Source organism: Mesorhizobium sp. M0189, from assembly GCF_040322135.1.
Classification (GTDB): Bacteria; Pseudomonadota; Alphaproteobacteria; order Rhizobiales; family Rhizobiaceae; genus Mesorhizobium.
Genome location: NZ_JAMYSW010000002.1, coordinates 1 through 113,471 on the forward strand (window position 1 = coordinate 1; position 113,471 = coordinate 113,471).

At 62.3% G+C, this 113,471-nt stretch carries 103 protein-coding genes, 3 tRNA genes and 1 riboswitch (1 of these 107 running past the window's edge); of the genes, 57 read left to right on the forward strand and 49 right to left on the reverse strand.

The window, feature by feature from the left end:
- The first annotated feature begins 355 nt into the window (after positions 1-355).
- The 6 genes from NKJ09_RS02905 to NKJ09_RS02930 all read left to right on the forward strand — a co-directional run bounded on the left by NKJ09_RS02905 (position 356) and on the right by NKJ09_RS02930 (position 8,482).
- Positions 356-2,152 (forward strand): acyl-CoA dehydrogenase, encoded by a 1,797-nt coding sequence (locus NKJ09_RS02905; protein WP_352482491.1) that lies wholly within the window; start codon positions 356-358, stop codon positions 2,150-2,152.
- 114 nt (positions 2,153-2,266) lie between these two features.
- Positions 2,267-3,436: an acyl-CoA dehydrogenase family protein gene (locus NKJ09_RS02910; RefSeq protein WP_023719511.1), complete on the forward strand. Its 1,170-nt coding sequence runs from the start codon at positions 2,267-2,269 to the stop codon at positions 3,434-3,436.
- 31 nt (positions 3,437-3,467) lie between these two features.
- Entirely contained in the window at positions 3,468-4,676 is a 1,209-nt protein-coding gene (locus NKJ09_RS02915) for an acetyl-CoA C-acetyltransferase (RefSeq protein WP_352482490.1), read from the forward strand.
- Between the two features lie 12 nt (positions 4,677-4,688).
- Positions 4,689-6,908 carry a 3-hydroxyacyl-CoA dehydrogenase NAD-binding domain-containing protein gene (locus tag NKJ09_RS02920; RefSeq protein WP_352482489.1) on the forward strand — a complete coding sequence of 740 codons (2,220 nt, stop codon included), beginning with the start codon at positions 4,689-4,691 and terminating at the stop codon, positions 6,906-6,908.
- An 81-nt stretch (positions 6,909-6,989) separates the two neighbouring features.
- Positions 6,990-7,634, forward strand: a complete 645-nt coding sequence (locus NKJ09_RS02925; RefSeq protein ID WP_023719508.1) for a S24 family peptidase — start codon at positions 6,990-6,992, stop codon at positions 7,632-7,634.
- A gap of 11 nt (positions 7,635-7,645) precedes the next feature.
- Positions 7,646-8,482: a thermonuclease family protein gene (locus tag NKJ09_RS02930; RefSeq protein ID WP_352493783.1), complete on the forward strand. Its 837-nt coding sequence runs from the start codon at positions 7,646-7,648 to the stop codon at positions 8,480-8,482.
- Here NKJ09_RS02930 and NKJ09_RS02935 read toward each other — a convergent pair.
- Entirely contained in the window at positions 8,445-10,100 is a 1,656-nt protein-coding gene (locus NKJ09_RS02935; protein ID WP_352482488.1) for a lysine--tRNA ligase, read from the reverse strand. The genes NKJ09_RS02930 and NKJ09_RS02935 overlap by 38 nt on opposite strands.
- 247 nt (positions 10,101-10,347) lie before the next feature.
- Here NKJ09_RS02935 and NKJ09_RS02940 point away from each other — a divergent pair, with 247 nt between their 5' ends.
- A complete protein-coding gene (locus NKJ09_RS02940) occupies positions 10,348-10,758 on the forward strand; it encodes a tellurite resistance TerB family protein (protein ID WP_023719505.1) in 411 nt (136 codons plus the stop codon).
- Between the two features lie 14 nt (positions 10,759-10,772).
- On the opposite strand, the gene NKJ09_RS02945 is transcribed toward NKJ09_RS02940, so the two are convergent.
- Complete coding sequence (locus NKJ09_RS02945; protein WP_352482486.1) at positions 10,773-11,624, reverse strand: ABC transporter substrate-binding protein; 852 nt, start codon at positions 11,622-11,624, stop codon at positions 10,773-10,775.
- A 271-nt stretch (positions 11,625-11,895) separates the two neighbouring features.
- Here NKJ09_RS02945 and NKJ09_RS02950 point away from each other — a divergent pair, with 271 nt between their 5' ends.
- The 3 genes from NKJ09_RS02950 (at position 11,896) to NKJ09_RS02960 (ending at position 14,127) form a co-directional block, all read left to right on the forward strand.
- Positions 11,896-12,627: a helix-turn-helix transcriptional regulator gene (locus NKJ09_RS02950; RefSeq protein WP_352482485.1), complete on the forward strand. Its 732-nt coding sequence runs from the start codon at positions 11,896-11,898 to the stop codon at positions 12,625-12,627.
- A gap of 97 nt (positions 12,628-12,724) precedes the next feature.
- Positions 12,725-13,363: an acyl-homoserine-lactone synthase gene (locus tag NKJ09_RS02955; protein ID WP_023719502.1), complete on the forward strand. Its 639-nt coding sequence runs from the start codon at positions 12,725-12,727 to the stop codon at positions 13,361-13,363.
- A 14-nt stretch (positions 13,364-13,377) separates the two neighbouring features.
- Complete coding sequence (locus NKJ09_RS02960; protein WP_023719501.1) at positions 13,378-14,127, forward strand: enoyl-CoA hydratase-related protein; 750 nt, start codon at positions 13,378-13,380, stop codon at positions 14,125-14,127.
- 24 nt (positions 14,128-14,151) lie between these two features.
- On the opposite strand, the gene ppk2 is transcribed toward NKJ09_RS02960, so the two are convergent.
- Positions 14,152-15,054 (reverse strand): polyphosphate kinase 2, encoded by a 903-nt coding sequence (gene ppk2 / locus NKJ09_RS02965; protein WP_352482484.1) that lies wholly within the window; start codon positions 15,052-15,054, stop codon positions 14,152-14,154.
- A 109-nt stretch (positions 15,055-15,163) separates the two neighbouring features.
- Here ppk2 and NKJ09_RS02970 point away from each other — a divergent pair, with 109 nt between their 5' ends.
- From NKJ09_RS02970 to NKJ09_RS02980, 3 genes are all read left to right on the forward strand, one after another.
- A complete protein-coding gene (locus NKJ09_RS02970; protein WP_352762286.1) occupies positions 15,164-16,429 on the forward strand; it encodes an ATP-binding protein in 1,266 nt (421 codons plus the stop codon).
- Positions 16,430-16,542: 113 nt separating this feature from the next.
- Complete coding sequence (phoU, locus tag NKJ09_RS02975) at positions 16,543-17,268, forward strand: phosphate signaling complex protein PhoU (protein WP_352762288.1); 726 nt, start codon at positions 16,543-16,545, stop codon at positions 17,266-17,268.
- 192 nt (positions 17,269-17,460) lie between these two features.
- Positions 17,461-18,468 (forward strand): magnesium and cobalt transport protein CorA, encoded by a 1,008-nt coding sequence (locus NKJ09_RS02980; protein WP_352482481.1) that lies wholly within the window; start codon positions 17,461-17,463, stop codon positions 18,466-18,468.
- A 69-nt stretch (positions 18,469-18,537) separates the two neighbouring features.
- Here NKJ09_RS02980 and NKJ09_RS02985 read toward each other — a convergent pair whose 3' ends face one another.
- On the reverse strand, positions 18,538-19,062 hold the full coding sequence (locus NKJ09_RS02985; protein WP_023719497.1) for a GcrA family cell cycle regulator: 525 nt from the start codon (positions 19,060-19,062) through the stop codon (positions 18,538-18,540).
- 354 nt (positions 19,063-19,416) lie between these two features.
- On the opposite strand from NKJ09_RS02985, the gene NKJ09_RS02990 reads away from it, so the two are divergent.
- The 3 genes from NKJ09_RS02990 (at position 19,417) to NKJ09_RS03000 (ending at position 22,670) form a co-directional block, all read left to right on the forward strand.
- Complete coding sequence (locus NKJ09_RS02990; RefSeq protein WP_023719496.1) at positions 19,417-20,616, forward strand: aspartate aminotransferase family protein; 1,200 nt, start codon at positions 19,417-19,419, stop codon at positions 20,614-20,616.
- A gap of 14 nt (positions 20,617-20,630) precedes the next feature.
- On the forward strand, positions 20,631-21,542 hold the full coding sequence (argF, locus tag NKJ09_RS02995) for an ornithine carbamoyltransferase (protein WP_031194171.1): 912 nt from the start codon (positions 20,631-20,633) through the stop codon (positions 21,540-21,542).
- Between the two features lie 117 nt (positions 21,543-21,659).
- On the forward strand, positions 21,660-22,670 hold the full coding sequence (locus NKJ09_RS03000; RefSeq protein ID WP_023719494.1) for an Hsp33 family molecular chaperone: 1,011 nt from the start codon (positions 21,660-21,662) through the stop codon (positions 22,668-22,670).
- A gap of 76 nt (positions 22,671-22,746) precedes the next feature.
- On the opposite strand, the gene apaG is transcribed toward NKJ09_RS03000, so the two are convergent.
- Positions 22,747-23,139: a Co2+/Mg2+ efflux facilitator ApaG/CorD gene (gene apaG / locus NKJ09_RS03005; RefSeq protein ID WP_352494020.1), complete on the reverse strand. Its 393-nt coding sequence runs from the start codon at positions 23,137-23,139 to the stop codon at positions 22,747-22,749.
- A gap of 227 nt (positions 23,140-23,366) precedes the next feature.
- Here apaG and NKJ09_RS03010 point away from each other — a divergent pair, with 227 nt between their 5' ends.
- A complete protein-coding gene (locus NKJ09_RS03010) occupies positions 23,367-24,521 on the forward strand; it encodes a ceramide glucosyltransferase (RefSeq protein WP_352762289.1) in 1,155 nt (384 codons plus the stop codon).
- 34 nt (positions 24,522-24,555) lie between these two features.
- Here NKJ09_RS03010 and NKJ09_RS03015 read toward each other — a convergent pair whose 3' ends face one another.
- Positions 24,556-25,746: an O-succinylhomoserine sulfhydrylase gene (locus NKJ09_RS03015; RefSeq protein WP_352493786.1), complete on the reverse strand. Its 1,191-nt coding sequence runs from the start codon at positions 25,744-25,746 to the stop codon at positions 24,556-24,558.
- A gap of 70 nt (positions 25,747-25,816) precedes the next feature.
- Positions 25,817-25,894: riboswitch (SAM riboswitch) on the reverse strand.
- Positions 25,895-26,029: 135 nt separating this feature from the next.
- Here NKJ09_RS03015 and NKJ09_RS03020 point away from each other — a divergent pair.
- On the forward strand, positions 26,030-27,124 hold the full coding sequence (locus NKJ09_RS03020) for a 2'-deoxycytidine 5'-triphosphate deaminase (RefSeq protein ID WP_352493787.1): 1,095 nt from the start codon (positions 26,030-26,032) through the stop codon (positions 27,122-27,124).
- 30 nt (positions 27,125-27,154) lie between these two features.
- Here NKJ09_RS03020 and araD1 read toward each other — a convergent pair whose 3' ends face one another.
- The 4 genes from araD1 to chvE all read right to left on the reverse strand — a co-directional run bounded on the left by araD1 (position 27,155) and on the right by chvE (position 32,316).
- Positions 27,155-28,147 (reverse strand): AraD1 family protein, encoded by a 993-nt coding sequence (gene araD1, locus NKJ09_RS03025; protein WP_352493788.1) that lies wholly within the window; start codon positions 28,145-28,147, stop codon positions 27,155-27,157.
- Positions 28,148-28,330: 183 nt separating this feature from the next.
- Positions 28,331-29,623: a multiple monosaccharide ABC transporter permease gene (gene mmsB, locus NKJ09_RS03030; protein ID WP_023719488.1), complete on the reverse strand. Its 1,293-nt coding sequence runs from the start codon at positions 29,621-29,623 to the stop codon at positions 28,331-28,333.
- Positions 29,620-31,152 carry a multiple monosaccharide ABC transporter ATP-binding protein gene (mmsA, locus tag NKJ09_RS03035; protein WP_023719487.1) on the reverse strand — a complete coding sequence of 511 codons (1,533 nt, stop codon included), beginning with the start codon at positions 31,150-31,152 and terminating at the stop codon, positions 29,620-29,622. Before mmsA ends, mmsB begins: the two co-directional genes overlap by 4 nt.
- 99 nt (positions 31,153-31,251) lie before the next feature.
- Positions 31,252-32,316 carry a multiple monosaccharide ABC transporter substrate-binding protein gene (gene chvE, locus NKJ09_RS03040; protein WP_023719486.1) on the reverse strand — a complete coding sequence of 355 codons (1,065 nt, stop codon included), beginning with the start codon at positions 32,314-32,316 and terminating at the stop codon, positions 31,252-31,254.
- 316 nt (positions 32,317-32,632) lie between these two features.
- Between chvE and NKJ09_RS03045 the strand changes: the two genes are divergently transcribed.
- Positions 32,633-33,622, forward strand: coding sequence for a LysR family transcriptional regulator (locus tag NKJ09_RS03045; protein WP_352482475.1), 990 nt, complete (start codon positions 32,633-32,635; stop codon positions 33,620-33,622).
- Between the two features lie 315 nt (positions 33,623-33,937).
- Here the strand turns inward: NKJ09_RS03045 and NKJ09_RS03050 are convergent.
- Positions 33,938-34,011, reverse strand: a tRNA-Gly gene (locus NKJ09_RS03050).
- A gap of 93 nt (positions 34,012-34,104) precedes the next feature.
- Between NKJ09_RS03050 and NKJ09_RS03055 the strand changes: the two genes are divergently transcribed.
- Complete coding sequence (locus NKJ09_RS03055) at positions 34,105-34,407, forward strand: DUF6460 domain-containing protein (protein WP_254816341.1); 303 nt, start codon at positions 34,105-34,107, stop codon at positions 34,405-34,407.
- Between the two features lie 62 nt (positions 34,408-34,469).
- Here the strand turns inward: NKJ09_RS03055 and NKJ09_RS03060 are convergent, their stop codons facing one another.
- Positions 34,470-35,372 (reverse strand): histone deacetylase family protein, encoded by a 903-nt coding sequence (locus NKJ09_RS03060; protein ID WP_352493789.1) that lies wholly within the window; start codon positions 35,370-35,372, stop codon positions 34,470-34,472.
- Positions 35,373-35,422: 50 nt separating this feature from the next.
- Here NKJ09_RS03060 and NKJ09_RS03065 point away from each other — a divergent pair, with 50 nt between their 5' ends.
- On the forward strand, positions 35,423-36,847 hold the full coding sequence (locus tag NKJ09_RS03065) for an MATE family efflux transporter (RefSeq protein WP_352494021.1): 1,425 nt from the start codon (positions 35,423-35,425) through the stop codon (positions 36,845-36,847).
- A 3-nt stretch (positions 36,848-36,850) separates the two neighbouring features.
- Here NKJ09_RS03065 and NKJ09_RS03070 read toward each other — a convergent pair whose 3' ends face one another.
- Both NKJ09_RS03070 and NKJ09_RS03075 read right to left on the reverse strand, forming a co-directional pair.
- Entirely contained in the window at positions 36,851-37,927 is a 1,077-nt protein-coding gene (locus NKJ09_RS03070; RefSeq protein WP_352482473.1) for a quinone-dependent dihydroorotate dehydrogenase, read from the reverse strand.
- The gene (locus tag NKJ09_RS03075) at positions 37,924-38,274 is read right to left on the reverse strand and encodes a DUF952 domain-containing protein (RefSeq protein ID WP_352482472.1); all 351 of its coding nucleotides are present in this window, start codon (positions 38,272-38,274) and stop codon (positions 37,924-37,926) included. The genes NKJ09_RS03070 and NKJ09_RS03075 overlap by 4 nt, the downstream gene beginning before the upstream one ends.
- Before the next feature lie 126 nt (positions 38,275-38,400).
- Here NKJ09_RS03075 and NKJ09_RS03080 point away from each other — a divergent pair, with 126 nt between their 5' ends.
- Positions 38,401-38,832, forward strand: coding sequence for a hypothetical protein (locus tag NKJ09_RS03080; RefSeq protein WP_352493790.1), 432 nt, complete (start codon positions 38,401-38,403; stop codon positions 38,830-38,832).
- A gap of 118 nt (positions 38,833-38,950) precedes the next feature.
- Entirely contained in the window at positions 38,951-39,613 is a 663-nt protein-coding gene (locus NKJ09_RS03085; protein ID WP_502901325.1) for a response regulator, read from the forward strand.
- A 3-nt stretch (positions 39,614-39,616) separates the two neighbouring features.
- On the opposite strand, the gene NKJ09_RS03090 is transcribed toward NKJ09_RS03085, so the two are convergent.
- Complete coding sequence (locus tag NKJ09_RS03090; RefSeq protein ID WP_352482470.1) at positions 39,617-43,105, reverse strand: PAS domain-containing hybrid sensor histidine kinase/response regulator; 3,489 nt, start codon at positions 43,103-43,105, stop codon at positions 39,617-39,619.
- Positions 43,106-43,338: 233 nt separating this feature from the next.
- Between NKJ09_RS03090 and mscL the strand changes: the two genes are divergently transcribed.
- Both mscL and NKJ09_RS03100 read left to right on the forward strand, forming a co-directional pair.
- Positions 43,339-43,761 carry a large conductance mechanosensitive channel protein MscL gene (mscL, locus tag NKJ09_RS03095; protein ID WP_352493792.1) on the forward strand — a complete coding sequence of 141 codons (423 nt, stop codon included), beginning with the start codon at positions 43,339-43,341 and terminating at the stop codon, positions 43,759-43,761.
- A gap of 110 nt (positions 43,762-43,871) precedes the next feature.
- Entirely contained in the window at positions 43,872-45,038 is a 1,167-nt protein-coding gene (locus NKJ09_RS03100; protein ID WP_352482469.1) for a pyridoxal phosphate-dependent aminotransferase, read from the forward strand.
- 92 nt (positions 45,039-45,130) lie between these two features.
- On the opposite strand, the gene hemA is transcribed toward NKJ09_RS03100, so the two are convergent.
- On the reverse strand, positions 45,131-46,408 hold the full coding sequence (gene hemA, locus NKJ09_RS03105) for a 5-aminolevulinate synthase (protein WP_023719474.1): 1,278 nt from the start codon (positions 46,406-46,408) through the stop codon (positions 45,131-45,133).
- 265 nt (positions 46,409-46,673) lie between these two features.
- Here hemA and galE point away from each other — a divergent pair, with 265 nt between their 5' ends.
- Together galE and NKJ09_RS03115 are read left to right on the forward strand one after the other, a co-directional pair.
- Positions 46,674-47,669, forward strand: a complete 996-nt coding sequence (gene galE, locus NKJ09_RS03110) for a UDP-glucose 4-epimerase GalE (RefSeq protein ID WP_023719473.1) — start codon at positions 46,674-46,676, stop codon at positions 47,667-47,669.
- Between the two features lie 104 nt (positions 47,670-47,773).
- Positions 47,774-49,024, forward strand: a complete 1,251-nt coding sequence (locus tag NKJ09_RS03115; RefSeq protein WP_352482468.1) for a D-amino acid dehydrogenase — start codon at positions 47,774-47,776, stop codon at positions 49,022-49,024.
- Positions 49,025-49,060: 36 nt separating this feature from the next.
- Here NKJ09_RS03115 and NKJ09_RS03120 read toward each other — a convergent pair whose 3' ends face one another.
- The 7 genes from NKJ09_RS03120 to NKJ09_RS03150 all read right to left on the reverse strand — a co-directional run bounded on the left by NKJ09_RS03120 (position 49,061) and on the right by NKJ09_RS03150 (position 56,201).
- Positions 49,061-50,431, reverse strand: coding sequence for an FGGY-family carbohydrate kinase (locus NKJ09_RS03120; RefSeq protein ID WP_352515896.1), 1,371 nt, complete (start codon positions 50,429-50,431; stop codon positions 49,061-49,063).
- On the reverse strand, positions 50,428-50,745 hold the full coding sequence (gene rhaM, locus NKJ09_RS03125; RefSeq protein ID WP_352493794.1) for an L-rhamnose mutarotase: 318 nt from the start codon (positions 50,743-50,745) through the stop codon (positions 50,428-50,430). The genes NKJ09_RS03120 and rhaM overlap by 4 nt, the downstream gene beginning before the upstream one ends.
- Positions 50,745-51,746 carry an ABC transporter permease gene (locus tag NKJ09_RS03130; protein WP_352482463.1) on the reverse strand — a complete coding sequence of 334 codons (1,002 nt, stop codon included), beginning with the start codon at positions 51,744-51,746 and terminating at the stop codon, positions 50,745-50,747. Before NKJ09_RS03130 ends, rhaM begins: the two co-directional genes overlap by 1 nt.
- Positions 51,743-52,720: an ABC transporter permease gene (locus NKJ09_RS03135; protein ID WP_352493795.1), complete on the reverse strand. Its 978-nt coding sequence runs from the start codon at positions 52,718-52,720 to the stop codon at positions 51,743-51,745. The genes NKJ09_RS03130 and NKJ09_RS03135 overlap by 4 nt, the downstream gene beginning before the upstream one ends.
- Complete coding sequence (locus NKJ09_RS03140; RefSeq protein ID WP_352493796.1) at positions 52,717-54,258, reverse strand: sugar ABC transporter ATP-binding protein; 1,542 nt, start codon at positions 54,256-54,258, stop codon at positions 52,717-52,719. The genes NKJ09_RS03135 and NKJ09_RS03140 overlap by 4 nt, the downstream gene beginning before the upstream one ends.
- A gap of 83 nt (positions 54,259-54,341) precedes the next feature.
- On the reverse strand, positions 54,342-55,337 hold the full coding sequence (gene rhaS / locus NKJ09_RS03145; protein ID WP_023719466.1) for a rhamnose ABC transporter substrate-binding protein: 996 nt from the start codon (positions 55,335-55,337) through the stop codon (positions 54,342-54,344).
- 54 nt (positions 55,338-55,391) lie between these two features.
- On the reverse strand, positions 55,392-56,201 hold the full coding sequence (locus NKJ09_RS03150; protein WP_352493797.1) for a DeoR/GlpR family DNA-binding transcription regulator: 810 nt from the start codon (positions 56,199-56,201) through the stop codon (positions 55,392-55,394).
- 188 nt (positions 56,202-56,389) lie between these two features.
- Between NKJ09_RS03150 and NKJ09_RS03155 the strand changes: the two genes are divergently transcribed.
- The 3 genes from NKJ09_RS03155 (at position 56,390) to ggt (NKJ09_RS03165) (ending at position 62,050) form a co-directional block, all read left to right on the forward strand.
- Entirely contained in the window at positions 56,390-58,492 is a 2,103-nt protein-coding gene (locus NKJ09_RS03155; RefSeq protein ID WP_023719464.1) for a bifunctional rhamnulose-1-phosphate aldolase/short-chain dehydrogenase, read from the forward strand.
- A gap of 172 nt (positions 58,493-58,664) precedes the next feature.
- Positions 58,665-59,957: an L-rhamnose catabolism isomerase gene (rhaI, locus tag NKJ09_RS03160; RefSeq protein ID WP_023719463.1), complete on the forward strand. Its 1,293-nt coding sequence runs from the start codon at positions 58,665-58,667 to the stop codon at positions 59,955-59,957.
- A 362-nt stretch (positions 59,958-60,319) separates the two neighbouring features.
- Positions 60,320-62,050: a gamma-glutamyltransferase gene (gene ggt, locus NKJ09_RS03165; RefSeq protein ID WP_352493798.1), complete on the forward strand. Its 1,731-nt coding sequence runs from the start codon at positions 60,320-60,322 to the stop codon at positions 62,048-62,050.
- A 68-nt stretch (positions 62,051-62,118) separates the two neighbouring features.
- Here ggt (NKJ09_RS03165) and NKJ09_RS03170 read toward each other — a convergent pair whose 3' ends face one another.
- The 3 genes from NKJ09_RS03170 to NKJ09_RS03180 all read right to left on the reverse strand — a co-directional run bounded on the left by NKJ09_RS03170 (position 62,119) and on the right by NKJ09_RS03180 (position 63,521).
- Complete coding sequence (locus NKJ09_RS03170; RefSeq protein WP_198030499.1) at positions 62,119-62,463, reverse strand: hypothetical protein; 345 nt, start codon at positions 62,461-62,463, stop codon at positions 62,119-62,121.
- 175 nt (positions 62,464-62,638) lie between these two features.
- On the reverse strand, positions 62,639-63,088 hold the full coding sequence (locus NKJ09_RS03175) for a hypothetical protein (RefSeq protein WP_352493799.1): 450 nt from the start codon (positions 63,086-63,088) through the stop codon (positions 62,639-62,641).
- 133 nt (positions 63,089-63,221) lie between these two features.
- The gene (locus tag NKJ09_RS03180; RefSeq protein WP_023719460.1) at positions 63,222-63,521 is read right to left on the reverse strand and encodes a DUF1236 domain-containing protein; all 300 of its coding nucleotides are present in this window, start codon (positions 63,519-63,521) and stop codon (positions 63,222-63,224) included.
- A gap of 424 nt (positions 63,522-63,945) precedes the next feature.
- Between NKJ09_RS03180 and NKJ09_RS03185 the strand changes: the two genes are divergently transcribed.
- The 3 genes from NKJ09_RS03185 (at position 63,946) to NKJ09_RS03195 (ending at position 65,656) form a co-directional block, all read left to right on the forward strand.
- Positions 63,946-64,137, forward strand: a complete 192-nt coding sequence (locus NKJ09_RS03185; protein WP_023719459.1) for a DUF3606 domain-containing protein — start codon at positions 63,946-63,948, stop codon at positions 64,135-64,137.
- Between the two features lie 104 nt (positions 64,138-64,241).
- A complete protein-coding gene (locus NKJ09_RS03190; RefSeq protein ID WP_352493800.1) occupies positions 64,242-64,508 on the forward strand; it encodes a DUF6894 family protein in 267 nt (88 codons plus the stop codon).
- A 797-nt stretch (positions 64,509-65,305) separates the two neighbouring features.
- Positions 65,306-65,656: a VanZ family protein gene (locus NKJ09_RS03195; RefSeq protein WP_031194161.1), complete on the forward strand. Its 351-nt coding sequence runs from the start codon at positions 65,306-65,308 to the stop codon at positions 65,654-65,656.
- A 554-nt stretch (positions 65,657-66,210) separates the two neighbouring features.
- Here NKJ09_RS03195 and NKJ09_RS03200 read toward each other — a convergent pair.
- The gene (locus tag NKJ09_RS03200) at positions 66,211-67,107 is read right to left on the reverse strand and encodes an NAD-dependent epimerase/dehydratase family protein (protein ID WP_352493801.1); all 897 of its coding nucleotides are present in this window, start codon (positions 67,105-67,107) and stop codon (positions 66,211-66,213) included.
- A gap of 83 nt (positions 67,108-67,190) precedes the next feature.
- Entirely contained in the window at positions 67,191-68,348 is a 1,158-nt protein-coding gene (locus NKJ09_RS03205) for a mandelate racemase/muconate lactonizing enzyme family protein (RefSeq protein WP_352482446.1), read from the reverse strand.
- Between the two features lie 266 nt (positions 68,349-68,614).
- Here NKJ09_RS03205 and NKJ09_RS03210 point away from each other — a divergent pair, with 266 nt between their 5' ends.
- Positions 68,615-69,601 carry an aldo/keto reductase gene (locus tag NKJ09_RS03210; protein WP_352493802.1) on the forward strand — a complete coding sequence of 329 codons (987 nt, stop codon included), beginning with the start codon at positions 68,615-68,617 and terminating at the stop codon, positions 69,599-69,601.
- 72 nt (positions 69,602-69,673) lie between these two features.
- Here NKJ09_RS03210 and NKJ09_RS03215 read toward each other — a convergent pair whose 3' ends face one another.
- On the reverse strand, positions 69,674-70,387 hold the full coding sequence (locus NKJ09_RS03215) for a FadR/GntR family transcriptional regulator (RefSeq protein WP_352493803.1): 714 nt from the start codon (positions 70,385-70,387) through the stop codon (positions 69,674-69,676).
- Positions 70,388-70,848: 461 nt separating this feature from the next.
- Between NKJ09_RS03215 and NKJ09_RS03220 the strand changes: the two genes are divergently transcribed.
- The 13 genes from NKJ09_RS03220 (at position 70,849) to NKJ09_RS03280 (ending at position 83,291) form a co-directional block, all read left to right on the forward strand.
- Positions 70,849-72,129: an ABC transporter substrate-binding protein gene (locus NKJ09_RS03220; RefSeq protein ID WP_352493804.1), complete on the forward strand. Its 1,281-nt coding sequence runs from the start codon at positions 70,849-70,851 to the stop codon at positions 72,127-72,129.
- 2 nt (positions 72,130-72,131) lie between these two features.
- Positions 72,132-73,055, forward strand: a complete 924-nt coding sequence (locus NKJ09_RS03225) for a carbohydrate ABC transporter permease (RefSeq protein ID WP_352482440.1) — start codon at positions 72,132-72,134, stop codon at positions 73,053-73,055.
- Complete coding sequence (locus tag NKJ09_RS03230) at positions 73,052-73,930, forward strand: carbohydrate ABC transporter permease (RefSeq protein ID WP_352482439.1); 879 nt, start codon at positions 73,052-73,054, stop codon at positions 73,928-73,930. The genes NKJ09_RS03225 and NKJ09_RS03230 overlap by 4 nt, the downstream gene beginning before the upstream one ends.
- 40 nt (positions 73,931-73,970) lie before the next feature.
- On the forward strand, positions 73,971-74,726 hold the full coding sequence (locus NKJ09_RS03235) for an RraA family protein (protein WP_352493805.1): 756 nt from the start codon (positions 73,971-73,973) through the stop codon (positions 74,724-74,726).
- Between the two features lie 26 nt (positions 74,727-74,752).
- The gene (locus NKJ09_RS03240; RefSeq protein ID WP_352482438.1) at positions 74,753-75,808 is read left to right on the forward strand and encodes an ABC transporter ATP-binding protein; all 1,056 of its coding nucleotides are present in this window, start codon (positions 74,753-74,755) and stop codon (positions 75,806-75,808) included.
- A 272-nt stretch (positions 75,809-76,080) separates the two neighbouring features.
- The gene (locus NKJ09_RS03245; protein ID WP_023719455.1) at positions 76,081-76,752 is read left to right on the forward strand and encodes a GntR family transcriptional regulator; all 672 of its coding nucleotides are present in this window, start codon (positions 76,081-76,083) and stop codon (positions 76,750-76,752) included.
- An 86-nt stretch (positions 76,753-76,838) separates the two neighbouring features.
- Entirely contained in the window at positions 76,839-77,684 is an 846-nt protein-coding gene (locus tag NKJ09_RS03250) for a transporter substrate-binding domain-containing protein (protein ID WP_023719454.1), read from the forward strand.
- Between the two features lie 69 nt (positions 77,685-77,753).
- Positions 77,754-78,467: an ABC transporter permease gene (locus NKJ09_RS03255; RefSeq protein ID WP_352609360.1), complete on the forward strand. Its 714-nt coding sequence runs from the start codon at positions 77,754-77,756 to the stop codon at positions 78,465-78,467.
- Entirely contained in the window at positions 78,464-79,183 is a 720-nt protein-coding gene (locus NKJ09_RS03260) for an ABC transporter permease (RefSeq protein WP_352494022.1), read from the forward strand. The genes NKJ09_RS03255 and NKJ09_RS03260 overlap by 4 nt, the downstream gene beginning before the upstream one ends.
- A 21-nt stretch (positions 79,184-79,204) precedes the next feature.
- Positions 79,205-80,797, forward strand: a complete 1,593-nt coding sequence (gene ggt, locus NKJ09_RS03265; protein ID WP_352493807.1) for a gamma-glutamyltransferase — start codon at positions 79,205-79,207, stop codon at positions 80,795-80,797.
- Positions 80,798-81,251: 454 nt separating this feature from the next.
- Positions 81,252-81,707 carry a hypothetical protein gene (locus NKJ09_RS03270; protein WP_352482432.1) on the forward strand — a complete coding sequence of 152 codons (456 nt, stop codon included), beginning with the start codon at positions 81,252-81,254 and terminating at the stop codon, positions 81,705-81,707.
- Positions 81,704-82,459, forward strand: coding sequence for an AAA family ATPase (locus NKJ09_RS03275; RefSeq protein WP_352482431.1), 756 nt, complete (start codon positions 81,704-81,706; stop codon positions 82,457-82,459). The genes NKJ09_RS03270 and NKJ09_RS03275 overlap by 4 nt, the downstream gene beginning before the upstream one ends.
- A gap of 217 nt (positions 82,460-82,676) precedes the next feature.
- Entirely contained in the window at positions 82,677-83,291 is a 615-nt protein-coding gene (locus tag NKJ09_RS03280; RefSeq protein WP_352482429.1) for a class I SAM-dependent DNA methyltransferase, read from the forward strand.
- Between the two features lie 213 nt (positions 83,292-83,504).
- On the opposite strand, the gene NKJ09_RS03285 is transcribed toward NKJ09_RS03280, so the two are convergent.
- The 10 genes from NKJ09_RS03285 to NKJ09_RS03330 form a co-directional block, all read right to left on the reverse strand.
- Positions 83,505-83,580, reverse strand: a tRNA-Phe gene (locus tag NKJ09_RS03285).
- A 319-nt stretch (positions 83,581-83,899) separates the two neighbouring features.
- Positions 83,900-84,091: a DNA gyrase inhibitor YacG gene (yacG, locus tag NKJ09_RS03290; protein ID WP_023719447.1), complete on the reverse strand. Its 192-nt coding sequence runs from the start codon at positions 84,089-84,091 to the stop codon at positions 83,900-83,902.
- Positions 84,088-84,717 carry a Maf-like protein gene (locus NKJ09_RS03295; RefSeq protein WP_023719446.1) on the reverse strand — a complete coding sequence of 210 codons (630 nt, stop codon included), beginning with the start codon at positions 84,715-84,717 and terminating at the stop codon, positions 84,088-84,090. The genes yacG and NKJ09_RS03295 overlap by 4 nt, the downstream gene beginning before the upstream one ends.
- Positions 84,718-84,742: 25 nt before the next feature.
- Positions 84,743-84,961 carry a translation initiation factor IF-1 gene (infA, locus tag NKJ09_RS03300; protein WP_006200926.1) on the reverse strand — a complete coding sequence of 73 codons (219 nt, stop codon included), beginning with the start codon at positions 84,959-84,961 and terminating at the stop codon, positions 84,743-84,745.
- A gap of 89 nt (positions 84,962-85,050) precedes the next feature.
- Positions 85,051-85,461, reverse strand: coding sequence for an arsenate-mycothiol transferase ArsC (locus NKJ09_RS03305; protein WP_023719445.1), 411 nt, complete (start codon positions 85,459-85,461; stop codon positions 85,051-85,053).
- Positions 85,462-85,519: 58 nt separating this feature from the next.
- Positions 85,520-86,005: a UPF0262 family protein gene (locus tag NKJ09_RS03310; RefSeq protein ID WP_023719444.1), complete on the reverse strand. Its 486-nt coding sequence runs from the start codon at positions 86,003-86,005 to the stop codon at positions 85,520-85,522.
- A gap of 2 nt (positions 86,006-86,007) precedes the next feature.
- Complete coding sequence (hisD, locus tag NKJ09_RS03315; protein ID WP_023719443.1) at positions 86,008-87,300, reverse strand: histidinol dehydrogenase; 1,293 nt, start codon at positions 87,298-87,300, stop codon at positions 86,008-86,010.
- A 4-nt stretch (positions 87,301-87,304) separates the two neighbouring features.
- Positions 87,305-87,739 (reverse strand): DUF2948 family protein, encoded by a 435-nt coding sequence (locus NKJ09_RS03320; RefSeq protein ID WP_352482425.1) that lies wholly within the window; start codon positions 87,737-87,739, stop codon positions 87,305-87,307.
- A gap of 301 nt (positions 87,740-88,040) precedes the next feature.
- Positions 88,041-89,333, reverse strand: coding sequence for a UDP-N-acetylglucosamine 1-carboxyvinyltransferase (murA, locus tag NKJ09_RS03325; RefSeq protein ID WP_023719441.1), 1,293 nt, complete (start codon positions 89,331-89,333; stop codon positions 88,041-88,043).
- 159 nt (positions 89,334-89,492) lie between these two features.
- Complete coding sequence (locus tag NKJ09_RS03330; protein WP_352493808.1) at positions 89,493-89,675, reverse strand: hypothetical protein; 183 nt, start codon at positions 89,673-89,675, stop codon at positions 89,493-89,495.
- Between the two features lie 160 nt (positions 89,676-89,835).
- On the opposite strand from NKJ09_RS03330, the gene NKJ09_RS03335 reads away from it, so the two are divergent.
- Together NKJ09_RS03335 and NKJ09_RS03340 are read left to right on the forward strand one after the other, a co-directional pair.
- Positions 89,836-89,910, forward strand: a tRNA-Thr gene (locus tag NKJ09_RS03335).
- Between the two features lie 828 nt (positions 89,911-90,738).
- Entirely contained in the window at positions 90,739-91,530 is a 792-nt protein-coding gene (locus tag NKJ09_RS03340; RefSeq protein ID WP_352493809.1) for a DUF1194 domain-containing protein, read from the forward strand.
- A gap of 1,019 nt (positions 91,531-92,549) precedes the next feature.
- Here the strand turns inward: NKJ09_RS03340 and NKJ09_RS03345 are convergent.
- A complete protein-coding gene (locus NKJ09_RS03345) occupies positions 92,550-92,735 on the reverse strand; it encodes a hypothetical protein (RefSeq protein ID WP_352493810.1) in 186 nt (61 codons plus the stop codon).
- A 134-nt stretch (positions 92,736-92,869) separates the two neighbouring features.
- Between NKJ09_RS03345 and NKJ09_RS03350 the strand changes: the two genes are divergently transcribed.
- Positions 92,870-93,421, forward strand: a complete 552-nt coding sequence (locus NKJ09_RS03350; protein ID WP_352493811.1) for a group I truncated hemoglobin — start codon at positions 92,870-92,872, stop codon at positions 93,419-93,421.
- Between the two features lie 127 nt (positions 93,422-93,548).
- On the opposite strand, the gene NKJ09_RS03355 is transcribed toward NKJ09_RS03350, so the two are convergent.
- The 7 genes from NKJ09_RS03355 to NKJ09_RS03385 form a co-directional block, all read right to left on the reverse strand.
- Positions 93,549-94,400 (reverse strand): transglutaminase-like domain-containing protein, encoded by an 852-nt coding sequence (locus NKJ09_RS03355; RefSeq protein ID WP_352493812.1) that lies wholly within the window; start codon positions 94,398-94,400, stop codon positions 93,549-93,551.
- An 88-nt stretch (positions 94,401-94,488) separates the two neighbouring features.
- Positions 94,489-95,370, reverse strand: coding sequence for a transglutaminase family protein (locus NKJ09_RS03360; protein ID WP_352493813.1), 882 nt, complete (start codon positions 95,368-95,370; stop codon positions 94,489-94,491).
- A gap of 73 nt (positions 95,371-95,443) precedes the next feature.
- Complete coding sequence (locus NKJ09_RS03365; RefSeq protein WP_352493814.1) at positions 95,444-96,037, reverse strand: SOS response-associated peptidase; 594 nt, start codon at positions 96,035-96,037, stop codon at positions 95,444-95,446.
- A gap of 78 nt (positions 96,038-96,115) precedes the next feature.
- Positions 96,116-96,373: a hypothetical protein gene (locus tag NKJ09_RS03370; protein ID WP_352493815.1), complete on the reverse strand. Its 258-nt coding sequence runs from the start codon at positions 96,371-96,373 to the stop codon at positions 96,116-96,118.
- Positions 96,374-96,651: 278 nt separating this feature from the next.
- Positions 96,652-97,194, reverse strand: a complete 543-nt coding sequence (locus NKJ09_RS03375; RefSeq protein ID WP_352493816.1) for a hypothetical protein — start codon at positions 97,192-97,194, stop codon at positions 96,652-96,654.
- Between the two features lie 506 nt (positions 97,195-97,700).
- Entirely contained in the window at positions 97,701-97,901 is a 201-nt protein-coding gene (locus NKJ09_RS03380; RefSeq protein WP_023677416.1) for a CsbD family protein, read from the reverse strand.
- Between the two features lie 194 nt (positions 97,902-98,095).
- A complete protein-coding gene (locus tag NKJ09_RS03385) occupies positions 98,096-99,379 on the reverse strand; it encodes an ROK family transcriptional regulator (RefSeq protein ID WP_352493817.1) in 1,284 nt (427 codons plus the stop codon).
- A 194-nt stretch (positions 99,380-99,573) separates the two neighbouring features.
- Here NKJ09_RS03385 and NKJ09_RS03390 point away from each other — a divergent pair, with 194 nt between their 5' ends.
- The 4 genes from NKJ09_RS03390 (at position 99,574) to NKJ09_RS03405 (ending at position 105,015) form a co-directional block, all read left to right on the forward strand.
- Positions 99,574-102,132: an ATP-binding cassette domain-containing protein gene (locus NKJ09_RS03390; RefSeq protein ID WP_352493818.1), complete on the forward strand. Its 2,559-nt coding sequence runs from the start codon at positions 99,574-99,576 to the stop codon at positions 102,130-102,132.
- Positions 102,129-103,118, forward strand: coding sequence for an ABC transporter permease (locus NKJ09_RS03395; protein ID WP_352493819.1), 990 nt, complete (start codon positions 102,129-102,131; stop codon positions 103,116-103,118). The genes NKJ09_RS03390 and NKJ09_RS03395 overlap by 4 nt, the downstream gene beginning before the upstream one ends.
- Positions 103,119-103,164: 46 nt before the next feature.
- On the forward strand, positions 103,165-104,166 hold the full coding sequence (locus NKJ09_RS03400; protein ID WP_352488291.1) for a rhamnose ABC transporter substrate-binding protein: 1,002 nt from the start codon (positions 103,165-103,167) through the stop codon (positions 104,164-104,166).
- Between the two features lie 87 nt (positions 104,167-104,253).
- The gene (locus tag NKJ09_RS03405; protein WP_352493820.1) at positions 104,254-105,015 is read left to right on the forward strand and encodes a glutamine amidotransferase; all 762 of its coding nucleotides are present in this window, start codon (positions 104,254-104,256) and stop codon (positions 105,013-105,015) included.
- A 114-nt stretch (positions 105,016-105,129) separates the two neighbouring features.
- Here NKJ09_RS03405 and NKJ09_RS03410 read toward each other — a convergent pair whose 3' ends face one another.
- Positions 105,130-106,011, reverse strand: coding sequence for a YihY/virulence factor BrkB family protein (locus NKJ09_RS03410; protein WP_352493821.1), 882 nt, complete (start codon positions 106,009-106,011; stop codon positions 105,130-105,132).
- Between the two features lie 222 nt (positions 106,012-106,233).
- Between NKJ09_RS03410 and NKJ09_RS03415 the strand changes: the two genes are divergently transcribed.
- Both NKJ09_RS03415 and NKJ09_RS03420 read left to right on the forward strand, forming a co-directional pair.
- On the forward strand, positions 106,234-110,079 hold the full coding sequence (locus NKJ09_RS03415) for a caspase family protein (RefSeq protein ID WP_352515892.1): 3,846 nt from the start codon (positions 106,234-106,236) through the stop codon (positions 110,077-110,079).
- A gap of 99 nt (positions 110,080-110,178) precedes the next feature.
- Entirely contained in the window at positions 110,179-111,495 is a 1,317-nt protein-coding gene (locus NKJ09_RS03420) for an NAD(P)H-dependent oxidoreductase (protein ID WP_352493823.1), read from the forward strand.
- A gap of 262 nt (positions 111,496-111,757) precedes the next feature.
- Here NKJ09_RS03420 and proC read toward each other — a convergent pair whose 3' ends face one another.
- The gene (gene proC, locus NKJ09_RS03425) at positions 111,758-112,573 is read right to left on the reverse strand and encodes a pyrroline-5-carboxylate reductase (protein ID WP_352493824.1); all 816 of its coding nucleotides are present in this window, start codon (positions 112,571-112,573) and stop codon (positions 111,758-111,760) included.
- A 761-nt stretch (positions 112,574-113,334) separates the two neighbouring features.
- On the opposite strand from proC, the gene NKJ09_RS03430 reads away from it, so the two are divergent.
- Positions 113,335-113,471: the 5' end (the start) of a hypothetical protein gene (locus NKJ09_RS03430; protein ID WP_352515891.1), read on the forward strand. The gene runs 514 nt beyond the window's last position; the window shows 137 of its 651 coding nt (coding positions 1-137); it begins with the start codon at positions 113,335-113,337; the stop codon falls past the right edge of the window.

Consider the following 113,471-nt stretch of genomic DNA (forward strand, 5'->3'; position numbering starts at 1 on the left):
CCCCCTCTGCTGCGGGGGCCGGGGCCCCGCGCCCGCCGCCGCCCGCCCCCCGCGGGCCCCTCGCGCCCCCCCCCACCCCCCCCCCCCCGCGCCCCCCCCCCCCCGCGGCGCCACAAATCTAAACCCCCCCATTACCTCCCAACCCCCACCCGCGCCGGTTCCCGCCCCCGGTTCTTCGTCGTTACCGTCCTTCGCCGTTTGCCGTCTTGGCGCGCGGGAGAAAATTTGCCCCATCGCAGAATTGACGTTTACGCAAACGTCAATATTTGTTATCTCGACCGCAACGTTGGTCCGTCTGCCATCCTCATATGCTGAGGCTGATTTCGGGGCCAAGACCGCATGGTGGAGGAAACGCATGCCGATCTACAGAGCGCCGATCCGGGACACGCTGTTCGTGCTGAACGAGGTGCTGGGCTATCAGCGCTATTCCAATCTTCCCGGATTTTCCGACGCGACGCCGGATGTGCTCGAGGCCATCCTTGCCGAGGGCGCGAAGCTCGCCGAAAACGTCATGCAGCCGCTCAACCGTGTCGGCGACGTGGAAGGTTGTGTGCGCCATGTCGACGGGTCGGTGACGACGCCAAAAGGCTTCAAGGAAGCCTTCGACCAGTATCGCGAAGGTGGCTGGATGGGGCTCGCCGCACCTGTCGAGTTTGGCGGGCAAGGCTTGCCCTATGCAGTGCATACTGCGGTTGCCGAATATATGGTGTCGGCCAATATGTCGCTGATGATGTATGCCGGACTGACGCAAGGTGCGATCGCTGCGATCATCACCCATGGCACCAAAGAGCAGAAGGCGACATGGTTGCCGAAGCTGGTCGAGGGCGCCTGGACCGGCACCATGAACCTGACCGAGCCGCACTGCGGAACCGATCTCGGCTTGCTGCGCACCAAGGCCGTTCCAAATGGCGACGGCACCTATAGGATCTCCGGCCAGAAGATATTCATCTCGGCCGGCGAGCATGACATGTCGGGAAACATCGTCCACCTCGTGCTGGCCCGTATCGAGGGCGCGCCGGATGGCGTGAAGGGCATCTCGCTGTTCATCGTGCCGAAGCTCAAGCTCGATGCATCAGGCAATCCGGGCGAGAAGAACACCGTCTCCTGTGGCTCGATCGAGGAGAAGATGGGTATCCATGGCAATTCGACCTGCGTCATGAATTACGACGACGCTGAAGGCACACTGCTCGGCGAGGCCAATGGCGGGCTGAAAGCCATGTTCACCATGATGAATGAGGCGCGGCTTGGCGTCGGCCTGCAGGGGCTCTCGCTGTCGGAAGTTGCCTACCAGAATGCGGTTTCCTACGCCAAGGATCGCCTGCAGGGCCGCTCGCTGTCGGGGCCGAAAGAACCGGACAGGAAGGCCGATCCGATCATCGTCCATCCGGACATCCGCCGCAGCCTGATGACCATGAAAGCTTTCAACGAGGCCGGTCGGGCGCTGGCGCTGTGGACGGCGATCAAGTCCGACATCGCTCACCGCTCCGGTGACGACAAGGACCGCCAGGCCGCCGACGACTACACCGGGCTGATGACGCCGGTGGTCAAGGGCGTGCTCACCGACAAGGGTTTCGATCATGCGGTAATGGCGCAGCAGGTGTTCGGAGGCCACGGCTATATAGAAGAGCACGGCATGAGCCAGTTCGTCCGCGATGCCCGCATCGCCATGATCTATGAGGGTGCCAACGGCATCCAGGCACTCGACCTCGTCGGCCGCAAGCTGGCCTTGAATGGCGGTCGCGCGGTGCAGGCGTTCTTTAGGGAAGTCGGCGAGTTCTGCGAGGAGAACCGCACCGACGAGAAGATGGCGCCCTTCACCAAGGCGCTGAAGAAGAGCCTCAACGATCTGCAGGCGGCGACGATGTGGCTGATGCAGAACGGCATGGCCAAGCCCGACAATGCCGGTGCCGCCTCGACCGACTACATGCATCTCTTCGGCCTGGTGGCGCTGGGCTATATGTGGGCGCAGATGGCCAGGGTGGCCGCAGCGAAATTGGCGAATGGCGCCGACGGCGCTTCGTCTTTCTACGACAACAAGCTGGTGACGGCGCGCTTCTTCGTGGAGCGGATCATGCCGGAGACGGCGGCGCACCTTGCCCGCATCTCCAGCGGCGCCGACACATTGATGGCGCTGCCGGCCGAAGCGTTCTAGGCTCCCCTCTTCCTCGCGAGGAGGGTGGCCGCGAATCGGCCGGGAGAGGGCGCCACGGCAGCGCGCCAGCCTCAATTCTGGCGGCGTGCTTGGAAGGAGGATCAGAGAATAAACATGACCAGTCCCGCCGAAATCCTTGGCCTTCCAAAACCCGCCTGGGCGGCGGACGAGGTCGGCATGCTTTATGACATGGCGCACCGCTTCATGTCGGAAGAGATCGCGCCGCGTTACGACGAGTTCGAGAAGAACGAGATGGTCGACCGCGAAAGCTGGCTGAAGGCGGGTGCGGCCGGCCTGCTCTGCGCCTCGATGCCGGAGGAATATGGCGGCTCGGGCGGCAGCTTCGCGCATGAGAGCGCCATCATCGAGGCGATCGCCCATGTCGGCGTCGACGGGTTCGGCATTGGCCTGCACAATTCGATCGTCGCCCCCTACATCCTCCATTACGGCTCGGACGAGCAGAAGAAGAAATGGCTGCCGAGGCTGGCGACCGGCGAACTGATCGGCGCCATCGCCATGACCGAGCCGGGTGCGGGCTCCGACCTGCAGGGCGTCAAGACGCGCGCCGAAAAGGACGGCAACCAGTACAAGCTCAACGGCTCGAAGACCTTTATCACCAACGGCCAGCTCGCTAACTTCATCATCGTCGTCACCAAGACCGATCCGCAGAAAGGTGCCAAGGGCATCTCGCTGATCGTCGTCGAGACCGACGAGGTGGAGGGCTTCGAGCGCGGCCGCAACCTCGACAAGATCGGCCTCAAGGCCAACGACACGTCGGAACTGTTCTTCAACGACGTGCGTGTGCCGACCTCGAACCTGCTTGGCAACGAGGAAGGCCAGGGCTTCGTCCAGCTGATGCAGCAATTGCCGCAGGAGCGGCTGCAGATCGGCACCACTGCTATCGCCATGGTCGAGCGGGCGCTGGCTCTTACCATCGACTACGTCAAGGAGCGCAAGGCCTTCGGCAAGGCCATCATCGAATTCCAGAACACCCAGTTCAAGCTGGCCGAATTGAAGACCGAGGCGACCATTGGGCGCGTCTTCTATAATGACTGCGTTGCCCGCCACATTAACGGCGGCCTCGACCCGGTGACGGCCTCGATGGCCAAATACTGGCTGTCAGACCTGCAGGGAAAAGTCGTCGACGAATGCCTTCAATTGCATGGCGGCTATGGCTACATGAATGAATATCCGATTGCGCGCATGTTCCGCGACGCCCGCGTCCAGCGCATCTACGGCGGAACCAACGAGATCATGAAATTGCTGATCGGGCGCTCTCTCTGAGCGACTTTCAGCAAACCCAAGGAGCAGGAAAATGGCCGAAGCTTACGTCTATGATGCCGTGCGCACGCCGCGCGGCAGGGGCAAGAAGGATGGCTCGCTGCACGAAGTGCCGGCGGTGCGGCTCGGCGCCAAGGTGCTCGAGGCGATCCGCGACCGCAACGGGCTGGACACCGGCACCGTCGACGACATCATCTTCGGCTGTGTCGATCCGGTTGGCGAGGCGGGTGCAGTCATTCCACGTGCCGCTGCTTTCGAGGCCGGCTACGACACCAAGGCGCCTGGCATGCAGATATCGCGCTTCTGCGCCTCGGGCCTCGACGCCATCAATTTCGGCGCCGCCAAGATCGCGCAAGGCGCCGACGAGATCGTGATTGCCGGTGGCGTCGAATCGATGTCGCGGGTCGGCATGGGCGCCTCCAGCGGCGCCTGGTTCATGGATCCTTCGGTCGGCCTGCCCGGCTGGTTCGTGCCGCAAGGCATATCGGCCGACCTGATCGCCACCAAATACGGGTTTTCGCGCGACGACGTCGATGCCTACGCGGTCGAAAGCCAGAAGCGTGCCGCCAAGGCGTGGGGCGAGGGCCGCTTCAAGAATTCGGTGATCTCGGTCAAGGACCAGAACGGCCTGACCATTCTCGATCACGACGAGCACATGCGGCCTTCGACCGACATGCAGTCGCTGGCCGCGCTCAACCCGTCCTTCGTCATGCCCGGCGAAATGGGCGGCTTCGACGCTGTCGCGGTGCAGAAGCATCCCGAGGTGGAAGAGGTCAACCACGTCCACCATGCCGGAAATTCGTCCGGCATCGTCGATGGCGCGGCGGCCGTGCTGCTCGGCTCGAAAAAGGCGGGAAAGACGCTCGACCTCAAGCCGCGCGCGCGTATCCGCGCCTTTGCCAACATCGGCTCCGAACCGGTGCTGATGCTGACCGGTCCGGTCGACGTCACCGAAAAGCTGTTGAGGCGGGCGAAGATGAAGCTGTCGGACATCGACCTGTTCGAGCTTAACGAGGCCTTCGCTTCGGTGGTGCTGCGCTACATGCAGGCTTTCGACATTCCTCATGACCGGATCAACGTCAATGGCGGCGCCATCGCCATGGGCCATCCGCTGGGCGCCACCGGTGCGATGATCTTCGGTACGGTGCTGGACGAATTGGAACGCCGCGACCTGAACACCGCGCTGGTGACGCTTTGCATCGGCGCCGGCATGGGCACCGCAACGATCATCGAACGCGTCTGACGGAGAGAGATGATGAGCTATACCAATTTCACCCTCGACACCGACGCCGACGGCATTGCTTTGGTCACCTGGGACATGCCGGACCGTTCGATGAACGTCTTCACCCAAGAGGTGATGCTCGAGCTGAACGTCATCGTCGACAAGGTGGCGACCGATGCAGCGATCAAGGCGGCGGTCATTACCTCCGGCAAGGATACGTTCTCGGGCGGCGCCGACATCACCATGCTGCAGAAGATGCTGGCGACCTTCGCCGCCGACAAGGCAAAGGACCCAGAGAAGGCGACCAAGGCGCTGTTCGACAATGCGGGCTATATGAACGGCCTGTTCCGTAAGCTGGAAACCTCGGGTAAGCCGTGGGTTTCGGCGATCAACGGCACCTGCATGGGCGGCGCGTTCGAATTGTCGCTCGCCTGCCATGGCCGTGTCGCGGCCGATTCAGACAAAGTGAGGATGGCACTTCCCGAAGTGAAGATCGGCATTTTCCCCGGCGCCGGCGGAACCCAGCGCGTGCCGCGGCTGACCGACCAGCAGCAGGCGCTGCAAATGCTGACCTCCGGCCAGACGCTGTCGCCGCAGAAGGCCAAGTCGATGGGCCTGATCCATGAGATTGCCGAGCCGGACAAGCTGGTCGAAACCGCCAAGGCGATGATCAGGAACGGCTTGAAACCGGTGGCGCCCTGGGACGAAAAAGGCTTCAAGCTGCCCGGCGCTCCGATCTATTCGGTGGCCGGTGCCAATCTGTGGCCGCCGGCCATCGCCATCCTGCGCCGCGAGACCTATGGCAACTATCCCGCCGCTGCCGCCATCCTGAAATGCGTTTACGAGGGCTTGCTGGTGCCGTTCGACACCGCCTTGCGGATCGAGCAGCGCTACTTCACCGAGATCATGCAGACCAGAGAAGCGGCAGCGATGATCCGCTCGTTGTTCGTGTCGCTCCAGGAACTGAACAAGGGCGCGCGCCGCCCGGCCGGTGTGCCGGGAACGAGGTTTAAGAAGATCGGCGTGCTCGGCGCCGGCTTCATGGGCGCCGGCATTGCCTATGTGACGGCCAAGGCGGGCATTCCGGTGGTGCTGCTCGACCGTGACATGGAGTCTGCCGCCAAGGGCAAGGCGCATTCCGACAACCTTATCTCGGATCAGGTGAAGAAGGGCCGTGCCAAGCCACAGGACAAGGACCAGTTGCTGACGCTGATCACGCCGACGGCCGATTACGCCGATCTCGCCGGCTGCGATCTTGTCGTCGAGGCGGTATTCGAGGATTCGGCCGTAAAGAAGGGCGCCACCGAACAGGCCGAGGCTGTGCTCAAGCCTTCGGCGACCTTCGCCTCGAATACGTCCACCATACCGATTACATCGCTGGCCAGGAATTCGGCGCGGCCAAAGAATTTCATCGGCATCCACTTCTTCTCGCCGGTCGACAAGATGATGCTGGTCGAGATCATCCTCGGCAAGAAGACCGGCGACAAAGCGCTGGCCACCGCGATCGACTTTGTCCGCGCCATCAAGAAAACCCCGATTGTCGTCAACGATACGCGCGGTTTCTATGTCAATCGCTGCGTACTGCGCTACATGTCGGAAGCCTACAAGATGCTGATCGAAGGTGTTCCGGCGCCGATGATCGAGAATGCGGCGAAAGCCGCCGGCATGCCGGTCGGTCCTCTGGCGTTGACCGACGAGACCGCGATCGACCTTGCCCAGAAGATCATGAAGCAGACGATGCGCGATCTCGGCGACAAGGCGGTCGACCCGAAGCAGATGGCGCTGATCAGCACGATGGTCGACACACACGGTCGCTTGGGTCGCAAGAACAGCAAGGGCTTCTACGACTATCCGGCAAAACCTGCCAAGAAGAAGCTGTGGCCAGGCCTCAGGGACCTCTACCCGCAACTGGCGCCGGAGAGGGTCGATTATGAGGAGCTGAAGCAGCGGCTGCTGGTCACCATCGCGCTTGAGGCGGCACGGGTGATGGAGGAGGGCATCGTTACCGATCCACGCGAGGCCGATGTCGGCTCGATCCTGGCCTTCGGCTTCGCGCCCTACACAGGCGGTGCACTGTCCTACATCGACGGCATCGGCGCGAAGAAATTCGTCAAGATCGCCAAGCGCCTGCAGAAGAAATACGGCGCCGAGTTCAGGGCGCCGAAGCTGCTGCTCGACATGGCCGAGAAGGGCGAGACCTTCTATGAGCGTTTCGATCCGTATGACAGGAACGAGGCCAAGGAGGCAGCGTGACGCCGTCTTCGGCGGTGGACAAGATGGCGGCCAAGAGGTAGAACAGGGAAGGTATTTTTTCCTGTTTCGAAGGAGAGCAAGGTGCTCTCGCATGACCGCGTTTGGGCCGCCATCGACGCTCTCGCCGAGCGTTATTCGCTTTCGGCCTCCGGGCTGGCCAGGCGCGCTGGCCTCGACTCGACGGCCTTCAACAAATCGAAGCGGCTGTCCTCGGATGGGCGGCCGCGCTGGCCGTCGACCGAATCGCTGGCCAAGATCATCGAGGCGACCGGCGCCTCGCTGGATGAATTTGCGGGGCTGGTCGAAGGCCGGGGTAATTCCGGCGCACTGCCCGTGCAGAAATCGTCGGTGCCGCTGCTCGGCTTCGCCCAGGCGGGCGCCGGTGGCTTCTTCGACGACGCCGGGTTTCCGGCGGGGCAGGGATGGGACCTGATCGAGCTGCCGGCACGGGCAACCGAAACCTCCTATGCGTTGAAGGTCCAGGGCGATTCCATGCTGCCGCTTTACCGCAATGGCGATGTCCTGATCGTCGAGCCGGGGGCTATCATACGAAAGGGCGATCGCGTCGTCGTCAAGACCAATGCCGGCGAGGTGATGGCCAAGGTGCTCGACCGCCAGACACCGAAGTCGATCGCGCTGGTCTCCCTCAATCCCGATCATCCGGACCGCGACATCCCCATGCGTGATGTCGAATGGGTGGCGCGGATTGTCTGGGCAAGCCAGTAGGCGCGGGGCCGGTGCGTCTGCCTCACCTTGCCTTGGCCGTTCTGGCGATTCCGGCGATGGCCACGGCAATTGTCGCTGGCGGCCGCGCCGTCCAGAACCAAAGCGGCGGCCCTGGCGAGCAAATTCAGGTCAGCGCTGAACCCCAGCCCGCCGCGCCGGCTACGTCGGCCATCTCGAAACCAGAGGCGGCCAAGCAGGCTACGCATTCAAGGGCAATCGATCCGGAAATCGTGGTGCCGCCGCAGCTCGGTTCCGACGAGCTTGAACGGATTGAGCCGCGCGCACCGTTGAGCGATCTGGCATTGGCCGGACTGCCCAGGCCGCCAAAAACGAAAATGCCTGACGACTGGAAAGGCACGAAACTGTTCCAGCCGGTCGCGCCGGCCGCCGGGGTCATCGAGGCAAAGGGCTATTCGATTGCGGTTTCCGGCATCGACATCGTCAAGCAGGACGAGACTTGCACCGACGGCGGCAAGTCTTGGAGTTGCGGCATCCGGGCGCGAACTGCCTTCCGCGCTTTTCTGCGCGGTCGTGCGGTGGTCTGTGCCGTGCCGCCCGAAGGCGGCCGTGACCTGATCGCCGCCGAGTGCCGGATCGGCAATCAGGATATCGGCCAATGGTTGGTCGAAAACGGCTGGGCGCGCGCCGCCAAGGGCGGCGCTTACATAGAAGCCGGCGAGAAGGCGCGTGCAGCGAAAAAGGGCGTCTTCGGGCCGGCGCCGAGCGTCTCAGGCCTGCCGCCGCTCCCGGCTGCGTCGCGATCCGCGCCTGTGGCGCCGGGCTCGATCCTGGAGGAGCAGGACGGCGTCCTCAAGCCGCCAGCTGACCAGCAAGCGCCCGTCGAATGAGCTCACGCGTTTCGGCAATGCCGTAGAGTGCGGCGAAGGAACCGAAGCGCGGCCCGCGTTCCTGACCTATCAGCACCTGATAAATCATCTGGAAGAAGGCGACGGAGACGCCGGGTCCACCCTCAGGGCTCTGCTTGGAACGATCCTGGTAGCGCTCGATCTTGCGCGCGACATTGAGGGCGGCGTTCTGGATCGCCTCGCCGGCGGCGTCAGCGGGCAGCGCGGCGAGCGCTTCCGAAAGTTTTGTCAGCGCCTCGCGCTCGACCGCGTCGGCGGCACGGTACACCTTAGCCGGCTTCACGAAATCGTCGAAATAGCGGATCGCATATTCGGTCAGCCGGTCGAGTTCGGGGTGAGTTGCCGGCGTCACACCCGGTGCGTGGCGCGAAATGAAGCCCCACAGCACGTCCCTGTTCTGCGCATTCGAGGCGCTGACCAGGTTGAGCAGCAGCGCGAACGACACCGGCAGGTCGATGATAGGCGGATTGCCGTCATGCATGTGCCAGACCGGATTGCCCAGCCGTTCTTTCCAATCCTGCTTCTGATAAGCAGAGAGGAACGTGTAATATTCGTCTACCGCCTTCGGGATGACGTCGAAATAAAGCTTCTTCGCGGTTCGCGGGCGCTGGAACATATAAAGGCTAAGGCTCTCGGTCGGCGCATAAGTCAGCCACTCGTCGATGGTTAGCCCATTGCCCTTCGACTTCGAGATCTTCTGGCCGTGCTCGTCGAGGAACAGCTCATAATTGAAGCCCTCCGGCGCTGGAGCATCGAGCGCACGGCAAATCTGCCCGGCGAGCTTGACGGAATCGATCAGATCCTTGCCGGACATCTCGTAATCGACGCCGAGTGCTGCCCAGCGCATCGCCCAGTCTGGCTTCCATTGCAGCTTGGCATGACCGCCGGTCACCGGCGTCTCGAAGCGCTCGCCGGTGTCCGGGTCGCGCCACACGATGGTGCCGGCGTCGAGCTTGCGCTCATCGATCGCGACTTGCATGACGATGCCGGTCTTGGGATGGATCGGCAGGAAGGGCGAATAGCTCTGCGCCCGCTCTTCACGCAGCGACGGCAGCATAATTGCCATCACCTTATCGAAGCGCTCGAGCATCTTGAGCAGCGTCGCGTCGAAGCGGCCGGAAGTATAATAGTCGGTCGAGGAAGCGAATTCGTAATCGAAGCCGAAACGGTCGAGGAAGGCGCGCAACCGTGCGTTATTGGCGGCGCCGAAGGACGGATACTCATTGGAGAAAGGGTCCGGTATCCTGGTCAGCGGCTTGCCGAGATACGCGCGCAGCATGTCCTTGTTAGGCACATTGTCCGGCACCTTGCGCAATCCGTCCATGTCATCGGAGAAGCACAGCAGCCGCGTCTTGACCTTGTCTTCGGTCAGCACGCGGAAGGCGTGGCACACCATAGATGTGCGCGCCACCTCGCCGAAAGTGCCGATATGCGGCAGCCCCGACGGGCCGTAGCCGGTCTCGAACAGCACCGTTTCCGGGTAGCCGCTGCTCGCGTAGCGGGCGACGATCTTTTTCGCTTCCTCGAACGGCCACGCCTTGCTTTCGGCGGCCGCGGTGAGGACTTCCGGGCTGAGATCGATCGGCTGTTGTCCGGCCATGATGCTATTTCCTGCAGCTTTGCCGGCATCCGTGCCGGCAGCCGCATGCTCTAGACTATGATCCCGAAAAGTGGAACCCGGTTTCCGGGCAGGACCGTGATCAGGCAAGAAGATATGAGCCCCGTCCCATTTAATCGGTATGGATCAGGCTTCAGGGCCTGACCGGAGCGTCAACGATCGCGGCTCTTTTTCCTTGCGGCGCCGGTCCCTCGTTCCTAACTTCGGGACCCGTCTCAAGGAGTTGTAAATGCCATTGTCGCCACACGAAGCCATGATCTACCTGATGGTCATCACCTCGGCGTCAGACCGCGACATGACCGATGTCGAACTGGCGCGGATCGGCGACGTCGTTCGATCCTGGCCGGTGTTTGAGGATTTCAATCAGGAGCGGCTGGTCGAGGTCGCCCAGGCCTGCCAGAAAATGCTGCAAGAAAAGGACGGGCTGGAGGGCGTCCTGGCGCGCGTCGCCGAGGCGCTGCCCGACCGCCTGCGTGACACCGCCTATGCCGCTGCCTTCGAGGTCGCGGCCGTCGATCTCGAAATGCGACTGGAGGAGGTGCGCGTGCTGCAGCTCGTCCGCCGGGAACTCGACCTCGATGCGCTGACGGTCGCCGCCATCGCGCGAGCCGCCAAGGCCCGCCTTCGCACGCTGACCTGAGCCAGCAGCCAAGCTCAGAAAAAGCTGACCGGAAAATAGCGCAGATAGAACTCGGCGAACGTGCCTTTCACCGAAATTTCCTGCAGCGCATAGTCGAAAGCGGCGGCCAGGGCCGGATCGTCGGCCCTGGTGGCGATCGCCATGCCCGAGCCGAGATATTCGGGCGCCAGATAGGGGCCGCCGGCAAAGCGGCAGCAGCCCGCCGCATCCGAACCGCCGAGCCAGAACGCAAAACGCATGCCATCGCCGAAGGCGGCGTCGATCTTGCCGGCTTTCAGCTCGCCATAAAGCTCCTCCGGCTTTGCGAAGGGGACGATTTGGACGTCGCCGAAATAATCGCGCAGCATCCGCTCATGCCCGGAGCCGGCGATCACGCCGACACGCTTGCTGCGCAGCTTGTCGAACATTGGTTCCGTCAGCGCCTGTGTCTTCGGCACGACGAAGCGTGCCGGAAATTGCAGGTAGGAGCGTGAAAACGCGTATTTCGACCGCGATTCCGGCGTGGCGGCGATTCCGGCAATGATCGCTTCGCCTTCGCCTTTCCGCAGCGCGCCTTCGAGCTCGGCCCAGGGCAGCGCCTGGATCTGGCATTTTTCGGCAATGCCGAGCTCGGCGCAGATGGCGCGCGCCAGGTCCACATGGAAGCCGGACAGTCGGCCTGCCCCGTCGAGAAAGTTGAAGGGCGGGAAATCGGTGGTGGTCAGGAATCGCAGCCGCGGCAGCATCGAAAGGTCCGGCTTTGGCAGCCGCACCTTGGCGTCCCAAAACACCGGCACCTGCGGCTCCGCAGCGCGCGCAGCACCCGCAAGCGATTGCACTCCGATCAGCATCGAGATCAATGAAATGGATATGCACCGAAACGCCACGCGACGACTCCGTCCAGTCTTGCCCCGGCTTTCGTACGAAATAACACAGGTTCTTGTACGAAAATAACTCAGGCACAACGGTTTTTGGTTTCATCATGGCAATTTAGGGATATTGTTTAGTGAGTTTGCAAGTGACTGTATGATGCCGGCTCAAGAGGAGCGGTGGGGCGTACAGAGGGAGCAGCTTTGCAGTCCGGGGTTGATGGCGTAGTGCGGGTTGATCACTGCCATTGGTCTCAAGTGCGGAAGGCAACATGGGGTAGATGTTGCGATGGGTCATTTCGATCGTACCCTGGAGTTGATAGATCAGTTGCAGCACGCCGGCACAGCGGCCGCCGTCTGCGAAAAGCTGCTGGGGGTAACAAGCGGGTTCGGGCTGACGGCGCTGATGGCCGGGACGGTTCCGCAACCTGGAACGCCGAAAAATCAGCAAAAGAACCATGTGCTGCTTTGCGACTGGCCGGCTGAATGGCTTGAGCGCTACGTCGCACGCAACTACGTCGATCACGATCCCGTCGTCAGCCACATGAAGCAGCTTCAGGCGCCGTTCCAGTGGCGGGAAGCGTCTCAGGGCATCCGCATCGGCAAGAGCGGCGGCGAGGTGATGGGCGACGCCGGTGAATTCAAGCTGCGCGACGGGTTGGCCTTCCCGCTGATCACGCTCGATGGCCAGATCGTCATGGTGTCGCTGGGCGGCGAGGCTGTCGAATTGTCGGGCGCCGAGTTCGGGTTGGTCTCGTTGGTCTCGACTTATGCGATTGGCCGCGCCATGCAGCTCCACACCATGGCGGGCAAAACCATCGACCATGTCGAATTGACGCCGCGTGAGCGCGAATGCCTGCAATGGGCCGCCGTTGGCAAGTCCGAATGGGAGATTTCCCAAATTCTCGGCATTTCGGAACACACGTCAGAGAAACACCTTCTTAACGCCAAAAGCAAACTCGGTGCCGTCAACCGGGTCCAAGCCGTCGCGGAAGCGATAAGGCGCGGCTATATTAACTAGGTCGGCCGCGCCGGCCTAGAAATTCTTGCCTACGTGATCGCGTAATTTTCTCGGGGGAGCACGGCCGTATTTTCCTATTGAACCTAGGAGACGGCAAATGCTTTTTTCCCTCACCACCCAGGAATTGATGGAACGCCCAGGCCTTTGGGAGGCAGTTCATCGGTTGCGTTACAAGATTTTCGTCGAGGAGATGGGATGGACCGATCTGCAGCGCCCCGATGGCCTCGAGATCGATCAATTCGACCACGACGAGGCAGTGCACCAGATCGTCATCCGCAATGGCGAGCTCGCCGGTTACCAGCGTATGTTGCCGACGACCCGGGCACATCTTCTAACCGATGTGCTGGCGGACCTTTATGAGGGAACCCCACCGTCGGGGCCGAATGTCTATGAACTGACCCGCTATGCGGTTGCGCCGGGATTCCGCGACGGCCGGCGCGGCGTGTCGACGGTGGGCACCGAACTGATCGCCGGCTTCGTCGAGTGGGGTCTGAAGCGCAACGTCAACCAGGTGATCATCGAATTCGAGCCGATGTGGGTGCTTCGCGCGCTGCAACTGCATTTCCTGGCAACGCCGCTCGGCTATCAGCGGACCTATGGCAACCAGCAGGTCGTTGCCACACTGCTCACCTTCAACGAGCACACGCTCGACGTGGTGCGATCGCGCCGCAATCACTTTGCGCCGGTGCTGGCCAGAGGGTACCCGGACATGCTCGGACAGAGACGCGCCTCGTAAGATTGGAGAGGGCCATGAACGTTCACTCAAAAACAGAATTCCGCAATCACACGCTGATCGTCACCGTATCGTCGGGTGACGGCCGCCCGGTGCTGGACAGGCGGGCCTACGAAAGCCTGGCCAGGACATTCCATGAAGCCGCTGTCGATGACGACGTCCGCGTCGTGGTCCTGCGCGGCCTGGCCGGGTGCTTTTGCCTCGGTGCTGATTTCTCCGAATTTCTCGATGCCACCAAACATCGGCGATTGATCGCCGCCGTCACCGATATGTTCCGCACGCTGGCGACGTTCCCGAAACCGGTGCTTGCCTGTGTCGACGGCGACGCCGTCGGCGTCGGCTGCACCATCCTGTTCCACTGCGACATGGTGATCGCCTCGAGCAAGAGCACGTTCCGGGTGCCGTTCGTCGATTTCGGCCTGGTGCCGGACGCGGCGACCAGCATCCTGGCGCCGCAGAAGCTCGGCTATGCCGGTGCGTTCCGCTTCTTCTGCCTCGGCGACACGCTCGCCGCCGAAGATGCCAGGCAGCTCGGCCTTGTCGGCGAGATCGTGACGGACGTCAGTGTCGAGGAAGCCACGTTGGCCAGAGCCAGGCAGCTCGCCAAGAAGCCAGTCGCGGCACTGCTGCAGACGCGCGACCTGCTTAGGGGGGACACCGGCGCGCTCTGCGACCGCATCGATCAGGAGATCTCGCTTTTCCAGCAGGCGCTGCAGGACGACACCACGCTGAAGCGGCTGCAGCGGATTGCCCGGATGGCGGCATGAGAGCCGTGAATCGATGAGGTGAGCTTATTTTTCGAGGAAAGTCGGCCCTTCGCCGATGATCTTCTTGTCCTCCTTGCCGATGACGTCGAGGTCGCGGCCGTCATAGGGAAGTGACAGGAGAATGCGCTGCATGACCGCCAGCCGTGCGCGCCGTTTGTCGTTCGCCCGCACAATGATCCAGGGCGCGAACTCCTTGTGCGTGCGTTCGACCATCAGGTCGCGCGCCTTGGTGTAGTCGTCCCATTTGGTGATGCCGGCGATGTCGATCGGCGAAAACTTCCAGCTCTTCAGCGGGCTCCAGCGACGGTCATGGAATCGCTCAAGCTGCGTTTCCCTGCCGATGTTCAGCCAGAATTTGAAGAAATAGATGCCCTCGTTGCGGATCATCCGCTCGAAATGCGGAACCTCGTCCAGAAATTGCTCGTGCTGCGCGGGCGTGCAGAATCCCATCACCGGTTCAACGCCGGCGCGGTTGTACCAGGAGCGGTCAAAGGTGACGAATTCGCCCGACGTCGGGAAGTGGTCGACGTAGCGCTGGAAGTACCATTGTCCAAGCTCAGTGGGTGTTGGCTTGGTCAGCGCCACGTTGCGCGCCGTCCGAGGGTTCAGATACTGGCGCAAAACGAAGATCGTGCCGCCCTTGCCGGCGGCGTCGCGTCCCTCGAACAGCGACATCACCCGCTTGCCCGTCGACTGTAGCCACGCCTGCGCCTTGACCAGCTCGATCTGCAGCTGCTCGAGCCTCTCGTCATACCCCTCGCTCTTCATCTTCTTGTCGTAGGGATAGCCGCCGGCGGTCAGCTTGCGGTCCTCGACCCAGTCCGGAAGAGTGGGGGCCTCGATGTCGAACTCCCGCTCCTTGCCGTCGATCATGATCTTCAACGGCCCCGACGAACCTGTAGCGGGGCCTTCCTTGGCGTTTTTCATCGAGACGAACCTTTCCAGCTTCCGGACTCATGCTATTGGGAGCCTCCATGCCGGTCCAGCAGGAAGTTCTTGAGGTGGCCGCAGACGGAGCGCAGGCGACGGAGCGCAAATGGCCGACATCGGCACAGAGCGGAAAGGCAGGGCGCAAGCCGTCGCCATGCGGCTGTGGAACAGCCGCTGGCTGCTGGCGGCCGGCTTCGTTGCAGTTCTGATGGTCTATGGTTTTGCCGGCATATCCGGCTATGTGGTGCTGCTGGCAGGCGCCGTGCTGGTTGCCGCTGCGATGCTGCCGGCCGGCGTCGCGCATCAATCGACCGAAAATGCCGCGGCCATCGAGGCGAGCGGCCTGCAACGGCTTTCCGGCGAATATCTCGCGGCGGCGGTTGCCGATCCGCTGGTCATTTTCGATCGCTCCGCCGCCATCGTCCATGCCAACGCCGCCGCCTTTGCAGCCTTTGGTGGGATTGCCCCCGGCGTATCGCTGTCGCTGAAATTCCGCGCGCCGGAAATGCAGGCCTTGCTGGATAATATCTTGTCGGGCAACGTCGCTTCGGACAGCGTCGACTACATCGAGAAGCTGCCGGTCGAACGAGCTTATCGGGTGAGCGCGTCTTCTGTCGGCCACGCCACGGATCTCTACGTGCTGGTGTTCAAGGACCAGAGCGAGGCGCGCCGGATCGACAGAATGCGCGCCGACTTCATTGCCAATGCCAGCCACGAGTTGCGCACGCCTCTCGCCTCGATCGCTGGCTTCATCGAGACGCTGCGCGGGCCGGCCCGCAACGACCCCGCGGCACGCGAGCAGTTCCTGCAGATCATGCAGAACCAGACCAGCCGCATGGCGCGCCTCATCGACGACCTTCTGTCGCTGTCACGCCTGGAGATGAAGCCCTATCTCAAGCCGGGAACCGAGGTCGATCTGCGCCAGGCCATCGACAGCGTCATCGATTCGCTTGGGCCGCTGGTCAAGGAAAGCGGCGTCGTCATCGAGCGGGATTTCGCGCAAGGGCCGCTCGACGTGCCCGGCGATCGCGACGAGCTTTTCCAGGTTTTTGAAAACCTGCTAGAAAACGCCTGCAAATACGGTCAGTCCGGTGGACGCGTCGTGGTGTCGATCACGCGCGGCGACAGCGATCCCGAGCCGGGCATCGACGTCACCATCAGGGATTTCGGCCCCGGCATCCCCGAAGAACATATCCCGCGCATCACCGAGCGCTTCTACCGCGTCGATGTCGAGAACAGCCGGACCCAAAAGGGCACCGGCCTTGGCCTGTCCATCGTCAAGCATATCCTAACCCGCCACAACGCCAGACTCTCCATCAGGTCGGAGGTCGGCAAGGGCGCGGCGTTCACGGTCCATTTGCCGGCTCGCTGACGCCGTACTATCTACCACATGATGGGCCGTTTCTTTTTTCTGTCATCCGGCTAGCGTATCAGCGGGGATTCGAGCGAACGACTCAACCAGAAGATCCGGGAAGGCATTCGTCCATGCAGTCCGTGCACATCGTCAGCGCCTATGACGAGGAGCTGAAATATCTGTCGAAGCGCATCGCGGCGATGGGCGGGCATGCCGAGCGCATGGTCGAGCAGGCAGTAGCGGCGCTGGTCAATGCGAATCCGGGGCTCGCCCAGAAAGTCATTCGAGACGACCTGGTTCTGGATGAGGGGCAGCGTGAGATCGACGACAAGGCGATCATCATCATCGCCAAGCGCCAGCCGATGGCGACGGATCTGCGCGAGATCGTCGGCGCGATCCGCATCTCGGCGGACCTCGAACGGGTGGGCGACCTCGGCAAGAACATCGCCAAGCGGGTGGTTGCCGTCGCCGACGGGCGCCAGCCGAACAGCCTGTTCCGCGGCCTCGAGGCTTTGGCCAATCTGGCACTGACCCAGCTCAAGGAAGTGCTCGACGTCTACGCGTCGCGGTCGGTGGGGAAAATCGGTTTCGTGCGCGACCGCGACGACCAGATCGATGCCATGTACACCTCGCTGTTTCGCGAGTTGTTGACCTACATGATGGAAGACCCACGCAACATCACGCCCTGCACGCATCTCCTGTTTTGCGCCAAGAACATCGAGCGCATCGGCGACCACGCCACCAACATCGCCGAGACGATCTACTATATCGTCACCGGCGATCAGATGCCGGCCGATCGCCCGAAGGGCGACAAGACGGATAAGATAATTCTTCCCGCAACGCTGCCTGCGAAGTGAGTTCTCGAAACAAAACGTGGTGGCCGCTAGAGTTGCCACTTGGTGGAGTGGCTCTCAAATCCGAAAAGCAGCTCCCCTGCTGCTCGACACTAATGCGAATTTCGGATTCGCCACCTGAGAGCAAATTGCGCTAAGCTTTCGACGCGCCGACTTCTCAGTTCCGCGATGAAAGCCTGCCTTCAGGAGGCTGGGATGGAATATGTCCGCGAGTTTGCTCCCGCGCCGCCGATGTCGGGCATAATCGCTTGCGGCGTCTACACGGCTGGGCGGCGCATCGCCGACATACCGATCGAGGAAGCCGGCGAATGGGCCGGGAAGCCGGGCCATGTCGTCTGGATCGGACTGCTGGAGCCCGACCGCAATTTATTGCTGCGCGTCCAGGCGCAATTCCATCTGCACGAGTTGGCGATCGAGGACGCCGAGCATCCGCACCAACGGCCGAAGATCGAGCAATATGGTGATGCCCTGTTCATCGTTGCCCGCACGGCGCAGCTGATCGACAGCCGTGTCACCTTCGGCGAGACGCATCTGTTCGTCGGCGCTGGCTACATTGTCAGCGTCAGGCATGGCCCGTCGACCTCCTACGCCGCCGTTCGCCAGCACTGGGAAAGCTGTCCGCATTCCCTCGCCAAGGGCGAGGATTTCGTCCTCTACGCCATTCTCGATTTCATCGTCGACAACTACATGCCGGTGCTCGAGCAGATCGAAAACGAGGTCGAGGCGATCGAGGACAAGGTTCTGCTGAAGCCGATGACCGGCTCCGACATCGAGCGGCTTTACATGCTGCGCCGCGATCTCTTGCGCCTGCGTAATGCGGCCCTGCCGCTGGTGGAGGTCTGCCGGCGGCTGACCAGCGCCGATCTGCCGCAAATCCATACAGCCATGCACCCGCTGTTTTGCGACGTCACCGACCACATCCGCACGGTCCAGGAAAAGATCGACAGCCTGCGTGAGGTTCTCGCCTTCGCCTTCGAGGCGAGCCTTCTGGTCGGCCAGAGTCAGGAGACGGCGATCTCCAAGAAGCTTGCCTCATGGGCCGCCATCTTGGCCGTGCCGACAGCATTCGCCGGCATCTACGGCATGAATTTCAGCGACATGCCGGAACTGAGGATGGAATATGGCTACCCGGCCGTACTGGCGGCAATCGCCCTGATCTGCACGTTTCTTTACTGGCGGTTTCGCAAGAATGGGTGGCTTTGAAGAGAGGTGAATAGTGAATAGGGCTAAATGGGAGCCTTGCTTCTTACGCCAGGCTCAAGCCGCCACCATTCACCTGCTCCGCCGCCGCTCCGACGCCGGCTGGAACGCCACCCGGGCGTGGTACTTGCAGTAGGGTCCGGTTTCGGCGGCGTCGTTGCCGCAGAAATGGAAGTCTTCCGAAAGCGGATCGCCATTCGGCCACTTGCAGGTGCGCTCGTTCAGCTCGACGAGTTGCAGATGCCGGGAGATCGGCACGACGACGTTTTCGACCGGGCGGATATAGTGGCGCGACACCGGTTCGGCATCGAACTGCGCCTTGAGCGCGGTCGCACCGATCGACATCGACGTGGTGGCATGGCGCGTGGCGCTTGCTGCCCGCGACACCGATTTCTGGATCGTCGATCCCTGTACCGTCTTCTTCTGGCGTGCCGGTGATGCGGTTGTGCGTCCGCGGCCGGACAGTTTCAGCCGGTGCACTTTGCCGATGACCGCATTGCGGCTGACCCCACCAAGCTGTGCGGCGATCTGGCTGGCGCTGAGACCCTCCGACCACAATTTTCTGAGAAGTTCGACTCGCTCGTCAGTCCAGTTCATGAGACCGCGCTCCTGCTGAAAAGTGCGGCAATCGGAATCCATTCCCGACCCGGCTTCTGCCGGGCAGACACCACATATATCGGGTGATTAGGTCCGCCGCACGAAATCTAGTTATTTCTCTACTACAATTACCTTATGCGCTGACTCGGTGACAAGAGTCCCAAGGCCAACACGAATCGGTTTTTTCGGTTTTCCCCAACTTGCCCGGTCGCTTATGAGCCGGCATTGTGCTGGGGGGCTTGCCGCACGTCCTTGCGCGACCTTTTCGTTGACTTCACGGCCGAAAAACACGATAAGCCACAAGGGCCGCCGCTTTGGCGGCTTTTTGATTTTCCGGTTCCGGAGACGCATATAATGAGCGGTTCGGCGCTTTTCGAGACCTTTGTTCGCGCACCCCTGGCTTTCGACCACGGTGAAGGCACCTGGCTGGTCACCGACAAGGGCGAGCGATATCTCGATTTCGCAGGCGGCATCGCCGTGAATTCATTGGGCTACAGCCATCCGCATCTGGTCGCGGCCCTCACTGAACAGGCCGCCAAGCTCTGGCACGTCTCCAATCTGTACGAGATTCCGGGACAGAGCCGGCTCGGCGAGCGGCTGGCCGACGCCAGCTTCGCCGACAAGGTGTTCTTCACCAATTCCGGCGCAGAGGCGCTTGAATGCGCCATCAAGACGGCGCGGCGCTATCACTTCGTCAAGGGCCATCCCGAGCGCTTCCGCACCATCAGCTTCGAAGGCGCCTTCCATGGCCGCACCCTGGCGACCATCGCCGCCGGCGGCCAGTACAAATATCTGGAAGGTTTCGGCCCCAAGGTCGACGGCTTCGACCAAGTCGGCTTCGACGACATCGACGCCGCCGAAAAGGCGATCACGCCTGAAACCGCGGCGATCCTGATCGAGCCGGTGCAAGGTGAGGGCGGCATCAGGCAAGTGCCGTCGCAATCGCTGAAGCGGCTCAGGCAGCTCTGCGATCAGCACGGACTGCTCTTGATTTTCGACGAGGTCCAATGCGGCGTCGGCCGCACCGGAAAGCTGTTCGCGCATGAGTGGGCGGGTGTCACACCCGACCTCATGGCGGTGGCCAAGGGCATCGGCGGCGGCTTCCCGATGGGCGCCTGCCTCGCCACCGACGAGGCAGCGGCCGGCATGACCGCCGGCGTGCACGGCACCACCTTCGGCGGCAATCCGCTGGCCATGGCGGTCGGCAACGCCGTGCTCGACGTGGTGCTGGAAGACGGCTTTCTCGATGACGTCCGGCGCAAGGCGCTGCTCTTGAAACAGGGGCTGGCCGGTGTCGCCGACGAATTTCCGGACGTTATCGAAAGCATCAGGGGCACCGGCCTGATGCTCGGCCTTAAATGCGCGATGCCCAACACCAAGGTTACGGTGGCACTGCGCGACCAGCATCTCTTGACGGTTCCGGCCGGCGACAACGTTATCCGTCTGTTGCCGCCTCTCACCGTCACCGATGCCGAGATCCACGAGGGGCTCGAGCGCATTCGTGCCGGCGCCAAGAGCCTGGCGGATGCCATCGTCGCTGCCGCCGCGAAGTAATCCTGGAATTCCTGATGTCCCTTCGCCACTTCACCGATCTTTCCGCCGTTTCCGAAGGCGATCTGCGCTTCATGCTCGACGACGCAGCTGTGCGAAAGGCGAGGCTCAAGGCCGGCGAACGCACCAAGCCGCTCGAAGGCAAGGTGCTGGCGATGATCTTCGACAAGCCCTCGACGCGCACGCGCGTGTCGTTCGACGTCGGCATGCGGCAGTTGGGTGGCGAGACGATCATGCTGACTGGCACCGAGATGCAACTTGGCCGTTCCGAGACTATTGCAGACACGGCCAAGGTGCTGTCGCGCTATGTCGATGCCATCATGATCCGCACCACCTCGCATGACCGGCTGCTGGAACTGACGGAAAACGCTACGGTGCCCGTCATCAACGGGCTGACCGACGAAACCCATCCCTGCCAGTTGATGGCCGACATCATGACCTTCGAAGAGCACCGCGGTCCGGTGGCCGGCAAGACGATCGCCTGGACCGGCGACGGCAATAATGTCCTGCATTCTTTACTGGAGGCCTCTGCGCGGTTCCGCTTCAAGCTGAACGTCGCCGTGCCCGAAGGCAGCGAACCGGCTCAGAGGCATGTCGACTGGTCGAAGGCCAATGGCGGCAAGCTGAAATTCACTCGTTCGCCCGAGGAGGCCGTTCACGAGGCCGACTGCATCGTCACCGACTGCTGGGTCTCGATGGGTCAGGAGCACCGTGCGCGCGGCCACAATGTCTTCTTGCCCTATCAGGTCAACGCGGCCCTGATGGCGAAAGCCAAGCCGGACGCGCTGTTCATGCACTGTCTGCCGGCGCATCGCGGTGAGGAGGTTACCGACGAGGTCATCGATGGGCCGCATTCGGTGGTGTTCGACGAGGCCGAGAACCGGCTCCACGCCCAGAAGGCGGTTTTGGCCTGGTGCCTGGGCGCTTGATCCGGGCCGCCTTGATCCGGGAGTTCGTGGTGCCTATCTCAGGCGCATCACGCAAATCGAGCGCGTCTCGTCGCATGCGCCCCGGAGGGCGGCATCGCCGCGCCCCGGAGCTTTGTCATGTTGGAAACTCGTCAATTGGCTGAACATCAACCCAAGCTCGGCGAGTTCGGCTACGCCGGCGACGACCATGTCGTGCCGTTTGAGGTCGGCCCGCTCGACGTGCGCGGCCGTACCGTCCAGCTCGGGCCGATGCTCGACGCTATTCTCAGCCGCCACGAGTATCCCGAGCCGGTGGCACGACTACTGGCCGAAGCCTGTGTGCTGACCGTCCTGCTCGGAACTTCGTTGAAGTTCGAGGGCAAGTTCATTCTGCAGACCCGCACCGACGGGCCGGTCGATATGCTGGTCGCGGATTTCTCCACGCCGCACGCGCTGCGCGCCTATGCCCGCTTCGATGCCGACCGGCTGGAGGCTTTGACGGCTGCCGGCGAGACGTCGCCGCAGACGCTGCTCGGCAGCGGCGTCCTGGCGCTGACAATCGACCAGGGCGCCCACACGCAACGCTACCAGGGCATCGTCCAGCTCGACGGCGTCACGCTGGAAGAAGCCGCACGCACCTATTTCCGCCAATCGGAGCAGATTCCGACCGACCTACGGCTTTCGGTGGCCAAGCTTCTGACGCCCGGCGTCGGCGGTGCCCGCGAGCAATGGCGCGCCGGTGGCCTGCTGGCACAATTCCTGCCGCAGTCGCCGGAACGCATGCGCGTACCCGACCTTCCCGGGGGCGACGGCGATCCGCGTGAGGAAATCCACGACCCGACCGACAATTCCTGGCAGGAACTGCTGGCGCTGCTTGGTACTATTGAACCGACCGAGCTGATCGATCCGACTATCGGCGCCGAGCGGCTGCTTTACCGGCTGTTCCACGAGCATGGTGTCCGCGTCTTCGGCGGCGTGCCGGTCGCCGACCAGTGCTCATGCTCGAGGGAGAAGATCCGCGGCATCCTCGAGGGTTTTTCCGCCGAGGAGATCAGAGACAGCACCGAGGATGGTAGCATTCACGTCGCCTGCGAATTCTGCTCGAAGCAATATGACTTCGACCCGGCGGAATTTGCAGCGGCTCAATAACGAGCGTCAGTGCGGCTGCCTTCGCAGAACTTGGGTTCCTCGCCCCGCAAGGCGGGAAGAGGAATCAAAGTGAACGTCAATTGACGGTGCGCCGCGTGCCTGGCAAATCGAGTGAGAAGGCGGGGATGGCGACGTCGAAGGTCTCGCCCCGCTTGTTGCGCATTGTGTAGTGCCCGACCATGATGCCGGACGGGGTCGAGAGCGGGCATCCAGACGTATACTGATAGCTGTCGCCGGGCTTGAGTCCGGGTTGCTCGCCGACGACCCCGGGGCCGCGCACTTCCTCGACCTTGCCGGTGCCGTCGGTAATGTGCCAGTAGCGCGACAGAAGCTGCACGAACTCGTCCGACCGATTGTCGATGGTCACCTGGTAGCCCCAGACATAGCGGTTTTGCGGCGGGTCGGAATGATCCTCCAGATAGAACGGCCTGACCTGCACTTCGATGTTGCGGGTGACGGCGCTGTACATGAACTGCTCCAAAGCAATGTAGACGGAACTTTCGACGCTCAGCGCAGTTTGATCAACGATGCGCGTCATCTCCTTGCCCGACTCAAGCGCAGGTGCCGAAAAACAATGTCATTTAAGTGACACATGACAATGATGGTGTGCAGGCTTGTGCCGGGCGACTCGGTGTTCTGTCGAATTGTTGAAAACGGCCGTCATGCGGCCAGCATTTCTGGAGTGACCAGATCTCGATGGAACCGACATTCGCAGCCGCCCTCTTTTCCATAGCTCTCCTTCTTTCAAATCTCGCCAGCATCCTGTTAGCTTCGCTGAAGCTGAAGCGAGCAGCCAGGATCGCATCGCCCGCCGCCACCGTGCCACCGGTATCGATCGTCGTCCCGGCGCGCGGCGTCGAGCCGTTTACCGAGGAGACGCTGGAGCGCGCCTTCTCACTCGACTGGCCGCGCTACGAACTCATCTTCTGCGTCGCCCATGCCGACGACCCCGTGGTCAAATCGATCACCGCTGCAATGGCGCGTTTTCCGGCTATACGCGCCCGGCTGCTCGTCGGCGACGACCGCATCAGCGGCAATCCGAAACTCAACAATTGCGTGAAGGGTTGGGAAGCGGCGCTTTATCGCTGGTCCATCCTTGCCGATTCCAACGTGCTTATGCCGAGCGATTATGTCCAGCAGCTGATGGCGGCATGGCGGCCCGACACCGGCCTCGTCTGCTCGACGCCGATCGGCTCGCGGCCTGAAGGGTTTTGGGGGGAGGTCGAATGCGCCTTTCTCAACACACTGCAGGCACGCTGGCAGTACGCTGGAGAGGCGCTCGGCCTTGGCTTCGCCCAGGGCAAGAGCATGTTGTGGAACAAGCCGATGCTTGACGCCAATGGCGGCATCCGCGCACTGGCCGCCGAGATCGCCGAGGACGCCGCCGCGACCAAGCTGGTCAACCGGCTCGGACTTCGCGTCAATCTTGTCGCTTCGCCCTTCGAACAGCCGCTCGGCCGGCGCACGCTTGGCGAGATCTGGTCTCGGCAGGCGCGTTGGGCGCGGCTGCGCCGCGTCACCTTCGCGCTGTTCTTCGCCCCCGAGATCCTGATCGGCGCGGCGCCGCCGCTGCTGCTTGCGCTGATCGCGGCGGCTGACGCCGGCGTCAGCCTGCCGGCAACCGCCATCGCCGTGCTGGTCGCGGCCTACCTGCCGGAATGTGCCTTGGCCTGGGTCAAAGGATGGCACCTGTCGCTGCGCACCATCCTGGCGATGATGGTTCGCGACTGCATGCTGCCGGCGATATGGGCGCGCGGCTGGCTGAGCGGCGCCGTCGACTGGCGCGGCAACGTTATGACCATCCAGACCAAGGCCGTCGCGGAGCTGGAAGAGACCCCGTCCGGCGCCTGATCGGCGCCCCCCGCTCACCTCTGTTCGGTCAGCCCTATCCGGCGGCTCTCAGCGCTTGCTCGATATCTTCGAGCAGATCGTCGGTATCTTCCAGGCCGACGGAAAGCCTGAGCGTGCCCGGCCCGATGCCGAGCTCGGCGCGGGCCTCATCGGTCAAGTTCTTGTGTGTGGTCGTCGCCGGATGGGTGATCAGGCTCTTGGCGTCGCCGAGATTGTTGGAAATCAGCACGATGTCGAGCGCGTTCTGGAAAGCAAAGGCCGCCTGCTTGCCGCCCTTCACATCCAGGCAGATCAGCGTTGAGCCGCCCGACATCTGCTTCTTGACCACGGCCGCTTGCGGGTGGTCGGCACGGCCGGGATAGATGACACGGGCGATTTGCGGGCGCTCGGCGAGGAAATCCGCTATGCGGCCGGCACTTTCCGTCTGCTGGCGTACGCGCAGCGGCAGCGTCTCCAGGCCTTTCAGCAGGGTCCAGGCATTGAAGGGCGAGAGGCTGGGGCCGGTGTGGCGGAAATAGTCATGCAGGTTCTCGTCGATCCATTTTTTGTCCGACAAGATAACGCCTCCAAGGCAGCGCCCTTGGCCGTCAATATGCTTGGTGGCCGAATAGACGACGATATGGGCGCCGAGCTGCAAGGGTTTCTGCTGCAAGGGCGTGGCGAAGACATTGTCGACGATCAGCCTGGCGCCGATCGAGTTGGCAAGTGCCGCGACGGCGGCGATGTCGACCACCTCCAGCGTTGGGTTGGTCGGGCTTTCCAGGAAGAACAGTTTGGTGTTCGGCTTGACCGCCTGTTCCCAATTGGCGATGTCAGTGCCATCGACCAGCGTTGCCTCGATGCCGTATTTCGGCGCCAGCGTCTCGACCACCCAGCGGCAGGAGCCGAACAGTGCGCGCGCCGCCACGACATGGTCGCCCGCCTTGGCGCTGCACAGCAGCGCTGCCGTCACCGCCGCCATGCCGGACGCCGTAGCGCGCGCGTCCTCGGCGCCTTCCAGCGCGCACATACGCTTTTCGAACATGTCGACCGTCGGATTGGCATAGCGCGAATAGATGAAGCCCGGCTCCTCCCCCTTGAAGCGGGCTTCCGCCGCTTGCGCCGTCTCGTAGACATAGCCTTGGGTGAGATACATCGCCTCGGAGGTCTCGCCGAAGCCGGAACGCAGCGTCCCGGCGTGCACGAGTGCGGTCTGAGGCTTCCAGTCGCGCTTCTTGGTCATCATTCTATCCAAACACCAAAATTGGTCCAAACAACAAAAAACCGGTCGCGAAAGTCGCAACCGGTCCATATGGCCTTGCGGCCCGACGGTCCTTTAGCGACTTGTTTAACGTGGCTGCAAGCCGACCGGCCAAATCACCACGGGATAACGAGCTTTAGACCCGCGCCGCGCTTGCGTCAATTGCCGGCATGATTAAGAGGGTTGTACCAAGCAGGTGCCAAAGGCGTCCACGGTCGGACCTGCGACAGAACAAGACCTCGCCCGGCGTTCGAACGGAGCCAGACCCTTGCGGCAGACAGGCATTCTTCCCGATCAGGATATTTCCGCGCTGTTCCAGACGGGCGCGCTGAAATCGCCGCGCATGTTAGATGCCGATCAGATCCAGCCGGCCAGCCTTGACCTCAGGCTCGGCGACAAGGCCTGGCGGGTGCGTGCTTCCTTCTTGCCCGGTCCGGACCACAGGGTTGTCGACAAGCTCGACCGGCTGAAGCTGCACGAGATCAACCTCGCCGAAGGTGCCGTGCTGGAAACCGGCTGCGTCTACATCGTGCCGCTGCTCGAAAGCCTGGCGCTGCCCGCTCATATTTCGGCTTCGGCCAACCCGAAAAGCTCGACCGGACGGCTCGATATCTTCACTCGGGTAATGACCGACCGCGGCCACGAGTTCGACAAGATCGCCGCCGGTTATGAAGGCCCGCTCTATCTGGAGGTCAGCCCGCGCACCTTCCCGATCGTTGTACGCACCGGCTCGCGGCTGTCGCAGATCAGGTTCCGCACCGGCAATGCGCTTTTGTCGGAAAGCGAACTGCACGACCTGCATCGCGCCGAGATGCTGGTCGCCACCGAACCACCCAACATCTCAGGCGGTGGCATCGCGCTGTCGATCGACCTCGACGGCGACAAGGATGGGCTGGTCGGCTATCGCGGCAAGCACCACACCGGCCTGGTCGACGTCGACAAGCGCGCCGCGCAGGATGTCGTCGATTTCTGGGAGCCGCTCTACAAGAGCGGTGCCGGCGAGCTGGTGCTCGATCCGGACGAATTCTACATCCTGGTGTCGCGCGAGGCGGTGCATGTGCCGCCGCTCTACGCCGCCGAAATGACGCCCTTCGATCCGTTGGTCGGCGAGTTCCGCGTCCATTATGCCGGTTTCTTCGACCCCGGTTTCGGCCATTCGGCGTCGGGCGGCACCGGCAGCCGGGCGGTGCTCGAGGTGCGCAGCCACGAAGTGCCGTTCATTCTCGATCATGGCCAGATCGTCGGACGGTTGGTCTACGAGCACATGCTGAAACGGCCGCAAGCGCTCTACGGCACCGATCTCGGTTCGAACTATCAGGCGCAAGGCCTAAAACTGTCCAAGCATTTCCGCGCCGCGCGCTGAGCTTCCCCTCACTTTGCGGCCTATGCCGGCTCAAAGCGCCTTCACCGCCACCTTCACCGGCTGCTCGATTTCGAGCGGGTTGCGCAGAGGCAGGCCGAAATCCTTCGCCTCGATCTCGAATACGTCGCCGGGCTCGGTCCTGATGCCGTCGGCGAAGGACAGCGTCGCCGTGCCGAACATGTGCACATGTACGTCGCCCGGCTGGCGGAAGGCCGAGTATTTGAAGTGGTGATGCTCGAGATTGCCAATGGTGTGCGACATGTTCGCTTCACCCGACAGGAACGGCTTTTCCCAAAGCAGCTTGCCGTGGCGCAGGATGCGTGAAGCGCCGCGAATGTCGGACGGCAGGTCGCCGATCAGGATCTCCGGCCCGAACGAGGCGTTGCGCAGTTTCGAATGGGCGAGGAAGAGATAATTCACGCGCTCGGTGACGTGGTCGGAAAACTCGTTCGACAGCGTGAAGCCGACGCGGAACGGGGCGCCGTCGTCGCCGATCACATAGATTCCGGCGATTTCCGGCTCCTCGCCGGCATCCTGGGCGAAGGCGGGCGACATGAGCGCCGCGCCGGGCGCCACTGCCATGGTACCGTTACCCTTGTAGAACCATTCGGGCTGCACGCCGATCTGGCCCTTCGCCGGCTTGCCGCCCTCCAGCCCCATGCGGAACATCTTCATGGAATCGGTCAGCTGTTCCTCGCCGCCATCGCTGAGCTTCTTGTGCATGGAATCGCGGGTCGCGGCGGAGCCGAGATGCGTCAGCCCGGTGCCGGTGAGATGGAGATGCGCCGGATCGGGATGGTTGATCGGCGACAGCAGCCGTCCCTTCTTGTAGGCTGCGTCGAGATCGACGGTTTCGCCGAAGCCCTTGCGCTCGATCAGGGCGACAAGCCCGGTGCCGGTGCGCGCGGCTTCCATCGCCAGCGAATAGACGCTGCGAGCGCCGTTGATGACGCGGGTCTTGCCGCCGTTGCGGGCAACGACGCGGATCGTCTCGGCGTCGTCGAGGATCTGTGAGATCAGCATGGTAACCCTCTCTGAATTGCGGCCTGCCTTCTTGGCAAACCCTGCCCGGCGCGGCTCGGACCCTGTCCACGCCGCGGTTGAAATTCTTCGTCCGGATTGCGCTCGCGGGTCAGGTCCCTCGGGGGACTTCTTCGCGCCGCCCGGCAGCGCCGCGATGTGACCCGTATGCCTCCTGGTTGCCTCTCAAGCCTTGTTCTTGTTGTAGACGTCGAAGACGACGGCGCCGAGCAGCACCAGGCCTTTGACCACCTGCTGCCAGTCGACATTGACGCCCATGATCGACATGCCGTTGTTCATGACGCCCATAATGAAACCGCCGACTACCGCGCCGATGACCTGGCCGACGCCGCCCATCGCCGAAGCGCCACCAATGAACACCGCGGCGATGACGTCGAGTTCGCTGCCGAGGCCCGCCGCCGGCACCGCCTGCCCCAGGCGCGCCGCGATAATCAGGCCGCCGAGTGCCGACAGCACGCCCATGTTGATGAACACCATCAACGTCAGCCGTTCGGTCTTGATGCCCGATAGCTGGGCTGCCTTGGCATTGCCGCCCATCGCATAGATGCGGCGTCCGATCGTCATGCGTTTGGTAACGAAGACGAACAACGCGATCAGCACGCCCATCACCATGAGAACGATGGGCAGGCCCCTATAGGTGGCGAATTGGTAGACCAGAAACAGTGCCAGCCCGCTGATCACCAGGGTCTTGACGACGAACAGCGAGAAAGGCTCGGCTTCGTAGCCATGCCGCTCGCGGGTGCGCCGCGCCCTGAGCCCGAAATAGGCATAGGCGAGCACGGCGGCGAGGCCGATCACGATAGTCGTCAGGTGCAGCGTCAGGCCGCTGCCGACAATGGTTTTGCCGGCGGCGTTCACGGTCGGTGGTATCAGCGTCAATGGGCCGATCAGGTCCGGAATGAAGCCGGAACTCAGCGCCTTGAAGCCGACTGGAAGCGGCCCCACGGAAGACCCGCCACCCAGCAGCGCCTGACAGATGCCGCGGAAGATCAGCATGCCCGCCAACGTGACGATAAAGCTCGGTATTCGGTGATAGGCAATCCAGTAGCCTTGTGCCGCGCCGATCGCGCCACCCACGATCAGGCAGATGATCGACACCACCAGCGGATTGCTCAATGGGCCAAGCGGCCAGATAACCATCATCATCGCCGCCAGTGCGCCGATGAAGCCGGCGACTGAGCCGACGCTGAGATCGATATGGCCCGAAACGATCACCAGAAGCATGCCCAGCGCCATCACGATGATGAAGCTGTTCTGCTGCACGAGATTGCTGAGGTTCACCGGCTTGAACAGCGTTCCGGACGTGGTGAACTGGAAGAACACCATGATTGCGATCAACGCCAGCACCAACCCGTATTCGCGCAGATTGGTGACCAGCGCCGAGACGGCAATGCGAGGTGCCTGTTGTATATCCTGGGCGACGCCGGTTTGCGGCCCGGGAGCGCTTTCGGTGCTCATGATGCTTTCCCTTCTCCACGGACGATGGCGCGCATGATCTTTTCCTGGCTGGCGTCGCTCGCCGCCATTTCGCCGACGATGCGTCCTTCGTTCATGACGTAGATGCGGTCGGTGATGCCGAGCAGTTCGGGCATTTCCGACGAGATGACGATGATTGCCTTACCCTCGGAGGCGAGACGCGCGATGATCGTATAGATTTCATATTTGGCGCCGACATCGATACCGCGTGTCGGCTCGTCGAGGATCAGCACTTCCGGATTGGCGAACAGCCATTTCGACAGCACCACCTTCTGCTGATTGCCGCCAGAAAGGTTGCCGGTCATCTGGTAGACGCTTGAGGCGCGGATATTGGTCCTGCCGCGATAATCGTTGGCGACGGAAAGCTCGCGCAAATCGTCGATCACGCCATGGCGCGAGACGCCGGGCAGGTTGGCCAGCGTGATGTTATGCTTGATATGGTCGATCAAGTTGAGACCGTAGGTCTTGCGGTCCTCCGTAACATAGGCGATGCCGTGTTCCACCGCCTTGCTCACCGAAGAGACATCGATCGGCTTGCCGTTAAGGAACACCTCGCCCGTGATGCGACGGCCATAGGACCGGCCGAACAGGCTCATGGCAAACTCGGTCCGGCCGGCGCCCATCAGCCCGGCAATGCCGACCACCTCGCCCTTGCGGGCGTTGAGGTTGATGCCCTTGATGACCTGCCGCTCGGCATGGATGGGATGGTAGACCGACCAGTTTTTCACTTCGAGAACGGTCTCACCGATCTTCGGCTCTCGCGGCGGGTAGCGGTCGTCGAGCGAACGGCCGACCATCGAGGTGATGATGCGGTCCTCCGAGATGTCCTTCTTGGCCAACGTCTCGATGGTCCGGCCGTCACGGATGATCGTGACCTTGTCGGCGACCCGGTTCACCTCGTTGAGCTTGTGGGAGATCAGGATCGAAGTGATGCCCTGCCGCTTGAATTCGAGCAGCAGATCGAGCAGCGCCTGGCTGTCCTTTTCGGACAGGCTCGCCGTCGGCTCGTCCAGAATGAGCAGCTTCACTTCCTTGCTGAGCGCCTTGGCGATCTCGACCAGCTGCTGCTTGCCGACGCCGATATTGGTGATCAGCGTGTTGGGGTCTTCCTTGAGGCCGACCTTCTTGAGCAGGGCGCTGGTGCGCGTCTCGTTGGCATTCCAGTCGATGACGCCGTATTTGGCCTGCTCGTTGCCGAGAAATATGTTTTCGGCGATAGACAGCATCGGCACCAGCGCAAGCTCCTGGTGGATGATGACGATGCCCTTGCGCTCGCTGTCATGGATGCCTTTGAAATGGCACTCATCGCCGCGATAGATGATCTGGCCGTCATAGGTGCCGGACGGATACACACCCGACAGCACCTTCATCAGCGTCGACTTGCCGGCGCCGTTCTCGCCGACCACGGCATGGATCTCGCCTTCCTCGACCATGAGCTTGACGTTCGACAGCGCCTTGACGCCGGGAAACGTCTTGGTGATGTCGCGCATCTCCAAAATCGTCGATGCCATTGAGAATACCACTCCTGCGAGGTCCGCAAACAATACCGGGCTGGCTCGCCAACGAAAAGGGGCCCTGCCTGCGCAGGACCCCAGGCTTTGTAACCGCGATTACTTCAGTTCTTCGGCCTTGATGTAGCCGGAGTCGACCACCAGCGCCTGGTAGTTCGACTTGTCGACGTCATGCGGCGTCAACAGGATCGAGGGAACGACCTTGACGTCGTTGTTGTAGGTCGTGGTGTCGAGGCCTTCCGGCTTGCCGCCCGAGAGCACCTTGTCGACGAGTTCGACCGTCGCCTTGGCGAGTTCGCGGGTGTCCTTGAACACGGTCGAATACTGCTCGCCGGCGATGATCGCCTTGACCGAAGCGGTCTCGGCGTCCTGTCCGGTGACGATCGGCCATGGCTGATCGGCAGTGCCGTAGCCTACGGCGCGCAGCGAAGCGATGATGCCGCGCGACAGGCCGTCATAGGGCGAGAGCACGCCATCGACGCGGCTGCCGTCCGAGTAGTTGGCGGAGAGCAGATTGTCCATGCGGGCCTGGGCGGTTGCCGCCAGCCAGCGCAGCGTGCCGACCTTGTCCATGCCCATCTGGCCGGACTTCACGACGAGGGTCTTGTCGTCGATCAGCGGCTGAAGAACCGACATGGCGCCGTTATAGAAGAAGAACGCATTGTTGTCGTCCGGCGAACCGCCGAACAGCTCGATGTTGAACGGGCCTTTCTTCTCGGGATAGCCGAGGCCCTTGAGCAGCGATTTGGCCTGGATGACGCCGACGCCGAAATTGTCGAAGGTGGTGTAGTAGTCGACATTTGGCGTCTTCTTGATCAGGCGGTCGTAAGCGACGACGACGACGCCGGCGTCATTCGCCTTCTGCAGCGCATCCCCCATCGTGGTGCCGTCGATCGAAGCGATGATCAGCGCCTTCGGGCCTTTGGTGATTTCGTTTTCCAGCTGGCTGAGCTGGTTCGGAATGTCGTCCTGCGCGTATTGCAGGTCGACAGTGTAGCCCAGAGCCTCGAGCTGGGACTTGACGGCGTCGCCGTCGTTGATCCAGCGCTGCGAGGTCTTGGTGGGCATCAGCACGCCGACCAGGCCTTCGCCCGCTTGCGCCGGCAGCGTCATAGCCGCGATGCCTAGGGCCGCGACGGCGGCCAGTGTCTTGATAATCTTCACATTAACTCTCCCTGGTTGATGGACGCGTACCCTTGGGTTTCGTGGGCCGCGCAATCGTGCAGGAGCGCCAAACGCGCCGCTGCCGTCAATCGATCTCCGGTATCCTCCCAATCGGCCCCGAAACTCTGGTTCAATCGATACGAGTTTTCCCTCGTCACCGACCGTCAAGTCTCAGGACGCGCGAAGGGTGTGTCGCTTTGCCATAACTGTCAAATGCGATCTTTGATGGTTGCTATATCGAGACTGATATGGCTTAGGCTAGTGACGACGCTGCCGGATCCAGCTGGCGCGCCGGGCGTAGGAGTAGGGAAAAATCATGGCGGCGCTGCGAAATCCTGGTGGAATATCAGCCGGTTACGATGAGATTCCGCGCGATGGCGGAACCCTGCTGCGCAGCGGCTTGAGCCTGCGTCACATGCGTATGATCGCAGCCCTCGACGAGCACGGCCGGGTGAGTGCCGCGGCCCAGGTCATGAACATCTCGCAGCCGGCGGCTTCGCGCATGATCGCCGAGATGGAGGCGGTGCTCGACGTCAAGCTCTGCGAAAGGCTGCCGCGTGGCATCACGCTGACGCCCTATGGCAAGGCGTTGGCACGGCGCGCGCGGTCGATCCTGCTCGAGATGCGCGAGGTCGACCGCGAGATCTTCGAGCTCAAGGCGGGCAAGGGCGGCTCGGTGTTCCTGGGCGCGGTCACGGCACCGGCGATCGAGCTGGCGGTGCCGGCGATCCGCGAGATCCGGCGCCTCTATCCGCGCATCGAGATCACCATGCAGGTCGAGACCTCGAACGTGCTGGCGCGCGAGCTGATCGCCTCTCGGCACGATTTCATCATCGCCCGCATCCCCGACGACCTCAATCCGCGGCTGTTCGAGGCCCGCGTCATCGGCGTCGAGAAGGCTTGCCTGATCGTGCGCCGCGGCCACCCGCTGACCAAGGGCAAGGCAGTGCGGTTGGAAGACACCGCCGCCTATGACTGGGTTTTCCAGTCGGGCGGCTCGCCGCTGCGCCAAGCCATGGAAAGCAACTTTTTGAACCGCAACATCGCGCTGCCGGATCGCATCCTCAACACCAGCTCGCTGTTACTGACTCTGGTCATGGTCGCGCAATCCGACGCGATCGCGCCGGTGTCGATCCAGGTCGCGAAGTTCATTCAGAACCCCGAAGGGCTCGACGGCGCCATCGACGTCGTCCAGACCGAGTTCGACATCGAGGTCAGGCCCTACAGCCTGATCACGGTAAAGAACCGCGCGCTGTCGCCGGCGGCCAAGATGCTGCACGATTTTATTTTGCGGGAGGTGGGCTGAGGATTGGAGCGGGTAGCGGGGCGCATCCCGTGGCCGGCCAGACGACCAGACAGGCCCACCAGCAGCGGCGCCGATGCACGTCGGCCACAACTGCTGCGTGATGCTCAAAAAAAGCCCGCCAGCAGAAGCCAGCGGGCCAAGGGTAGACATTCCGGTTGGGGTCATTCGAGGCCCCGCCGACCCTCAATGTGAGATATTCGACGAACTGGCACATCGGCCAAACAGATGAAGGACGGCCAGCCGAGCTGTAAAACTGCCTGTAAAGCCGCAAGTTTTCAACATCGCCAACTCAGGCGCAACCCGTGTGGCAAAAGCTGGAGCGGGTAGCGGGAATCGAACCCGCGCGTTCAGCTTGGGAAGCTGACAAGCTACCATTACATCATACCCGCGCTGGTTCCTCCGATATCATGGCCCGGCGCCGATGCGCAATCCGGTTTGAGGGCTCGGCTTGATGCCGGGCGGTCAACTGCGTATTTCTGGGCATGTGCCCGAATCGCGGCACCCGACTGTGGAGACAGGCCTTGTCCGCACTGAACCGCTTTCTCGGCGATACGCCGCTCCGGGTGATCTTGAAGCTGCTTGTGGTGTCGTTCCTCGTCGGCCTGGTCATGAACGCCTTCGGCTGGTCGCCGATGGACGTGCTCTACGGCATCCGCAAATTCTTCATCGACCTGTGGAATTTGGGCTTCCACGCCATCGACCGCTTCCTCGGCTACATCCTGCTCGGTGCCGCGATCGTCGTGCCGGCCTTCATCCTGCTCAGGATCGCCAATTTCAGGAAGTAGAGCATGATCCCAAAAAGTGGGAACCGGCTTTCGGAAAAGATCATGCTCAAACAAACAGCCTTTCACGCGTAGCCCGCAGCCACCTCGAACAGGATGGCGTGGCGTGCGGCAAGTGCTGCGACATCCGTCGAATAGCCGCCGCCGATAACGCCGCACATCGGGACGCCTAGCGTGCGGAAATGGCGGATCACCATATCGTCGCGGGCGCGCAGCCCGTCATTCGACAGCGCCAGCCTGCCGAGCCGGTCCTCGGCATGGACATCGACGCCGGCATTGTAGAAGACGAGATCCCAGCGCTTTCGCGCCGACAGCTCCGGCAGGATGGCGCCCAGCCGCTCCAGATAGGCTGCATCGCCGGTGCCGTCGGGCAGGGCGACGTCGAGGTTGGAGGCGATCTTGCGCGCGGGGTAGTTGCGGTCGCCATGCATGGAGAAGGTAAACACGCGCGGCTCGTCGTTCAGGATATCCGCCGTGCCGTCGCCCTGATGCACGTCGAGGTCGACGACCAGGATGTTTTGGGCGGCACCTTCGGCGAGCAGCACCAGCGCGGCAACGGCCACGTCGTTGAAGGTGCAGAAGCCGGCGCCTTGCGCGCGCCGCGCGTGATGACTGCCGCCGGCCGTGTTGCAAGCGATTCCGTTCAGCAAAGCCAGCCGCGCCGCCATCACCGTGCCGGCCGTTGCGAGCTGCGCCCTCAGCGAAACCCGCGGTCCCACGGGAAAGCCGATCTCGCGCTCGATCCTCACCGGCACGTCGCAGGCAAGCACCTGGTCGACATAGTCTGCCGCGTGGGCAAGCTTCAGCCATGATGGCCGTGCCACCGCTGGTGTGTTGAGCGCTTCGGGCCGCGCCAGGCCGCGTGCCCGCAAGGCGTCCATCAGCAGCGGATATTTGCTCATCGGGAAGCGGTGGTTGACGGCGAAACCGGCGTCGTAATCGGGATGATGAACGATCTGCAAGGACATGGGACGGCCGGTGCGCCAGAGGCGGGTTTCGGTTGACCATGCCGGGATGGATGGTTGCGCGAGGTCCGCAAACTGGGGCACATCGGCTAGCCGATCAAGCCGCAACAGGAAGCAACACACGTTTGGAGCAGGCTGTACCCACCGAAGCCCACGTCACCGAAGCCAGGGCTTTCGTCGTCACCAACCGTTCGGTGCTCGCCATCGCCGTGCCGATGACGCTTGCCTATCTGACGACGCCGTTGCTCGGAATTGTCGACACGGCGGTGGTCGGACAGTTCGGCGACGCCGCCCTTCTCGGCGGCCTGGCGGCCGGCGCCCTGATCTTCGACGTCGTTTTCACCACCTTCAACTTCCTGCGCTCCGGCACCACCGGCCTCGTCGCCCAGGCCTTCGGGCGCGGCGATGCACTGGAGGAGCAGGCGGTGTTCTGGCGCGCCGTGCTGATCGCGGTCGTCGCCGGCATCGTGTTTGCCGCACTTGCGCCCCTGGTTTCGGCTGCCGGGCAATGGTTCATCGGCGCCGAGCCGCGCGTCGGCGCGGCGATGGACGTCTATATCCGCATCAGGATGCTCGCAGCACCGTTCTCGCTTATCAATTACGCCATCCTTGGTTATGTGCTGGGGCGCGGCGAGGGCGGGCTAGGGCTGATGCTGCAATTGATACTGAACGGCATTAACATCGCCCTCTGCTTCCTGCTTGGCCTGGAGCTTGGCTGGGGTGTTGCCGGCGTCGCCTGGGCGACGCTCACCGGCGAATTCGTCGCCATGCTGCTTGGTCTCGCCATCGTCGGCCGGCGCTTCTGGGCCGCACCCAGGCTGCCACGCCATCGCGTGCTCGATCTGGCGGCATTCCTGCGCATGATGTCGCTCAATCGCGATATCATGATCCGCTCCTTCTCACTGCTCGCCGCCTTCGCGCTGTTCACCCGCCAGGGCGCGCAGTTCGGCACTCTGACGCTGGCCGCCAATGCCGTGCTGATGAACCTCTTCCTGGTTGCCGGCTATTTCCTCGATGGATTCGCCACCGCCGCCGAACAGCTCGCCGGGCGCGCCATCGGCGCCCGTGCCGCCACGGCGTTTGACCAGGCGGTGCGGCTGACGCTGTTCTGGGGGCTCGGTCTGGCCGGCGCTGCGACGCTCTTCTTGTTGCTGGAGGGCACGGATCTGATCGCCCTGATCACGACCTCGACAGACGTCCGCGCCATTGCCGACATCTACCTGCCGTGGGCGGCGTTCACTGCGCTCAGCGGCGCGCTGGCCTTCGAGATGGACGGGGTGTTCATCGGCGCGACATGGTCGCGCGACATGCGCAACATGATGCTGTTGTCGTTCCTGGCGTTCAGCGCCGCGTTGCTGATCCTGGCACCGGCGTTCGGCAATCACGGCCTGTGGGCCGCGCTGCACGTGTTCCTGCTGGTGCGCGGCTTTAGCCTGCTCGCTACATTGCGGCTGCGGGTGCGCACGGCCTTTAACTGATCGCTAAAGCGGTTTCGTCGCCCAGTGATCGAGGCGGCTGTCGCGAAGCTCGCGCAGCGATTTCAGCCCTTGACTGTCCATGAAACGGACCATGCCGGAAAGAATGCGCCCCGGCAGCGCCGGCCCGGCATAGATCATGCCGGTATAGAGCTGGACGAGATCGGCGCCGGCACGGATCTTTTCCAGCGCCGTCTCGGCGGAATCGACGCCACCGACGCCGATGATGGCGGAATCCGGGCCAAGCAGTTTTCGCATCCTTGCCAGCACGATGGTCGAGCGCTCGAACAAGGGTTTTCCCGAAAGCCCGCCGGTCTCGCCGGCAATGCCGGCGTTGCGCAGGCCGGGTCGCGCGATCGTGGTGTTGGAGATGATGACGCCGTCTATTTGCTTGTCGGTGATCTCGGCGGCGATGTCCTCCAGTTCGGCCTCGACCAGGTCCGGCGCGATCTTGAGGAAGACGGGCGGCTTTGCCGGTGCCGCCGCACGCGCGGCCATGACCCGCGACAGGAGTTCACCAAGCTGTTCGCGCGCCTGCATGTTGCGCAGGCCCGGCGTGTTTGGCGAGGAGATGTTGATCGTCAGATAGCCGGCGTATCGCGCAAACCTGATCACGCCGCGCTCATAGTCGCCGACGCGGTCGGCGCTGTCCTTGTTGGCCCCGACGTTGACGCCGACGACGCCGGCGCGGCCCTTGCGGGCAGCAAGACGTTTTTCCGCGGCGGCGTGGCCTTCATTGTTGAAGCCCAGCCGGTTGATCACTGCCCCGTCCGAAGGCAGCCGGAAGATGCGCGGCTTCGGATTGCCCGTCTGCGGCAGCGGCGTGATCGTGCCGACCTCGGCGAAGCCGAAGCCGAGGCCGAGCAGTGCGTCCGGCACTTCGGCATTCTTGTCGTAGCCGGCCGCCATGCCGAGCGGGTTCGGGAAATCGAGCCCGCAAAGGCTGACCTTTAGCTTGTCGTCTCGCAAAGGGCGCCCGGCGACCGGCAGGCCGCATCTCAGCGCGGCAATCGACAGCCCATGCGCGGTTTCTGGATCGAGCGTGAACAGCAGTTTCTGGCCGATCCGGTCGAACGCGCTCATTCGGCCTCCAGCGCCGGGAATTCGTGCCGGCCGTCGGCACCGAGCGGCAATGCCTGCACCGAGACGACCGCATCGAGGCCGAGCCCGCCATAAAGATGCGGGAACAAGGCGCCGCCGCGCGAGACCTCGTATTTCAGCGCATCGCCGAGGTGCGCGCCGTCGACGGCGACCAGCAGCAACCCGCTCTGGCCGGCGAAATGCTTGGCTGCCGTTTCCCGAACCTGCCCGGCGGTGGAAAAATGGATGAAGCCATCGGCGACGTCGATCGGCGCGCCGGTGAAGCGGCCTTCTCGTTCAGCCTCGCGCCACAGCGCCTCGGGAACTATCTTGTAGATGATCTCGGACATCGTTGCGCTATAGTCCGAACCGACGACGCGGGGAAGGGCAGGCCCGCGTTCTTCCCCATTTCAGGTTCTTCCCCAATTCCGGCGCAAACTGTGATAGATTGCGCCGACTGGCTCATGGAGGAAAACATGCGTCTGAAACACGTCTTGATCCCCGCAGCACTGGTCTCGCTTGTCGCAGCTTCGGCCTTTTCCGAGGAAGCCGATCGCTACCGGCTGGAAAAATCGGCCAATGGCTATGTGCGCATGGATACGCAGACCGGCGCCATGTCGCTCTGCGAGGAGCGTTCCGGTCAGCTCGTCTGCAAGACAGCGGCCGACGAACGTGCCGCCTTCCAGGATCAGATCGACCGGCTGCAAAATTCGGTGAAGGCGCTCGACGAACGCGTCGCCAAGCTCGAAAATTCGCTTGCCGCGCGTTTCGAATCGACTTTGCCCAGCGAGGAGGATTTCAACAAGACGATGGGCTACATGGAGCGCTTCCTGCGCAGCTTCATGGATATCGTCAAGGACATGGACAAGGACGAAGACGGCGCCAAGCCCAATTCGCAAAAGACCTAGGCAATTCGCAAAAAGACCTAGGGCGGGAATAGCAAGCCGGCCACGCCGAACAGCGGCGTAGCGTTATGATCGTTCAGATCCTGCAAGGCGGAAAATCGCCAACGGGATTCGGGGAGGGATATCACCGTTGGGCTACACATTCGTCATCGCCGACGATCATCCGCTTTTTCGCGGTGCATTGAGGGAGGCACTCGCCGGCATCGGAGATGTTGCCGCCATTCACGAGGCCGGCGATTTCGAAAGCGCCAAGGCGCTGGTCCTGGCCAATGAGGATGTCGATCTGGTCCTGCTCGACCTCTCGATGCCGGGCGCAAGCGGCCTTTCCGGCCTGATCTCGTTGCGCGGCATCCATCCGGCGGCGCCGATGATGGTGGTCTCGGCGCATGACGATCCGGTGACGATCCGGCGCGCGCTCGACCTGGGCGCCTCGGGGTTCATCTCCAAATCGGCCAGCATGGAAGAGATCCGCAATGCGGTGCAGTCGGTGCTCGCAGGTGATATCGCGGCACCCGCCGGGGTCGATCTCGGCGTCGAGCGCGATCCCGAGATTTCCGACCTGATCAAGCGGCTGCAGGCGCTGACGCCACAGCAGACGCGCGTGCTCGGCATGCTGGCGGAGGGACTGCTCAACAAGCAGATAGCCTATGAGCTCGGCGTCTCCGAAGCGACGATCAAGGCGCATGTCTCGGCCATCCTGCAGAAGCTCGGCGTCGACAGTCGCACCCAGGCGGTCATCCTTTTGTCCAAGATCGGCAGCGACCCGGTTCAGGCGGCTGGCTGATTCTCATTCGGCCGCCGGCGCCAGCGGCCTGACCCTGGCCATCATCGAGCGCAGCATCGCCGGTTTCAGCGGTTTACTGATCACCGGCACGTCGAGCCTGCCAGCAGCGGCGCGAACCTCGCTGGAGCGGTCGGCGGTGACCAGCACGGCCGGCAGGTCCTCGCCATGGATCGCACGCAACTGGGCGATCAATTCGAGGCCGGTCTTGTCGTCGAGATGATAGTCGGCAAGCACAATGTCCGGCCGATGCATGGCGGACCTGTCGAGATCCTCCGCGCCGGAAAGCGTGTCGACGCTGCAGCCCCAGCCCTCGAGCAGCAGCCGCATGCCGTCGAGGATGCGGCCGTCATTGTCGATGCAGAGCACATGCAGCCCGGCAAGCGAGGTCGTAGCGCGGGCAGGCGGCTTCGCCTCGGCCTCGCGCCGCGGTGCCTGCACGGCCGCCACCGGCAGCAGCACGGAAAAGCGCGTGCCCTTGCCGGGATTGGAGAAGATCCGGATTTCAAGGCGCAGGACGCGGGCGATGCGGTCGACGATGGAGAGCCCCAAGCCGAGGCCTTCCGCCTCGCGCATGCCCTCGTCGAGCCGGGTGAATTCGCGGAACACGGTGTTGAGCTTGTCGCCGGCAATGCCGATGCCGGTGTCGATAACCTGGATCTCGGCCAGTTCGCCGCGCCGCCGCACGCCGACCAGGATGCGGCCATGGCGCGTATATTTGATGGCGTTGGAGACCAGGTTCTGGATCAGCCGGCGCAGCAGATTTCGATCCGTCATGACGCTGAGCGACGACGGCATGATCGAGAGTTCGAGCTTCTTTTCGGCGGCAAGCGGCCGGAAGTCGTTGCCGATCTGGCGCAGCAGCCCGTCGAGGCCGAAGCTCGTATCGTCCGGCTTCATCGCGCCGGCATCGAGGCGCGAAATGTCGAGCACCGCGCCGAGGATGGTCTCGACCGATTCCAGTGACGATTCGATATTCATCGCCGCCTTGCCGGCAGGCCCCTTGCCGGTCTTCTCGATCAGCGACGAGCAATAGAGGCGGGCGGCGTTCAGCGGCTGCAGGATGTCGTGGCCGGCGGCAGCGAGGAAGCGCGTCTTGCCGAGATTGGCCTCTTCGGCCAGCATCTGCGCCTGCGCCAGCTCCTCGTTGACGCGGGTGAGCTCGGCGGTGCGGCTCTTCACGCGCTGTTCCAGCGATTCATTGGCGCGCTTCAGCGCCAGATCCTGCTCGACGCGCCCTGAGATGTCGGCATAGGTGGCGACGATGCCGCCGTCCGGCATCGGATTGGAGCGCAATTCCAGGATACGCCCGCTGGTCTTCAGCTCCATCTGCCATGGGCTGACGAAGCTGGTCAGGCGGTTCAGCATGGTGACGCGCTGGTCTGGCGGTATATCGCCGCGCTCGGCAAGGTGGCGCAGGATACGATCGAGCGAGACGCCGACCTGGCCCATCTCGTCGGGCAGGTCGAACAGCGCCCGGTACTGGCGGTTCCAGCAGATCAACCGGAAATCGCGGTCGAAGACGGTGATGCCCTGTTCCATCTGGTCGAGTGCGATCTGCAGCAGGTCGCGATTGTGCTGTAGCGCCTCGGTGGCGTCGTCGAGCAGGCGGAAGGCGTCCTTGGATTCGCGGTCGTTGCGGCGCAGCAGCAGCGACAGGATCAGCCGCGCCGAGGAGGAGCCGACGGCACTGGCCAGAAGCTGCTCGGAGAAGCGGATGACATCCATGCTGGCCTGTTCGTTGCCGTGCAGTGAAGTGCCGCTGCTCTTCTCGAATGACTGGAAGGAGCGCTCGGTGCGTTCGACACCGAGATAGCGCGCGATCGTGTCCTTGAGGTCGTTGACGGTGATCGTGGTGCGGAAGCGGCGCAGGCTCGGCAGCGGCCCCGCCTCGCGCGGCACGAAGATCGACGCCTGGATGCGTTCCAGCGGCACCGACGCGCGCGACAGTGAGCCGAACACAAAAAACAACGTGTTGATCGACAGGCTCCACAGCACGCCATGGTTCAGCGGCTCGGCGACGGTGCCGAAAAGGGCTTGCGGCCGCAATGCATCGAAGCCGAACAGGCCGTGGACGAGGATGCCGGTCTCGGGCGCGGCGAGCGAGGGAAGCAGTAGCGTGTAGCTCCAGACGACGATGCCGGCCACCATGCCGAGTGCCGCACCCCTTCCGTTGGCGCCGCGCCAGACCAGGCCGCCGATCATTGCCGGCGCGAACTGCGCGATCGCGGCGAACGACATCAGGCCGATCGAGGATAGCCGCGCGCTGTTTGTGCTCTCGCGGTAGTAGAGGAAGGCGATGAACAGCATGATGAAGATCGCCGCCCGCCGCACATTGAGGATGAGCGTCGACCAGTCCTCGCTCTCTGAGGTCGTGGTCCGCAGCAGCCGGCGCACGAACAGCGGAATGATCAGGTCGTTGGAGATCATGATCGACAGCGCGACGCTTTCGACGATCACCATTGCCGTCGCCGCCGACAGGCCGCCGATAAAGGCGGCCATGGCCAGAACGTCGTGGCCGCTGAACAGCGGCAGTGACAGCACGTAGAGGTCGCTGCTGGTCCTGGGGCCGACCAGTTCCAGGCCGGCCAGCGCGATCGGCAGCACGAACAGATTGATTGCCACGAGATAGAGCGGAAACACCCATGTCGCCGTGCGCAGCTCAGCCTCGCTGCGGTTCTCGACGATGGTGACGTAGAACTGGCGCGGCAGCATGAGGATGGCAAAGCCGCTCAGGCATGTCAGTACCAGCCAGGTCGCGAGCGAGGTGTTGTAGCCCATCGCCTGGCGCACCTGCGTGTTTTCGGCGAGCCGGTCGAACATATCGCCTGGCCCGCCGAAGATCAGAAACGTGACCATCAGGCCTATCGCCAGGAAGGCGGCGAGCTTGACCACGGTCTCGACCGCCACCGCCAGCACCAGACCGTCCTGGTGTTCGGTGGCGTCGGCATGGCGCGTGCCGAACAGCACGGCAAACAGCGCCAGCAGCATGGCAACGACAAGCGAGATGTCGCTGACGAACGGATCGAACGACGGCGGCGAGCCGGTATAGTGCTCGACCATCAGGCTGACCGAGCCGGAGATCGCCTTCAATTGCAGCGCCATGTAAGGCACCGCGCCTATGGTTGCGATCAGCGTGGCGATCGCCGCGACAGCGAAGCTCTTGCCGTAGCGGGCGCCGAGAAAGTCGGCGATCGAGGTGATCTTCTCGGTCTTTGCCAGCCTGACGATGCGCTGCAGCAGCGGAAAGCCGAACACGAACACCAGAACCGGTCCGATATAGATGCCGAGGAATTCGAGGCCGCGCTCGGAGGAGAGCCCGACCGAGCCGAAGAAGGTCCAGGAGGTGCAGTAGATGGCGAGGCTGAGCGCATAGATAAAGGGCCGGGCGCGGCCAGGCCCGGATGAAGTCGAGCGCCGGTCGCCCAGGCTGGCGATAGCAAACAGCAACGTCACATAGGCGATCGCGATGATGACGATGAACCAGCCCTGCACGCCTCGAACTTCCTCCCTGCGCCGGCTTTTTCATCCGGCCTTGCAGACGCAATCACAGCTTGGCCACCGAGTCCATCGCGGCTTTCGGCGCATTATGGCCGCGGCTTCGCGCAATCCAGGCCGGGGAAACACGTCTTTGCTCCTGTCGCAACCGCAGGTTTTTGCTATTCTGCCTGCCGGTCGATGCCGAGGGCGTGGACGGCAGCACGGCCGGTCAGGAAAAGGAGGGTCGAATGCTGAAAGAGTTTCAGGAATTCATTTCCAGGGGCAATGTGGTGGACCTGGCCGTCGCCGTCATCATCGGCGCTGCCTTCGGCAAGATCGTCACCTCGCTGGTCGACGACATCATCATGCCGGTCATCGGGGCGATTTTGGGCGGATTAGACTTCAACAACTACTTTCTGCCCTTGTCCTCGGCCGTTAACGCCACATCGCTGGCGGATGCCAAGAAACAGGGCGCGGTCTTCGCCTATGGCAGCTTCATCACCGTGGCGTTGAACTTCCTTATCCTCGCCTTCATTATCTTCCTGATGGTCAAGGCGGTGAACAATCTGCGCCAGCGGCTGGAGCGCGAGAAACCGGCTACCCCGGCCGCTCCGCCACCAGCCGACGTCGCGCTGCTCACCGAAATTCGCGATCTCCTCGCCAGAAAGTAGCGCCTGCGGCAACTTTCTGGACCAAAACCCCGGTCGCTTGCGGCCGGGGTTTTCTGTTTTCGTCCGCCCTGAAACACGCTAGCAGTCGAGCAAACGAAAACGGACCATCCATGACCCTGATCGATACTCTGCGCGCCGAAGCGCGGGCGGCGCCGGAAAGCGGCATTGTCGCCGTCATGAATCGTGGCCGCGGCCGCGACGGTATGATCCCGCTTTGGGCCGGCGAGGGCGACCTGCCGACGCCTGCCTTCATCACCGATGCCGCCGCCAAGGCGCTGGCCGCCGGCGAGACCTTCTACACCTGGCAGCGGGGCATTCCCGAACTCAGGCAGGCGCTCGCCCGCTACTACACCAGGCATTTCGGCAAGACTTTCGCCAACGAAGAATTCATCGTCACCGGCTCCGGCATGCATGCCATCCAGATGGCCATCGACGCGGTGGCCGGCAAGGGCGACGAACTTGTCTACCTGTCGCCGGCATGGCCGAATTTCGCCGCCGCCGCCGGCGTGGCCGGCGCCGTTCCGGTTGCAGTCACCCTTGATCAGTCCGGCAATGGCTGGTCCTGCGATGTCGACAAGATCGCAGCGGCGATCACGCCACGGACCAAGGCGCTGTTCGTCAACACGCCGTCCAACCCGACCGGCTGGACCGCCGACAAGGAGACGCTGCAGGCAATCCTCGATCTCGCCCGCGAAAGGGGCCTGTGGATCATTGCCGACGAGATCTATTCGCTGTTCCACTACGGCCATGGCCGCGCGGCGTCGTTCATCGACATCATGGCCGATGAGGACCGCATCCTGTTCGTCAATTCCTTTTCCAAGAACTGGGCGATGACCGGCTGGCGCATCGGCTGGATCAAGATCCATCCCGCCTTGCAGCAGGTGTTCGAGAACCTGGTCCAGTATTCGACTTCCGGCGTTGCGCAGTTCATGCAACGCGGCGCCGTCGTCGCCCTCGACGAGGGCGATGCCTTCATCGTCGAACAGGTGGAGCGGGCGAGGGCGGCGCGCGACCTCGTCTGCGGCATTCTCGCCGAAACCGGCAGGGCGCGGTTCACCGTGCCGCAGGGCGCGTTCTATCTGTTCTTCGCCGTCGACGGCATCACCGATTCCCGCGCTGCCGCCTTCGACATGGTCGACCGCGCCAATGTCGGCTTGGCGCCCGGCACCGCCTTCGGCCCCGGTGGCGAAGCTTTCCTCAGGCTATGCTTCCACCGCCGCCTCGACCAGCTCGAAGAAGCCGCGCACCGGCTGGCGAAGTGGATGACGACTGTGTGAGGTGTGTTGAGCTTCGCGCCAGGCATCGCAGCACTGAAAAATGAGGCGGCACCGATAGGCGGCTTCCGCAATGGTGCCCGTAGCGGCGGAGGTTACCCGCCCGACTTCGGCACCAGCAGCGGGATGACGCGGTCGCTCTTGGCCACTGAAGGCCGGCCGGCCGAACCGTAGGGAATCCCCAACGCATCCCATGTCTCGACCAGCGCGTCCTGTAAGGAGGCAATCAGCGCGTCAGAATGGAACGGTGTCGGCGTGATGCGCAGCCGTTCGGTGCCGCGCGGCACTGTCGGGTAATTGATCGGCTGGATATAGATGCCGTGCACGCCGAGCAGGCGGTCGCTGGCCATCTTGCAGAGCTCGGGATCGCCGACCAGCAGCGGCACGATGTGGGTAGGCGATTCCATCACCGGCAGGCCGGCTGCGGCCAGCACTTCCTTGGTCCGTGTCGCCTGACGCAGCTGCGCGTCGCGCTCGGCCTGCGAGCGCTTGAGATGGCGGATCGAGGTGGTTGCCGCGGCAGCGATCGCCGGCGGCAGCGCCGTAGTGAAGATGAAGCCCGGCGCATAGGAGCGCACGGCGTCGATCACGGCGCTGGTGCCGGTGATGTAGCCGCCAAGCGTGCCGAACGCCTTGGCCAGTGTGCCCTCGATGATGTCGATGCGGTCGGCCAGCCCTTCGCGCTCGGTGATGCCGCCGCCGCGCGGTCCGTACATGCCAACGGCATGGACCTCGTCTATATAAGTCATCGCATTGTAACGCTCGGCGAGGTCGACGATCTGCTTGATCGGCGCGATGTCGCCATCCATCGAATAGACGCTCTCGAAGACGATCAGCTTGGCACGCTCGCGGCCGGCCGCCTGCAGCAGGCTTTCGAGATGCGCGACGTCGTTATGGCGGAAGATCTTCTTCTCGGCGCCCGAGCGCCGCACACCCTCGATCATCGAAGCGTGGTTAAGCTCGTCCGAGATGATCAGGCAATTGGGAAGCAGCTTTGCAATGGTCGAGATCGACGCTTCGTTTGAAACGAAGCCGGAGGTGAAAACCAGTGCCGCTTCCTTGTCGTGCAGGTCGGCAAGCTCCAGTTCGAGCTCGACCAGCGGGTTGCTGGTGCCCGAAATGTTGCGGGTGCCGCCGGCCCCCGATCCCATTTTGCCTGCCGCCTTCTGGAACGCGGCGATGACGTCGGGATGCTGGCCCATGCCGAGATAATCGTTGGAGCACCAGACGGTGATTTCCTCGGCGCGGCCATTGGCACGCCAGATGGCGCGCGGGAATTTTCCCACGATACGCTCAAGGTCGGCGAAGACGCGATAGCGACGCTCTGCATGGAGCTGGTCGATCGCTTCCTCGAAGAACCGCTGGTAATTCATGTCGCCTTCCCAATTTTGCGCGGGATCATAGTCATTGGCCTATTCGCCGTCCACCGCACCGTTTTGGTCAAAATGCCACGCCCCAGGCCTGTTCCTAACGACCACGGAACGTGGCCTATTCCCTTGATGTGGATCAATCTTGTTTCAGGACAATGCCACCCGCCGATGAGACTGGTTACTGCAGATTGTAATGGCCTGGCGGCAGGTTTTCCAGTACGGCGACGATTGAGACAGTTCCGATAAATCATGAATAGCGAGGATGCGGATGACGGTTTTGGTGACAGGCGGTGCCGGCTATATCGGCAGCCATATGGTCTGGGAGTTGCTGGACACGGGCGACAGCGTCGTCGTCCTCGACCGGCTTTCGACCGGCTTTGAATGGGCGGTGGCTCCGGAAGCAAAGCTCGTCGTCGGCGATGTCGCCGACAAGGAATTGGTCGCCTCGATCATCCGCGACAACAAGGTCGACGCGATCATCCATTTCGCCGGCTCGATTGTCGTGCCCGAATCGGTGGCCGACCCGCTTGCCTATTACGAGAATAACACCTGCAAGACACGCACCCTGATCGAGACCGCGGTGCGCGAAGGCGTGCCCAATTTCATCTTTTCCTCGACCGCCGCCGTCTATGGCGGCGCCGGCCTGGAGCCGGTACGCGAGGACGCCAGGCTTGCGCCGGAATCGCCCTACGGCCTGTCCAAGCTGATGAGCGAATGGATGCTCCGCGACGCGGCTATTGCCTATGGGCTGCGCTATACGGCGCTGCGCTATTTCAACGTCGCCGGCGCCGACCCGAAGGGCCGCACCGGCCAGTCGACGCCCGGCGCCACGCATCTGATCAAGGTCGCCTGCGAGACGGCGCTCGGCAAGCGCCCCTTCATGCAGGTGTTCGGCACCGACTATCCGACGCCGGACGGCACCTGCATGCGCGACTATATCCATGTCAGCGACCTGGCGGCGGCGCATCGGCTGGCCCTGCAGCGGCTGCGTGCCGGCGGATCGAGCCTGGTCGCCAATTGCGGCTACAGCCACGGCTATTCGGTGCTCGAGGTCATCGACAGCGTACGCCGCGTCTTCGGCCATGATTTCGAGGTGCGGATGGGCGAGCGCCGCCCCGGTGACGCCGCCGCGGTTGTCGCCAATTCGGAGCTGGCCCGCGGCGAACTCGGCTGGACCCCGCAGCGTGACAACCTCGACCAGATCGTCTCCGATGCGCTTGCCTGGGAGCGCATCCTGACCAGCAAGAATTCGGCTCTGGGCTAAGCGCGGGCTCTCCGTAAGGGCTCGTCGGCAGGAGGCAGAGGCGCTATTGAAGGGCCTCACGGCTGAGCGTGCAGGCGTTCGGCTGTGTTCGAGTTGGGGGCGGCATGAAAATATCGGTGCTTGGAGCCGGCGTCGTTGGCACGGCGGCGGCCTATTGTCTGGCCAGCGACGGCCATGAAGTCACGGTGATCGAGCGCCATCCGGCGGCGGCGCGCGGCACCAGCCAGTCGAATGCCGGCCTGGTATCTCCCGGCGATGCCACCGCCTGGGCTTCGCCCGCCGCGCTTAAAACGTTCCTGCGAGCCCTCTACAACCACGATCTCGGCATCAAGGTGCGGCTGCGCTTCGATCCGTATTTTGTCGCCTGGAGCCTGCGCTTCCTGCGCCAGTGCACGCATAAGCGCATGCGCGCCAACACCGAGATCAAGCTGCGCCTGGCGCTCTATTCGCGCAACTGCATCAACGCCATCTCCGCCGACACCGGCATCCACTATGACGAGCGCAAGAAAGGCATTCTGTATTTCTTCCGCTCGCAGCAGAGCTTTGATACCGGCACCGACAATTACCGCTATCTCGCCGAACATGGCCTGCCGATCGAGATCGTCGGCCGCGACCGGCTGGTCGAGCTCGAGCCCGGCCTTGCCGGAGCCAAGGACAAAATTGCCGGCGGCGTCTATTCGCCGATCGACCAGACCGGCGATTCCAGTCAATTCACGCAGCGCCTCGCTGCCTATGCCGCCGAAAAACTCGGTGTCCAATTCCTCTACGGCACGACGGTCGAAGGCCTCGACATCGACGGCGACCGGGTGCGCGCGGTGATGACCTCGGCCGGCCCGGTGGCCGGCGACGCCGTGGTCATTTCCATGGGGCCGGAGAGCGGTCTGCTCGGCCGCCGCTACGGCATCGACCTGCCCGTCTATCCCGTGAAGGGCTATACCGTGACCGTTCCGCTGGAAGATGAAAGCAACGGGCCGATCATGGGCGGCGCCGACGAGGACCGGCTGATCGGCTATTCCAGGCTGGGAAATCGGCTGCGGATGTCCTCGACGGCGGAGTTCACCGGTTTCGACCGCACGTTCAAGCCGCGCGATTTCAACTCGATCCTGAACACCGGCAAGGACCTGTTCCCCGGCGCCTTCGACGAGAGCAAGGCCGAGCTCTGGGCTGGACTTCGCCCGATGATGCCGAACTCCGTGCCGGTCATCGGCCGGGCGCGGTATGACAATCTATATCTCGATACCGGCCACGGCCATCTCGGCTGGACCATGGCCTGCGGTTCGGGAAAATTCCTTGCCGACGTGGTCGCCGGCCGCAAGCCGGAGATCGATCCACAAGGATTGCTCTACGCGGGCTAGCAACGGCCTGACCGCAGGGCGCCATGAGCTCGGCGGTCAGGCTCGTTCGTCGACTGCCGAACGCCAGGAGCGCACGTAACTTGTCCAGAGTGGATCGGCCGACGGTTCGGTCCTTTCGCCTCTGCCTTGCGGTGTCCCCTGGTCCGACGCCAGCAAGGCGGCGCCGATGCTGGTGCCTGTCGCAGCCGCGGAGGCAATGACGGCGCGCGCCGTCGCCGCAGCCAGCATGCGGGTGAACAGCCGGTTGCGGGCGAAGGGTCCTTCGACGATGGTTGACCCCCCGCCGCCGATCAGATCGAGGCAGGTCGCGGTCATCAGCGCCAGGTAGAACGAGATGGCGACAAAGCGCTGGCCGGCCGTCATACCTTCGGCGCTGAGCCACGCCGCGGCATAGTGCGGAAACGGCCCCGAATCCTGTTGGGTCGAAGGCAACAGGGACGTCTTGCGCGCGAGCACCGCGGCGACATCGTCTTCGGTCCAGTCTTCCGATTGGCCTTCCGTCAGCACGGAGAACTCGCGGCCACCCATGAAGCGCGCCGAGGGCACGGCATCGCCGAACGCGTTGACATTGACCAGCGTGTCGCGCGCCGGATCGAGCGTGACCTTGCTGCCGCCAACCGCCATCGACACCACCCAGGTGCCGGTCGAGACGACGGAGAAAGGCGGCTTGTCGGACAGGAGATGCGGCAGCAGCGAGGCGTTGGAATCGTGCAGGCCGCAATACACCGGCGTTTGCGGATCGAGGCCGGTTTGCCGCGCCAGAGCGGGCAGGATCGGGCCCAAGCGGTCCTTGGCCTGCCGCACCGGCGCCATTAGCCGGCGCCATTCCAGCCGGTCGACCAGTGAGGAAAAATCCGCTTTCCACGGGTTCCACAGATCGGTGTGGCAGCCGAGCGAAGTCACCTCGCTGGCGGCGACGCCGGTCAGGCGCAAGGCCCAGTATTGCGGATACATCAGCATCGCGGCGGCCCTGGCGAAATCCGCTGGAAAGCGCTTCTGCTGCCAGAACAACTGCGCGCCGAGATTGAGGCCGGCCGGCAGGCGCGGCGTGCCGGTCTCGGTGAAAGGCGGGCGGATCGCGTCGTAGTCCTTGGCGAAGGCATCCGGACCGTCGAACTCGTAATCGAGCACCGGCAGCGCCAGTTCGCCTGATGCGTCGGCCAGCACCGCCGTTGCGCCATGGGTGGTGATCGATATCGCGTCGATGCGCTGCTCGCGATCGATCTCGGCCAGGCTGCCGAGGATGAACGCCCATAACCGCTCGACGTCGTGGTGCGGATACGGGCGTTGCCGAACCGGCTCGTTGACCATCCTGCGCAGCGCCACTTCGCTTGCTGCGGCGAGATCGACCAGCGCCACCTTGGCGTTGGTCTTGCCGATATCGATGACGGCGACGTGGCGGGTCATTCCATATGGAACATTGTTTCCAGCGGCACCGCCACCGGCTCGTTGTTCGGCTTGGTTTCCATGATGTCTGCCATCTCGGCCCACCAGCGCTGCATCGCCGGATGCTTAGGCAATTCGTCCATGCCATGGTCGTTACGGCGCCACAGCACGCCGAACAAGGTGTTGGTCTCCTCGTCGAGATGGATCGAGTAATCGGAGATACCAGCCTGTTTTAGCAACGCGACGAGTGACGGCCAGATGTCGTCGTGGCGCCTCTTGTATTCGGCCTTCATGCCGGGATTGAGCTTCATCTTGAACGCATATTTTTCGGGCATCAGGCAAAGCGCTCCCGCCGCACGCGCTGCCACAGGATCGGCAGCGCGATGACGATGATCAGCAGCAGGCCGATGAAGATCGACATGACGATCCCCGGCACGTTGAGCAGGCCAAGACCGAAGGTCACCAGCCCCATGATGAAGGCCGCCAGCACGACGCCCAGAATGCTGCCGGCGCCGCCGAGAATGCTGACGCCGCCGAGCACCACCATGGTGATGACTTCGAGTTCGTAGCCCTGCGCGATCGACGGCCGGGTCGAGCCGAGCCGTGACGTAATCAGCACCGAGGCGATGCCCGCCATCAGGCCGGTCAGGCAAAACAGGATGAACTTGATGCGGCCGACACGCACGCCGGAAAACTGCGCCGCAACCGGGTTGTTGCCGATGGCAAAGACCCGGCGGCCGAAGCTCGTCCGGTGCAGAAGGAACCAGTAGACGACGGCCGCGACCAGGAAAAGCGTCAGTTCGAACGACACCACCCACCAGACATAACCTTGGCCGAAGAAGGCGAAGCTCGCGGGATAGCCCTTGTAGGCCTGGTCGCCGAGGATGATGAAGGCAACGCCGCGAAACAGGCTCATCGTGCCGATGGTGACGACGATCGACGGCAGCCCCAGCCTGGTGACGAGCAGCCCGTTGAAGGCGCCGCAGCCGAGCCCGACGACGATGCCGATTGCCACCAGGACAGGCGTGCCGGCGCCGGCCTGCACCGCCATGCCCATCATCGTCGAGGCGAGTGCGATGATAGCGGCGACCGACAGGTCGATTTCGCCGGAGATGATCAGCAGTGCCATGGCCAGCGCGATCAGCGCCTTTTCGGTGAAGTTGAAAGTCAGGTCCGACAGCGACCACGCGTCGAGGAAATAGGGCGAGGCAAAACTGTTGACGGCAAAGATGGCGACCGCCACGACGACCAGCAGCGCCTCCCATGAGAAGATCGCCGCAGTGAACGGCTTGTCGAGTCGGTTCGGAACATGGCGCGGGGCAGGGGTATCGGTCATGCCACTTCCGCCTTTTTGAGGATGATGCGGCCTTGCCGGCGTTCGCCGCGCGCGTTGAGCACCACGGCCAGGATGATGGCGCTGCCCGAAATCGCCATTTGCCAGAAGGGCGAGATATTGATCACCGGCAGCGCGTTGGAGATGATACCGAGGAACAGCGCGCCGAGCACCGCGCCGCCGACCGAGCCGATGCCGCCGGCGATGGAGATGCCGCCGATGACGCAGGCGGCGATGATGTTGAGCTCATAGCCGTTGGCGACCTCGACCGAGGCGATGACGTAGCGCGAGATCCAGAGATAGCCGCAGAGGCCGCCGATCATCCCCGAAATGCAGAAGACGATGAATTTCGTCCGGCCGACGTCGATGCCGGCATAGACCGATGCGGTCGGGTTGACACCGATGGCGTAGATCGAGCGGCCGAGCGCCGTGCGCGTCATCACAAGGAAGAACAAGGCGATGACCAGCAGGGCAATCCATGACAGCACCGGTATGCCGAGGAACGTCGCGCGCTGCAGGCCGATGAAATCGGGGCTCATCTGGTCGGCGTTGACCCAGGCGCCGCCTGAAATAACGAAGGTGGCGCCGCGGTAGATGGTGAGAGTGCCGAGCGTTACCACGATCGAGGGAATGTTCAGCCGCCACACCAACAGGCCATTGATGGCGCCGAGCACCAGGCCGACCAGAAGTGCGATGACGATCAGCAGCGGGATCGGGATTGCCGGATGCGCGGCGTTCAGCATCGCCACCACCATGCCGGTGAAGCAGAGATTGGCTGCCATCGACAGGTCGATCGAGCGGGTCAGGATAACCACCATCTGGCCGAGCGCCAGGATCATCAGGATCGACGTGTCGTTGAACACCTGGCGCACATTGCCGGGAGCGGCAAAGCCCGGAAAACGCATCGAGATCAGCCCGATCAGCACGGCGATTGCCGCCAGCAGCCAGACTTCGCGGTATTTGAGAAGAGCCTTCATGCCGCGATCCCCGCTGCCGTCCTGACCAGCGTTTCGGCGTCGAGCCCCTTATTGTCGTAGACCGCGGCAATGCGGCCCTCGCGCATAACGACGACACGGTCGGACATGCCGAGAATTTCCGGCAGTTCGGACGACACCATGATAACCGACAGGCCTTGCGCGACGAGCTCGGCCATGAAGCCGTGCACGGCGGCCTTCGAGCCGATGTCGATGCCCTTGGTCGGCTCGTCCAGTATGATCACCTTGGGCGCGGTCGCCAGCCATTTGGCGATGACGATCTTCTGCTGGTTGCCGCCCGACAGCGTGCCGACGTCCTGGCTGAGCGAGGAGGCGCGCAGGTCGAGCCGCTCTGTGTAGGAGCGGGCTAGCGCAAACTCTTCCGCCAGCCGCAATATGCCGGATTTGGAGGTTCGCTTGAGCGACGGCAGCGAGACATTCTGGAAGATCGGCAGGCCGATCACCACACCTTGCTTGCCGCGCTCCTCCGGCACATAGACGATACCGGCATCGATCGAATCCGCCGCCGATTTCGGCGCGATCGCCTTGCCTTCCAGCGTGATCGTGCCGCCGCTGGTGTGGGTGATGCCTGATATCGCCTGCATCACCTCGCTGCGCCCGGCGCCGACAAGACCGTAGAAGCCGAGGATCTCGCCCCTGTGCAGCTCGAAGCCGATATCATCGAACTCGGTCGGATGCGACAGGCCGGAGACGGCCAGCACCGGCGCGCCGATCTCGGCCTTGCGCTGCGGAAAGATGTGGTCGACCGCGCGGCCGACCATCATGCGCACGATCTGGCTCTGGCCGGCGTCCTTGATCAGGCCTTCGCCGACCATCTCGCCGTCGCGGAACACGGTATAGCGGTCGGCGATGCGGTAGATCTCATCGAATTTGTGGCTGATGAACAGGATCGCCTTGCCGTCGCTCTTGAGGAATTCGATCAGCAGGAAAAGCTCTTCGATCTCCTTCATCGAAAGCGCCGCCGTCGGCTCGTCCATGATGACGATCCGCGCGTCGATCGACATGGCGCGGGCAACGGCGACGAGATGCTTGTTGGCGATGCCGAGATCCTTCAGCCTGGCATCGGCGTCGATATGGCCGGCACCCATCGTGTCCAGCACTTCGCGGGCGTTCTTGCGCATCGTGCGCCAGTCGATGGTCTTGAAGCGGGTGCGCGGCGCATGGCCGAGGAAGATGTTTTCGGCCACCGTCAGGTCGTCGAACAGCACGGTTTCCTGATGGATGGCGGTGATGCCATGCCCGAAGGCGGCATGGGCGCTGGGCAAGGCGACGGGCTGGCCGTCGATGCTGATCGTGCCCGCATCCGGCTGATAGATGCCGGTCATGATCTTGACCAGCGTCGACTTGCCGGCGCCGTTCTCGCCGATCAGCGCGGTCACCTGGCCGGGATAGAGCGACAGGCTGACATCGTGCAGCGCGCGCACGCCGGGAAAGCTTTTCGAGATGCCGGACAGCGTCAGCCGCGGCCCGGGAGACAAAGGCGCTTCCTTCGCCACTTCGTGTTGGGCTGTCGTGTCCATAATCGTATCAAGCCCTGAAACTAGGTCCGGTTGAGGCCGCGGCGGGGCCAAGGTCCCGCCGCACCAGTTCGAAGGCTCCAGGATCAATAGATCTTGGAGAACTTTTCGATGTTCGACTTGTCGAACTGGAAGGGCGGAGCCATCGCAGCCGAGTTGGTGTCGTCGAGCGTGACCTTGCCGACGCGGCCGATCGACAGCGTAGCACCGGGCTTCGCCTCTTCCTTCTTCACCGCCAGGTCGTGGGCGAGGTAGACGGCCGAATAGCCGAGGTCGATCGGGTTCCACAGCGCAACCGCTTGGCTGGCGCCATTGTCGATGAACTTCTTGAACTCCGATGGCAGCGCCAGGCCGGTGACGTTGACCTTGCCGATCAGGCCTTCATCGGTCACCACCTGCGCGGCGGCAACGACGCCGACCGTGGTCGGTGCGATGATCGCCTTGAGGTTCGGGTAGGACTTCAGCAAGCCCTTGGCCTCGTCCGTGCTCTTGGCCGAGTCGTCGTCGCCATAGACGGTGGCGACGAGCTTGATCTTGGGGAACTTCTCCGGCAGCACCTTCTTGGCCGCGTCGATCCAGGCGTTCTGGTTGGTCGCGGTGGACGAAGCCGACAGGATGGCGACATCGCCGCCTTCCGGCAGGTAGTCGGCGGCAAGCTTGATGATGGTCTCGCCGATCAGGTTGGTGTCGGAAGGGTTGAGGTGAAGCTGGCGGCCTTCCGGCGCGACGCCTGAATCCCACGAGATGACGGTGATGCCGCGTTCCATCGCCTTCTTCAGCGCCGGAACCAGCGCGTCGGCGTCATTGGCCGAAATGGCGATGGCGTTGACCTTCTGGGCGATCAGCGAATTGACCACTTCGATCTGCGCTTCGGCGGTCGCCTTGGTCGGGCCGGTGTAGATGATCTCGACGTCGCCGAGTTCCTTGGCCGCCTCTTCGGCGCCCTTGTTGGCGGCGTCGAAGAAGCCGTTGCCGAGCGACTTCACCACCAGCGCGATCTTGACGTTTTCGGCATAGGCGGCATTCACGAACATGGCGGCGGAAAACGCCGCCGTAACCATCAGTTTCTTCAGAAAGCTCATCGAATATCCTCCCTTGAGCGTTGCATTCCATCGCCGCTGCGGGCGTGAGTTTTCTCAGGCCTGCAGCGAAGATTCTTCCTTGTTGCTTGCCGTTGTGCGGGCGACGATCAGCGTCACGCCGGCGGTCTCCAGCATCTTGGCTTCGCGATCCTCGATGCCGTCGTCGGTGATCACCGTGGCGATGCGCGACAGGCCGCACAGGATCAGGCTCGAGCGCTTGCGGAATTTCGAGGAGTCGACCAGCACCACCAATTCGTCCGCCTGGTCGATAAGCTTCTGCTCGGCCTGGATCAGCAGCGGGTCGCCTTCCATAAGACCCAGCGGCCCCAGTCCCTGCGCGCCCATGAACATGCGGCGCGCGTAGAAATTGCGCGTCACGTCATTGTCGAAGGGCGACAGGATGATGTTCTGCTCGCGGTAGATGGTGCCGCCCGACAGCATCACCGTGTTCTTGGAATGCCTGAGCAGGTGCTCGGCGATCGGAAAGGAATTGGTGAAGATCGGCATGCGGCGGCCGCTCAGGAAATGCACCATCTGGAACGTGGTGGTGCCGCCATTGATGATGATCGGCTCGCCGTCCTTGCAGAGTTCCACGGCCTCTCGTGCGATCGCCCGCTTCTGCGAAGCGTTGATCGTCTCGTTGACGGAAAACGGCCGGCCGGCAAGGCCGATGAACTGCGGAGGCGAGAGCGCCTCGGCGCCGCCGCGCACCCGGCGCAGGCGCTTTTGCACATGCAATGCCGCGATGTCGCGCCGGATCGTCGCCTCCGACGACTCCGTCAGGTCGACCATCTCCTGCACCGTCACCACAGGCTTTTCCTGGACGGCGGACAGAATGATCCTGTGGCGCTCTTTCTCGTGCATGGTTCCTCCCTGCTTGAGCATCTAGGCACCCCAAGCGCGCAGTGTCAATCATTTCCGATCAGATAATTTCATTGTGCAGTGCAATATGATTGGTATTGATCGTTTGTGATTGACAAGACGGCCGCTTGCGTAGAAATTCGGACAAAAGGGACCCGCGCCGTTTGCGTGTCCCAAAGGGAGGATTACCTATGCTCGACAAGCGCTCCGGCACGCGCCTCGCCAATCTTTGGGATGACGCAAAAGCGCAAGCGATGAGCGAGCCCGAACGTCTGGTCTATCGCTCGAATGTTCTTGGCTCCGACAAGCGCGTCACCAATTATGGCGGCGGCAACACCTCCTCCAAGATCTGGCAAAACGATCCGCTCACTGGGCAGAGCGTGGAAGTGCTGTGGGTCAAGGGCTCGGGCGGCGACAGCGCCTCGATCAAACTCGACGGCTTCGCCACGCTCTACATGGACAAATTGCGCGCGCTGAAAGGTCTCTATCGCGGCCTCGAACATGAAGACGAGATGGTCGGCTATTTGCCCCACTGCACCTTCAACCTCAACCCGCGCGCGGCCTCGATCGACACACCGCTGCATGCCTTCGTGCCGAAGCCTTATGTCGACCACATGCACCCCGACGCCATCATCGCCATTGCCGCCGCCAAGGATTCGCAGGCGCTGACCAAGGAGATCTTCGGCGACACGATCGGCTGGCTGCCATGGAAGCGCCCGGGCTTCGAACTCGGCCTGTGGCTGGAGAAATTCTGCCTCGAGAACCCCGAGGCCAAGGGTGTCGTGCTGGCAAGCCATGGCCTGTTCAGCTGGGGCGACACGCCGAAGGAATGCTACGAGACGACGATTTCGGTGATCAACCAGGCGATCGACTGGTTCGAGCGCAAGAGCCAGGGCAAGCCGATCTTCGGCGGCGAAATCGTCAAATCGCTCGATGCACCGGCGCGTCGCGCTGTGGCTGCAAAACTGATGCCGAGGATCCGCGGCCTGATCTCGGAGAAAAGCCACAAGCTCGGCCATTTCGACGATTCTCCTGCGGTGCTCGAATTCGTCAATTCCAGGGATTTGCGGCCGTTGGCGGCACTCGGCACATCCTGCCCGGACCACTTCCTGCGCACCAAGATCCGGCCGCTGGTCATCGAGTTCGATCCCAGGAATCCCGATGTCGATGCCGTCATTGCCCGTCTTGTCGACGATGTGGCGGAGTATCGCGTCGGCTATCAGGCCTATTATGACCGCTGCAAGCACGCGGATTCGCCACCGGTGCGCGATCCGAACGCCGTGGTCTATCTGATGCCCGGTGTCGGCATGTTCACCTTCGCTGGCGACAAGGCGACGGCGCGTATATCGGGCGAATTCTACGTCAACGCCATCAACGTCATGCGCGGCGCCTCGACGGTGTCGACCTATGTCGGGCTGCCCGACCAGGAAGCCTTCGATATCGAATACTGGCTGCTCGAAGAGGCAAAGCTGCAGCGCCTGCCGAAACCGAAAGCTCTTGCCGGCCAAATCGCGCTGGTCACCGGCGGCGCCGGCGGCATTGGCCGCGCCACCGCCAACCGGCTGCTGCGCGAAGGCGCCTGCGTCGTGCTGGCCGATATCGACGAGGCAGCCCTTGCCAGCGCCAATGACGAGCTTGCCAAGGCCTACGGCAAGGATTTCGTGCGGCCCGTCGTCATCAACGTCACGTCCGAGGATCAGGTGATCTCCGGCTTTGCCGAGACAGCGGTCGAGTTCGGCGGCATCGACATCCTGGTGTCCAACGCTGGCCTGGCCTCCTCGGCGCCGATCGAGGACACCACGCTGGCGCTGTGGAACAAGAACATGGACATCTTGTCGACGGGATATTTCCTGGTTTCGCGGGAGGCGTTCCGGCTGTTTCGGACGCAAAAGATCGGCGGCAACGTCGTCTTCGTCGCCTCTAAGAACGGCCTTGCCGCATCGCCAAACGCCGCCGCCTACTGCACGGCCAAGGCTGCCGAGATCCATCTGGCGCGCTGCCTGGCGCTGGAAGGCGCGGAAGCCCAGATCAGGGTCAATGTCGTCAATCCCGACGCCGTGCTGCGCGGCTCGAAGATCTGGACCGGCGAATGGAAGGAACAGCGCGCCGCCGCTTACAAGATGTCGACCGACGATCTCGAAGAGCATTACCGCTCGCGCTCGATGCTGAAGCGGTCGGTGTTCCCCGAAGACATCGCCGAAGCGATCTATTTCTTCGCCTCCGACATGTCGGCAAAATCGACCGGCAACATCATCAATGTCGACGCCGGCAACGCGCAGAGTTTTACGCGATAAGCGACCGTCTTTGAGGATTGCGCTGCCCCTCATCCGCCTGCCGGCACCTTCTCCCCGTAATAGTGACGCCGAGAAGGGAAGCGCTCCAACGCCGGTGATCTCCCCGTTCTTTACGGGGAGAGGGGTAAGGGTGAGGGGCAGCGCGACCAACGCAAATTGGGAGGAAACCACCATGTCCGAAACCATCATCTCCGCCGACCTCGTCGACAGGCACAATGCCGCGCGCAATGCCGACCTCAAGCGCGACTACGAGTCCCTCGGCGAGCGCCTCGACCGCCGCGGCATCGCCATCGATGCCATCCGCGACAAGGTCGAGAAATTCGCCGTCGCCATCCCGTCCTGGGGCGTCGGCACCGGCGGCACCCGCTTTGCCCGCTTTCCCGGCGCTGGCGAGCCGCGCGACATTTTCGACAAGATCGAGGACTGCGCCGTCATCCGCCAGCTGACGCAGGCGACGCCGACCGTCTCGCTGCATATTCCGTGGGACAAGGCCGATCCGAACCGGCTGAAGCAGGCGGCATCCCGCTTCGGCCTCGGCTTCGACGCCATCAACTCCAATACCTTCTCCGACGCCAGGGACCAAAAACTTTCGTATAAGTTCGGCTCGTTGTCGCATGCCGATGCCGCAACACGCCGGCAGGCGGTCGAGCATAATCTCGAATGCATCGAGATCGGCAGGACGCTGGGCTCGAAAGCGCTGACGGTGTGGATCGGCGACGGCTCGAATTTTCCCGGCCAGGTTAATTTCGCCAAGGCGTTCGAGCGTTATCTCGACGCGATGAAGGAGATTTATGCCGGACTGCCGGACGACTGGAAGCTGTTCACCGAGCACAAGATGTACGAGCCGGCCTTTTATTCGACCGTCGTGCAGGATTGGGGCACCAACTACATCATCGCCAAAGAGCTTGGCGATAAGGCGTTCTGCCTGGTCGACCTCGGCCATCACGCCCCCAACGTCAACATCGAGATGATCGTGTCGCGGCTGATCCAGTTCAAGAAGCTCGGCGGCTTCCATTTCAACGATTCGAAATATGGCGACGACGACCTCGACGCCGGCTCGATCGATCCCTACCGGCTGTTCCTGGTCTTCAACGAACTGGTCGATGCCGAGCTTTCCGGTGCCGAAGGGTTCGATCCGGCCCACATGCTCGACCAGAGCCACAACGTCACCGATCCGATCGAAAGCCTGATGCTGTCGGCGGTTGAAGTGCAGCGCGCCTATGCCCAGGCGCTGCTGGTCGATCGCAAGGCGCTCGAAGGCTTCCAGGACGCCAATGATGCGCTGATGGCAACGCAGACGCTGAAGATAGCCTATCGCACCGATGTCGAGCCGATCCTCGCCATGGCACGACTAAAGACCGGCGGCGCCATCGATCCGGTCGCAGCCTACCGCGCCGCCGGCTACCGGGCGAAGGTCGCAGCCGAACGGCCGGCGGTGGCGAGCGTCGGCGGCGGGATTGTTTGATGTCGGGGTGAAAATGAAAAACCCGCCACGTAGGCGGGTCGTTGGAGCCAATTAGCACCACACCCAGATTAGTAGCATAGCTGCCGGCACAAAGCAAGAACAAAGTTGCTCGCCAGCGTTGAATCGCGCCTTCATTTCAGCTTGGATTCCTCGCCCCCACGAAAGTGGGGGAGAGGTGGCTCGGCGAAGCCGAGACGGAGAGGGGGAGCCGCGCTCTACGAAGGCCCCCTCTCCGGCCGCTTCGCGGCGAGGAACCTCAGGTGTTGATAGAAGGTGCAAGCCTCGCCGATCCCATTATTGTCAGTAGACTCAACCGCTCCAAGCGCGTTTCCTAGGCTCACCCCAAGCCACGGAGAACGGCCATGCACCGCCGAACCCTAATCGCCGTCAGCCTTTCCCTCACCCTGACCTTCGTGCCGTTCCTCGCCTTCGCCGCTTCGCCGCAGCCGGCGAAGGGCGAGCACGGCATGGTGGTGACCGCCCAGCATCTTGCGTCTGAAGTCGGCGTCGAGGTGCTGAAGAAGGGCGGCAATGCCGTCGATGCCGCGGTCGCCGTCGGCTATGCGCTGGCCGTGGTCTATCCGACCGCCGGCAATATCGGCGGTGGCGGCTTCATGACCATCCGCTTCAAGGACGGCCGCTCGACCTTCCTCGATTTCCGCGAGCGCGCGCCGCTCGCCGCAACCAAAACCATGTATCTCGACAAGGACGGCAAGCCGGTAAAGGGCGCCAGTCTCGACGGCTATCTGGCCGTCGGCGTGCCGGGTTCGGTCGCCGGCTTCGAGATGGCGCGGGAGAAATACGGCACGCTGACGCGGCAGGACTTGCTGGCGCCGGCCATCCGCTTTGCCAGGGAAGGCTTCGTACTGGAGCAGGGCGATGCGGCCTCGCTCCAGGGCGGCGCGGAGCGGTTGGCGAGGGACCCGGCGGCGGCGGCCGTTTTCCTCAAGCCGGACGGCAAGCCTTACGCCGTCGGCGAGCGCCTCGTTCAGCCCGATCTCGCGGCTTCGCTTGCCGCCATTTCCGAACGCGGTGCGGATGCCTTCTACAAAGGCGCGATCGCGGACGCCATCGTCAAGGCGAGCGGGGAGAAGGGCGGCATTCTGGCCAAGGCGGATTTCGAAAACTACGCGGTGCGCGAGCTCAAGCCGGCGACCTGCAATTATCGCGGCTACGAGATCACGTCCTCGCCGCCGCCGAGCTCCGGCGGCGTCATCATCTGCGAGATCCTCAACGTGCTTGAGTTCTATCCGCTGTCCTATCTCGGCGCTGGTTCGGCCGAGACGGTTCACGTCATGGTCGAGGCGATGCGCCACGCCTATGTCGACCGGAATTCGGCGCTCGGCGATCCCGGCTTCGTCGACAATCCGGTCGCAAAACTGCTCGACAAGAATTACGCCAGGGAAATCCGCGAAAAGATCGATCCGTTCCGGGCCGGCGTGTCGCAGGAATTGATGCCGAAGGGCTTTGGCGAGAGCAACGAGACGACGCATTATTCGATCATCGACAATGACGGCAACGCCGTCGCGGTAACCTACACGCTGAACGGCTCTTTCGGCGCCGGCGTCGTCGCCAACGGCACGGGCATCCTGCTCAACAACGAGATGGACGACTTCACCCAGAAACCCGGCGTGCCCAATCTCTACGGCCTCGTCCAGGGCGAGGCGAATGCGATCGCGCCGAAAAAGACGCCGCTGTCGTCGATGAGCCCGACCATCCTCGCCAAAGACGGCAAGCCGTTCATGGTCATCGGCAGCCCTGGCGGTTCACGCATCATCACCATCACGCTGGAGGCGATCGTCAACGTCATCGATCACGGCATGAACATCCAGGAAGCGATCGACGCGCCGCGCACCCACCACCAATGGTTACCCGACACGGTCTATATCGAACCCTTCGGCCTGTCGCCGGATACCGAAAAGCTGCTTACCGGCATGGGCTACCATCTCGATCTCGCCGAGGCGAATTGGGGCCAGGCGGCCGGCATCCTGGTCGGCGGCAAGAGCCTGGCGGAAATCGAGAAGGGCGGCGGCGCCCGCTACAACGGCGCCATCGACAGCCGCGCCGCATCCGGTGAGGCTATCGGGTATTAGACCATGGTCTCAAAAGGCGGAACCGGTTTTCGGATAAGGTCACGGTCAATAGGAAGATTCGCCTTGCTTCAGGTGACCAGCGCGATGGTCGACGCAATCAGCATCAACGCCGCGACGCCGACGAACAGGGCGTAGATGCGCGGCCGATCGAGCAGGAGCGCGTTGCCGGATATCCATGCCGCGGTGGCGCCGCCAAGCGCGAAAAAGAAGGTGCTGCGGCGCCCGAAGCTCAAGCCGGCGGCCATCAGGCCGCCGATGATCAGGGCGCCGAATACGATGATCACGGCTACCGCGTATTTTTCGAAATCGTTGCTGCCGGCGCTCGGGCCGATCGCGTTCAACCTCGACAGATCGTCCGGATCGAACGGGCTGGTCGACCCATATTCGTCTTGACCGACAGGCTCATGCATCATTCGTTCTCCGCAAACCGACAGCAAATCATCAAGCCTCGCCGAGCGCAACCGCTCGCCGAATGTGATCGGCACGGTGTTCAACACTTTCTGGCGGCGGCTTGCCAGAGATTTTTGGGTTCGTGCTTTGATCGCCCCGCTGCTCGGTCGGGTCAAGTGTTTTGCCCGAGCTTAATCTTCAAGCCGCCCTGGCCAAAGACTGCGTCGCCTGAACGGAAGCTCCAAGCACCGCCTGTGCGGTGTCGGCCTGTCTTTCATCGACATGCGCCAGCACCAGGATCACACCTTGTGCGGCATCCGGCTGGCCCGGCTGCTTGCCGATACGGGACAATGTCGCGAAAAGTCTGCCGGCAACGCCGCCCAAGACTGCACCGACGAGGGCCGATGCCAGCCATCCCGCGCCGAGGGGATCGATGCCGGGCATATCAAAGGCGCCGAGGCCGGCCAACAAACCGGCTGCCGCACCAAGGACGGTACCCGTACCTGGATCGCGCAAGACGGCGCCGATTTCATCATCGTAGGGTCCGATGACGCTGATCTCCTGGCGAGCAATTCCTGCTGCCTGAAGCGTTTCGACGGCACGCGCCGCCTGGTCATGGGAATCGAAAAGTCTGCTGATTGTTCGCATTGAAACTGCCTGTGAGGCCCCCCGGCCCTCGACGGTAAGGCGGGTCCCAGCTGAGCGCCGAGGAACCGCCTGACGCAAACGTCACCCGCCGCTCATTTCCGAGCGACGGGCGACGGCTGCCCGAGTTTTCACGTCACTCGATGACCTTGATGACCTTGCGCGTGCCTGGGTCGACGACAACGGTGCGGTTGTCAATGACGACATAACGATATTTGACGTTCGGGACCTCATGAAGCTCGACGGTGTCGGGGAGCGTCGAGCCGATGTTGAGCTCCACCCCAGGGATTTTCACCGAGGCCAGCGGCTGCTTTTTCACATACTCCCTGATGACGGTTTCCTGCTGCGGTTCGATGACAACGTCTTGCGCCGCAGCGGCGCCGACGCCTGCCAGCAGCAAAAGTCCCGCCGCCGCGGTGGAAAGATGCATTCTCATGGTCGTCTCCTTTGCGAACTCGGTCCGCTCTTCGCGCCAAGGCTCATTCGAACGGAAGCCAGCTGAAAACGTTCCGTCGACGGGGCTTCGGTCCCACCCGGCGGGGACCAATCGACGTGTTGCCGCAGGACCTAAGTCTGATCCTCGCGGGCAAAGGGTAGGTTTGTCGCGAAGCCCGGAACCGCCGCCGCTCAAACTCGTTGCTGGCTGCACGTTCCGGGAGGATTCTTTGGAAAATGTCGACGGTTGCTCGCACCAATCTTGGCTGTTTCCATTCCGATCGAACCTGGCATCTGCGCAGCCCTGTCCCTTCCTGCGCCGATAGGGTTCGCGCGTCACTTTTGTGGCGGGCGAACCCTCAATTGCAGCGTGCTTCTGACCAAAGTTGACCCTGAGGCGAGGAGAAGAGACGAGGAGAAGAGAAATGGCCGATGACAAGAGCAAGCGAGACTTCAGCGACCGCAACCGCGTGTCGGCGGATGAGTATTATGAGGTCGAATATTTCGCGCGGGAAAATGGTGTCTCGCCCAGCCAGGTGAGCAAGCTGATCAAAAGGACCGGTGGCGACCGGATGATCCTCTCGCAAGCGGTGAAAGCATTGCGCGAGCGCAAGTGAGACGGCGGCGGAGCCGGCGGTTGGAAAGGCACTGATCACGATCTGCCGAGAATTCCGGTCAGCTATCGACAACGTGCCCGGATGCCGCTGCTTCGGCCAAGCCAATGCCCCTTTATTTCTTCGATTCCGATGAAGACGGAATCGTCTATTCCGACGATCAGGGAACGTCATGTGACGATTTCCCGCTGGTCAGGAAAGAAGCCCTTCGCACATTGGGCGAGATGGCCAGGGATGGCCTTCCTCACCGTAGGATCACAGTCAAGGTCCGGAACGACCATGACGGTCTGGTGCTTGAAGTGGCTTTGACCTTTGCCGTCGAAACGCGGCATTTCGACGAACGGATTTTCCAGATCAACATGCGCATGAGTTGACGGCCCGATCGTTGTCGTGCCGACCATGAGATTCTGGAGCAGCCGGCATCTTCCCCAAGGGAACATTAGAAGTCTCTAATTGTTATCTTAAGCAGCGGGAACCTCCCGGGTTTCTGCTGCAGATCGGGGTGCAACCCGGTCGGCCCGCGCCCTCCGCCAGAGGCGCGGGCTTCGTTTGTTTAGCCGATGCGCAACGCCATGCGGTGGCAGCATATTGGAAACCTGCGGGAGCATAAGCAGCAGAAGTCGCTACCGCGGCGCCCTGGCGCCCAGGCAACGGAGCCCGTCGTCCGACAGGGCGGCGGGCTTTTTGATGCGGGCCGGGTCATCGCGCAACCGGTGGAAATCCAATACATGTCGCGCAAAAGTGTGAAGCGGTTTTGCGATAACGACATGCATCAAGACAAGAACTTTAAGCACGTCGCATGAGGCCGGTCGAACGCGACGCGCTTTAGCTGGGAGAGATGGCCGGCGCTGCTTCGTGAGGCGTGGGGTAAGGTGCCTGATGCAGCGCCGGCCAAGCGGAAATCAGGTCCGCCGCAGCCAGATAGTAGCTGCGTTGGCGCGGCGGGTAATTGCGTGATCGCGGAAGCCACACCATTGCAGACCACTTGCCACGAGCCCGGCCTGTGCAGCGGCTGACCCGAAGCATTCATTCATTCTGACGATGCACCGGACGCCCGGACGGCGGAAATTGGACGCCGCGTTCGCTCTCGATTCAGCGGCCAGCGGTGTTCCCTGCAGATTTCGGACGAAAGGCCATTTCACCCTTGTTGCGCCTGGATTCTTATCAGATCGTGGCAAGGATTGCTTTTCCCGCCGCGTTTGCCGGCGTTCTGCTGTTTGCCCTTTTGCCGGAGCAGCTCCTGCAGGGTCTTGGCCTGGCTTTCACGTTTGGTCACGACAAGCTCAATCACGCCGCCGCCTTCGTCGTGCTGGCGGCTCTCGGAAGTCTCGGCTGGCCGGAACACAAGGCGAAGCTGATCGTCCTCCTCGTGCTCACGGGCGCGGCGATCGAGGGCCTTCAGGCCGTGCAGCTGATAGGGCGCCACCCGGATCTATTCGACTGGGTGGCCGACTGCGCCGGAATGGCCTTCGGGCTGACAATTGCAGGCTGGACAAAGCGGCTCGCCGGCGGATTGCCATAGCTCGAAAGCGCATAACGGAATCGGCGCGCCCGTGCTGCAATATGGGGAAAATGGCCGGCGTCACTTGGGGGGGCGCGTTGGGGTAAGTTGCCTGACGGACGCCGGCCAGGCGGAAAAATCAGGTCCGCCGCAAAGTAATGTAGCAGCAATGGCAAAGCGCGGCAGTAGCGTGATCGCGGAAGGTCCGCCTTCTCGCCTCCGATGCGGTGACCCGTTTTGGGTCAATAATTCTGGCACCTGAATTGCGCTGTAAGCAATGCCGGGGAACACTCCGGCGATCGTCCCCGAATGTGGGGCCTCGCCGCTTCGCAAATGGAGCGGCGGGCCTTTTTGCCGGAAGTCGCCAAGCCTTCGCTGGCGCCATGGTTTCACGCCAGATAATTCTTGCAGATCATCGACAATCCGCTCGGCACGAGATCGTCATCCGGCCGACCGAGCAGCCGTAAACGCTGCCGAAGATTCGCCGACGGCCAAGCGGGAGATCTCGGCATGAGCCGTCACGGACCGGGCGCCATTCGAAGCTTGCTCAACGGTAGGAGCCGGGCCGGCCTCGATCATGAATCCCGAGGCTGATCTCGCCAATCATGCTCTTGCTGGAACCCTAGAAGCTCACGCAGCTTGCGATTTGAGATTGGCCCCTCAAATTGCTCTATCGAGCGTGTAATCGGCGTGCCTGGTGCATGCTTCTTGAGAAACTCTTCCGTTGGCGCATCGGCAACGATATTGTCGTTGACGGCATTGAAGATTTGGAACCCCAAACCGTCCTTCTCGATGCAAAGATGCACGATCTGGCCCAGATCGCGCGTGTCCATATAGGTCCAGCCATCGCGCCGCCGTTTTGAAGCGTCCGCCAAAAACTCCGGAAACCGTGCATAGTCTTGCGGCTCGACAACGCCACCTATTCGGAGCGCGTAAATGTCGTATCCGGTGCGGGAAGCGAAGGAGCGTGCGATCTTCTCGCCCAAGACCTTGGAAAGACCGTAGCTGTCGGTCGGATCGGTATCGTAGTCTTCTTCCACCGGAAACGATGTGAAATCGCGTTCGCCTTCGGCAAAACACACGCCATAGACCGTCTCGCTGGACGCGGTGATGATCTTGCGGATGCCGAGCTTGGTGGCGGCCTCGATTACATTGTAGGTCGAAAGCACATTGGCGGCGAACATGGCGTTGTCCGGTCGCAGGAATATTCTCGGGATGGCCGCGAAATGGACCATGGCGTCGACTGGGCCACGGCCTTTCCCGCCAAAATATTCGCCGAAACCGAAATGCAGCGTCAGTGCATTGTAGGTCTCGCCGGCATCGGCAAGGTTGGTGATGATGGTGTCGACGCCTGGCACATCAAGTGGCGTCAGGTCGAGGTTCAGGACCTGATGCCCACGCTTGAGCAGGTAAGGTATGACGTGACGGCCGATCTTGCCGCTGCCACCGGTGAAAATGATCCGCTTGCCCATGATTCCTCCAACGGACTTCTATCGGCGAGCGGAAATCTGGCCAAAAGGCATTTCCGCCCGGTCAAGAGCTATTCAGTCGCGCGCTATTCAAAGATGCCGTAGCCGGGCACGGCGTATTTGTGGACGCCATCCATGTCGAGATCGACGCCGATGCCGGGCACGTCGGGCACCACGATGTGGCCGTCTTCAACGATCGACCTGGCGCCGTCTGGCAGGCGCACATAACTGTCCCACACTTCCCGTTCTTCCAGGGCATGCCACTCCAGCACCAGGAAGTTCGGAACGCTCGCGCAGACATGGCACGTCGCCATTGTGCCGAGCGGCGTCGACACGAGATGCGGCGCGAACGGCACATAATACATCTCGGCGAGATTCGCGATCTTGCGGCTTTCCGCGAGGCCGCCGCATTTCGGCACGTCGGGCATGATGACGTCGGCGCCATAATTCTGGAACAACTCACGAAAACCCCAGCGCAGGTAGAGATTCTCGCCGACACAGATCGGGGTCTTGGTCCGCATGCGGATCTGCTTCAGTGCCTCAACATTTTCTGCCGGAATAGGTTCTTCCAGCCACAGAAGGTTGAACCGCTCCATCTCCCCTGCAATGCGGCTGGCGCTGAGCACGTCGTAGCGCGCGTGCAGGTCGATACAGAGATCGATGTCAGGGCCGATCGCCTCGCGCACCGCGGCCACGCGTTCCACCATGAAGCGCAGCTCCGCGCCGTTGATGGTGTGGTTTGCCGCGTCGAACTTTGCCGGATGGCGCAAATTGTCGATGTCGAATTTTAGCGCCGTAAAGCCCTCGTCCACCATGCGGCGCGCGCGCGCCGCGCATCCTTCCGGCGAACCGGTTTCTTCATCGCCGTCGCCGCAATCGGCATAGAGCCTGATCCGGTCGCGGAACTTGCCGCCGAACATGCGATAGAGCGGCTGGCCAGCAGCCTTCGCCGCTACATCCCACAGCGCCATCTCAAGCCCGGTCAGGGCAATGAGAAAGACGCCGGCCTGGGCGCCGGAGAACACATGGTCGCGGCGGATCTTGTCCCAGCAATATTCGACGTTGCGTGGATCCTGACCGATGAGCTCCGACTTGAGCTCCGAAATTAGCCCGACGATCGCGGCCGCGCCCGCATCGGGGTTCGCCTCGCCGTAACCGGAGATGCCGGCGTCCGTGTCGATACGGATCAGAGTCGCCTTGCCATGATAGGCGACGACCGCCGTCTTGATGTCCACGATCTTCATCGAACCCATCCTCCAATGATGGTGCCGCGCTTCAAACGCACCGTACGGGCGAATTGAACTTGTCCGATGAGCATATAAGATGAGAAGATGTGGCGTAAACCCCCTTTGAGCGATTACGCAGAAATGCACTTTGAAAGCACTGGAACCGTAGATCGCCGGGAATTCAGCCAAGCTAAACCTACTTGTTAGACGAGCATATAAGCATATAAATGAGTGGCAGCAAGGCGACAAGCACAGCCATGCATGCCGCAAACCGGAGGAACAGGATGCAACAGCGACAGCTAGGATCGTCGCCGGTCAAGGTGTCGGAGATCGGCCTGGGGACTTGGGGTATGTCCGGCGCGTTTTGGGGCGCGGCCGATGACGAGGAATCGATCCGGGTGATTCGCCGCGCCCTGGAGCTTGGCATTACGCTGATCGACACAGCCGAAGCCTATGGACATGGCCATGCCGAGGAGGTCGTCGGCAAGGCGCTGGCCGGCCGCCGGGACAAGGCGATCATCGCGACCAAGGTTGCGCCCAACCATCTCGAACCTGCAGCGATAGAGGCGGCGCTTGATGGCTCGCTGAAGCGGATGCAGACGGACTATGTCGACGTCTATTTTGTCCACTGGCCGAATTCGGATTTTCCCATCGGCCCTACCATGACGATGATGGAGAGGCTTCGGTCGTCAGGGCGGATCAAAGCGGTTGGCGTCTCGAATTTCAGCACAGCTGATATGGACAGCGCCCGCCAGCATGGCGTCATCGACGTGCTCCAGCCTCCTTACAACATGCTGTGGCGCGAGGTTGAGGGGCAAACTCTTCCCTATTGCCGCAAGCACAATATCGGCGTCATGCCTTACAGCGGTCTGGCCCAAGGGCTGCTCACGGGCTTGCTCTCGCCGGATACCAAATTCGTCGAGGGAGACGAGCGGCGCACCACCGTGCTGTTCCAACCGGGCACCTACGAGCGCGCCGTCGGAGCCGTCGATGCCCTCAAGCCGATAGCGGCCAAATACGGCAAGACGCTGCCGCAGCTTGCGATCCAATGGCTCACCAGCAGGCCGGGTGTGAGTTCGCCCCTTGTGGGCGCGCGGACGGTCAGGGAGCTTGAGGAAAACGTCGAGAGTGTCGGTTGGAAGATTTCCGACGTGGACGTCGCGGCCATCGACAAACTCACCGCCCCCATCTGGGCGGAAATCAAGGACAAAGGCGACATGTTCGGATATCGCGCAAGGCAGCGTCAGGAACAGGAAGCCAGAAGAGCTTAGTTCGGTCGTGTCCTCCTGACACGCAGGCGGCGCGGTCAGCCACGACAGCTGGCCGCGCCTGTAGAACGTTGCTTAGCTCGCCATTTCCTTGTCGGGCATGGCGACGGCAGTGGTTGCCTTCAGGTGTCGGCGCATCGCCTCTTCGGCGCGCTTGGCGTCGCGTGCGACCAGCGCCTCGTAGATCGCCCTGTGCATTTCTGTGGCGGAAGGAAGAGCATGCGGCATCTGGTTGCTGATGCGTCTGCTCGCCGCTTGCCACCACCGTGACGAATACATGAAGCGGTCAAGGATTCTGTTCCGGGAAGCGCGGCAAATTTCCATATGGAAATCCAGGTCGAGCTTCAGATACGCGTCCGGATTGTCTTCGGTCGCGGACATCGCCGCGAGCAGCGTGCCGAGACGTTCGAGGTTTTCCTTGGTCATGTGTTTGGCCGCGATGGCGGCGATGGCGGGTTCGATGATTATTCGCGTCGCGTGCGCTTCCGCCAGCAGTTCGCGGACCTGTTCGGGCGGCAGCCAGTCGATCAGCAATGGACTGAGATAATCCCATTCTTCGGCAGGACGCAGCACCACGCGCCTTCCCTGTGCGATCTCGATCATGTCGAGAGAAGCTAGGATCTTGAGCGCTTCCCGCGCGACCGCGCGCGAAACCCCGAACTCCTGAAGGATCTGCTGTTCCGACGGCCCCTGGCTGCCGGCGACGCCGCCGGTGGCGATGCGACGCGCGAGCACGCCCGCCACCTGCTTGGGCAAAGTTTGAAGCTTGACCTCCATGGAATCGACCATTAACATCCACTTGTCTGATAAGCTTATAGGCTGATGGTTGGATATGCAGTCAACTTATCTCGTGAATGCTCACTAACCCATAACTCGGCCCGCGGGAAGGGACGTTGGACTCTCAACTTCAATATCCCCGCCCACGACGTTCGAGATCAGGACCATTGCGCGTCGGCTGACCGCGCTCATCGCATTGTGTCCGGCCGTCTCGACGGCTCGCGACGCACCGATTGCGTGGTTTGCGGGTCGCAGAGCCCGCCGAAAGGAAGGCAGACCGAAAGGAAAGGCTACCGCCGGAAGCCTCAGAGGCCATCGGGCCTCGGCAGGGCAAGGCAGCATGTGGACGGGCGTGATCTGGGCTGTGTCGCTGTGGGAGGAGCAAAGCCACACTGCGGCCCAAGGGGAAACCTGGCCGTCGTCGCTCGACCCCGAAAGGGGGCCGACCAATTACAAGCAAGGAGGAAATTGTAATGTCCGGAAACCTATCGAGACGCAAATTCCTGGCCGCGAGTGCCGCGGCAACGGCCGGCTCGCTTGCGGCGCCGTGGATCGCCAGAGCAGAGGCGAACGAGATCACCGCGCTGCTGATCACCGGCGGCCCGCTCTATCCCAAATACTGGGAGAAAATCGTCCAGGATTTCACCGCCAAGACTGGCATCAAGGTTCGCTACGATCTGCTGGAATTCACTCCGCTGACATCGAAAGTCGTCACACTCAGCGCCGCGAAATCGAGCCAGTACGACGTCTACAGCACGCACACCGCCCAGATCGATTCCTATTTCAACCATTTTGCGCCGCTGAACAGCTATTTCAGCGACTCCGAACTGGCTGACTTCTATCCGGTTGCGGTCAAATACCTACGCGATCCCAAGACCGGCAATCTGGCCGCTATCCCGCGCAACATGGATGCGCGCGTTCAATATTACCGCAGCGACATCTACCAGGAGAAAGGCCTGAAGCCGGCCGAAACCTGGAATGATCTGGTGGACGTCGGCCTGAAACTTACCGGCAATGGCCACTATGGGCTGGTCGTGCCGGGGCAGGGTGACCCCGCGCAGCGCACCTTCAGCGATCTCCTGTGGCAAGCCGGCGGGGACTGGGTCGATCAGGCCAACAAGCCAGCTTTCAATTCCGAAGCCGGCATCAAAGCCCTCACCTTCTACCGCGACCTCATCCAGAAGCACAAAATCGTGCCGCCGGACGCGGTCGGCTATCAGTGGAATGAAAATTCGACCGAATTCTCGTCCGGTACGGTCTACGCCAATTTCGACTGGCCAGGTGCCTTCGCAACCTTATCCAATCCGGAAACTTCGCGGGTCGTCAGCAAGTGGTCGACTGCACCCTACATCAGGGACAAGGCAGCGATTTCGTGCGCCATCTCCCATGCCATGGCTCTCAATGGACAATCAGGACGCAAGGAACCTGCCGTCGAATTCATCAGATATACGGTCGGTCCGGAGGCGCAGCGGCTGCAGTTCGATCAGTTCACCAACTTCCCCAGCAGTCAGGCGATCGCCAAGGAAGTGATCGCAGCGGCAAAAGGTCCCCAGGCCGTGTGGCTGCAGCAACTCGAGACGACGATAGCGAACGGCAAGGAATGGCCGAAGCTGGCTGGATTCTCGAAAGTCTGCACCTTGATGTTTTCGGCTATCGAACAGGCCCTGACCGACCAGGTCTCGCCGAGCGACTCGCTCAACCAGGCGGCGACTGAGGCGGAGGAGATCATGCGTCGGGCCGGAGCATACGACTGAGGATGCCGCCCGTCGCGCAGCACCAGGTCCCGGGGCGTCGGCGACGTTCGCCGCTGCCCTACACCTGGCAGAGGGGGTACCTCCTGGCCAGCCCCGCGCTCCTCGTCATGCTCGCCATCCTTATCTATCCGCTCGGATATTCTTTCATAATGAGTTTCTTTCGCTGGGATCTGAGCGGCTCAGCGCCATTCGCCGGAACTGGGAATTACACCGACGAACTCTTCGGCCGCCAGTTCAATCAGGCTCTGCGAAATCAGATCATCTTCAGCGTCGTTTCCATCACGGTGGAAGTGGTGGCTGGAATGGCGATCGCTGTGCTCGTCAACGGCAAATTGCGCGGAATGCGGCTCGCGCGCACCTTGCTGCTGGTGCCGCCGATGATCGCGCCCGCCGTCGTGGGGCTGAATTTCCGTTGGCTTTTCAACACCCAGTACGGGCTCGTGGACGCGCTGCTGCGCATGTTCAACCTGCCCGACATCCCCTGGCTCAATCATCCGACCTGGGCTCTTGTCTCGGTGATTGTCGCCGATGTCTGGCAGAATACGCCGCTGATGGTGCTGCTATTTCTTGCCGGTCTGCAATCCTTGCCGCAGGAGCCGCTCGAGGCCGCCACGGTGGACGGCGCCACGCCATGGCAGCGCTTCTGGCACATCGTGCTGCCACTGATGCGTCCGGTCATCATGATAGCGCTGATGCTTCGCATCATCGACACGTTCCGGACCTTCGACGTCGTATGGCTGATGACGCAGGGCGGGCCGGGAGGCGCCACAAACCTACTCACCGTCTATTCCTATCTGCTGGCGTTTCAGGCGGTGGATTTCGGACACGCGGCGGCGGTTTCCTACATCGCGCTGGGAATGTCGCTGTTCGTGCTCGGCCTCCTCTACGGGGTGCCGTGGCTGATTGCGAAACGGAGAGCGATATGACCGAAGCCGCGATCGTCAGCGCGCGTCCCAAGCCACGGCGCCGTCGCCGCCGGTTCACGGCAGGCGCCGCCGGCCAATATCTAGCGCTGGTTCTGACCATCGCCCTCACCGTCTTTCCGCTGGCATGGCTGTTCCTGACCTCGATCCGCAGTTCAGCCGACATCTTCTCCGTCCCGGTGCACATCATCCCCGAGACCGCGACGATGGCGCAGTACGTCTCCGTCTTCACCGAGTACGACACGATGGGTTATGTGTGGAACACCGTCATCGTCTCGGTCGCGACGGTCATCTTGGTCCATCTGCTGGCCATACCCTGCGCATACGCCCTGTCGCGCTTCAGGATGCCGGGCGTCATGCTGATTTTTGGCCTGCTTTTGATCATGCGCATGATTCCGGTCATCGCGCTCGCCATCCCGCTCTTCGCCGTGTTCGCCGCGCTCGGCCTGCTGGATACCATTTGGGCGCTGATTCTGAGCCATACGGCGGCTAAACTGCCCGTCGCCATCTGGCTGCTGCTGGGCTTCATCCAGGATGTGCCCAAAGAGATCGAGGAGGCTGCCCAGTCGGACGGCGCCGGCACGGTGCGCACCCTGGTCCAGATCGTGGCGCCGCTGGTTGCGCCTGGCATCGGGGCCAGCGCGGTCATCACCTTCCTTTTCACCTGGAATGACCTGCTGCTCGCATTGACGCTGACTTCCAGCAAGGCCGCACAGACGCTGCCAGTCGGGCTGACCAACTTCGTCTCGCAGTTCGGCATCGACTGGGGAGCGATGTCGGCGGCGGGCGTCCTCATGGTCATCCCGACCTTGGCGTTTGTCTGGTTTGCTCAAGGCCTGTTGGTCAAGGGTCTCACGACCGGTGCAGTTCGCGGCTGAATTGAGATCATGAAAAACTTGATCGAAGGGAGGATGAAACGTGGAAGTAGGCCAGGCAGCGGCAATAAAGGACATTTCTCGGCCACCGAGGCAGCTGGTCGACGCACTTGCAGCGATCGGTTCAGCGACCTTGGCCAGCGAGCTTTATCACAAGATGGGTATTCGCGATCCGCACATCCGAGGGCCGCGGCCGCTAACGCCCGGCCGCACGGCGGCCGGGCCGGCTCTCACCCTCCAGTGCATGCCGAAGCGCGAGGATCTCTACAACGAGACTGAGTATGAGGAGCCCGAACGCCAACTTCACCGTCACGTCCTGTACCCCACGCAGCCGGGCGACATGGTGGTCGTCGATGCGCGCGGCGACCTTGGCAGCGGTATCTTCGGTGAGATGATGTTGACCTATTTCGCCGGGCGTGGCGGGGCCGGCGTGGTTGTCGACGGGTGTATCCGAGATTCTGCCCAGGCGGCTGCCTTGGACATCGGCATCTGGGTGAGGGATGTCACGCCGAATTTCCACGCCCAGACCAACATCGTCCCCTTTGCCGTTAACGTCCCCATTGCCTGCTCGAACGTACTCGTCATACCGGGAGACATCATCGTCGCCGACGATGATGGCGTCGTCGTGGTACCGGTAGCCCTTGCCCCAAAACTGGTTGAGCTCGCCGGCGAACATATCGAGTGGGAGGAATTTTCCCGCACGCGCTTGGCCGAGGGAGGCGACCTGCGGAAATACTACCCGTTGAGCCCCGAAGGCGAGGCCGAATACCGCGCCTGGCGGCATGCTCAACGAAAATGAGTAGTGCCCGGACGGGAGGAAAATAGGTGTCTGCAATCCAGATAGATCAGCTCGGCAAGAGCTTTGGCGCCGTGGAAGTTCTGCGCGATGTGACGATCGAGATCGCCAGCGGCGAGTTTGTCGTCCTTGTCGGTCCCTCAGGCTGCGGCAAGTCAACCCTTCTGCGCATGATCGCCGGCTTGGAAGAACAGACGACAGGCGAGATCCGCATCGGCGGGCGGGTCGTCGACGAGATGCCGGCCAAATCGCGCGACATTGCGATGGTGTTCCAGAGCTACGCGCTTTATCCGCACATGAGTGTCGCGGACAATATGAGCTTTGCGCTTCGATTGGCGAAGGTCCCCAGAGAAGAGATTGTCGCGAGGGTGAAAGCGGCCGCTGAAATCCTCGGCCTGCAGGATCTGCTTGGCCGCATGCCACGCCAGCTGTCCGGCGGTCAGCGCCAGCGCGTCGCCATGGGCCGGGCGATCGTGCGCGATCCAGCCGCCTTCCTGTTTGACGAGCCGCTGAGCAACCTCGATGCCAAGCTGCGTGTCAAGATGCGCGCCGAGATCAAGAAGCTTCACCAGCGGCTGGGCCGAACGAGCATCTACGTCACTCACGATCAGACCGAAGCGATGACCCTTGCCGACCGTATCGTAGTGCTGAACCGGGGCCGCATCGAACAGATCGGCACACCTTCAGAGCTCTATGAGCAACCCGCCAACCTGTTCGTCGCCGGTTTTATCGGATCCCCGGAAATGAACCTGATCCCGGGCCGGATCGACAACGGCGCATTCGTCGCCGAGCAGGGTCTCCGCTTACCCTTACCGGAGGACGGCCGGATGGGGGACAGGGAAGAGGTGGTATACGGAATTCGTCCGCAGCACATTGCAATCGGCGGGAACCACGCTCGGGCGGAGGTTCAGGTGGTCGAGCCGACCGGCGAGGCCCAGGAACTTACCTTGAATGCAGGTGGCGTCGACCTCATGGCCGAGGTGCGGGATCAGCCCCCGTTCAGACCTGATCAGGAGATTGGCTTGGAGATCATGGTCTCCAAGGTGCATCTGTTCGATGCTCGAAGCGGCATCAGGATTGTTTAGGGGCGGGCGCTGACGGGCTTCCGGCGAATCTCGGCATCGACCTTGGCCGGCATTGTCGAAGAGGTCGGTGAGGCGTCGAAGGTTTCCGACGCGTAGGCACCGAAAAGCACGCCGATCAGCGGCTTAGCTGATGACGGTGTGCTTGCCCCATTTTCCCCCCAAGTGTTTATTCTCACAATAGAAATTCTAACGCGCACAAGCTTCGGTGCTTGACACAGGTCGCGACAACTGGATAAGTGGATACACAGATACGCTCTGATTGGACCAAGGACATGGCAGCAGACGCAATCGAGCCGCTGGGCATCACGACCGCCGAGGAGGAGGCTTATCGCCACATTCAGCGTGCCTTGAGGATGGGGCGCTACCGCGCCGGGGACCGGCTTATCCCGGAAGAGATCGCGACGGAAATCGGCATGAGCCGCATGCCGGTTCGCGAAGCGTTCCGCCAGCTGGCCGCGGAAGGTCTTGTGGTCATTCGCCCGAACCGTGGCTGCATCGTCGCCGGGCTTACCCTCGATGAGATTTACGAAACCTTTGAAATGCGCTCGGTGCTCGAAGGGTTGGCGGTGAGGCTTGCCATGCCGCACATCGATGTCGAAGTGCTTGAAGAACTGGAACGCCAGCTCGACCGCATGGAGCGCGCCAGCCAGACCGGCAGCAGCGACTGGGTCGTGCGCCATCAGGCCTTCCATTTGCAGATTTGCCAATTGAGCAACCGACCCAAGCTGGTCCGGCAGATTGCCAGCCTGCACGTCGTGATCGAACCCTACCTGCGCATCTGGTTCGACTATGTCGACAAGCCCGCCAGCGCGCGCGCCGAGCACGAGATCCTGATTGAGGTGTTGCGGTCAGGTGATGCCGGCAAGGCAGAGATCGTCATGCGGGATCATATCGTCGAGACAGCGCCCCTTCTGGCCAACTTCGCAAGTCCCGGCCGCCGCTAGAAAACGCCATCTAACTCGTTGAAGCCGGAAGATAATCCGGCACGACGAAAGGGAACTGCCATACCGGCAAAAAAGAGGAGAATGACATGAAAATTAGCCGCATCGCAGCCATTGCGTCGGTCCTGTTCGGCCTGGTCCAGGCCGCCGTCGCACAAGAAACACCAAAGGCAATTACCATTGCCACCGAAGGAGCCTACGCGCCCTGGAATTTCACAACAGCCGACGGCAAACTGGACGGCTTCGAAGTCGATCTCGCCAATGATTTGTGCGGGCGAATGAAGATCGAGTGCAAGATCGTCGCACAGGACTGGGACGGCATGATCCCCGCGCTGACCGTCGGCAAGTTCGACGTGATCATGGCGAGCATGTTCATCACTGAAAAACGTCTGAAGATCATTGACTTTACCCAGCCATATGCGGTGGATCCCTCAGGTTTCGCGGTCGCAAAGGATAGCGAACTGGGCAAGGTCGGCATTTCCAACGAGCGGTTCAAGCTGGAGAATGAAGCCTCTGCGCAGGCGGCAATCGACAAGCTCAAGCCATTGCTGAAGGGAAAGATCATTGGAGTTCAGGCCGCAACGGCGAACCTGGAATTTGTGAAAAAATACTTCTCGGACGTCGCCGAGATTCGCGAATACAAGACCACCGAGCAACACGATCTCGATCTCGCTGCGGGTCGCATCGACGCGCTCTTCGCACAGCAGACAGCGCTGGCCGCCACGTTGGGCAAACCGGAGTTCAGCGACTATACGCTTGCCGGGCCGGGATTTGTCGGGGGGCTCTTCGGTCTTGGCTCCGGTGCCGGTATCCGCAAAGAGGACATCAAGCTGAAAGATATGCTCAACGGGGCCATCGACGCCGCGATCGCCGATGGCACGATCAAAACCCTGTCGCTTAAATGGCTCAAGAGCGACGTCACTCCAGTCAAGTAGGCGCTTGTCGGCGAACGGCCATTCCTGACCCGTTCCGGAGCTGAGCCGTTCGCCCTGCCGGGGGTATCGATGGTTGACGCATGCCGGCTACTTGGTTTCCAGCACGGAGGTTGGGGGGCTGCTCTTCTCATGGCGGCCTCGGTTACAGTGCTTCTGTCTGTGCTGGGCTTTGCGCTTGGCGCTGTATTCGGTGGGCTGGCAGCGGCCGGCCGTCTCCGCAACTCCAAGGTATTGAGGTTCTTGGCCCTTGGCTATTGCACGGTTTTCCGAGGCGTGCCCGACCTTCTGACCATTTATCTGCTTTACTATGGAGGAAGTGTCGCCCTGACCTCGCTTGGTCATAGCCTGGGCGGGTCCGGATTCGTCGGCGTTCCGGCCTTTGCCACTGGAACCTTGGCCATCGCAATCATCTCGGGCGCCTATCAAGCCGAGGTCTATCGAGGGGCTTACCTCGCCATCGACCAAGGACAGCACGATGCCGCTTGCGCGCTTGGTCTCAACCGGCTGCAGCGGCTGCGACAGGTTATTTTTCCCCAGCTCCTGAGCTACGCGCTGCCAGGTCTCGGCAACGTGTGGCAGTTGGTTCTGAAGGACTCGTCGCTGATATCGGTAATCGGCCTCGTTGAACTGATGCGCCAGGCACAGATCGCTGCAGGTTCGACCCGTGAACCATTCATCTTCTACATTGCTGCAGCCTTGCTCTATCTGGCTATCGCTTCCGTCACGGGCCATGCCTTTTACCGTCTGGAACGAAAGGCGCCGTGGCGCGTCCGGTCGGCATGATAGATTTCAGTTTTTTCCTCGAAATCCTGCCGAAGCTCCTCGCCGGCCTGCCGCTTACGATAGAATTGGCCCTGACTTCCATTGTTGCCGGCTTCGTCCTTGCCGTCACATTGGCGCTTGCCCAGCAATCGGAATCGCCCTTCGTCGTTTTGCCGATCCGTGGCTTCGTTGCAATGTTCAGGGGCACGCCCCTGCTGGTGCAGATTTTTCTGACATATTATGGCCTTGGTCAGTTCCGGCACCAACTGTCGGCAATTGGATTATGGGCCGTTTTCCGCGATCCCTACTGGTGCGCAATCATCGCGCTGACACTCAACACCACCGCCTATGGCAGTGAAATCCTCCGCGGCGCGATTCAATCGGTGCCGCGCGGCCTTGTCGAGGCGGCCCGGTCTGTCGGCCTGTCCACCTGTCTGACCTATCGGCATGTTATCCTGCCGCTGGCCTTTCGCCAGGCTCTGCCGAGTTACGGCAACGAAATCATCCTGATGATCAAGGGCACGTCTCTGGCCTCCATCGTGACCTTGATGGAGGTGACTGGAATTGCCCAGGGATTGATCTCCCAGACTTACCGCGCCTTTGAAGTCTTCATCTGCGCGGGCGCCGTTTATCTCACTTTGAATTTCACGATCATCCGTGCCTTGGCGGCACTCGAATACTGGATGTCGCGGCATCTGCGGCACCGCCCCTCGACGATGAGGGACGCCGCCTCTTGAGCACGATCAGAAGGGCATAGCATGCGAAATTTTGAGAAACCAACGCGCTCGGTCGTCGTTTCACGCGAGGCCATGGCCGCCACCTCTCATCCGTCGGCGACCCTGACGGCGGTGGAGATCATGGCGACCGGCGGCAACGCCATGGATGCCGCCATCGCAGCCTGCGCGGTGCAATGTGTCGTCGAACCAGCCTCGACAGGCATTGGAGGCGATTGCTTCGCTCTTCTGTCGCGAAACGGATCCGGCGAGGTCATCGCCTACAACGGATCGGGCAGGACACCCGCCGCCCTCACAATTGACTGGTTCCTCGAACGTGGCATGGCGGAGGTAGCTCGCAATTCTCCTGGCTCCGTCACCATCCCGGGAGCGATCGATGCCTGGACCAGATTGCACGCTGATCACGGGCACATGCCCTTCGATCAAATTCTGGCCCCTGCTATACGCTTCGCCGAGGAAGGCTACGCCATTTCACCGCGGGTCCATCGTGACTGGGCGTTGGAGGAAGAACTTCTGGCCTCCGATGTTACTGCGAAACGGATTTTCCTGCCAAACGGTCGCGCGCCAGGCGTTGGCCAAGTGCATCGCCAGCCTGAGTTGGCTGCAACGCTGCGGCTGATCGCAAGAAAAGGACGAGAGGCTTTCTACGCTGGCCCTGTGGCCGAAGACATGGTCGCCTATCTTCGTGGGCTCGGCGGATTGCACACACTCGAAGATTTCGCCTCGGCAACAGGCGAGTACGTGACCCCGATCAGCACGGCGTTTCGAGGCTGCGATGTGTTCGAATGTCCGCCGAATGGCCAGGGTGTGATCGCGTTGCTGATTCTAAACATCCTCTCGCGCTTCGAAGCCAACGGCGACCCGCAATCAGCGGACCGGCTTCACCTGGAAATCGAAGCGACACGCCTCGCTTACGCCGCGCGTGACCTGCTCGTCGCCGATCCTGATGCGTCCGAGGTCCCGGTGGCCGATATGTTGTCGAATGCTTGGGCCGATCGTCTGGCCGGCATGATTGACCTAAAGCGCGCCCGCGCGGACCTGCCGGCGTTCGATATGCCGCTGCACAGCGACACGGTCTATATTTCCGTTGTCGACAAGGATCGCAATGCGGTCAGTTTCATCAACTCGGTCTTCGACAGCTTTGGCTCGGGCCTGGTCTCGCCACGCTCCGGTGTCGTCTTGCACAATCGCGGGCAAAGCTTTTCGCTTGACCCCAGGCACCCCAATGCAGTGGCACCGAACAAGCGACCTCTGCATACCATCATACCCGGGATGCTTGCGAGAGGCGGCCGGGCAGAGATGCCTTTCGGCGTTATGGGTGGCTACTACCAGGCAATGGGCCACGCGCACCTGCTGACGAAGGTGCTCGACTTCGGGATGGATCTGCAGGAGGCGATCGATCTGCCGCGGGTCGCCCCTGTCAGCGGCACGATGAAGGTCCAGGCCGAACACGGGCTCGCTCGCGAAACCGTAGCTGAACTTAGCCGGCGCGGTTTCGAAATCATTCCTGCCACGGACCCGATCGGCGGTGCGCAGGCTATTCGCATCGATTGGGCAAACGGGACCCTGCTGGGCGGTTCTGAACCGCGCAAGGACGGCTGCGCCCTCGGTCTGTAGGGCGGTTGTGGCCAGAGCGGAATCCAAGATGCTGAAGGCGTTCTTCATCGCCATTTGGCCGGCGAGCAGGAGCCTCTGGCGCCATGGTCCAGATAATTCTTGCACGCCATCGACAATCCGCTCGGCGCGAGATTGTCACCCATGTCTTAGGTATAAACTGTTACCTATATGTACAGGGAAAAAATGGTGCCCAGAGGCGGATTCGAACCACCGACACGCGGATTTTCAGTCCGCTGTCGGTGATTGATATTGTTCAGATTTTAGGCCGAATGTCGCGTTTGTGTCGCGTCAAGCCAAAACCGCCCGCTCGGCCTGAACTCGTTGCCCTGTTCAGCGCCCAAACGCGCGTGCCGTGGTGCCGGCAGTCATTCAGATGGATGATGGTATGGTTCGGCACTCATAGTAAGCACTGATCCCCAGGCAATTTAGAGACTTTCTGAGGTCCATGTTCCCTATGGGCGCAAGCGGCGCGACGACGGAGGTGTTGGCGCAGGCGGCGGGGTCGGCGTCGTCGAGGCTCGCACGCCTGGAAGCCACGACGACCGACGTCGACCAACGGGCAACCGTTGGGCGCTCGATCGATCAGGAGATGGCACGGGCGACGAGCCAGTTCGACAGCGACAGGCGTGTCAACCAGCCGCAAGCGCAGGCGATCGAGAAGCAATTGCAAGTTCTCAAGTCAACCGGCAACGCTGTGGCGGCTCAACAGGCGGGACTGCACGCCATGGAAAGGCAGTCTTCCACCGCATCGCATCTCCTCCAAAGCTTTTTGCGGCGTCAGCAGGATGCCAGCGAGCGGGGTCAACTCGGCCAGGCGAATGCCAGAGTGTTTACGCTCGCCACACCGCCGGAGCGGGCGAGCTCGCTTCATCCGATCTTTCTGCTTCCTGTTCGGGAGATCCCTACATGATTATCGAGTTGTTCGGTCCGCCTGGTGCAGGCAAGACGACCCTTCTCCGCGCCCTTTGCCGTGAGCTGGCGAAACACGACATCCGTGTGAAGACAGTCAATGGCTATCGCCGGATTGATTTTGTATCTGTCGGCAGCGAAGTCGATTCGGTCGAGGATGAAAGCCCGGAGACACGCCATGGTATCCAGCGTCTGGTGCACAAGCTCGCCACCGCGAGTCCGGTCTTGTTCTCGACCCCGCCGAGCGAGGGGGCCGCTGCGCGGCTTTTGGCATCGATCCCTCCAAAAAGCCGAATATGGGCGTTGCGTCTGAAGATCGACGTCGTTTTGCTTTTCGAAGCCTGGAATACGGCGCAGGCCTCAGAAGGGTACTTCATTTTCGAAGAGGGCATTGTTCAGGCGTTGTGCGCGCTCGTCCTGTTGGGACGAAATCAAAGTATCGACATGGTTCGTAATTGCCTGACGTTCCTGCCGCGACCGGATCTCCTCATTCAAGTCGACGCGCCCGGGGAAACGCTGCGCCACCGCCTCATTGAGCGGTATGCGCGGCAGCCGTACCTCGAGCGCCTTCTCGAAGTCGGAGTGGTCAGGGGCCTGAAGCAAGCGGATATCGCGAGGGAGATCGGGCAATGCCTGCAAGACAAATGGCCGCTGATGCGTGTCGACGGCCTCGACCCACGCAATTTCGAACAGGTCGTCGCGCGCATCGTGGGGCACGGATTGCCCGCGACGGCATGCGTCGGGCCAGACTAGAGGCGCGAGTTGCATGGTGCTCACGGTGAGATCGTTCGTTGGCATTCGCAGATTTCTGCGGGCGCAGCGGCGACCGTTCGGGAGCGTCCATGAGAACCGTGCACCCGCTCGTCGGGATTACCGAGCAAGCCACCAGACGGCTGGGTACGGTGCCCATTACTCCGACACGTACCGGTCCGGCTACTATGCAGCTCTGTGGTCGGGTATCGAAAAGCCTTTGGTCGAACGTATTCTCCTGCCTGTCGGCGGGCCGAACCGGAAATGCCTGGACTTCGCATGCGGCACAGGCCGCATAGCAAATATCGCAGCTCCATTTTTTGGTGAAGTCGTCGGCGTTGACATCTCCCAATCTATGCTGGCTAGCGCACGGGTTCCGAAGAACGTGAAATTGGTCCGCGCTGATCTTACGTTCTCTCCGCTTGCCGAAAGGTTCGACGTGGTCACGGCATTCAGATTCTTCCTCAATGCTGAAGATGAGCTCAGGAAGGATGCACTGTCGGCCATCAGCGCGCATTTGAACGAAGGTGGATTGCTAATCTCGAATATCCACATGAATGCGACCTCCCCAATAGGGCTGGTCTGCCGCATTCTGAACCGTTATGCAGGAGGGACAGTCCGCCACACTTTGAGCATTAAAGGATACGAGCAGACGCTCATTGCAAATGGCTTTATTGTCGAGCGGATAGTTGGGTACGGTTTTTTGCCGCGACCCGGGAAATTGCTGCCAAGACTGTGCGAAATATTGATGGTGCCGTTTGAAAGGATCTGCGCAAGTGCCAGGATTCCGGCGGAGCTTGCGCAGAATTTCCTGGTGGTTGCCAGAAAGCGGTAAAGCCGGCGGGCACATGAAATTTGAAACCGAGCATTTGCCATGAGGCTGGTCTTTGTTGAAGCTGATGTCGCGTTCATGTCGCGTGGAGTTGCCGACAGTCGCAGGAAACCCTTGAAACTCAACGGTAACAGTTCGCAACACGGCGCGACATGAAATGCCGTAAGTCGCCAAGCTGGCGACACCGCAAGCCATTGACTTTATATGAGGAAGTAGTGGTGCCCAGAGGCGGATTCGAACCACCGACACGCGGATTTTCAGTCCGCTGCTCTACCAACTGAGCTATCTGGGCCTGCTCCGGCGGGCGGCAATCTGCACACCGGGTTCATGAAAGCGCCGTCGGCACCCCTTGAAAGCGCGTGGGTTATAGCACGGGAATCCGGCCTGTCCAGCGCTTAGAGCATGATCCCGAAAAGTGGAATCCGGTTTTCGGAAAAGATCATGCTCAGGCAAAACGCCAGAACCTGTTCCATCCGACTCTACCCGGATGGAACAGCTTCTGGACATTGAGTTCAGGCGGGAAGCGACAGGCAGTCGGCAAGGCCGATCATCGGTCACAATCGCGGCCGCGAAACCGTCCCGAGCTTGTGGAAAACTGCAGGCGGACGGCGCTATTTCTGGTGGTCGTCGTCGTCCTCGTCGTCGCGGCCCGGGATGACGTAGACGCCCTTCAGCCAGCGGTTGAGGTCGATGTCCTTGCAGCGCTTCGAGCAGAACGGGTAGGTTTCGCGCGCCGATGGCTTGCCGCATTCGGGGCAGGGCCGCTTGGGTCGCAGCGGCGTGACCTTGTCGTCCGGGCTCATATCCGCGCACCCGCCAGCCAGTTGACGTGCACCTTGAAGCCTTCGCCGCTCAGCAGCGCCACCGTCTCGTAGAGCGGCAGGCCGACGACGTTGGTGTAGGAGCCGACGAGCTTGACGACGAAGGCGCCGGCAAGCCCCTGGACGGCATAGCCGCCGGCCTTGCCGCGCCATTCTCCCGACGCGATATAGGCGTCGATCTCCTCGCGCGGCAGCCGCTTGAAGCGCACCCTGGTCTCGACCAGCCGCAAGCGCTGCTTGCCGCCCGGTGTGATCAGGCAGATGCCGGAATAGACCCGGTGCGAACGGCCGGACAGCAGCCCGAGGCAGTTGGCGGCATCGTCGAGCGTCTCGGCCTTGGGCAGGATGCGCCGCCCGACGGCAACCACCGTGTCGGCGGCCAGCACGAAGCTCGGCAGGTAGTCCGTCTCGGTTTTCAGCGAGACCAGCGCCTTCTCGGCCTTCTGCGTCGCTAGCCGCTTGGCCAGCGACCGCGGATGCTCGGCACGCAGCGGCGTCTCGTCGACATCGGCCGGCAGCACGCGATCCGGCTCGATGCCGGCCTGCTGCAACAGCTCGATCCGGCGCGGCGAACCCGAGGCAAGCACGAGCTTCTGCAAAATGCCCATCGCGATCCCGGCCGGGTCCTTGAACTTACTTGAAGCGGTAGGTGATGCGGCCCTTGGTCAGGTCGTAGGGCGTCATCTCGACCAGGACCTTGTCGCCGGTCAAAACGCGGATGCGATTCTTGCGCATGCGGCCGGCCGTATGGGCGATGATTTCATGTTCGTTTTCGAGCTTGACCCTGAACATCGCGTTGGGCAGCAATTCCGTCACGACACCCGGAAACTCGAGGACTTCTTCCTTCGGCATTCGATACCTTTGCTTGGATGGGTACTTCCAGCGCCCCGGCCGGAAAGTTGCGCGGAACCTATATGATAAACGTCCGCTTGTGAACACGCTTAATCCGCGGCGTTTTCAGCCTCGTTGCCGAGAAAACGGCGGCCGATCCGCGCCTTCAGCCGCTCGCGCACGTCGCGATAGGCAGCCATGATCTGTTCGCGCGTGCCGCTGACGCCGGTCGGGTCGGGCATCGGCCAATATTCGACTTCGACGGCCAGCGAGCGGGTGAGTTCGAGCGCGGTGTGGTGGGCTTCCGGCGCCAGCGTCACGATCAGATCGAAATAATCGTCTTCGAGGTCGTCCATCGTTCTCGGGTGCCGTTCGCCGAGCGACAGCCCCTCTTCGGCCAGCACGGCATCGACGAACGGATCGCGTTCGCCGCCGCGCACCCCGGCCGAGGCGACGAAAGTGGTAGGCGGGAGCACCTTGCGCGCCAGCAATTCGGCCATCGGCGAGCGCACGGCGTTCATGCCGCAAACAAACAGGATCGAGCGGGGCAGGATCGAGCGGGGCAGCGGGGCGGCCAGTTTAACCTCGCCAGTGCAGCACGCAAACCAGCGTGAACAGCCGGCGCGCCGTGTCGAAATCGATGTCGATCTTGCCGGCAAGCCGGTCCATCAGCGTCTGCGAGCCTTCATTGTGCAGGCCGCGCCGGCCCATGTCGATCGCCTCGATATGGCTGGGCGTCGCGGTGCGGATGGCGTCGTAATAGCTTTCACAGATCATGTAGTAATCCTTGACGATGCGCCTAAGCGGCGTCAGCGACAGGATATGGGTGACCACGGCTGCGCCGTCCTCGCGCGCCACCGCGAACACCAGCCGGGATTCGGCCAGCGACAGTTTCAGTCGGTATGGCCCGGCACCGTCGTCATTGACCGGCTGGAAACGGTTCTCCTCGATCAGGTCGAAGATCGCCACCGCCCGCTCATGCTCGACATCGGGCGTCGATCGGCCGATCGTCTCGTCGAGCTCGACATCGATCAGCCTGGCGCGGGTTTCGTCGTAGTCGGACATTTCTACATGTTCAGCCGGATGGCGACGGAGCGTCCATGCGCATCGAGTCCTTCCGCCTTGGCCAGCGTGATCGCCGCCGGCGCCAGCGCCCGCAACTGTTCCGGCCCGAGCTTCAGGATCGAGGTACGCTTGACGAAATCGAGCACCGAAAGCCCGGACGAAAAGCGCGCCGAGCGCGCCGTCGGCAGCACGTGGTTGGAGCCGGCGACATAGTCGCCGATGGCCTCCGGCGTATGCCGGCCGAGAAACACCGCACCGGCATTGCGCATCCGCGCCAGGAAAGGCTCTGGGTCGTCGATGGCAAGCTCGACATGTTCGGCCGCGATGCGGTCGACCAGCGGCAGTGCTGCCTCGATCGTCGGCACCAGGACTATGGCGCCGAAATCGCGCCAACTCGCCGCCGCCGTCGCGGCGCGCGGCAGGTTCTGCAATTGGCGTTCAACCGCCTGTTCGACCGCGTCGCCGAAGGCAGGGTCGTTGGTGATCAGGATCGATTGCGACGACACGTCGTGCTCGGCCTGGGCCAGCAGGTCGGCTGCGATCCAGTCGGGGTCGTTGCTGCCGTCGGCGACGACCAGCACTTCCGAAGGCCCGGCGATCATGTCGATGCCGACCGTGCCGAACACCTGGCGTTTGGCCGCCGCGACATAGGCATTGCCGGGGCCGACGATCTTGGCGACGGGCTTTATCGTCTCGGTGCCATAGGCAAGGGCTGCGATCGCCTGGGCGCCGCCGACGCGGTAGATTTCGGAAACGCCGGCAAGGTCGGCCGCGACCAGCACCAGCGGCGGCACGTCGCCGCCGGAGGCTGGCACCACCATGGCAATGCGCTCGACGCCGGCGACCTTGGCCGGCACGGCGTTCATCAGCACCGAGCTCGGATAGCTCGCCGTGCCGCCCGGCACATAGAGCCCGACGGCCTCGATCGCCGTCCAGCGCGAGCCGAGCTCGACGCCGGCGGCGTCGGTATAGCGATCGTCTTTAGGCAGCTGCCGCTGGTGATGGGAGCGGATGCGCTCGCGGGCGAATTTCAGCGCCTCGACCGTCTGCGGATCGGCTGCATCGTAAGCCTTGGCAATGTCATCCTTGGACACCGCAATGCCGAGCCTTGTCAGGTCGCCGCCGCCGAATTTCTGCGTGTAGGCGACGAGCGCCGCGTCGCCGTCGGCGCGCACCTTGGCGATGATCTCGCGCACCACGGCGTCGACGTCGGCCGAGACTTCCCGCTTGGTCAGCAGGAACGCGGCAAAGCGCTGCTCGAAATCGGCGTCGGACTGGCGAAGCGTGATGGCCATCGGCTCAGACCCTGTGGACCGGGCGCGATGTCGCTTCCCAGGCACCGCCGACATCGGCAAGCCGCGCCTCGATGCATTCGACATCGAGCATGATGGCGCCGCCTCCCGCAAAGATCAGCTCGACGATGCCGGCCGGCTTGTCTAGCGCGAGAAAGCTGATCGCCAGCAGCGACAGCACCTCGTCCGGTTTGTCGCGGGCAATGCCGCTGGTCTTGGCGGCGAGCACCCGGTCGAAATGCAGCACCGCTTGCCGCCGCTCATTGTGCTGGCGCAAGAAGCCCGATTTCGCCTCCCAGACGAAGCGGTTCATGGTCAGCACGAAGCGCTTGACCGAAGGCAGGTATTCGAGATCGCTGACCTTCATCACGGCATCCTGGACATGCGCCGAGATGATGCTCAGATCCTGATCGTCGAGCGCGACAAGCTTAAGGCCATTCATGCGGAATTCGCACCTGCGAGTTGACTATTCGACCTTCTGTTAGGCGGTCTTTCCGGCTCGTGCAACCGCACCGGAGGTCTTGGCCAGGCAATCGCCCCGGTCAGCGCCGCCCCTCGTCCGCCTGCCGGGACCTTCTCCCCGTATAGGGACGGGGAGAAGAGGCTGGCCGCAACCTCGGCACCCTCTCCGCAACGCTGGAGATTGGCGAAATCCTTCGCCAGGCGGTCCTTCTCCCGTCCCTATACGGGGAGAAGATGCCGGCAGGCAGATGAGGGGCGGCGCTGACCTGAGCCTGCTATCGTTACCCCGAAATGCGCTCGATCTCCGCGCCGCAGCCGGACAGCTTTTCTTCCAGCCGCTCGAAGCCGCGGTCGAGATGATAGACGCGGTTGACCGTGGTCTCGCCTTCTGCCGCAAGGCCGGCAATGACCAGCGACACCGAGGCGCGAAGGTCGGTTGCCATGACAGGCGCGCCCTTCAGCTTCGCCACGCCGTCGACGATCGCCGTCTGGCCGGACAGCGTGATGTGGGCGCCGAGCCGGGCGAGCTCCTGGACGTGCATGAAGCGGTTTTCGAAGATCGTCTCGGTGATGCGCGACTTACCCTTGGCCATCGTCATCAGGCCCATGAACTGCGCCTGCAGATCGGTCGGGAACGCCGGGAACGGCGCCGTCGTCACGTCGACCGGCGAAATGCCGGCGCCGTTGCGCCTGACGCGGATGCCGGAATTGGTCTGCGTGATCTCAGCACCGGTCTGCGAAATGATGTCCAGCGCCGTCTGCAACAAGTCGGGCCGCGCGCCTTCCAGCACGACGTCGCCGCCGGTCATCGCCACCGCCATCGCATAGGTGCCGGTCTCGATACGGTCGGGGATCACCCTGACGCGGGCGCCCGACAGCGCCTCGACGCCGTCGATGGTGATGGTCGCGGTGCCAGCGCCGGAGATCTTCGCACCCATGGCGTTGAGGCAGTCGGCAAGGTTGACGATCTCGGGCTCGCGGGCTGCGTTTTCGAGCACCGTCTCGCCCTTGGCCAGCGAGGCCGCCATCATCAGCACATGGGTGGCGCCGACCGAGACTTTCGGGAACACGTAGCGGTTGCCGACCAGCCGGCCGTTCCTGGTCTTGGCGATGACATAGCCGGTGTCGACGTCGATATCGGCGCCCAGCGCCTGCAGGCCTTCCAGGAAGAGGTCGACCGGCCGCGTGCCGATGGCGCAGCCGCCGGGCAGCGACACCTTGGCCTCGCCCATGCGGGCCAGCAGAGGGCCGATCACCCAGAACGACGCCCGCATCTTCGACACCAGCTCGTAAGGCGCCGTCGTGTCGACGATGTTGCGGGCAGAGAAATTGATGGTGCGCGAATAGCCCTCATGCTGCTTTTCGCGGCGGCCATTGACCGAATAGTCGACGCCGTGATTGCCGAGGATGCGGATCAGCTGCTCGACGTCGGCCAGATGCGGCACGTTTTCCAGCGTCAGCGTGTCGTCGGTCAAAAGCGCGGCGATCATCAGCGGCAGCGCGGCGTTTTTCGCGCCCGAGATCGGGATGCTTCCGGCAAGCTTGTTGCCGCCGACAATTCTGATGCGATCCATGAAGAGCGTCCCCTCGGCCGAAAAGCCGGTTTAAATCGGTTGAGTCAGTTGCGGCCCATCTAGACCATTGGCCGGCTTGGTTCAAGAAACAGGCTATTTCCCCGCGTTGGCCCACGATACCTTGGCCAAAATACCGGCGACCAACATAGCCGATTCGCGTTAATCCTTCTGCTTTGCCGCCTGCAGCCCGTCCGGCCGCTGGTCGGCCCCGCCGGTTCGCCGTGAGCGCAATTGCGCCTTGCGCTTCTGCAGATTGGCACGCAACTGCTCGGCCAGCCGGTCCTTGCGGCCAGCCTTTTTTGGTAGACCATCCTTGTTCGGAGAAATTGTCTTATCGTTCATCGTCCCGTCCCCGGCCGGCGACCCGCCGGTGCGTATCAAGGGATAGCGAACATTGTGGCACGGCCATGTCCGCAACGATCGCCTGGTGCGGCCTTTCAACCCGTCTTTGTCTTGGCCTTGCGCTTGCCGGTTCGATATGGCAGAAGCCCCGCCATCGGCGGCTGCGGTAGCTCAGTGGTAGAGCACTCCCTTGGTAAGGGAGAGGTCGAGAGTTCAATCCTCTCTCGCAGCACCAGATTTTCGGTCACCGAGGATTTGTGTTGCGCCTGAATTTCATCGCCCTTTGACTCGCCGTGTCTTTGCGGCCTTTAGGGCGCCGGCCCGGCATGCTCCTGGACCCGGCTTGCAGCCGTTCCCGCATCTCGCAATTTTTCGGACGCAGCGCGGCTCCCGGGTCACATGGCGTCGGGCGGTGCAAGAAAACAGTTCTCATGCTCTTCGGTCGGATGAAGGCAAATATGATAATTGCCATCCTGCGACGGAATCTCATCACCATACGGAATGAAGTATCGCTGCTGCCGCGTGATCTTCCGATGATCCCCAGGCCTCAAGATGACAACCCAGCCACTGGGACGAACATGAACCGCCCGCGCTGGGATTCGCTGACACTCACCGTGTTCCGCGTCGCCGTGACAGCAGGCCAGCGGACAGCTCCACCCTGACGGGGCATCATGCGCCCTCGAGGGAACCAAAACCCTAACGACGAAAAGGCCGCAAGGACGACCGCGGCAGTGGCTCGGCGCCGCGCCATTCCCTTTTCCGGTTGCCGCTTCGGCCACATGTTGAAGTGACCATATGCCTGATAATTAGCACTAGCTAATAAAAAGATGCTGGAGCGTCCTCCTATGCAGCCGTTCTTGCGTTCCGCTCCGGCATGCTGACTACCCCGTGTCTCTCCCTCCATTTTGTTGACTTTTGAAATAGTCACAGCTAATATAGAGAAAGCTAATGTTAGGAGAGTAAGCCCCTTTATCTAAACTACTTGAGTTCCCTTCAGAATTAATAGAAGTCAGCGATCAACCGCCCCCCAAGAGTTTAATAAGCTCATGAGGATAGATGGGAGATGCAAGTCCTATCCTTTAGCGCACTGATCGCAGGATTGCTGAAAATTGTGCTGGTCTCTGTCCAGTATATTCACGCAAATCCTCACACGATCGGTCTTTCTCCTCGTGGAATTCGCGAGAAGGTTGCCCTTGAGAATCCGATCAACGAAGTCGATGTCGCAATCGTTCTCGCGGCCGACATGTCCGGCTCTATCAACCAGATAGAGGCAAACCTACAACGCGAGAGCTATGCGGCTGCTTTGGAATCAGCGACCGTGCTTAAGGTGATCAAAGAGGGTATGCACGGCAAGATCGCCGTCACCTTTGTCGAATGGTCGAGCCGCGGCTCCTCGGAAACCAGGGTGAGCTGGACCATTCTTTCTGACGCAAAGGATGCGGCCGTCATCGCTAAGGCACTCCGGAAGAAGTCTGGAAGGCTGCGTTCTGGTCCGCACGGATCGAATACGTCGATCTCATACGCCATCGACGCCTCCGTGGACGCCTTTGACAAACTGCCTGTCCCAACCTTGCGCAGGATCATCGACATTTCAGGTGACGGAGCGAACAACGACGGAACGTCTGTCGATGACAGCCGTCAGAGAGCACTTCGGAAAGCCATCGTGATCAATGGTCTTCCGATAGGCGCCGACGTTGAAAATGGTGAGACGACGACGGAATATTATTCGAGGCACGTGATCGGAGGACCCGGCTCGTTCGTCATTCCCGCCGACAGTGCCGCTTCCTTTCAATCGGCAATAATCAGGAAGTTAATTCGAGAAGTGAGTTCCGCCTCCGGCAAAGCACGTTCTTAGACGGATCCTGCGGTCTGCCCGACGAAGCTCTGAAAATAGTCCAACAGTCGACGGATTGTCGCTGATTGAACGTTACTTAAGAAAGGTTCGAGCGATTTTGGGGGGATCCAAAAATCGGCCAGGCTGATCTCGAAGCAAAACGGTAGCCGACGGCCCCGTTTAGGGTTCGAAGTAGTCTTGCGTGTGTCTGACGTGAGTCCAACGGTCCAGCCGTCCAAAATCGGCCCGCGCATGGCAGCCAGAGCCGTTCAAGCGGTCGCTCGAAAATCCCTTAGGTGCCAAGCATCTCGCCATGCTAGGAAAATGCCAAGGTCGGCGCACAGCTCCGCTCGCATGCGCCATGATGCGTGCGGGGAAAGGCTTCTGGTCTGCCCCTGCTGCAGGCGGCTTAGCAAAGCTTGCAGCCGGGAACAACCACTCAACGACTCGCGTTTCTTGCCAGGGCCCGCTTCTTTTGCAACAGGGCGGCGGGCGTCGAAGGCTCGCAAATGTCGCGCCGGCGTTTCAATAGCACTCGCCTCAGCCCTCACGATTTGGCTATTTGTGAACGCGTGTTTGATCAGGTTTGCGCAGATGAACACATTGACCCTTTAAGCCTGGATGCCGAAACCTTAGCGGTGATGATTGTCGCAATCTTCCGAAACTTGACTACCAATGAGCGCGAACTGCTGGAGGAGGTTAGGTCTCTTCGTCGCTCAAAAGGCAGAGAGAAGGCGCACTAGCTTTGCGGCGTTCCGAGGTGAATTGGTCTAATCCCGCTTTGGCACAGCCGTTTGGCATCTGAATTGCCCATTGAGAATCGCCAGAGTGTAGCCACCGAGCTTGCGAAGGGGATGGAAATGGGCTTAGCCAAAGACTTATCAGATGTCGCGCTCACATTCGAATGTCCGGATTGCTCGCATCCGGCGGTAAGAAAGGGCTCTGCACTCAGAACAATCGCGCACTTCAAATGCGACGGGTGCAACGCAAAGGTGCGGATCACCTATCCGCAGAAGCTAGCGATTTTTGAAAAGCACAGGCTATTGGCCGCAGGCGACCGCCGCCAGCGAGGCCAGGAACACTACGGTGTCCGCAACATCGATCGGGCCGATGCGGCCGAAGTGGCTTCGCGACCTCTGCCGCGTGCAGCGACGCGTGCTTAAGCCTTCCTCATCCGCGCGGCCTTCGCCCTTTTTACGCATGTTGACCGTGAGAATGCCGTCCATCGGAATAATTCGGGCGAAGGGCTCGTTTGTTCCTTAGACGATGCTAAAATATAGCAAAGTGTCCGAATGTCACTTCATGAAGCCCGCCAGACAGGCTGCGGCTTGCTCTGGCCTAACCTCGAAGGGAACCAGGGATGAAAACGGCTGTTTCAACCTCTTTGACAAGACGAAGTGTTGTTGCCGCGCTGGCGCTGGCCGCCGCGTCGACGGCGGTATTGCCCGCCGACAACGCACTCGCCCAGGCCAAGAAAACCACAGCTGAAAAAAGTCTGTATGAGCGGTTGGGGGGCGTGTTCGCCATCGCAGCGGTGATCGATCATTTTAGCGACGCCGTCGTGAAAAACCCGATCGTCGGCAAGAAGTCGAAGAACCCACAATTGCGCAAGTGGCACACCAAGAACCTTGAAAGGTTGCCCGGCCTCAAGTTCATGCGCACGCTGTGGGTCTGCGACGTTTCTGGTGGGCCCTTCAAGTTCGTCGCCACCAAGCCCGGCACGACGCCGCTCGGCCTCGAGGAGGCGCATCGCGACCTGCGGATTTCCCCTGCGGAATTCGATGAGGTCGCAGCGGAACTCGGGCGGACCCTGGATCATTTCAAGATTCCGAAGCCTGAGAAAACCGAAGTCTTGGAAGCTTTCGCCACCCACAAAGACGAGGTCACCGCCGGCAACGTCAAGCGGGGCTGAAGCGCTTATATCGTGCGGGCGGATGCATTCGCATGGCGCCAGCGTCGCCCTGAATGCAGCGCGGCCCTGACCTCGAGATCAGAGGGGCCTCGGGACATCGTCGACCCACCTCTACGAACCTTGCAGCTCAAGGTGAGAACGCGGAATTTTCGACAGACGCCAGGGAAGGTTCGGCCTGGACCTCCTCCGTCACGACTTCGAAACGGGTAAGCCGCGAAAAACCGAAACTGGTTGAGATGGCGACGTCGGTCGCGTCGCGCCCGGTTGCCATCAATATCCGCCCGATGCGCGGGCGGTTGTGGCGAGGATCGAATGTGAACCAGGTGCCGGCGAGATAGGCCTGGAACCAGGCGCTGAAATCCATCGGATACGGCGCCGGCGGTACCCCGATGTCACCGAGATAGCCGGTGCAGTACCGCGCGGGAATATTCATGCAACGGCATAGCGCGATCGCCAAATGGGTAAAGTCACGACAAACGCCGGCCTGGTCGGTGAAGCTGTCGTGAGCCGTCCGCAGCGGGTCAGCTTTCTGGTAATCGAAGACGATGTGATTGTGAACGAAATCACAGATCGCCTGGACACGCGCGCATCCAGGCGCGGTATTGCCGAATTTCGCCCAGGCAAAATCTCCAAGACGATCGGTATCGCAGTAGCGGCTGCCGAGAAGAAAGACGAGCACCTCGTCCGGCAGGTCCTTGATCTTGTGCTGCACAGCCTGCTCGGCGACCGCATCGGGCTCGCCGCTATCGTAGATATCGAAGGTGGTTGAGATCGTCGTCTGGCCCGAGGGCGCCTCGATCCTCGTGCAGGCGTTGCCGAAACCGTCGACGTAGCCGCGTGCTTCGACGGGACGATCGAAATCGATGACCTGTTCCGTCAACAGATCGACCCGGCGCGATGGATGGATTTCGAGCGCCAACAGCATCGGCGTTGGCTGCGGACATTCGTAGGTGAGGGTGTAACCTGCGCGTATCCGCATCGACGCTCCGATTGTTGTCATTCAGCAACCGGGCAAACTCCGCGTCGGCCAAACAGTTCCGGGAAAACATCAGCGGATGCTAATTTTCCTACGCACCGATCTCCTTCGCCACATTCACCTCGACGGTCATTGCAAGAAAGCTCGACGCGCTTCCCGAATAACTCCCGGAAAGCGGAATGGCTTGACGAGGATGCCGGGCCACGGCCACCCTGATCAAATCCCGATTGCCGACAATGCCATTGGTGGGGTCGAACTCGACCCAGCCGGCACCCGGCAGGTAGACCTGGCACCAGGCATGCGTCGACCCGCCGCCAAGAACCGTCGCGCTGTCGCGGCTCGGCACATAGACGTAACCAGTCACAAAACGGGCGGCAAAGCCGAGCGAACGAACCGCCTCCATCATGAACAGCGCAAAGTCCCGGCATGTGCCGCGACGCAGGTGCAACGTCATCAGCGGCGGCTGCGTCCCTGGCTCGCTTCGACGGGAATACACAAAGCTCTCGTGGATGGCATAGCAAAGCGTCATCAACAGATTGCCGGTCCCGGTGTGCCCTGCGGCACTGAGGAACTGTCGTGCCCACTTGCCAACCTCGTCACTGTCATCCTCGTATTGACGTTCCATCGTCTGGGAGAGATCTGCGGCTTCGTCGGGATCGTAGGAAAACGGATAGTGAAGCGCAGCTTCGTCGATACGGAAATCGGGCGCATGCTGCGGCGTGTGGTCCAGCCGAATGTCTGTCGCAAAGCGCAGTTCTTTCGCGGGGTTCTCGAAATCGATCACCGCCACGCAGTTTCCGAAAACGTCATGGATCCAGCGAACCTCTTTCGGCTCGGGATCGACAGACAAGGCGTGGTCCAGGAGTCTTTGATCGAAGCTGTCGCGCGGTCTGAACATCAGCCGATGCTCGCCGAACCTCACCGGCCGGCTATAGCGATAGACCGTCGTATGCTGGACTGAGAAGATCGGCATCAGTTTTGGTCGACAAGTTTACCTGCGATGTTGGCGCAATCATATAATCTTTTCCACGCTCATTCGATGGTTCCTACTCGGAACCTGCGCGAACTGTTTCCGCTCTGATCGACCCTTCCGGCAGCGGCCGCATGAGTTCAGCCTCGGACTTCGTCAGATGGATCCATGCCGCCCAGTCCGATGGCGGGAGCACAACCACTTGCCGATTGTGATATGGCGCCACGTCCGGCCCCGGATCGGTCGTCAGCATCGTGAACGTCGGCGGCTTGTTGCCGACACCCTCGCGCCAAAGCCCGGCAATCGCCATGAACGAATGGCCATTCAGCGTGAACTTGTGCTTGGCTTTCGGATATTTCGTTCCCGTGAATTCGAAGAATGCCGACGCCGGGACGAGGCAGCGTTTGCTGTTGCCGAATTGTCGACCCTCCGAGCGAAAGTTGAATACAGGTCCGCCTTTTGGTCCGGCCGGAGGAAAGCCGAACGTCATCGACGCCAGTTCGATTGTGTTGCCGGCAGCCCGCATTACAGGCGCGGGGTCGTTGATGTGGATGTCATCCGCCTGCGGCAGATCCAGTTCGGTTTGATGGCTGGGAATATTGAGCGCCAGCAAAGCCATCATCCGGCAGTACTCGGCCCAGGCGATGTGCTGCTCGTAGTCATTGCACATTAAATGGCTCCGGACGCTCGATCGAGATCAGTTTCAATATAGCGTTTTCGGTTCGCGCCGATTGCTGCCGGACTTGCCCTATTTGGGCCGGCGTGCGGCGGCGATGGCCTGCAACAGATTGATGCTGTTCATGTCGGGTTCGCTGGATGCGGCAACGGCAAGTGCGGCGGCCTCGGCTATTGTCGCGACGTCGTCGCTGCTGATTGTTCCGCGCTTTTCCAGCAGATTTATAAGTTCGACAACGAGAAGAAAGGCGTTCACGCCATATCGTTCGGCTTTGAGCTCGAACTCGCCTCGAGCCAATCTCTCCGCGTCTCCTTCAGCCCGTTTGTCCATCTCGGCGTCCTCTCCTATGGCGACAAGCTGTGAACGCTTAGCACGAATGGTTTAATCCTTCGAACTGGCCACACCTTTCGCCAGTTGCCGATTGCCCGAGCTTGGCACCGTGTCGCCGGCGGCAAGGGCACGGCTTCAGCCAAGGATGAGACCTGCCAATAGAACCGTAAGGATAAGGGACAGCACGACGGCAAGCAGCCCGCATGCCTCCAAGGTGTTGGTTTGCCAAACTTTCGTCGGGCGCCTCCGGTTTGAATTCCCGTTTCGCGAAACAAACTTCATCGGGCACCAGATTGGACGCGGAGCCGGCTTGAATTTGTGTAAGCGCTCGTCTTCATCTGTCCGGAACGGCAGATGCGCCGCGGCATCTCCACGGAACTCCGAAGCACTGCCTGCGCGGCGCCGGCCTGCTTTTCATCGACGCGGGCCATCACCAGAACGACACCCTCTGCGATCTTCGGCTTGCCCGGCTTCTGGGCAAAATTGGCGAAGGTTCCGAGAAGCCCGCCGCCAAAGCCGCCCCACGCCGCACCGACCAGAGCCATGCCGGTCATCCCCGCGGGATCAATGCCCTGAGCTCCAAAAGCGCTAAAACCGGCCAGCAGACCAGCCGTCGCGCCAAGTGCGGCCCCTGCGCCCGCACCCCGCCAGAGACCGCTCATCTCATCGTCGTAATATCCAGCAACGCTGATCGGTTCATCGTTGTCATTGTAAGATCCGACCACGCTGATCTGCCGGCGACGAATCCCGCCGGCCTGAAGCCTGGCAACAGCACGTGCTGCCTGGGCATGGGAATCGAACAGTCGGCTGATCGTTTGCATTTGCGCCCAAACCCGACGCTCGTTCGGAACGTCGGGCTTCTCCTCTCTGGCTTGAACTCTTCCGCCCAGACGCATCTTGGTCGCGCCAAAGCTCACTACAACGTGAGCCAGCCGGCTACGTTCCTCAGCCGGGGCTTCGGTCCATTCCTGGAGCGTCTTGCTTGGGACCTAAGTCTGACCAGCTTGGGTGTGCTGAGGCCATGCCGACCGGGCCGCCGGCTCGAAGAGAGGGCTCAGATGTGCTATCGCAGACCCAAAAAGCTCAAAATAGCGATTACGATCACGATGGCGCCGACCAGCCAGATAATGTTGTTCATGATTGCACTCCTTCGCCTCCGGGCTAGGCGCACGTCGGGGTGAAGCCCGCCACGCAAGTAGAACATTAGATACGGCTAAAGGTTCCTCCCGGGCCTCGCTGTCGAAAGGGCCCGCCGCACCAGTCGGCACGGCGGGCGACGCAGAGTTCACCCCGGTGGTGGGGCAGCAGACGGCGTTGCGTCCAAGACTCAGCTGATGCTTCTGGACCAGTCATCTACCTGGCGCTCTGCCTCTTCCTTGGCGATGCCATATCGCTCCTGGATACGTCCCAAGAGCTGGTCTCGGTTGCCTTCGATGCGATCAAGATCATCGTCGGTGAGGTCACCCCACTGCTCTTTCGCCTTGCCTTTGAACTGCGTCCATTTTCCCTTGATTTGATCCCAGTTCATGTGTTCCTCCTTGCTTCCTGGGGCCCGCACTAAAGCGGAGCGCGGACCGATCGAGCATTTCGATGTCGGTAACGAATGAAGATCAGCAGCCGCTAAAAGTTCCGGTGCCGGCGCAAAAAGCCCGCCGTGTCAGTGCCGGACTGTGAGCTGATGTTGATGATGTCCAGAGCTTGATGCTCGTTCGCAGCACCATCTTATCCCGTTGAAGGCGCTGAGCTTCTTGCTGGTTGGCCTTGGCTGGCAAGCCTCGAAAGGCTGCCCAGCAGCATTGTTCTGTCCTTGCCGATCATCAGCACGCCGCTGTCGGGCGCCAACAGTGCCGAGAACGGCAGCATCGCCGCGCCGATCGGCGAAGCCTCGGGGCCGAATTGTCCCGACACGATTTCCGGCGCCACGATGCCGATGGCGCTGATCCTGTTGAACTGGGTCTGCACCTTCGCCAGCAGCTCGAGATGGATCGGCCGCGGCAGGATGCTGTCGAGGACGATCGCCTCGATGTCGATCACGGAGGTGATGGCGATGATCGCCTCGACCAGCGCATTGGCACAATCGTCGATCCATTCCGACAGCGGCTCGCGCGCCCCCGGCGGCAAGGGATCGAGTTCGCGCGCACGATTGATCTCGACGCCGCGCGATTTGAGATGATTGACCAGAACATAGATCGAAGCGCGATGCAGCAGGCTCTGGTAGCGCGCCGGCTTGGCCGCCACCGAATCGAGGCTTGAAGGCGAGACCGGCAAAGGACCGAGCGCGGCGCTGTTGCCGTGCGGCCCGGTGTGGACCTTGCCGCCTTGCACCAGTCCGCCGCCGACAAAGGTGTCGATCGAGATATGCATGAAGTCGCGGAACCGTGCGCCGGTCCCCTGGATGAGCTCGGCGAGTGCGGCCGATGACGCGTCGTTTTCCACGAAGACCGGGGTCTTCGGTTTTGTGGCGAAGAATGTCGTCAGATCGATTGCTTCCCAGCGGCTACCGAGGTCGTCGGGAAAGCCGAGTTCCTCGCTCCAGCCGCCGAGGAAATATGGCGAAGCGATGCCGACGCCGACGATGCTGGCATCGCCAAGCCCCTCGACCAGCTTGTTGAAAGTGGCCAGCGACATGTTGCCGGCCTTGAGCACCAGATCGGGGTCCGGAAAGCGATATTCGTGCGACTCGCGCGAGCGGACCTCGCCGGCGAAGTCGACGAGCACGGCTTCCAGCGCGCGCCGGCCGATCTTGATGCCGACGCTGTAGATGCGCTCCGGTGCAAGTCGGTAGAGAGTGGACGGCGACCCCCGTTGTCCGAACCTTTTTCCCACTTGCTTTACGAATCCCGACGATTCCAGCCCGTCGACAATGGTGGCGACCGCGGCCGGCGTCAGATTTGCGGCGCGCGCCAGATCGGACTTGGATGCCTCCTTCAGGCGGCGGATGGCATCGAGCACGAAGCGCTCGTTATAATGCCGAACCTTGACCGAATTGCTGCCTTTTCCGGACAAACCGGCGCCTCCCCATTTCATTGCCGCGGAACTGCTCTAGTCGCCTGCAGCTTTGAAGTTGCCGCAGTCGAGCGCTCCAGCTGCACCCGTGCGCGAAGCGACAGTGCCCTTCGGGGCCACGGAAGTCAATTTTCCAGTTGCGGCGCCGGCCCATTTAATATAGCAAATTGAAGAAACAGGACCAGGGAGGAAGGGTGCTGCACTTGGGCGCATTAGGCGAAGCCGATGCCATGGTGAAGAGCGACGTGGCGGTCCCCGTTGCCCTGGTTCAGGCGACAAAGGCCTTCGGCGGCACCATTGCCCTCAAGGACGCGTCCTTCGAATTGCGCCCAGGCGAGGTGCTGGCTCTGCTTGGCGAAAACGGCGCCGGCAAGAGCACTTGCGTGAAGCTGCTGGCCGGCGTGTACCTCTCTACCGGCGGCCATATCGAAGTCGACGGCAAGCCTGTGGTCTTCCATTCGCCGCACGATGCCCAGGCTGCCGGCATCTCGGTCATGCACCAGCATCCTGGTCTTTTCCCGGATCTTTCGGTGGCGGAAAACATCTATCTCGGCCATATGCCGCGCGATCGCTTCGGCGGCATCGACAACGCTGCCGTGCTTGCCGGCGCGCGCAAGGTGCTGGCGACAGTCGGCCTCGACGTGCCGGCCGAAACCCGGCTCGGAACGTTGCGCACCTCCGAACAGCAACTGGTCGAGATCGCCCGCGCCCTGTCGCTCGACGCGCGGGTGCTGATCATGGACGAGCCGACGGCCGCCCTGTCGCAGCGCGAGGTCGAGCGGCTGTTCACCGTCGTCGCCGACCTGCGGCTGCATGGCGTGGCGATGATGTTCGTCGGCCATCGCATGGACGAGATCTTCCGCATCGCCGACCGCATCGCGGTGCTGCGCGACGGCCGCCTCATTGGCATCAAGCCGAAGGCCGAGCTTGGTCGCGCCGCCGCCATCGGCATGATGGTCGGCCGCGAAGTGACCGACCTCTATCCGGAACGAAACCACGCCACCGGCGCGCTGGTGCTGGAGGCGAGGGGGCTTTCGCATGCCGGCGGCTTTTCCAACATCGACCTCAAGCTCCACGCCGGAGAGGTGCTCGGGCTCGGCGGCCTGGTCGGCAGCGGGCGGACCGAGATCGCGCGCGTGCTGTTCGGCATCGACCAGCCGGATGCCGGCGAAATCCTGATCGACGGCGAGGCCGCGCACTTTGCATCGGCACGCGACGCCATGGATGCGCGCATCGCCTATGTCTCGGAAGATCGCATGGGCCAGAGCCTGGTGATGGACTTTTCGATCCTCGACAACGCGGTGCTGCCCGTGCTCGACAAGGCAGCTCGCTCCGGCTTCTACGGCACGGACCGCGCGATCGATCTGGTTTCGGACTGGCTGAAGCGGATGAAGCTTCGCTTTTCCGGCTACGGGCAGCCGGTAAAGGAACTGTCCGGCGGCAACCAGCAGAAGGTGGTGTTGGCCAAATGGCTGCGCACCGAGCCGCGCGTCCTCATCCTCGACGAGCCGACGCAAGGCATCGATGTCGGCACCAAGGCGGAAGTGCATGCGATGATCGCCGACCTTGCCGCACAGGGCATGGCTATCATCCTGATCTCCTCGGAAATGCCCGAGCTCATCGGCATGTGCGACCGCATCATCGTCCTGCGCGAAGGCCATCGGACGGCCGAATTTGCCAGGGGCGAAGCCACCCAGGAAAAGGTGCTGGAAGCCGCGACGAAGGCCGACAAACGCGCCGACCCGGCAGCGCAGGCCGCCAGCGAAGAGAAAAGAAAAGGACCGCTCGACATACTGAAGCGGCGGGAGTTCGGCCTGCTCGCCGCGATGCTGGCGGTCGCCATCCCGGTCACCATTATCAATCCGCGCATGGTGAGTGCGGCAAACCTGACCGCCGTGTCGATGGATGCAGCCCTGCTGGTAGTTGCAGCACTCGCTCAGATGCTGGTGCTGATCACCCGCAACATCGACCTTTCGATCGCCGCGGTGATCGGCTTGTCGGCTTACATGGCGGCGAGCATGGTCCAGGCCTATCCAGGGCTCGACATCGGCATCGGCCTGATGACCGCATGCGCGGTCGGTGGTGTCGCTGGCCTGATCAACGGCCTTGTCGTTACCAGGGGAAAGATCCCGGCGATCGTCGTCACGCTGGCCTCGATGTCGATCTTCCGCGGCTTCAACTCGATCTGGGCAGCCGGCGACCAGATCAGCGCCGACGAAGTCACGCAAGCCTGGCTCGACATGACCGGCCTGAAGATCGCCGGCGTGCCGCTGATCGTCATTATCGCGATCGTCATCCTGTGCCTGGGTTATGTGCTGCTCTATCGCACCGCCATCGGACGCGAACTGTTTGCCGCCGGCTCCAATCCCGACGGCGCACGTCTTATCGGCATCCCCGTCGACCGGCGGATTCTGCTGGCCTTTGGCATGGCCGGCCTGCTCGGCGGCCTGTGCGGTGCGCTGTGGGCATCCCGCTATGCGACCATCGATGCCCGCGTCGCGCTCGGTTTCGAACTCACCGTGATCGCGTCGGCGGTGGTCGGCGGCGTCGCCATCCGCGGTGGTTCGGGCACGCTGCTCGGCATCATCCTCGGCGCGCTCACGCTGCTCGTCATCAAGAACGGGCTGACGCTGGTGCGCGTCGACCCGCTGTGGCTGCAGGGCGTCTACGGCCTGGTGATCCTGGTCGCCATCGGCATCGACACCTTCATCGTGCGGCGTGCCGAGCAGGCAAGACAGGCGAGGGCGCGGTGAGAAAGTTCCTCCGTTCGATCGACTTCTGGGATCTGCTGCTGGCGACCTCCTGCGTGGCCATCTTCCTCTACGCGGCGATCGTCGTGCCGAATTTCGTCTCCGGCTTCAATCTCTCGCAACTGGCCGCCAGCGCCTCGGAAAAGGCGCTGCTGATCCTGCCGATGACGCTGCTCATCATCACCCGCGAAATCGACCTGTCGATCGCCTCGGTGCTGGCGCTGACGTCCGTCGTCTTTGGCTTGCTGGTACAGGCCGGCGTGCCAACGCTTGCCGCAATCCCGCTGACGCTCGTCGCCGGCGGCCTGCTCGGCGCTTTCAACGGCTACCTGGTCTCGGGCCTTGGACTGCAGTCGCTGGTGGTGACGCTCGGCACGATGGCGCTCTATCGAGGTATTGGCTACATCCTGCTCGGCACCGGTTCGGTCAACATCCTGCCGCCCGCGGTCGTGGATTTCGGCATCAACAATCTGCCGGGCACCGAGATACCGTGGACCATCGTCCCCTTCCTGGCGCTGGCGCCGGTGTTTGCGGTCGTGCTGCAGAAGACGCCGACCGGCAAGCGCATCTACGCGCTCGGCGGCAGCCCCGAGGTGGCGCGCTATTCCGGCATAAACACGCGCCGGGTGGTGCTGAACCTGTTCGTCGTCTCGGGCGTCGTCGCGGCGATAGCCGGCATCGTCTATACCGCGCGCCTTTCCAATGCCCGCGCCAACAATGCGCTCGGCATGGAGCTCGACGTCATCACCATCGTGCTGCTCGGCGGCGTCAGCGTCTTTGGCGGCAAGGGCCGCCTGACCGGCGTCATGCTGGCGTTGGTCCTGATCGCCATCATCCGTAACGTGCTGGCGCTGAACCAGATCGGCGGCGACGCGCAGGGCATGATCATTGGCCTGCTTCTGATCGGCTCGCTGCTGGTCGGCAATTACTGGCGCTCCACACAGGAGCTGCTCAGCAGATCCCGCGCAATGCGCGAGACAAAGGGGTGATCTCGGGCCCCTTCCTTTAAGCCCGAATTTTGACGGAGGAGTCATAATGAAAGCGTTTAGATTAGCCCTGCTCGCATCCGCGGTTCTGCTCGCGCCAACCTCGCTGGCCTTCAGCCAGGAATGCGCCAAGGAACCCGTAACGGTCGGTTTCCTGCCCAAGCTCGACACAGACCCCTACTTCAAAGTGGCTTTTGGAGGTGCACAAGAGGCAGCCAAGGAAATTGGCGGCACCGCTACCCAGGTCGCCCCATCGCAGGCGACCGCCGAGGCGCAAATCGAATTCATCAACAGCCTCGTGTCGCAGAAGGTCGGGGTCATCGCAATTGCCGGCAACGACGCCAATGCCGTCGCGCCGGCGCTGAAGCGCGCCGTTCAGCAGGGCGTCAGGGTGATTTCCTATGACTCCGATGTGGCCGCCGATGCTCGCGCGGCATTTGTCAATCAGGTCAAGGGCGACAGCCTCGCAGAAATGATGCTGGAAAGTGCATTCGCCCTCAGCGGCGGTGAAGGCGAATTCGCGATCCTGTCGTCGACGCCGACGGCGACCAACCAGAACGCCTGGATCGACTTCATGAAGGCGAAGATGGCCGCCGAGCCGAAGTTCTCCAAAATGAAGCTGGTGCAGGTGGCCTATGGCGAAGAAAGTGAACAAATCAACCAGCAGCAGGCGCTGGCGCTGGTCCAGGCGTTTCCCGATCTCAAGGTGATCATCGTCCCGGCAGGCATCGGCCTTCCGGCGGCCGCGCGTGCGCTCGAGGAGGCGGGCATGATCGGCAAGGTCAAGCTGACCGGCCTCGCGCCGGCTACTCTGATCTCGAAATACATCAAGGACGGGGCGGCCCAGGATATCTGGTGGAACGTCACCGATCTTGGCTATCTTACCTACCAGACGGCCCAGGCGCTTGCGCAGTGCAAGATCACCGGAAAGGAGGGTGAGAAGTTCACGGCAGGCAGGCTCGGCGAATACACGATTGGCGCCGGCGGCGAACTGATCCTTGGTCCGGCCAAGATCGTGACCCCTGAAAATCTGGCCGAGTTCAAGTTCTGATCCTTAAGAGCTCGAACTCTGGCGGGGGCGCGGGTCCATCCGGCGCCCTTCCTGAACCTCTCGAATCAAAACAGTGCGGGGGCGGCAATGAAGATATTGCTTGCAGGCGAAACCTTTGCGGCGACGACGTCGGTCGCCGTCGGTAGCGATGTGCTTACAAGTGCGACCTCGACAAATGGCGCGACGGCCTTCAATGCCGCGCTGGCCGATGAGCGCATCGCGGTCACGCAGATCGGCGGCGAGCGTTGCGGCGCGGAGTTTCCCTATGACCTCGATGCGCTCGCCCAATATCGGGCGGTGGTGATCTCCGACGTCGGCGCCCTGACATTGCTGGTGACGCCGGATGCCCGCGCCGGGCGTGTCGGCGTCAACCGCCTCGATCTGCTCAAGGCCTATGTCGAACGTGGCGGCGGGCTGATGCTGGCCGGCGGCTATATGGGTTTTCAGGGCATGTTCGGGACGGCGCGTTTCCACGACACCCCGGTCGAGGACGTGCTGCCGGTCCGTTGCCTCCCCTACAGCGACGGCATGGAGGTCCCGCAAGGCCTGCAGACCTCCATCCTGCAGTCATCCCACCCGATTTTTTCCGGGGTGGAGGGGCCGTTGCCGCCGATCCTCGGCATGAACAAGCTGGAATTCAGGCACGACGGTTCGTCCCGGCTTCTGGCGACCTGCCACCACCGCGGCACCGACTGGCCGCTCCTTGCCGTCGGTAGCCATGGCCGCGGCCGCACGATTGCCTGGGCAACAGATATCGGCCCGCATTGGCTCTCGCAGAATTTCCTCGGATGGCCGTTCTACGGAAAACTGATGGCGAACATGGTCCGTTGGCTCGCCGGCAATGAATGAGAAAGCTGGACACCAGGTTTGACCGATGCAGTTCGCCTGCCGGCGCGGCCGATGCCGCGCGAGGCGCCGGTGACAGGCACCACCTTGCCGGCCAAGTCGAATTTCGGCGTGAACTCATTTGTCATGCGATTCCACCTTGTTCTTCAAATCGGACCGGCTGCCGTGCCGAACCGAATAGGCTCGCGTGAATTCGGCGCCCAGCAGAAATATCTCGGCCGAATAGTAGACCCACAACAGCACGACGAGCAGGGCGCCGGCCGCGCCGTACGACGATGCGAAAGCGCTGGTTCCGATATACCAGCCAATCAGCGACTTGCCGATGGTGAACAGAAACCCGGTGACGACGGCGCCAAGGCCGACATCGCGCCATTGCAGACTGCGGTCGGGCAGCACCTTGTAGATCGCGGCAAACAGCAGCGCGATCAGGGCAAACGAGACAATCCCGTTGACCGCGCTCAGGATGATGGTGCCGAACGGCAGATAGGCGTTGATGACGTCTCCGAGCGCCGAAATCGCGGCGCTTACAACCAAGGACACCAGGAGCAGGAAACCGAGAGCGGCGACCAGGCCCAGGCTTGCAATGCGTGCCCGCACCAGCCGTGAGATCGTTGCTGCCCTCGGTTTGACTTTCCAGATTTCGTTCAGCGCCAGCTGCATTTCGCCGAACACGCCGGATGCGGCGACGAACAGCGTGACCAGCCCCAGAATGCTGGCAAGGGTTCCCGCTTCCTTCTGCGAAGCGTTTTCGATCGTCGCCTGCAGCAGCTCGGCACTTTGCGGTCCCATCAGGCCGGCGATCTGTGCCGAAAGGGCGAGTTGTGCCGCCTCGTGCCCGAAGGCCATGCCGGCGATAGCGACGACGATCAGCAGGATCGGCGCAAGCGAGGTCGTGGCATAAAAAGCTATCGCCGCCCCATGGCTCAGCGCATTGTCATCGATGAAGCCGAGGACGCTCTGCTTGAGGAGCCTCCAGCTCTCTGCTGCCAAATTCCACATGTGGGCCTCGCATGCTGTCAACAAACAAGTAGCGGCGGCGCAGCGCTGGGCGAGGGAGGGGCGCGAAGATCGCAACGGAGCGGCACGACAGGCCACGACAAGAACACCTCTTGCCCGAACACTTGCCAAGCGCCGGCCATCATGATGCCATGGCGCTGTGGAAGATTGCACGCTGGGTTGGGGTGGGCGATGTTGTTTCCAGGTGCAACAGGGCGCATAGGCGTGGCGTTTGCCGCGCTGCTTTTGTGCGCGCTGGTTCCTGCTCGGGGCGAGGAGCCGAAGGCGCTAAAAGGCGTCGCGCTCGTCATCGGGCAGTCCGACTATGAGCATGTCGGCAAGCTGCCCAATGCGGAAAACGACGCCCGCGCCATCGAGGAGATGTTCGACAGGCTCGGCTTCGAAACCGATGTCGCGACCAATCGCGACGCACGCAAATTGCGGCGCGACCTCGAAGGCTTCGTCGACGATGCCGAGGGTGCCGACGTCGCCATTATCTACTATTCCGGCCACGGCATCGAAGCCGGTGGCGAGAATTTCCTGGTGCCCGTCGATGCCGACATTGCGGCGCTCGAGGATGCCGGCGAGAAGCTGGTCCCGCTGTCGTCGATCGTGGCCGAACTGAAGGCCAAGGTGCCGGTCACCATCGTGCTGCTCGATGCCTGCCGCAACGACCCGTTTCCGCCGGGCACGCTTTTGAAACTCAAGCCGGGTGAAGCGGGCAAGCCGATCGGCGCCGGCGGCCTCGGCGAAACGCGCAGCGTCGTGGCGCTGAACGACAGCGCGCCGGCCAAGGGTTCGGCCGACGACAGCGGTTCTGGCAACGACAGCTTGGGCCAAGTCATCGGCTTTGCCGCCGAGCCCGGCAAGGTGGCGCTCGACGGTCCCGCCGACGGCAACAGCCCCTACGCGGCAGCCATATTGCGTCACATCGACACGATGGGCGGCGAGGAATTCGGCACTGTGCTGCGCATGGTCGGCGAGGAGGTCTATCTCAAGACCGGCGGCCGGCAGCGGCCCTGGGTCAATGAGAGCCTGCGCCGGCTGCTCTATTTCGGCACGCCCGCCGAGGTGCCGAAAGGCGAGGAGGGCGAGATCCTCACAGAGCGCCGCCGGCTGCTGCTGACGATCTCGACGCTGCCCGACCCGCAACGCCGCCAGATCGAGACGATCGCCCGCGACGGCGGCGTACCGATGGACGCGCTCTACGCCATGCTGAAGACGCTGGGCACCGAGACACCCAGGGATGCAGCCGAACTCGACACATTGCTGCGCGGCCAGACCGAGCGGCTGAAACAGGTACTGGCCGAGCAGGCGACGCTGAAGAGCCAGGATCCGGAAATCGTCCGGCTTTCAAAACTGGCCGAACAAGCGGTGCAGGAAGGCGCGCTGGAAGCAGCGCAGAAAATCCATGAACAGGCCAAGGCCCGCGTTGGCGAACTGTCGAAGACCGTCGACCAGGCTGAAGCCGACCTCAAGGCGCGTCGTTTCGAGTTTGCCGAGGTTTTCGGCGACAGCGCCAAAACCTACGAAATCTCCTTCAGCTATCAGGCGGCAGCCCAGGACTATGCCAAGGCCTATGAGCAGGTCGAGAAATGGGACGACCATGAAGCCTGGTTCTACAAGGCAGCCGAGGCCCAGGCGCTCTCCGCGCATGGTTCTTTCTCGGGCGACAACGCCTTTCTGGTGCAGGCGGTCGCTGCCTATGAAAAGGCGCTGACCTATGTGTCGCGCGAAAACAGCCCGCGGCAATGGGCGGCCACGCAAAACAATCTCGCCACCACACTGTCGACGCTGGGCGAGCGCGAGGCCGGCCGCGAAGACCTCGACAAAGCGGCAGCCGCCTTCGATCAGGCGCTGAGCGTCTACACGCGCGACGCCAATCCGGACGACTGGGCCTCGACGCTAGGCAATCTCGGCACCGTCTATTGGCGGCTCGGCCAGCGCGAGAACGGCACGACGTTGCTCGACAATGCCGTTGCCTCGTTCTGCGCGGCGCTCGAGGTGCAAGTGTCGAAAAAGCTGCCGCTCGAATGGGCGGCGACTGAGAATAATCTCGGCATCGTGCTCTCCGAACTGGGTGAGCGCCAAGCCACCAGCGACAGCTTTCGCGCCGCCATCGAAGCGCATCGCGCCGCGCTGACCGAATACCGCAGGGAGCGCGGGCCGCTCGACTGGGCGTTGAGCCAGGTCAATCTCGGCGCGGCCTTGTTCCGCCTCGGGGAGCGTGAACAAGACGTACCGACGCTTGAGCAGGCCGTTGCCGCCTATCAGGCGGCGACGGAGGAAATGACGCGCGAGCGCGCGCCGGCGCAATGGGCGACGATCCAGAACAATTTGAGTTCGGCGCTGGAATCGATCGGCCAGATCAATGGCGACATTGCTACGCTTCAGCGTGCTCGGGAGGCGGCAGAGGCCGCACTGACGGTGTGGACGCGCGACCATGCGCCGGCCAGCTGGGCAAACGGCCAGTTGACGCTTGGCAATGCCTTGCAGCGTCTCGGCGCCAGGCAGGCCGGCAATGACGCGCTGCTCAAGGCGGTCGCTGCCTATGAGGCCGCACTTTCTGAATATCCGCGCGAAAAGCTGCCGCTCGACTGGGCTTCGTTGAACCAGAATCTGGGCTCGGTCTATGCGACGCTTGGCGATCGGGACACCGGCATCGACTATCTCCGGAAGTCGGCGTCCGCCTATCGCGAGGCCTCGCAGGTCTATACCGTCGCCGCCGCGCCGCTCGAATTCGCCTCAATAGAGCACAGTCTCGGCAACTCGCTGTCGACCTGGGGCGACCGTGCTCGCGACAAAGCGGTCCTTGAAGAAGCGGTCGCCGCCTATGATGCAGCGCTCACCGTGCGAACCAAGGAGAGCGCCCCGAAGGACTGGGCGAAGACGCAGTACCGGCTGGGCGCAGCACTTTCCATGCTCGGCAAGGCCGATGGCGGTTCGGACGAGGCGCTCCAGCGCTCGGCGGTGGCCTATCGCGCGGCGCTCGAAATGCAGAGCCGTGACAGCGACCCCGACGCTTGGGCGGCAACGCAATGGGGTCTCGGCCATGTGCTCCTGGTTCTGGGCGACCGCACGCAGGACGGCGAAGCGTTCAACCAGTCGGCGACGGCGCTTGAAGCGGCGCTGCCCTTCTACGACCTCGCCACGGTGCCGGAAGATCACGCCCAGCTGCAGAACGAACTCGGCAGCGCCTATTACTACCTTGCCGGCAGCGCCAATGACCCGTCGCTCTACCAGAAGGCGGCGGCCGCGCATGAAAAGGCACTGGCCGTCTATGCCACGCTGCCCGACCGCTCGCTCTGGGCTTCGGTCGAAGGCGACCTCGGCAATGTCCGCATGATGCAGGCAAACGCCAGTTCCGACCCGGACGCCATGGCCAAGTCTGTCCAGGCCTATGAGGCGGCACTGACAGTGATAAGCCGCGACAGGGATGCCGACGAATGGCTGCGCAACCAGACCAATCTGGCCAGCGCGCTTTCGACGCTGGGCTACTGGCGCGACGACGTTGCCCTGCTGAAGCGTTCGGCCGGCATCTATCGTTCGATCCAGAGCGTGCGCTCGCGCGACCGCGCCCCCGAACGTTGGGCCAGCACGCAGGCAAGCCTGGCCAATGTGCTTGGCATGATCGGCGCGAAAGAGCCTTCGCCGGCTTTGTTCCACGAGGCGGTCGCCGTCTACCGAGCATTGGCAGACCAGGTCGACCGCGACCGCGACCCCGAGCGCTGGGCGAGCATGCAAAACGAGATCGGCTATCAGCTGACGCTCGCCGGCCGCGCCGGAAACAACGTCGCCAAATTCGAGGAGGCGGTGCCGATCCTGCGCGAGGCCATCGCCGTGCAGAAGAAGATCGGTTCGGTGCCGGGCATCGCTTTCACCGAGGACAGCCTGTGCGACGTGCTTACCGATCTGGGTGCTGCTCGCAAGCAGAAGGCAATGGCCGAGGAAGCGATAGCCGCCTGCCAGCATGCGCTCGTCATCTTTCGGGATGGCAAGATGGACGACCTTGCCGCCGGCTCCGCAAAGAACCTTGCCGAGGCACAAGCCTTGCTGGCCGAATTGCAATAGCGCACAGGAAAAGGCGGCCGCGGCCGGTTTCGATTGGCAAAGGGTTGCCGTTCCCTGCTATTCCCGCTTCAAATCAAAAAAGCAGTGGACGTTTCCAGCATGACCAATGTCGCCTTGACCGGGCTTGCCCGGGATCTTGCCAAGCGCGCGGCGGAAGGCCGCCCGGTGCGCATCGGTGTCATCGGGTCGGGCGAGATGGGCACCGACCTGGTGACACAAGGCATGCTGATGCCGGGCATTTCGGTTTGCGCGATTTCGACCCGCCGGCCGCATACGGCGCGTGACGCCATCCGCATCGCCTATGGCGACGAGGCAATGGCAGCCGAAGCGGACAGCGCTTCGAAGGTCAGCCAAGCGATCGAGAGCGGCAAGATCGCAATCACCTCGAACGAGATGCTGGTCACCAATCCGCTCATCGATGTTGTCATCGATGCCACCGGCAAGCCCGGCGTCGCCGCCGATTTCGACCTGATGGCGATGCAGCACGGCAAGCATCTGGTGATGATGAATGTCGAGGCCGACGTCACTATTGGCTGCTACCTCAAGCAGCAGGCCGACCGGCTCGGCGTCGTCTATTCGGTCGGTGCCGGCGACGAACCGTCGAGCTGCATGGAGCTGATCGAGTTCGCCTCGGCGCTCGGCTACACCATCGTCTCCGCCGGCAAGGGCAAGAACAACCCTCTCAACCACGACGCTGTTCCCGACGACTACCGCGAGGAAGCGCTGCGCCGCAACATGAATCCGCGCATGCTGGTCGAGTTCGTCGACGGCTCGAAAACCATGGTCGAGATGTGCGCCATCGCAAACGCCACTGGGCTGGTACCCGACGTTCCCGGCATGCACGGCCCCAAGGCCGACCGTGACGAGTTGGTCAAGGTGCTGATCCCGCGCGAGCAGGGCGGCATCCTGTCGAAGAAGGGCGTTGTCGACTATACCGTCGGCAAGGGCGTGGCGCCCGGTGTCTTCGTCATCGTCGAGGCGACTCATCCGCGGATCATCGAGCGCATGGACGATCTGCATATCGGCCACGGCCCCTATTACAGCTTCTTCAGGCCCTACCATCTGACCTCGCTGGAAGTGCCGCTGACGGCCGCCCGCATCGCGCTTTACGGCAAGCCCGACATGGTGCCGCTGCCGAGGCCGGTGGCCGAGGTCTGCGCCGTGGCCAAGCGCGATCTGGCGGCAGGCGAGACGTTCGACGCGATCGGCGAGACCTGCTACCGCTCCTGGACCATGACCGTCGAGGAGGCTCGCGCCCACCACGCCGTGCCCGTCGGCCTGCTCGAAGGCGGCAAGGTGCTGAAACCGGTGAGGAAAGGCGAATTGCTCACCGCCGACAATGCCGCGCCCGACCCGACGACCAGGCTATTCGCCTTGCGCCGGCTGCAGGACGAGATGCTGTATGGGGCGGGTTAGGTGCGGTGCAGAAACTTTGACGTCGGCGGGACAGCGCCCCTCTCTGTCCTGCCGGACATCTCCCCCACATGGGGGGAGATCGGACGTCACGCCGGCTTTCGCCAATCTCCAACATCGCAGTTCGTGAGCGGAGCGCCCAAACTGCCAATCTCCCCCCTTGTGGGGGAGATGTCCGGCAGGACAGAGGGGGGGCGCGAAGGATCGCTACAGAGCGTTTGCTATTGCCCCTGAAACGCACGGCCGACCCACGCCTCGACAGCTGTTACTTCCCCAGCTCTACCGACCGCAGCCGCGCCGCTTCCACCGCCTCGGTGAGCAGGCGTGTCAGCCGGTCCTCGCCCATCAGTACTGCAAGGGCCGCAGCCGTGGTGCCGTTGGGGCTGGTCACCTGCTGCCTGAGCACGCCGGGCTCCTCGCCGCTTTCGGCGGCCAGCGATGCGGCGCCGTAGACCGTCTGCATTGCCAAGAGCTTGGCAGTCCCGGCCGGCAGGCCAGCCTTCTCGGCGGCCACCGTCAGCGCTTCGATGAAATGGAAGATATAAGCTGGACCGGATCCGGAGACTGCCGTCACCGCGTCCATCAGGCCCTCGTCGTCAATGTCGGCCACTTGCCCGCTCGCCGAAAGCAGATCGGCGACAAGGTGTTTGGTGTCCTCGGAAACCAGCCTGTTGGAAAACACCACCATCATGCCCTTGCCGATTGCCGCCGGCGTGTTGGGCATGCAGCGCACGATCGGCGCGCGGTCGCCGAGAATGCCTTCGAACGTGGCGACCGGTGTCCCGGCGGCGATGCTGAGGAAAGTGGTTCGGCCATCGTTGAAGCGGATGTAGCCAGCCGTCACGTCGCGGATCACCTGCGGCTTGACCGCCATGACGACGAGGGCCGGCACGGCGTTGGCCGGTATGGCGCCGACATCCGCGGCAGCACCGCAGCCCAGTGCTTCGGCACGCTTGCGCAACTCGGCATTGGGCTCGACCACGAACACCGCAGCCGGAGCGAGCTTGCCGGCTTTCAGCCAGCCGGAGAGCATGGCGTAGCCCATATTGCCGCAACCGGCGAGAACAAGCCTGATCGTCATCGAAGCTCTCCATTCGAAATGGTTGGCTTTGCCATAGACGTTCGTGGACGGACGGGGAAGCCCCTCTCGGACCTTGATCAGGGGCCGGGTTATGTCGCCGCTTTCGCCGCCTGATCGGGCTCGGTCAGTCCTGACCCGATCACTCTGGACGGCCAGGTTCGGCCCATCCCAGACTAAAAACAGGGACTGCAGACGAGGTGGGAGCGATAGCCTGGATTCTCCAACAGCGCACCAAAGCCGACAAGAAATCCTCCCCAACCAAGCACAACTGCCACGGCCACGACGCCGACTCCCATAGCCATCTTGCAAGCCGCCACGGCCCCTGAAGAAAAGCGCCATGGGCGTATCAAAGCAAGGATTGCGGTCCCTGCCAGCAGACTAAGCACCGGAACTCCGAAGAGCACAGCGTGCATCTCCAGCATCAGCGCAAACGGAGTGTCTGGCGTTATCATACGGATAGCCTCCCCCGAATTCTGACGGTGTTCAAGATGGCGACTTCATGAACAATGGAACGTCTGCCTCCAACCCTAACGACATCCCGCCATTTTTCGAGTGATCGACCAATCGCGGGCGACGAACTCGATGGCATTGTCTTAAGGCGGGAAACGAGGTCTCTCAGCCGACCAAATTAACCTTTTATTTCCTATGCCTGTTTAGCATCGCTTAACCAGTGGGCGGTCGCTACGTCCCAGCCCTAGGGGAAAGCTCCAGGAACCATGGCTTACAGGGATAATCGTCAACACCGGAGGAACGAGCTGTCCTTGCTGTCGCTCGTCGAGGCAGTGCGCGACGAGGACGAAGCATCGCTGGTTTCGCTAGAGGAGCGTGCAGGCGCGTCATGGCGCGAGGATGCCGCCACACGGCATCGTCTCGCCCGGTCGCGCCGCGAGGCGCGTGC

Excerpts from the sequence above, each read along its gene's own strand:
- NKJ09_RS02905 (WP_352482491.1), top strand. The coding sequence starts at position 356 with ATGCCGATCTACAGAGCGCCGATCCGGGACACGCTGTTCGTGCTGAAC.
- NKJ09_RS02910 (WP_023719511.1), top strand. The coding sequence starts at position 2,267 with ATGACCAGTCCCGCCGAAATCCTTGGCCTTCCAAAACCCGCCTGGGCG.
- NKJ09_RS02915 (WP_352482490.1), top strand. The coding sequence starts at position 3,468 with ATGGCCGAAGCTTACGTCTATGATGCCGTGCGCACGCCGCGCGGCAGG.
- NKJ09_RS02920 (WP_352482489.1), top strand. The coding sequence starts at position 4,689 with ATGAGCTATACCAATTTCACCCTCGACACCGACGCCGACGGCATTGCT.
- NKJ09_RS02935 (WP_352482488.1), bottom strand. The coding sequence starts at position 10,100 with ATGGCCGGACAACAGCCGATCGATCTCAGCCCGGAAGTCCTCACCGCG.
- NKJ09_RS02940 (WP_023719505.1), top strand. The coding sequence starts at position 10,348 with ATGCCATTGTCGCCACACGAAGCCATGATCTACCTGATGGTCATCACC.
- NKJ09_RS02950 (WP_352482485.1), top strand. The coding sequence starts at position 11,896 with ATGGGTCATTTCGATCGTACCCTGGAGTTGATAGATCAGTTGCAGCAC.
- NKJ09_RS02955 (WP_023719502.1), top strand. The coding sequence starts at position 12,725 with ATGCTTTTTTCCCTCACCACCCAGGAATTGATGGAACGCCCAGGCCTT.
- NKJ09_RS02960 (WP_023719501.1), top strand. The coding sequence starts at position 13,378 with ATGAACGTTCACTCAAAAACAGAATTCCGCAATCACACGCTGATCGTC.
- ppk2 (WP_352482484.1), bottom strand. The coding sequence starts at position 15,054 with ATGAAAAACGCCAAGGAAGGCCCCGCTACAGGTTCGTCGGGGCCGTTG.
- NKJ09_RS02970 (WP_352762286.1), top strand. The coding sequence starts at position 15,164 with ATGGCCGACATCGGCACAGAGCGGAAAGGCAGGGCGCAAGCCGTCGCC.
- phoU (WP_352762288.1), top strand. The coding sequence starts at position 16,543 with ATGCAGTCCGTGCACATCGTCAGCGCCTATGACGAGGAGCTGAAATAT.
- NKJ09_RS02980 (WP_352482481.1), top strand. The coding sequence starts at position 17,461 with ATGGAATATGTCCGCGAGTTTGCTCCCGCGCCGCCGATGTCGGGCATA.
- NKJ09_RS02985 (WP_023719497.1), bottom strand. The coding sequence starts at position 19,062 with ATGAACTGGACTGACGAGCGAGTCGAACTTCTCAGAAAATTGTGGTCG.
- NKJ09_RS02990 (WP_023719496.1), top strand. The coding sequence starts at position 19,417 with ATGAGCGGTTCGGCGCTTTTCGAGACCTTTGTTCGCGCACCCCTGGCT.
- argF (WP_031194171.1), top strand. The coding sequence starts at position 20,631 with ATGTCCCTTCGCCACTTCACCGATCTTTCCGCCGTTTCCGAAGGCGAT.
- NKJ09_RS03000 (WP_023719494.1), top strand. The coding sequence starts at position 21,660 with ATGTTGGAAACTCGTCAATTGGCTGAACATCAACCCAAGCTCGGCGAG.
- apaG (WP_352494020.1), bottom strand. The coding sequence starts at position 23,139 with ATGTACAGCGCCGTCACCCGCAACATCGAAGTGCAGGTCAGGCCGTTC.
- NKJ09_RS03010 (WP_352762289.1), top strand. The coding sequence starts at position 23,367 with ATGGAACCGACATTCGCAGCCGCCCTCTTTTCCATAGCTCTCCTTCTT.
- NKJ09_RS03015 (WP_352493786.1), bottom strand. The coding sequence starts at position 25,746 with ATGATGACCAAGAAGCGCGACTGGAAGCCTCAGACCGCACTCGTGCAC.
- araD1 (WP_352493788.1), bottom strand. The coding sequence starts at position 28,147 with ATGCTGATCTCACAGATCCTCGACGACGCCGAGACGATCCGCGTCGTT.
- mmsB (WP_023719488.1), bottom strand. The coding sequence starts at position 29,623 with ATGAGCACCGAAAGCGCTCCCGGGCCGCAAACCGGCGTCGCCCAGGAT.
- mmsA (WP_023719487.1), bottom strand. The coding sequence starts at position 31,152 with ATGGCATCGACGATTTTGGAGATGCGCGACATCACCAAGACGTTTCCC.
- NKJ09_RS03045 (WP_352482475.1), top strand. The coding sequence starts at position 32,633 with ATGGCGGCGCTGCGAAATCCTGGTGGAATATCAGCCGGTTACGATGAG.
- NKJ09_RS03055 (WP_254816341.1), top strand. The coding sequence starts at position 34,105 with ATGTGCCCGAATCGCGGCACCCGACTGTGGAGACAGGCCTTGTCCGCA.
- NKJ09_RS03060 (WP_352493789.1), bottom strand. The coding sequence starts at position 35,372 with ATGTCCTTGCAGATCGTTCATCATCCCGATTACGACGCCGGTTTCGCC.
- NKJ09_RS03065 (WP_352494021.1), top strand. The coding sequence starts at position 35,423 with ATGGTTGCGCGAGGTCCGCAAACTGGGGCACATCGGCTAGCCGATCAA.
- NKJ09_RS03070 (WP_352482473.1), bottom strand. The coding sequence starts at position 37,927 with ATGAGCGCGTTCGACCGGATCGGCCAGAAACTGCTGTTCACGCTCGAT.
- NKJ09_RS03075 (WP_352482472.1), bottom strand. The coding sequence starts at position 38,274 with ATGTCCGAGATCATCTACAAGATAGTTCCCGAGGCGCTGTGGCGCGAG.
- NKJ09_RS03080 (WP_352493790.1), top strand. The coding sequence starts at position 38,401 with ATGCGTCTGAAACACGTCTTGATCCCCGCAGCACTGGTCTCGCTTGTC.
- mscL (WP_352493792.1), top strand. The coding sequence starts at position 43,339 with ATGCTGAAAGAGTTTCAGGAATTCATTTCCAGGGGCAATGTGGTGGAC.
- NKJ09_RS03100 (WP_352482469.1), top strand. The coding sequence starts at position 43,872 with ATGACCCTGATCGATACTCTGCGCGCCGAAGCGCGGGCGGCGCCGGAA.
- hemA (WP_023719474.1), bottom strand. The coding sequence starts at position 46,408 with ATGAATTACCAGCGGTTCTTCGAGGAAGCGATCGACCAGCTCCATGCA.
- galE (WP_023719473.1), top strand. The coding sequence starts at position 46,674 with ATGACGGTTTTGGTGACAGGCGGTGCCGGCTATATCGGCAGCCATATG.
- NKJ09_RS03115 (WP_352482468.1), top strand. The coding sequence starts at position 47,774 with ATGAAAATATCGGTGCTTGGAGCCGGCGTCGTTGGCACGGCGGCGGCC.
- NKJ09_RS03120 (WP_352515896.1), bottom strand. The coding sequence starts at position 50,431 with ATGACCCGCCACGTCGCCGTCATCGATATCGGCAAGACCAACGCCAAG.
- rhaM (WP_352493794.1), bottom strand. The coding sequence starts at position 50,745 with ATGCCCGAAAAATATGCGTTCAAGATGAAGCTCAATCCCGGCATGAAG.
- NKJ09_RS03130 (WP_352482463.1), bottom strand. The coding sequence starts at position 51,746 with ATGACCGATACCCCTGCCCCGCGCCATGTTCCGAACCGACTCGACAAG.
- NKJ09_RS03135 (WP_352493795.1), bottom strand. The coding sequence starts at position 52,720 with ATGAAGGCTCTTCTCAAATACCGCGAAGTCTGGCTGCTGGCGGCAATC.
- NKJ09_RS03140 (WP_352493796.1), bottom strand. The coding sequence starts at position 54,258 with ATGGACACGACAGCCCAACACGAAGTGGCGAAGGAAGCGCCTTTGTCT.
- rhaS (WP_023719466.1), bottom strand. The coding sequence starts at position 55,337 with ATGAGCTTTCTGAAGAAACTGATGGTTACGGCGGCGTTTTCCGCCGCC.
- NKJ09_RS03150 (WP_352493797.1), bottom strand. The coding sequence starts at position 56,201 with ATGCACGAGAAAGAGCGCCACAGGATCATTCTGTCCGCCGTCCAGGAA.
- NKJ09_RS03155 (WP_023719464.1), top strand. The coding sequence starts at position 56,390 with ATGCTCGACAAGCGCTCCGGCACGCGCCTCGCCAATCTTTGGGATGAC.
- rhaI (WP_023719463.1), top strand. The coding sequence starts at position 58,665 with ATGTCCGAAACCATCATCTCCGCCGACCTCGTCGACAGGCACAATGCC.
- ggt (WP_352493798.1), top strand. The coding sequence starts at position 60,320 with ATGCACCGCCGAACCCTAATCGCCGTCAGCCTTTCCCTCACCCTGACC.
- NKJ09_RS03170 (WP_198030499.1), bottom strand. The coding sequence starts at position 62,463 with ATGATGCATGAGCCTGTCGGTCAAGACGAATATGGGTCGACCAGCCCG.
- NKJ09_RS03175 (WP_352493799.1), bottom strand. The coding sequence starts at position 63,088 with ATGCGAACAATCAGCAGACTTTTCGATTCCCATGACCAGGCGGCGCGT.
- NKJ09_RS03180 (WP_023719460.1), bottom strand. The coding sequence starts at position 63,521 with ATGAGAATGCATCTTTCCACCGCGGCGGCGGGACTTTTGCTGCTGGCA.
- NKJ09_RS03185 (WP_023719459.1), top strand. The coding sequence starts at position 63,946 with ATGGCCGATGACAAGAGCAAGCGAGACTTCAGCGACCGCAACCGCGTG.
- NKJ09_RS03190 (WP_352493800.1), top strand. The coding sequence starts at position 64,242 with ATGCCCCTTTATTTCTTCGATTCCGATGAAGACGGAATCGTCTATTCC.
- NKJ09_RS03200 (WP_352493801.1), bottom strand. The coding sequence starts at position 67,107 with ATGGGCAAGCGGATCATTTTCACCGGTGGCAGCGGCAAGATCGGCCGT.
- NKJ09_RS03205 (WP_352482446.1), bottom strand. The coding sequence starts at position 68,348 with ATGAAGATCGTGGACATCAAGACGGCGGTCGTCGCCTATCATGGCAAG.
- NKJ09_RS03210 (WP_352493802.1), top strand. The coding sequence starts at position 68,615 with ATGCAACAGCGACAGCTAGGATCGTCGCCGGTCAAGGTGTCGGAGATC.
- NKJ09_RS03215 (WP_352493803.1), bottom strand. The coding sequence starts at position 70,387 with ATGGTCGATTCCATGGAGGTCAAGCTTCAAACTTTGCCCAAGCAGGTG.
- NKJ09_RS03220 (WP_352493804.1), top strand. The coding sequence starts at position 70,849 with ATGTCCGGAAACCTATCGAGACGCAAATTCCTGGCCGCGAGTGCCGCG.
- NKJ09_RS03225 (WP_352482440.1), top strand. The coding sequence starts at position 72,132 with ATGCCGCCCGTCGCGCAGCACCAGGTCCCGGGGCGTCGGCGACGTTCG.
- NKJ09_RS03230 (WP_352482439.1), top strand. The coding sequence starts at position 73,052 with ATGACCGAAGCCGCGATCGTCAGCGCGCGTCCCAAGCCACGGCGCCGT.
- NKJ09_RS03245 (WP_023719455.1), top strand. The coding sequence starts at position 76,081 with ATGGCAGCAGACGCAATCGAGCCGCTGGGCATCACGACCGCCGAGGAG.
- NKJ09_RS03250 (WP_023719454.1), top strand. The coding sequence starts at position 76,839 with ATGAAAATTAGCCGCATCGCAGCCATTGCGTCGGTCCTGTTCGGCCTG.
- NKJ09_RS03255 (WP_352609360.1), top strand. The coding sequence starts at position 77,754 with ATGGTTGACGCATGCCGGCTACTTGGTTTCCAGCACGGAGGTTGGGGG.
- NKJ09_RS03260 (WP_352494022.1), top strand. The coding sequence starts at position 78,464 with ATGATAGATTTCAGTTTTTTCCTCGAAATCCTGCCGAAGCTCCTCGCC.
- ggt (WP_352493807.1), top strand. The coding sequence starts at position 79,205 with ATGCGAAATTTTGAGAAACCAACGCGCTCGGTCGTCGTTTCACGCGAG.
- NKJ09_RS03270 (WP_352482432.1), top strand. The coding sequence starts at position 81,252 with ATGGGCGCAAGCGGCGCGACGACGGAGGTGTTGGCGCAGGCGGCGGGG.
- NKJ09_RS03275 (WP_352482431.1), top strand. The coding sequence starts at position 81,704 with ATGATTATCGAGTTGTTCGGTCCGCCTGGTGCAGGCAAGACGACCCTT.
- yacG (WP_023719447.1), bottom strand. The coding sequence starts at position 84,091 with ATGAGCCCGGACGACAAGGTCACGCCGCTGCGACCCAAGCGGCCCTGC.
- NKJ09_RS03295 (WP_023719446.1), bottom strand. The coding sequence starts at position 84,717 with ATGGGCATTTTGCAGAAGCTCGTGCTTGCCTCGGGTTCGCCGCGCCGG.
- infA (WP_006200926.1), bottom strand. The coding sequence starts at position 84,961 with ATGCCGAAGGAAGAAGTCCTCGAGTTTCCGGGTGTCGTGACGGAATTG.
- NKJ09_RS03305 (WP_023719445.1), bottom strand. The coding sequence starts at position 85,461 with ATGAACGCCGTGCGCTCGCCGATGGCCGAATTGCTGGCGCGCAAGGTG.
- NKJ09_RS03310 (WP_023719444.1), bottom strand. The coding sequence starts at position 86,005 with ATGTCCGACTACGACGAAACCCGCGCCAGGCTGATCGATGTCGAGCTC.
- hisD (WP_023719443.1), bottom strand. The coding sequence starts at position 87,300 with ATGGCCATCACGCTTCGCCAGTCCGACGCCGATTTCGAGCAGCGCTTT.
- NKJ09_RS03320 (WP_352482425.1), bottom strand. The coding sequence starts at position 87,739 with ATGAATGGCCTTAAGCTTGTCGCGCTCGACGATCAGGATCTGAGCATC.
- murA (WP_023719441.1), bottom strand. The coding sequence starts at position 89,333 with ATGGATCGCATCAGAATTGTCGGCGGCAACAAGCTTGCCGGAAGCATC.
- NKJ09_RS03330 (WP_352493808.1), bottom strand. The coding sequence starts at position 89,675 with ATGAACGATAAGACAATTTCTCCGAACAAGGATGGTCTACCAAAAAAG.
- NKJ09_RS03340 (WP_352493809.1), top strand. The coding sequence starts at position 90,739 with ATGCAAGTCCTATCCTTTAGCGCACTGATCGCAGGATTGCTGAAAATT.
- NKJ09_RS03345 (WP_352493810.1), bottom strand. The coding sequence starts at position 92,735 with ATGGACGGCATTCTCACGGTCAACATGCGTAAAAAGGGCGAAGGCCGC.
- NKJ09_RS03350 (WP_352493811.1), top strand. The coding sequence starts at position 92,870 with ATGAAAACGGCTGTTTCAACCTCTTTGACAAGACGAAGTGTTGTTGCC.
- NKJ09_RS03355 (WP_352493812.1), bottom strand. The coding sequence starts at position 94,400 with ATGCGGATACGCGCAGGTTACACCCTCACCTACGAATGTCCGCAGCCA.
- NKJ09_RS03360 (WP_352493813.1), bottom strand. The coding sequence starts at position 95,370 with ATGCCGATCTTCTCAGTCCAGCATACGACGGTCTATCGCTATAGCCGG.
- NKJ09_RS03365 (WP_352493814.1), bottom strand. The coding sequence starts at position 96,037 with ATGTGCAATGACTACGAGCAGCACATCGCCTGGGCCGAGTACTGCCGG.
- NKJ09_RS03370 (WP_352493815.1), bottom strand. The coding sequence starts at position 96,373 with ATGGACAAACGGGCTGAAGGAGACGCGGAGAGATTGGCTCGAGGCGAG.
- NKJ09_RS03375 (WP_352493816.1), bottom strand. The coding sequence starts at position 97,194 with ATGCAAACGATCAGCCGACTGTTCGATTCCCATGCCCAGGCAGCACGT.
- NKJ09_RS03380 (WP_023677416.1), bottom strand. The coding sequence starts at position 97,901 with ATGAACTGGGATCAAATCAAGGGAAAATGGACGCAGTTCAAAGGCAAG.
- NKJ09_RS03400 (WP_352488291.1), top strand. The coding sequence starts at position 103,165 with ATGAAAGCGTTTAGATTAGCCCTGCTCGCATCCGCGGTTCTGCTCGCG.
- NKJ09_RS03405 (WP_352493820.1), top strand. The coding sequence starts at position 104,254 with ATGAAGATATTGCTTGCAGGCGAAACCTTTGCGGCGACGACGTCGGTC.
- NKJ09_RS03410 (WP_352493821.1), bottom strand. The coding sequence starts at position 106,011 with ATGTGGAATTTGGCAGCAGAGAGCTGGAGGCTCCTCAAGCAGAGCGTC.
- NKJ09_RS03420 (WP_352493823.1), top strand. The coding sequence starts at position 110,179 with ATGACCAATGTCGCCTTGACCGGGCTTGCCCGGGATCTTGCCAAGCGC.
- proC (WP_352493824.1), bottom strand. The coding sequence starts at position 112,573 with ATGACGATCAGGCTTGTTCTCGCCGGTTGCGGCAATATGGGCTACGCC.